The following is a 114,089-nucleotide window of genomic DNA, read 5'->3' on the forward strand; positions in this document are numbered from 1 at the left end:
GCGCTTCTGGCGCGACAACCGCTTGACCCGCATCGGCGAAGGCACGGACGAGGTGCAGCGTTTGGTGATCAGCCGGGACGTGTTGAAGCGCTTCGCGGACTGAAGACAGCCGGGGACTGGCGGGGCGGAGCGTTCGACACGCTCCGCCCCGCCCTATTCATATAGCAGTTGCCGTGTGGGATCTGATGAACAGGCAATGGAGTGGAAAGTATACTCACCAGCGACGATTTGCATCTCAAATGTGGCCTCAAATTTCAAGATGGGATCGAGATTTTACAAATTACGGCAAGTCAAATCAGTACTTAAGTATGTATCTTATCCACTTCTAGCTCTCAATGCAAGGAAAATAATATTAAAGGCATTAATTCTGCCGTCAAATCTGATAAGAAAGATGCATTTAGATATAGTAATCTCAGCGCGCAATGGTAATCCGAGGACTTTGCAAAACGTTTGCAGCCTTCAAATTTCAGTACCTATGGTTCAACTAGACGTAGCAAGGAAGCGACTAGTTGATAACTGACGCCTGTATGTGGACCGCTTTTGTGTCAAGAAATGTATCTTCACCCCCAGGCTGAGCAATCGACGATCAGGCCTCCAAGATCCAAGTCCCACTGACCGACAGTCATTAATCCATCTAGGTCATAAGACCGATTAAGATTAGATTGAGGTAAACAACGTGAAGCGAGCTTCCAGAGGTTTCGGAGTGGCGGCAACATGGGCGCTAGGGCTGAGCTTCACCGCTCTGGCTGTGTCAACATCGAACGTGCCTGAGACTGCAGGAACGGGGACTGCTTATAGCGGGCCACTGGTTATTACCAAGGGGGGAACCTACCGTGGGAACTGGCAAAGCCTGAATCCCAGGATTCCAGCCGTCACCATCAAGACGCGGGAGCCCGTCATTATCGAGAACTCCAATCTTCGGGGGCGTGGCGACCTGATCCGTGGCTTCAACGTCGACCTGACGGTACGCAATACCCGTGGCTACGGCATGAATCCGCTGGCCGATCACGCTTTTCCGGGCCGCTTCCTGGCGGTCGAGTTCGTCTTCAACCTGCGGGCCGAGAACAACTTCATGCAGGGTACGTCCGGCATGTACGTCAACAGGTTTCAGGGAGACGCGGCCAAGGGCCAGACCATCAAGATTCTGCGCAATAAGGTCCAGGATGTCGATGGGCGTTACGTCGACCGCACTGGCCGCACCACTGGCAGCCGATACAACGTGCAGGCTGTTCAGTTCAATCATGTCGTGCGGGTGCCCAATATCGAGATTGCCTGGAACGAAGTGGTCAATCAGCCCGGCAAGAGCGCCCCGGAGGAGAACATCAACCTGTATGAGACCAGCGGCACGCCGGACAGTCCCATCCGGATTCACAACAACTATATCCATGGGGCTTACGCAGTCGATCCAGTGAACGACAAGGCCTACTCCGGCGGCGGCATCATGCTCGGCGACGGCAGTCAAAAGGATCTGTCGGTCTCGAGTGGCTACATCGAGGTCTACCGCAACCAGATCATCAACACCTCCAACCAGGGGGTTGCCATTGCCGGGGGACACGATCAGCACGTCTGGCAGAACCGCATCCTGTCTACAGGCCGCCTGCCGGGCGGCGAAATCATCCCCACGGCGAATGTCGGGATCTACATGTGGGACATTCAGGGTGGCGCGCGCCAGTCACCTCCCACCTTCTTCAACAATTCCATTCAGGACAACCTGATCGGCTGGACCCGCTTTCGCAGCAACGGCAACACCTGGTACAACAACCTCTGGACGCCTGATTGCACCAGTGCCACGCGCAGCGTCTGCCGCAACAACCGTTCGTGGCCTACCGCCATCACCGGCGAAACCGAGCGCGGAGAACTGGTGCTGTGGCAGAGCAAACTGCGCGATGCCAAGGTGATTGTCGGTCCTCGGCAATCGGTTATTGGTCTGGGCAATTGAGAGCGCACGGCGGCAGGGACCGCCGTGCTGAGGGCACGTGGAAGTCCCTCTCCGACACCAGCCTGAGACCGGGGGCCGTCTGGGCGGAGTTCAGCCTTTCCACCGGGTGGATGTGCACTGTAGACGAGACACTGCGTCACTGATCGACCACGGCGCTCAACGACGTAAAGGGCCTCCACATGGAAGCGTTGCGAACAGTTCAAGGCAGGTATCTCCCCACTTTACTTTTCACAGTATGCAGGTACAGTATCGGACGTGACTTGGCTCAAACCGGTAAATATTGCAGAGAACGCTCAGAGCGCTTACACCGCCTTTCTGGGCGATCTGGACGCGCGTTTGAGCGATCCTGAATGTGACCGTTACGCGCTGGCGCGTGACATTCTGGCCCAGGCGATGTATGGGCGCAGCTACGCGGACCTGCTGAGCGACGCGCCCATCGCGGCCCTGAATCTGGATGCCCGCAACGTAACCTTCGAGGCCGAATACTACCTGGCGACCGATGCCGAAAAATTCGAGCGGGTTAAGCCGCTGCTGTGGCTGTGGAAGGGGCTGGACCAGACCCCGCTGGGCCAGAATCCGGTGATCGCCATTCCGCTGCGGCGCATCCTGGCCGGGCGCATCTTCAAGAGAGTGGGCCGGGACTTCAAGTGCTGGCAGAATGTGGAATTCAGTGTGGGCTACAACATGGAGGTCGGCGACGATGTGGTGGTCCACCGCCACGTGCTGCTGGATGACATCGGTGGGATCGAACTGCACGACAACGCCAGCGTCAGCGATTACGTCAATATCTACAGCCACACCCACAGCGTGCTGGACGGCCCCGACGTGACGCTGCGACGCACCGTGATCGGGCGTGGGGCACGCATCACTTACCACAGCACGGTGCTGGCCGGCAGCGTAGTGAGCGACGACGCTCTGCTGGCCACCCATGCCCTGCTGCGCGGTGACATCGAGCCGCACGGCATCGCCATGGGCCTGCCCGCCCGAACCACCCGTCTGAAACTGCGCGAACCCGGCGCACTGGGTGGCACTGAAGTGGACGCCCGGACGTACCCCCGCACCCCGGACCGCAAGGCCAATCCCCAGTTCCCCGATCCCACCCCCAACCAGACCCGCAAGCCGGACGAGTTGCAGCCTGCTCCACAGCTGGTCGTCGGCGAGCGCTGACCCTGCGACACATTCTGGTCTAGAAACGTTCATTCCGTTTTGCGCCGCGTCATCGCTGGCCTCGATCCGACTACTGCCGATGACCTCACCGCGATAACACTCCCCTTCACGGGCCTGGAGTGTCGGTTTGCTTCCCGGCACGGGATAGGGTGGGAGGGTGAGAAGAACGGGGCTGATTCTGAGCGTTGCCGTGACGTGTGGATTGATCGGCGAATCCGGCCTTGGATTGTCTGCTCCCCGAATCCAATCCCCCCCTGCCGGACGGTACGGCTGGGACTGGCAGATCGGTGCGCAGACACCGGCGCTGGTCAGCCTTCCGGCAGGGGTCAAACTGATTGATCTCGACGGCTTCGAAACCTCTGCGGCCACCGTTGCCCAGCTAAAGAAGCAGGGTCTATATGTGGTCTGCTACATCAATGCCGGGAGTTACGAACCCTACCGCCCCGATGCGGCGCGCTACACGGCCCGCCTGAAGCTGGGGGTGGACCCCGATTGGACCGATGAGGCGTTCGTGGACGTGCGCGACGTGTTCAGACCCGGTTCCGTGTTGGCCGATATCCTGAAAAAGCGGCTGACCATGTGCCGCGACAGGGGCTTCGCCGCTGTGGAGCCGGACAACCTTCAGAACGACGAGAATGTGCCGGGCGGGGTGATTACCGCGCAGCAGCAGGTGGATTTCAACGGCTGGCTGGCCGACGAGGCGCACGCGCTGGGTCTGGCGATCTTTCAGAAGAACGGCCCCGACAAGATCCTGCTCAGGGACCGGACCGGGCAGCGGCTGGTGGACAAGTTCGATGGCATCCTGAATGAGAGCTGTCACGAGTTCAGCGAGTGCGCGCCCCTGGCCGAGTACGTGAAACGTGGCAAACCTGCCCTGAACGTGGAGTACAAACAGAAGTTTCTGAACTGCGCGGACGCCAACCGCCTGGGCATCAACTCCATGTTTAAGGATCGTTACCTACGTGGCGGGTATGAGGCGGAATACCGACGGGTGGCGTGTTGATCTAGTAATGGGCGGACGGCGTGCAACCACCGCAGTCTTGGCCCTGCTCCCGGCGTTAGACTCTTTTCCTATGACGTTTTCGCCGCCCGCCGAGGCCTTCCGCGTGACCGGCGGGGTTAACCGCGTGCGCTACCGCGCCGAGTCGGGCTTTACCGTGATGACCGCCCGGATTGTCAACGACGACGGCGAGGACCCCGACGCCACCGTGATCGGCGTGATGCCCCCGCTGGACGCCGGGGATACCTTCAGCGCCGACGTGCTGATGGAAGAACACCGCGAGTACGGTTACCAGTACCGCGTGCTGAACATGGTCCTGGAGGCCGCGCCCGCCGATCTGTCCGAGGCCGGGGTGGCCGCTTATCTGGAGGCCCGCGTGGGCGGCGTCGGCAAGGTCTTGGCCGGGCGCATCGCGGGCATGTTCGGCCCCGCCACCTTTGACGTGCTGGAGAGCGATCCCAACCGGCTGTTGCAGGTGCCCGGAGTCACGCAAAGCACGCTGCACAAGATGGTCACCAGCTGGTCCCAGCAGGGACTGGAGCGGCGGTTGCTGGCGGGCTTACAGGGCCTGGGCCTAAGCATCAGTCAGGCGCAGCGGGCCGTCAAGCACTTCGGAGAGGCGGCGCTGGAACGTCTGACCGCCGATCTGTATGCGCTGACCGAGGTGGAGGGCATCGGCTTCCTGACCGCCGACAAGCTGGCCACCGCGCAGGGCATTGCGGGCGACGATCCGCGCCGCCTGACCGCCGCCGCCGTCTACGCGCTGCAACAGGCCGCGCAGCAGGGTGGGCATTCCTTTCTGCCGCGCCACCGGGCCGAGCGCGGCGTGGCGCACTACACCCGCGTCAGTGCCGCACAAGCCAAACTGGCGGTGGAGACGGCGGTGGAACTGGGGCGCCTGTCGGACGACGAGGTTCCCCTCTTCGCGGAGGAAATGGGCGCAGAGGAGCGCAGCGAGAGCCGGATCTACCTGCCGAACATCCTGCGCGCCGAGAAAAAGCTGGCCTCGCTGATCCGCACGCTGATCGCCACGCCGCCGGGTGGGGACGAATGGATCGTCCCGAAAGGCGCCGCTCAGGACCTGTCTGACGAGCAGGCGGGGGTGCTGGACCTGCTGGCCGAACACCGTCTGGTGGTACTGACCGGCGGCCCCGGCACCGGTAAGAGCACCACGACGCGGGCGGTGGCCGATCTGGCCGAACAGCTGGGGCTGGAAGTGGCCCTGTGCGCGCCCACCGGCAAGGCGGCGCGGCGGCTGGGGGAGGTCACGGGGCGCAATGCCAGTACCATTCACCGGCTGCTGGGCTACGGTCCCGCCGGGTTCCGGCACAACCATCTGGAGCCCGCGCCATATGACCTGCTGATCGTGGATGAGGTGAGCATGTGTGGCGACGGCCTGATGCTCTCGCTGCTGTCGGCGGTGGGCGCCGGCGCACGGGTGCTGCTGGTGGGCGACACCGATCAGTTGCCCCCGGTGGACGCCGGGCTGCCGCTACACGCGCTGACGCAGACTGCACCTACCGTGCGGCTGAAAACGGTGTACCGCCAGGCCGCCCAGAATCCAATCATCCGCGCCGCCCATGATCTGCTGCACGGCTCCGCGCCTCAATGGGGCGATCCCCGACTGAATCTGACCGAGGCGGATCCGGAGGGCGGCGCGCGGCGGGTGGCGCTGCTGGTGCGCGATCTGGGGGGGCCAACGCAGGTGCAGGTCCTGACGCCCATGCGCCGAGGACCGCTGGGCATGGAACACCTGAACTACCACCTGCAGGGGCTGTTCAATCCCGGCGAGGGCGGCGTGAAGATCTCGGACGGCGAGGCGCGGGCCGGGGACATCGTGGTGCAGACCAAGAACGACTACACCAACGAGGTGTTTAACGGTACCCTGGGCACGGTGCTCAAGGCCGAGGGCGGACGGCTGACCGTGGATTTCGACAACAATGTCGTGGAACTGGCCGGCGCAGAGCTGTTCAACGTGCAATTGGGCTACGCCCTGACGGTCCACCGTGCCCAGGGCAGCGAATGGCACAGCGTCCTGACCGTGCTGCACGAGGCGCACATGCCCATGTTGTCTCGCAATCTGGCCTACACTGCCCTGACCCGCGCGCGCGAACGCTTCTTCGCAGTGGGTTCGGCCTCAGCGTGGCAGAAGGCCGCAGGCCGGCAGCGCGAACAACGCAATACCGCTCTGCTGGAGCGGGTCCGGGGCCGCTGAAGGGACGCAGGCATGATATGCCCCCTCCCCTGTCCCCGCCGGAGGCCCCTAAAATCCGCTCTGACAGGCGCCGCCTGACCTGACACCACGGCTCTACACGCTGCGGGCAAGCTGCGCCCGGCGCGGTCCTGCCACCGGGCGCACGTGCTACCATGAAATCCCGGAGGCCGAGCGCCCCGGTTTTTCTTTTTTGGCCCCGCTTTCAACCGCGTTCGGGGGCCAGGCGCTTTCGGACAGTGGAGAATCCATGAAGTACATCTTTGTCACGGGCGGCGTGGTCAGTTCTCTGGGGAAAGGCGTGGCGAGCGCCAGCCTGGGCGCGCTGTTGCGGGCGCGCGGTTACCGAGTCACGGCGGTCAAGATCGACCCTTACATCAATATCGACGCGGGCACCATGCGGCCCTACGAGCACGGCGAGGTCTTCGTGACCGCTTCCGGCGCGGAAACCGATCTGGACATCGGCAATTACGAGCGTTTTCTGGATCTGGACATTCCGCCGGGCAGCAACATCACGACCGGGCAGGTGTACCAGGAGGTCATCCGCAAGGAGCGCGCCGGGGATTACCTGTCGCAGACCGTGCAAGTCATTCCGCACGTCACCGACGAGATCAAACGCCGGATCAAGGTGGCCGGCGAGAACGCGGGCGCGGAGATCGTGCTGATCGAGGTGGGCGGCACCGTGGGCGACATCGAGTCGCTGCCCTTCCTGGAGGCCATCCGGCAGTTCCGCTTCGACGAGGGCGACGAGAACGTGCTGTACCTGCACCTGACCCTCGTCCCCTACCTGGGCACCTCCAACGAGTTCAAGACCAAGCCAACGCAGCACTCGGTGGCCACCCTACGCTCGGTGGGCATCAGCCCGGACATCGTGATGGTCCGCAGCAAGGAAAAGTTGCCCCCTGAGATCACGCGCAAGATCGCCCTGTTCACCTCAGTCCGCGAGAATCGGGTCTTTTCCAGCTTCGATGTCTCGCACGTCTATGAGGTGCCCCTGACGCTGGAGGAACAGGGGCTGGGCAAGGCGGTGGAAGCTCTGCTGGGACTGGAACGGGTGCATCCCAATCTGGGCGTGTGGACCAACGCGGTGCGGACCATCAAGCAGCCCGCTCACGCGGTCACCATTGCGCTGGCCGGCAAGTACACCGCCATGCCCGACGCCTACCTGAGCCTGCTGGAGTCGCTGACCCACGCCGGGATTGCCAACGACGCCCGCGTGAACATCAAGTGGATCAACGCGGAGGAACTGGACAGTTCCAGCGGTGAGGAAGGGGGACTGGAAGCGCAACTGGGGGACGTGGACGGCATTCTGGTGCCCGGCGGCTTCGGCATCCGGGGCATTGAGGGCAAGATTCACGCCGCGCAGTACGCCCGCGAGGGCGGCGTGCCGTACCTGGGTATCTGCCTGGGCATGCAGATCGCCGTGATCGAGTACGCCCGCAACGTGGCGGGCCTCTCCGGGGCCAACAGCGCTGAATTTGACGAGTACGCCCCCCACCGTGTGATCGACCTGATGCCCGAGCAACTCGAAATCGCCGGGCTGGGCGGCACCATGCGTCTGGGCGACTGGCCGATGGATCTGGGAGCGGGAACGAAGATCGCTGAGCTGTACGGCGTCCCCGAAGGCGGCACCGTGCGCGAGCGTCACCGCCACCGCTTCGAGGTCAACCCTGGCTACGTGCAGCGCCTGCAGGATGCGGGCCTCACCATCAGCGGCGTCACGCCGGGGGTGGCGGGCCGGGGCGCGGGGCTGGTGGAAAGCATCGAGATTCCCGGTCATCCGTTCTTCGTGGCGCTGCAGGCCCATCCCGAATTCAAGAGCCGCCCGATGCGCCCCAGCCCGCCCTTCGCGGGGTTCGTCGCCGCGGCCCTGGCACACAAGGGCGTCAGGGTTGAACCAGCGTTGAATCTGACAGGCTCGGGCAGTTAAACCGAGGGTTCAGCCGATGCCTAGCGCCTCCAGCGCAGCGTCCACCTGAACCGCCAGCTCGGCCAGGGTCCCGCCGTTCTCGATCACGAAGTCTGCCTTCTCCCGTTTTTCGGCGGCGGGCGCCTGGCGGGCGTCCCTGGCCAGCACCTCCTCCCTTGAGAACCCACTGCGCTCCATCACGCGCGCCACACGCTGTTCCAGCGGGGCGTCCACCACCAGCACGGCGTCCATGCCCGCCTCCAGGCCACCCTCGAAGAGCAAGGGGATGTCCTGCACCACCCACTGCGCTCCCTCCGCGACAGCCTGAAGCTCCAGCACGGTCATGCGGGCACGCACGCGCGGGTGGACGATGGCGTTCAGCTCGGCCAGCTGGGCCGGATCAGCGAAGGCAACAGCGGACAGGGCGGGCCGGTCCAGCACACCATTCCGGACAGTGCCGGGAAAGGCCGTCTCAATGTGTGCCAGGGTCTCCGGTTCCTCGGTGGCCAGCCGGGCCTGGGCGTCGGCATCCAACACGGTCAGGCCGCGGGCGCGCAGCAGGGCTGCCACGGTGCTCTTGCCCGCCCCGATGCTGCCGGTCAGGCCCAGTCGACGGGGGAGTGCCGTGGAAGAGGCAGGGTGGGTCATGGCCGTGACTATACGGGGCGGGCGGCCCGTCAGCCCCGCGTCAAACTGGGGGCGGACACTGCGGTGAGATGCCCTCCAAGCCTACCCTGCTTTTTCTCCCGCCGCTCTCACTGGCACTTCACCCCCACGCGCCCAGCGCTCCCGTATCATGCCGCACGTGTCCCATGACGGTCAGGACGTGGTTTTGGATGGGTCAAGGGACCGGCGCAGTATGATCTGTGCAGGTCATCCCACCATTGCCAACCCACGGAGGTTTTTCGAGTGAATCGACGCATGAGCATTTCCGGCCTGCTGTTTCTGGCCGCCACACTTCTGGCCGCCACACCAGGCCGCGCGCTGGCCCAGGACCAGACGGCCCCGGCCCAGCCACCCGCGCCGGTTCAGACGCCGCCTGCCCAGCCCACGCCAGCGCAACCCGCACCTGCCCAACCTGCCCCCACCCAGCCTGCTCCTGCGCAGCCCGCGCCCGCCACGACACGCACCATCCCGGCAGCCAACTACGTGGCGCAGGGCGTGTTCAACTACGAGCAGGGCAAATACGACGAGGCCTACGTGGCTTTCCGCGCCGCCTCGGAACTGGACCCCAGGAATGTGGACGCGCTGCTGGGGCTAGGACGCTCACAGGTCAAATTGCGGCTGTTCGGCCCGGCGCTGGACACCCTGAAAAAGGCGCTGGAACTCGACCCCCGCAGCCTCAATGGGTACATCTACCTGTCGCAGGCATATGTGCAGCAGTACATCGGCTCGGGCGATCCGGCGTCCTTCGTGGGCAACCTGGCATCGGCCTTGAAGGTGCTGGACGACGCCGAGGCCATTGCTAGGGCGCAGACGGGCAAGCCGGGCGAGGTCAGTCTGAGCCGGATCTTCAATGACCGGGGCTACGTGTACAAGCTTCAGGGCGATCCGGGCAAGGCCATCGAGGCGTTCAAGCAGGCCAATACCCTGAATCCCGACAACAGCGTGCTGCTGTTCAACCTAGGCGACATGTATTACGCCACCGGAGACCTCAAGGCTGCGCTCGACTACCTGCAGCAGGCAGTGATCGCCGATCCGCGTGATCCCTACAACCGCGCGTACTACGCCAAGCTGCTGGCCCTGAACGGCGACGTAGGCGCGGCCAAGTCCGAGGCTGCCCAGGCCGCCCGGCTGGCCCCCACCAACGCCTACGCGGTGGGGCAGTACGGCGTGGTCAGTTACCTGGCCGGGGACCGCGCCACTGCCAAGTCCCAGCTGACCCAGGCCGTGAACCTGGACCCGCTGCGCAACCCCGAGTTCTACTACTACCTGGGCCGCCTGAGCCTGGACGTCGGTGACCTGAAAGGGGCGCGCGATTCGCTGACCCGCGCCGCCACGCTGGGCAGCCGGACCCCTGAATACCTGTACTACCTGGGCCTGAGTTACGAGCGCGGCGCGGGCGCAGTGGCCCCGGACCGCCTGAAGGCCCGCGACAATTACGAGCGTGCCCTGCAACTCAGCCCGTCTTACAAGGCCGCGCAGGACGGGCTGGCTCGCGTGCGCTAGAGAATCACCGTCTTGAAGGGGGCCACTGCCAGGTGCAGGTGGCCCCTCTTCTGGTTCGCCAGAGTGGAGATACCCTCCAGTGACAAAGCGCACCTTCATCCCAACCACTGTCACCCGCAGGCAAAGTCCGGTGGCCTAACCTGGGGTTCCCTGCATCCCCGCGCCCGAAAGCCCTTCCCAAGGAGTTCCCCATGCACACAACCCCATCCACATCCCGTCCACTGGGCGGCCTGCTGCTGACCTGCGCCCTGCTGACCGCCTGCGGTGGCGGCACCCCCGCTGTGGACCGGCCCGGTGGTCCTCAGGCTCCTGCCGAGGGTGCGTCTCCCAGCACTGCGGAAACCCAGATGCTCCAGGCCGTCAATGCAGCCCGCGCCACGGCGCGCAAATGCCAGGGCAAGGATTTTGCTGCGGCCCCGGCGCTGGTCTGGAACGGCCTGCTGGGCAACGCTGCCCGTGCCCATGCCCAGGACATGGCGACGCGCAATTATTTTGCACACGTCTCGCCAGAGGGCAGGACGCCACAGGACCGCGCTAAACAGGCTGGATACACTGGCTCGAGTACGGTGGGCGAGAACATCGCAGCGGGCTACAGCGAGACCCAGATCTCAGAGGTGATGGCGGACTGGCTGGCCAGCACGAAAGGCCACTGCGAGGTGCTGATGAATCCGGCCTTCAAGGAAGTGGGCTTCGGCTACGCCCCCAGCACGGGTGGCGATTACAACGCCTACTGGGTGCAGGACTTCGGCACGCGTTAGGAGACTGGGAGGTCCCCCGGCGGCTCAGCCCCGCGCCGCTCGCTGCTGCTTCACAAACGCCAGAAACTCGGTCTGACCCAGCGTGTTAATCACCTGATCGGGGCGCAGCCCGGCCTTGCGCGCCACCGCCACCCCGAAACGGGTATCGGACAGACCTCCGGGCACGTGGGCGTCGGTGTTGATGGCGAAGGTCAGCCGCTCGCGCCAGCGCAGGGCGTCGCGCCAGTCGAGGTCCAGTCGGGCGGCATTGGCGTTGATCTCCACCACGGTGCCATTGGCCTCGCAAGCGGCCAGCACGGCGTCCAGATCGAAGGCGTAGCCGGGACGACGCAGCAGCAGGCGGCCCGTGGGGTGGCCCAGCACCGTGATCAGCGGGTGCCAGACGGCACGAACCAGCCGTTCGGTCTGCCGCACCGCGTCCAGCGTGAACAGGCTGTGGACGCTGGCAACGACGTAGTCCAGCTGTGAAAGCTCCTCGTCCGGATAATCCAGCGCGCCGTCGTCGAGAATGTCCACCTCCACTCCCGCCAGCACGGGCAGGCCTTCCGCCTGCAATGCCCGGATCTCGGCGACATAGGCATGCAGGCGCTCGATGCTCAGGCCGTTGGCGTAATGGGCGGCGCGCGAGTGGTCCCCGGTGCCCAGATAGTGCCCGCCCTGGCCCTGCCCCACCGCCGCCCCCACCATCTCGCGCACCGTCGCCGCCCCGTCGGACCAGACCGAATGGGTGTGCAGCAGGCCGCGCAGGTCGCCCACCGTGACCAGTTCTTCCGGTGGCGGCAGCGTCTGCCAGATACCGTCATGTTCCGGCTCGCGGTACTCGGCGGGACGCAGCGGCAGGCCCAGGGCGTCGGTCACGTCCTGCTCGGTCGGTGTGGGAATCATGACCCCGTCCCTCATCAGGCCGCGCCCACTGAGATCGAAGCCCCTGGTCCTGGCCTCCGCGCGCAGTTCCTCGCGGTAACTCGTACTGCCGCCCATCATCAGATCAAGCGCGCCGCGTGCCTCGGCGGAGGCGTGGGCGATTTCCACGGGCACGCCGTCCACCCGGCCCGCCAGCATTGGCTTCTTATCCACCGGGGCGAGGGCTTCCACGATGCCTGACAGCCGCGCCGTCACCTGCTCCGCCGTGCCTGTGACCGTCACGCGGGCCACCCGCACGGTGTCCAGGCCGCGCCGCGCGTCGCCGGAAACACGCCCCTCCAGATCGGCCAGCCACCCTGCCAGCGCCTGTGAGATGTCCAGCCCGGTGCTGAGGCTCTGGCGCTCCTGAGAGGCCAGTGCGAAGTCCACGGCTTCCAGAATGGTGGCCGCGCTCTTCGCGCCGAAGCCCTTGGTCCCCGCCACCCCGCCGTCCTGCGCCCCCTCGCGCAGGCGTTCAAGCGAATCGAATCCGGCGTCCCACAGGGCGCGGATCTTCTTCGGCCCCAGCCCACGCACCCGGAACAGCCCCAGCACGCCGGGGGGAATCTGGCTGGCGGCGTCCTCTAGCGGACCGAAAGTGCCCGTCTGCAGGTAAGCTCCCAGCTCGGCCGCAATGTTCTTGCCCACCTTGGGAATGCCCGCAAAGCCGCTGGCCGCCAGTTCGGACACCTCGGCCTCCAGCCCCTCCAGACTGCGGGCGGCGCTGCGGTACGCCTGGGCACGGAAAGCTTCCTCACCCAGCAGGTCCAGCAGGTCGGCGGTGGAGTTCAGGGCGTAAACCAGGGACTTGCGGGTCAGGTCAGACACAAGGTCAGCTTAGAGCGTTTGTCCAGATGACCCCATCGGAAAAAAGACTTAGGCAGCCTTTATCCTCTCCCCCGCTTCTTCGTGAAGTCTCGAGAGGGCTGAGATTGTCAGCCACCGCGCCTTAGAGTTCCCTGCCGCTGCAGACAGTAGGGCTCAGCCGCTACAGGCACGCCACTGACAGATCTCAAAACGCAGAGCCGAAAATATATATAATAAATCACACAGTTCAGACGTACGGCGCCACCTGAGGCCCTCCGGCAGATCCGTTCAGGAGCGCTGCCTGCGGGCGGTCCAACCGTACTCCAGGGGCAGTGAGGGCGGCTTCTCAAATGCGTTCCACCGAATTCCGGGAGGGATCAAGTGAAAGATCTTTATACGTCGGCTCGGCAGCTTATGTTCTCAGCACTCACGCTTCCTCTCATTCTATCGGCCTGTGGAGGAGGTTCTACGCCGACTCAGCCCACTGCGCCCGCAGCAAGCAGCGCCACTGTGAACGGCGTGCGCATTATTGATGCCAGTACCTATCAACTGGGAGTGAGCGCGCTGGACGCCTCGAAGACGGTCGTTCGCACAGGCACGATCAGTACGCCCACACTCAGTGAGCTCAGCGCCGGGAGCGCCACCGTGCAGGTCTGTGGCCAGATTCAATCCCAGGACGTGCTGACCGCAGCCATCGCGCTCGACAGCACCGGTAGCATGGCCGACAATGACCCCAGCGCGCTGCGCAAGGGAGCGGCGCTGTCCTTCGTCGACAGAATGACAGTCAGCGATCAGGCCACCGTGCTGTCGTTCGACACTGCCACCACGCCGACCAATGGACTCGACGCTGCGCATGTCTGGCAGGACTTCACCAGTGACAAGACCCTCCTGAGAACGGCGGTAGCCCAGGCCACCTTCGATGGAGGAGGGACGCCGCTTTACGACGCCATCAACGATGCCAACACGCTGCTCACCGGCAAGACCGGGGCCAACAAGAGCATTCTGGTCCTGACCGATGGTGAGGACAATTCCAGTGGCACGCCGCTGAGCGACGTGATTGCCAGGGCCAAGCAGAGTGGCGTGAGGGTCTTCGCTATTGGCCTGGACGCGGAAGACTACCTGGACTTCACCGAACTGGAGAACATTGCCAGTCAGACGGGGGGCCTGTTTCAGAAGGCCAGTGACGCCGCACAGCTCACCGCGTACTTCGACAACGTGTTCAACGCAGTCAATGCCCAGGGCTGTTTGCAACTGAACTTCACTGTCAAACCTGCAACTGGCACCACTGTGACGGGCAAGATCAGCTTCACCATCGCGGCCAGCGGCAAGGCAGACGCTCAGCTCAATGTTCCCTTCAGCCTGACGGTTCGCTAGGCAGCCCACTTCACAGATCGGGCGGGGAAGGCGCTCACCATTTAGCCTTCCTGGCCCTGCCTGTTTGCACGAAGTCGGGAACACGCAGACCTTGCCCGCGGGTGGCGAAAATTCCTGAATTCCCCGGGGAGTCGGCCCTTCCTCCCGCTTTCATCCAAGCCGCACCCGGCCCGCATACGTCACGATTGTTCCGCCCATTTCCCCGAGCAGGGTGGCCGCCTCCGCGAACCGGTGCCCCACCTCCTCCGGTTTGTGGGCGTCGCTGCCCAGGACAAAAGGAATGCCGCGCCTCACCGCCTCTCCCACCAGGTCCGGCGCGGGATAGGCCTCGGCCACTGGCTTGCGCCAGCCCGCCGTGTTGAAGTCCAGCGCCAGTCCAGTCTCTGCAATCACGTCCAGCGCCTGCAACGCCGCCACGCCGCCGGGATCGCGGTGTCCGAACTTCTTGGGCAGGTCCAGGTGGCCGATGCTGTCGAACAGGCCGGACCGGGCCGCCCCCTCGATCAGCGTGTAATAGTCGCCGTAAAGGCCCCCCAGATCACGCGCTTCGTACTCGGCCACGTATTCGGGATTGTCGAAGCCCCACGCGCCCAGGTAATGGACGCTGCCGATCACATAGTCCCACTCGAAGGCGGCCAGCAGCTGTTCCACGAAGCGCTCGGTGCCAGGATGAAAGTCGGCTTCCAGCCCCAGCCGGACCTCCAGGCGTCCGGCGAATTCTGCCTGCACGGCGCGGACCGCGTCCACGTACTCCTGAAGCTGGTTCAGCCGCATGCGCCATGGCGCGTCGTACCACGTGGGCATCGGGGAGTGATCGGTGAAGCACAGACCTGCCAGGCCCGCGTTCAGGGCAGCCTGGGCATATTCGCGTGGGGCACCCGTCGCGTGGCCACACAGCGGGGTGTGCAGATGGGAATCGAAGAGGCGGGGGGGCATGGAAACAGGGTAGCGGAGCGGTTCATACTGGGGGCTGTGCGAACGGGTTCGGGAAGCCGCCCGCTGGAACTGCTGGCCCCGTTCCTGCTGCTTCACGCTGTGCTGCTGCTGGGCCTGCAACGCCAGCTCCCCTTGCAGCAACGCCTGGCCGACTACCCGGCGCAACTGCTGAGCATTCTCAGGCCGGAGGTGCTGGGCCAGACGCTGCCGCTGGCTCTGCTGAGCGGCACGTATCTGCTGGGCGGGCTGGCGCTGGCCTGGGGACTGGCGACGCTGCTCGGACGGGTGGCGCGGCCCGCGCTGTGGGTGCTGGAGGGGCTGCCCCCCTTTCTACTGCTGGTGGCCGGGGTGGGCGCGGGGCTGGCCGTGACCGTGCCGCGCGGCCTGAATTTTCCGCTCACGCCGTGGTCCCCGCTGATGCTGGCGCTGATCATGACCGCGCTGGCACTGCCAGCCGCCGCCCGCGCTGCCCTGCTGACCCGGCAGGCCACCGGGGAGGCGCTGGCCGCCGAGCACAGCCGCGTGGCGCGCGCGATGGGCTTGCCGGAGCGCGCCGTGCTGCGCCGCGCCACCCGCGTGGCTCTGCCCGAACGTGCGACGGGCCTGGCCGGAGACGTGCTGGGACTGGCGCTGTCCCTGGCGGTGATCGAGGGGCTGCTTCAGTTTCCTGGAGTGGGCAACGAGGTGTACGTGGCCTTGCAAGGCACCTTCGCGGGGGCGCAGGGCGGGACCGTGCGGGTCCAGACCCTTTCGGCCGCGCTGGCGGCCCTGCTGGCACTTTCGCTGGTCTACGGGTGGATTGGCCGCACGCTGGCCGCACGCCTTGACCCCCGCCCGCGCACTGGGGGATCGGACGGGCAGGCGGGAGCGTGAGATGGCTGCTACTGCCCCTGCTGTTGCTGGCGCTGCTGGCCCCACGCACCGAATGTCCGGTGAGACCGATCATCCAGGAACTGATGACCTCCGCCGCAAACACACCGGCCCTGCTCATTCCGCCGCTGCGGGCGGGCCATCCACTGGCCCCGCTGGGGACTGACCGGGCGGGCCGCGACGCCGTGTGTCTGTTACAGCGTGGGCTGGCGCGTTCGCTGCTGGTGTCGCTGAGCGTGCTGGCCGTGGGCGTGCTGCCGGGCCTGGCGTTGGGGCTGTGGCTGGCATGGCGGCCCCGGATCATGCTGCCGGGAGAGGTCATGGTGCTGCTGGCGCTGGTGTTGCTGCTGGGACGGGATGCCTTCCGGCTGGTGCTGGCGCTGGGCGTGGCGCTGCTGACAGCGCGGCTGGTGGCGGTGCGCGCCGGGGCGGTGCTGCGAGAGCCCTTCGTGGAGGGCGCACTGGCCCTGGGCGCCGCGCCGCGTCACCTCCTGACCCGGCACCTGTGGCCGCACCTGCGCCCAGCGCTCCCTGCCGTCCTGGCCACCGTCCTGAGCAGCGTGTTCGTATGGCTGATGGAACTGGGCGCGCTGGGCTTTCACGATCAGCCCGTGCTGAGCGTCGCCTTCACTGACGGCAATGACCGCAGCCAAGACGTCCTGGCGCTGCCGCTGAACGCCGATCTGGGGCAACTGATCAGCTTCTTCCGCTGGACATGGCTGGACACCCCCGAACAGCTGGTGTGGCCGGTCCTGCTGCTGATCGGCCTGTCGCTGGCCCTCAAGGATGTGGCCCGGCGGGCCGCGCCGCGCGCTTAAACCCGGGCCAGACCCGCCGCCCGAACACGTGCAGCAGCAGCCCCACGGCGATCAACGCCGCGCCCGCCACCTTCCCTGGCGGAAAGACCTCATGGTACAGGAGGGCGCTGGACAGCAGGCCGAAGACCGGGACCAGCAACGATAGCGGCGCGACGCGCGCGGCCCCGTGGCGCTGGATCAGCAGGGACCACACCCCGAAGCCCAGCACCGTGTTCGCCAGCCCCATGTACAGTACGGCGGCCCACAGCTCCCAGCCACCATGCAGCAGCGTGTGGACCACCGTGTCCCAGCCGCTGACCACCCCCGACAGCAGCGCCAGTGGAATGGGGGCGATCAGGCTGCTCCAGACCACCAGTGAAAAGACGTTTGCGCCGCCCGACGCCCGCACCAGCAGGTTGCTGACCGCCCAGCCCAGTGCAGCCAGCAGCGTCAGGCCCAGCCCCAGCAGGCTGACCTGTCCGCCCGACAGCAACCCGATGACCGCCATGCCCGCAAAGGCCAGCGCGATGCCCGTCCCCTGCCACGGCTGAATGCGCTCGCGCAGGAAAGCGGCAGCCAGCAGCGCCGTGAAAAAAGCCTGAATCTGCATCAGCAGCGAGGCCAGACCCGCATTCAGGCCCAGCGCAATCGCCAGGTATAGCAGCCCGAACTGCACTACGCCCACGGCCAGCCCGTAGCCCCACAGAATCCGGGCGGGCACGGCGGGCCGCTTGACGAAGAACACCGCCGGAATCGCCGCCACCGCAAAGCGCAGGGCCGCCACCATCAGCGGCGGAGCGTCGTTCACGGACCACTTGATGACCACGAAGTTCAGGCCCCAGATCACGGTGATCATCAGCGCCAGCAGCAGCCCACGCCTCCCGAGGGGCAAATCCGGGTTCACGGCGTTGGAAGGCGCGGCAACGGTCACTGAGACATCACGCTCCGGAGTGTAATCCTGGAGTGCGGGCCGGCGTCCCCCGATGCGGGATGCAGACGGCGCTGCTCTGGCCCCAGATCCCTTCTGTGGAGAAAGCCCGCGATACGCTGCCGAACCCGCCAGATGGCGTATTTTCCCTGTTCTGTCAGCGCCATACACTGGACGGCACATGACCACTCCTGCCCAGAGTGCCCTACCCGCGCCGGATGGCTGGCGCACCTTCGTGTGGTTGTGGAGTTCGCAGGCGCTGAGCGTGCTGGGTTCGGCGGTGGCGGGCTTCGCCTTCAACATCTACCTGACCACCACGCGCTTTCCGCTGGCTGAGCAAAAGCCCCAACTGGCGCTGGCCCTGTCGGCCACGGCGCTGGCCTGGGGGCTGGCGGCCACCCTGAGCGCGCCGCTGGCCGGAACATGGACGGACCGCCACGACCGCCGCCGGATCATGCTGGGCGCGGACCTGCTGGGCGCCCTCCTGACCTTCAGTGTGCTGGGCCTGCTGCTGCTGCCCGCCGCCCCGCTGTGGGCGCTGGTGCTGACTGCCGGCCTGATGGGCCTGGTGTCCACCTTCCACGGTTCGGCCTTCGACGCCAGTTACACCACGCTGGTGCCGCGCGAGCGCCTGCCGCGCGCCAACGGCATGATGCAGACCATCTGGAGCCTGGCCGGGCTGGTGGGGCCAGCGGTGGCCGCCCTCCTGATCGGCGTGCCCGCGTTGCTGAGAAAGACCGAGGCCCTGCCCACCTGGCTCTCGGGCCTGCGCGACGGTGTGCCCTTTGCCTACGCGGTAGATGGCCTGACCTTTGTGCTGGCGGCGGCAGTGCTCTCACGCCTGCATGTGCCATCCCCGCAGGAGGTGACGGACCGCAGCCAGCCGCGCTCGTTTAAGGAGGACATGACCTTCGGCTGGAAGTTCATCGGCAGCCGCAAACCGTTGCTCATGCTGCTACTGACCTTCGCCGTCGCCAACCTGTGCAGCAGCGGCCTGGGCGTGCTGGAGCCGTTGATCGTCAAGTTCGGGCTAGCCGCTGACTGGCAGGCGCGCGGCAGTTCCCTGACGGCGGCACTCGCCACCCTCACCGTCACCCAGAGCGTCGGCGGCGTGCTGGGCGGCGTGTTCATCAGCGTGTGGGGCGGCCTGAAAACGCAACGGGTGCTGGGCGTGCTGGTGCCCATGATCGTGTCCGGACTGGCACTGGCGGCCTTCGGCTTCAGCGCCACGGTGCTGGGGGCCTGCGCCGCGCTGCTCATCATGGGCCTGACCACTCCGGCCATGAACGCCCATTCGCAGAGCATCTGGCAGTCGCAGGTGCCGCCCGCCATGCAGGGCCGGGTCTTCAGCGTGCGCCGGCTGATCGCGCAATTTACTTCTCCCCTGAGCACGGCGCTGGCCGGACTGCTGGCCGCCCGTTATGCCAGCGGCAGCGTCGCTATTGCCGCTGGTCTGCTCCTGGCAGGCGTGGCGGCGGCACAACTGCTCAATCCGGTGATGCGGCGCGTGGAAGACGGCCCAAAAGTGGTGGCGGAGGCAGCGCAGGGCGGAGGCTGAAGACGCCGGGAGCTGTGGGCGCCCGCCAATCCCGCTCTTTGCCCGATTCACATTCCAGCAACCGCTACACTATGGAGCGTGCTGGCCGTTCGTCTGTTCGTCATGTTGGTGGGATTGCTGCTGGGCTGGTTGGGGGGGCAGGCGCTGGCCTCAGCACAGCCCACGGACCTGAGCCGGGTCAATACCCTCAGCCTGATGCTGGCGGGCAGTCTGATCGCGCTGCTGTTCGCGCCGCGCGCCGAACGTCTGCTGACTGGCAGCGTAACCCGCTTCTTGCGCTGGTACGCGGGCCTGTCGCCGCGCACGGTGGCCGCCGCCACCTTCGGCCTGATCGTGGCCCTGCTGCTGAGCGTGCTGTTAAGCAGCCTGCTCCAGAGCCTGCCCTTCTTCAACTGGTTCTGGAACCTGCTGATCACGGTGGTGCTGGCGGTCTTCTTCGTGAATTTTGCGGTGGGCCACGCCGAGGCTTTCGGGATGCTGGCCTTTCCGCAGGTGCGCCGCCGCAGCGGCAGCAAGCTGCTGGACAGCAACGTGATCATCGACGGACGCATCCTTGAACTGGTGCGGGCCGGGTTTCTGGAAGGCGAACTGGTGGTGCCGGGGTTCATCCTGCGCGAGTTGCAACTGCTTGCCGACAGTGGAGACGCGCAAAAGCGCATCCGGGGCAAACGCGGTCTGGGCCTATTGGAAGAGTTGCGCGAGCTGCGGCCCATCCGAATCGAGGACTGGGACGACGCGGCCCTGAAGACCGTGGACGACAAACTGATCCGGCTGGCCCGTGAGACCGGCGGCCAGATCGTGACCAACGACGGCAACCTGGGCAAGATCGCCCGCCTGCACGATGTCACGGTCCTGAGCGTCAACGCGGCGGCGGTGGCCCTCAAACCACAGGTGCAAGCGGGCGATCTGCTGGCCGTCACCATCACCAAAGGCGGCCAGCAGTCTGGCCAGGGCGTCGGCTATCTGGAAGACGGCACGATGGTGGTGGTGGAAGACGGTCTGAAACTGCGCGGCAAGCAGGCCCGCGTGCAGGTGGTCAACAACGTGCAGACCAACGTGGGCCGCATGATCTTCGCCAAGCTGGAGCGGGAAGGGGAAGTGGCGTAAAGTCTCATCCAGCAGACGGCCATCCAGCCAGGAGCGTTCAACGTGCCGGCGCGAATGGTTTTGCTCCTCTGGTTTTGCGGCCCTCGCACATCAAACTGGGCCCCCTGATCGCGGTCCCTTTCAGGGGGATTCCACGATCAGGGGGCCCAGGACGCACCTGCGCAGCTCAGAACGGTGTTTCTTCTTCCTCCACAGCCACCGGGGCGGCACGGGCCGCCACCGGTTGAGGACGGGACGGGGCGGGGCGGGCCGCTTGCTGGGGCGCAGGGGCCGCGCGGCCACCCGGCACAGCGTAACGGTCCTGCCGCTTGCCGCCCCGGAAGATCGCCAACGTTACGTACTCAAACTCACCGTCGGCCTTCTCACGAACGTGTTCGGGATCGGTGCCGCGCGCGCCCCGGCTGTACTTGACGGCGGCGGGCAGCTTCATCTTGCGGCTGTCCACGGCTTCCAGTTCCCGGCGGCGGTAGGCCAGCCCCCGGTGCATGACCATCTCCTCGCCCTCGGGGTTGGTCCACTTTCTGGCCCCGATCAGGGACCAGTCGAAATCCTGCTCATTGTCCAGAGGGAACTGGTAGCCCCCAGTTGGCACATTGCCGCTGGTCCAGCCCAGACGGCCATACTGACGCTGCACGTCCAGCAACTTGTCGGCGCTCTCCACATCCACGGTGACGTGCGCGCCCAGATCGGTGACGAATTCTATATGTAACACTTGGACCTCCTTACGTAAATAACATAACACAAGTTGACCCCATGCGTGTCAATGGTGGCTGAGGCTGGACGGGCTCCCCTCATTCTCGTGTCAGCACGTAGTACACCTGCTCGCCGTCGGCGGCCAGATCCGTCACGACATACCCGCGCCCCAGATATTCGCCCAGCACCTCGCGCAGCGCCAGTCGCCAGCCCAGGCGCAGAGGCTCGTTCATCAGTTCTGCCTTGCGGGGCACCTCGGCCAGCACCTGCGGGCTGTCCAGCCCTAACCTCGGCGCGTCCGGCTCCTCCCCCTCCGGCAGGGCGGCCAGGACCACCTCACCGTCGGGAGCGGGCGGCGGGTGAGCGGCGCGGGGCTGTGACAGGTCCCACTCGATCATCAACCGGTCTGCGGGAAAGGCGGTGGCTGGATCGTCGCCCAGCGCGTACCAGTCCGGGTGGTAGCTGATGGCCCGTGCGCCCAGCTTGCCCAGGTTCAGGCGCGCGTTGCGGGCGATCAATGGATCGAAGGTCCAGGTCATGCGCGTGATGCCCTGCGCCAGCACCCGCTCACGCTGGGCATACTTGAGGGCCACCGCCAGTCCGCTGCCGCGCCAGTCGGGATGAACCGCCAGCAGGTGCGAGTGGTGCCACAGCTGTCCGTCCCGGAGCGCCGGAAAGCCGAACGCCAGCCCAAAGGGAAGCGCCGGCGCGGCGGATGACCCCTCTGATGGCGCATCCGCCGGGTAGGCTCCCAATACCACACCGCCGCACACCGAGCTGATGCGGAACATGCTGCTGGGCAGCACCTCGCGGTCCGGGTAGCCCCAGGCGTCCACCTGTACGCCTTCCAGCCCACGCATGGCCCACGGGTCGGTCACGTCGCGGATCACGTAGGGCCGCAGCGGGAGCGAGGCGGGGGCCTCTCTCAAGGGCGGTGTTCCTCCGTCAGCTCGGCCACGCTCTCGATAAAGTCGCGGTTGAGGGTCACACCGATGCCCGGCCCCTGTGGCACCGGCATCAGACCGTCTACCGCCTCCAACGGCTCGTTGATGATGTCGGTCTCCCAGTAACGGCTGGCGCTGGAGGTGTCGCCCGGCAACGTGAAATTGGGCAGGGTGGACAGATGGATGTTGTGTGCCCGGCCCACACCCCCCTCGAGCATGCCGCCGCACCACACCGGAGCGCCGAAGGCCTGCGCCACGTCATGGACGCGCCGGGCTTCCGCCAGACCGCCCACGCGGGCCACTTTCAGGTTGATCACGCCGCCCGCGTGGGTCGCCAGCGCCTTGCGGGCGTCCGCCGCGCTGGCGATGCTCTCGTCCAGGCACAGCGGGGTCTGGAGACGGCTCTGGAGCGTGGCGTGGTCAATCAGGTCATCCCAGGCCAGCGGCTGCTCGATATAGGTCATGTGGTACTGGTCCAGGGCTTTGAGCCGCACCGAGTCGGCCAGCGTGTAGGCGCTGTTGGCGTCCACCGTCAGGCGAATATCGGGAAATGCCTCGCGGGTGGCACGCACCGGGACCTCATCCCAGCCGGGCTTGATCTTCAGTTTGATGCGGCGGTAGCCCTGTTCGACATGGCGGCGCACGGCGTCCACCGTGGCGGTCTCGTCCGGCTGAATGCCCAGGCTGACGCCCACCTCCACCTCGGTCTTGCGCCCGCCCAGCAGCGTGCCCAGCGGCACATTCAGCATTCGTGCCCACAGGTCCCAGGCGGCCATCTCCACCATGGCGCGGGCCATCCGATTGCCCCGGAAGGCCCCCAGGGCGTCGTTCAGTTCCTCCGGATTGGCAAAGGTCTTACCCAGGATGCGCGGTAGGAACACCCCGCGCAGCAGATCCATCGCTCCCGCCAGCGTTTCCTCACGGTACATGGGGGCCACTTCCATGGTGCCCTCGGAAACGCCCTGCAAGCCTTCGCCGTGGAGCACCAGCAGCGGCACGGTGCGGGCCGTCTGAACGCCGAAACTGGTCTCGAAGCGGAACTTCAGCGGCAGGCGAACGATCATGATCTCGGCGGCTTCTATTCGCAGCATGGCACACAGTATGGGGGCTGAGGTCTAGAATAGGCCCGAAAACAGGCAAAGGTGAGGCCAGCGAGGCGGGACGGTGAACCGGATTCGGGCGGTCTTTCAACGCGTCTGTCAGGGCACGCCAGAGCGGGTGCTCAGCCTCCGAGGGAGAAATATGGGCAAGGCAGACGTGAGCGCAGACCAGTCGGCGTCAGAACTCATCTCGGAGAAAATCGCGCAGCTCGGCGACTGGCGCGGCGCGACCCTGGGCAGAATGCGGCAGCTGATCCACGAAGCGGACCCGGGAGTGACCGAGACCTGGAAGTGGGGCGGCACGCCAGTCTGGGAGCATGACGGCGTCCTGTGTACCGGCGAAACGTACCGGAAAGCCGTCAAGCTGACCTTCGCGCAGGGCGCCTCCCTGGACGATCCGGACGGGCTGTTCAATGCCAGCCTGGAGGGCAAGACGCGCCGTGCCATTGACATCCACGAGGGCGAGCTACCGGACGAAGCCGCCTTCAGGGCGCTCATTCAGCAGGCGGTGAGGTTCAACGGCGCGAGAAAAGCAAAACGTACCTGAACATCCCGCCTACCGTCCCCACATCAGTCACAGCCGCCGGACGGTCACTTGCGCAGACGCGGTATAACTAGCAGCACTATGGCGGACATCAAAGTTCCTGTTTTTTCCGAATCGGTCAGCGAGGGTACGCTGCTGACCTGGCACAAGCAACCTGGCGAGGCGGTCAAGCGCGGCGACGTACTGGCCGAGATCGAGACCGACAAGGTGGTGCTGGAGGTCACGGCGCAGGCCGACGGCGTGCTGCAGAGCATTGCCAGGAACGAGGGCGACACGGTGCTCAGCGAGGAGGTGCTGGGGGTGATGGGCGACGCCGGGAGCGCACCCGCTGCCCAGGCTTCTGCCACGAAAGCGACTGAGGAAGAGACGAGCGGCCCGATTCCCGACGAGCAGAGCGCGGGCGGCACCGCCGTCCACCCCGACAGCACCGGCACTCAGCCCGCGGCCCAGGGAACGCAGCGGCGTGAGGACCTCTCCCCCGCCGTCCGCAAGGTGGTGACCGAGAACAATCTGGACGCCTCGCAGATTCCGGCCACCGGCCCGCGCGGCAACATCACCAAGCAGGACGCGGTGGTGGCTGCACAGGGCGGCGGCACCTATCAGGGGCCTCAGTCGGCGGCGGCCCCCGCAGGCCTTCAGCCCACCCAGGAGACGGCGAAGGCCACCCCGGCGCCAGCTACCCCAGCTCCAGCGGCCCAGGCTCCCAGCGGCCCCAGGGCCGAGCAGCGCGTGCCCATGACCCGGATCCGCGCCCGAATCGCCGAGCGCCTCAAGGAAGTGCAGAACACGGCGGCGCTGCTGACCACCTTCAACGAGGTCAACATGCAGCCCAGCATGGACCTGCGCAAGAAGTACCAGGACCAGTTCGTCGCCAAGCACGGCGTCAAGCTGGGCTTCATGAGCCTGTTCGTGCGCGCCGCCACCGAGGCGCTGAAAGCCTTCCCGCTGGTCAATGCCAGCATTGACGGCAAGGACATCATCTATCACGGCTTCTACGACATCGGCATCGCGGTGGCCAGCGAGCGCGGTCTGGTCGTGCCGATCCTGCGCGACACCGATGGCATGAGCCTGGCAACGATTGAGAAAGAAATTGCAGGCTTTGCCGCGAAGGCCCGCAGCGGCAAGCTGACCATGGAGGACATGAGCGGCGGCACGTTCTCGATCACCAACGGCGGCACTTTTGGCAGCATGATGAGCACCCCGATCATCAATGCCCCGCAGAGCGCCATCCTGGGCATGCACAACATCATCGAGCGGCCCATCGCCCAGAATGGTCAGGTGGTGATCGCGCCGATGATGTACCTGGCGCTGTCGTATGACCACCGCATCATCGACGGCAAGGAAGCCGTGCAGTTCCTGGTCATGATCAAGAACCTGCTGGAAGACCCGGCGCGCATGTTGCTGGAGCTGTAAACCGGTCCTGAGTGGCGGCCTCCCTTGTGAAGAAGGGGAGGCCGCCGCTCTTTGCCGGGTTCGTCAGGCTGCTGAAAGGGCCGCACCCCTAAACTTGCCCCATGACGGTCATGCCGGAAACAATGCTACGCGGACGCCTGGGCAGTATCAGCGAGGGCCTCGATCTTCAGGCGAGTTGGGACGGCCAGCACCTGAGCGGGCGGATCGGCAGCTTCACGGCAGGACAGAACATCGTGGTGGGCCTGACGGCGGACGGTCTGGCTGGCCGGGTGGGGGGCTTCACGCGCGGATTTGACCTGCGCGCCGAGGTGCTGGCCGGGGAACTGCACCTGCATCTGGGCGGTGTGGACGGCCCGGACGTTCGCATGGCCTTTACCCCGGACGGGGCCACGGGCCGCTACGGACGCTTTACCGACGGCTTGGACCTCACGCTGCGCCACTACGCGGGCGAGGTCCGCGGGCGCTTCGGTGGATACACCAACGGGACCGACTTCCGTATGGATCTGGGGGACGTGCCGCTGCTATTGGCGGCCATCCTTGCGGTCAGCGCGCTCTGTTTATGGCGGGAGGATGTAGCCTTGACCGCGGCGAGGTAGCCGCATCCTTGCCCGGCTTAGTTCTGACCGCTGTTGCGGTCCTCACGCTGAGTTGCGGCCCTGTGCCGCCGCCCCAGGATCCAGACGGCAGCGGCCACCACCAGACCGACGACGATCACGGTGGAGGCCGGGCCGATGTACTCACCCACCTTGTCGTAATGGTCCCCCAGCAGGTACCCCGCGCCGGTCAGCACGCTGGCCCACAGCGCCGAGCCGATGGCGCTGTACAGCAAGAAGGTGGGCAGCGGCATACCGCTCATGCCTGCCGGCAGGCTCAGCAGGCTACGAATGCCCGGCACCATCCGCCCGAAGAGCACCGCCTTCGGGCCATGGCGGTCAAACCAGTCGTCGGCCTTGCGGATGTCGTCGCCGCTCAGGGCCAGCCACTTGCCATGCTTGTCGGCCCAGGCCACCACCCGCTCCTCGCTGAACACGCGCCCGATGAAGTACAGCGGCAGGGTGCCCACGACGCTGCCCAGCGTTCCCGCCAGCACCACGCCCACAAAGCTGAGGTCACCGCGTGACGCCGCGAAACCTGCCGAGGGCAGAATCAGCTCGCTAGGAATCGGCGGAAACACGTTCTCCAGGACCATTAGCAGCACGATGCCCAGGTAGCCCAGGCTGTCCATCAGGTTTTGAATCCAGTCCACCATCTGCCGCTCAGGCTAATGGCTGCGGGTGAGCGGGACGTCAGCCAAAAGTCAAGGTGCGCGGGGGCTCAAATGCGGGCGGGCAGCTTTTCCAGGTACTTGAAGGGCAGGCTCAGGGCGCTCTCGCCCTGGCGGAAGGCGGCCAGATAGCCGCTGACCGTGCCGCCCGAGCGTTCGACGATGCGCGCCAGCGTCTGGGCAGTGCCGCCGCTGGAGATCACGTCCTGCACGATGGCCACCCGCTTTCCCTTCAGGCGGGCGGCATGCGGGCTGTCCAGCCAGAAAGTCTCGGCCACACCCAGGGTCATGCTGGGTGCGTCCTGGATGATCGGGTCCTGCATGTACGGGCGCCGCTTCTTGCGGACGCACTCGTATGGCAGGCCGCTCTGGTGGCTGAGTTCGTGGGCCAGCGGCAGGGCGTTGGTCACCACCGTCAGCAGCACCTCGGTGCCGTCCGGGATCATGACCAACATCTCACTGGCCACCGCCTTGGTGAACTCGCTGTCCCCGATGAACTCCACCAGCGGCACGCGTCCCATGCTGCCCACCCGCGCGCTGGGCAGGGTCCTCGTCACGCCGCCGATCTTCACGGTCACTTCCTGATTGGCCTGGGTCATGGGCCCAGCTTAGCCCGCCGCAGCGTCCGGGCAGGGCCAGGAATCAGGCCCCCGGAAACAGGGGCAGGTGGCCCAGCGCCGTAACCTCCTCGCGCTCCTCACCCTCGGTGAAGACCGCCAGTACGGCGGCCACCTCGCCGCCTACCTCGTCAATGATCTGCCGCAAGGAGTGCAGGGTGCCGCCGCTGGAGACCACGTCGTCTACGATGGCCACCTTGCGGTTTCGGACCTTGGACACATCGAAACCGTCGAGCACCAGCAACTGCGGAATGCCGGTGGTGATGCTGATCACCTCACGCGCCACCGGTTCCACCATGTAGGGCTTCTGCGTCTTGCGGATCACGATGTACGGCTTGCCGGACTCGCGGCTGATGACGTGCGCCAGCGACAGTGCCTTGACCTCGGGGGTCACCAGCACGTCAATGTCTGCGGGCAGCAGCCGGGCCAGCGCCTTGCCAGCGGCTTCGGTGACCTCGGTGTCGCCCAGCATATTGAACAGCGCCACATTCACGCCTGGAGCGACCTCCACGATGGGCAGTTCACGGGTCACGTCCCCGACCTGTACGGTGTGCGTCTTCACGGGTCCGAGTGTAATGCCCACAGCGGGGTGCAGGCGTCTGCGAAAAGACGCGGGAGCGGGTGCCTTCACCTGAGGACGGCAGGAGGAAACCAATCCCTCGAAGGGGAGGCGGGCAGTTGAGGGTCAGAGGGGCCGACCGCCGATATTCAGAACAGGCGGACTCAGTGGCCAGCCCCAACCCTCATCCCGTCTAGTTCATTGGGAATAAATGACTTGTTTTGTCATCAATAAAAGATTACCTTTCTGGTCGATGATTACCTCGCCTCCCCTCCGCAGCACTTCCGGCCCTGCCCAGACCGATCTGAGCGCGCTGAAGTTCAACCAGTACACGGTGATCGGGGTCACCGTGCTGGCGCTGGTGTCCGGTGTGAGTGTCCTGACCCTACTGCTGGGCGCGGTGATGCTGCTGGGCGCCCTGCGCCCGGAGCTCTCGCCGCTGCGGGCGGCTTACCGAATGTTCGGGCGGCGGCTGGGCCTGAGGCCTGAAGTCGTCGCTGAAGATCCCCGCGCCCACCACTTTGCGCAGGGCGTGGGTGGCGTGTTCCTGATCGCTTCCAGCGTGAGCGTGCTGGCCGGGTTGCCGCTGCTGGGCCTGGGGCTGGGGCTGCTGGTCATCGCCCTGGCGGGCCTGAACCTGAGCCAGAAGATCTGTGTGGGTTGTCTGCTGTACTTCCAGTATCGCCGCCTGCGTCATGCCGTCCTGAGCCGCTGAATCTTCCATCTTCCCCCAATCATGAGGTTCCTTAGCTATGTCCGACATCGAAACCCTGAAAAAAGAACTGCCGCCCTTCCAGATCTTCGACCTGATTCCGCAGTACGCCGCTGCCGGAGCGATTGACCCAGAAAAGATCGACCTATTGAAGTGGGCCGGGGTGTACCCGCAACGCCCCGCCGAGGACGGCTTCCTGATGATGCGCGTCAAGGTGCCCACCGCCGAGCTGAGCAGCGCCGCCCTGCGCGTGATCGCGGGGATCGCCGAGGACTACGGACGCGGGTTGCTGGACGTGACGGACCGGCAGGCCTTCCAGTTCCACTGGCTGCGCATTCAGGACATTCCGGCGATTCTGGACCGGCTGGACACCGTGGGCCTGCACACCCGTGGAGCCTGCGGCGACACCGTGCGCGCCGTGATCGCCTCGCCGCTGGCCGGGCTGGATGCCCGCGAGGTGATCGACGTGCGCCCGATTGCCCTGGCGATGGAAGGCACCTTGAGCGGCAACAATGATTTCCAGGATCTGCCCCGCAAGTTCAAGATCAGCCTGACAGCCACCCCCGAGCTGGAAGGCATCCATCTGGTCAACGACATCGGGTTCCTGGCCCACCGGGTAAACGGGGAAGTGGGCTTCGACGTGTGGGTGGGCGGCGGCCTGGGCGCGGTGGCGCACCTGTCCAAACGCCTGGGCGTCTTTATTCGCCCGGACGAAGTGGTGGAAGTGGGGCGCGCGATTGCCGGGGCATACCGCGATCATGGGTACCGCATCAACCGCAAGAAAGCCCGCCTGAAGTACCTGATCAAGGATCTGGGGGTGGATCGGTTCCGGGAAATCGTGGAGACCGAGTACCTGGGCCGCCCCCTGCGCGACGGTCCCTCGGCCCCGGTGGCCCGCTTCGGCGGCAGCGATGTGCTGGGCGTCAATCCGCAGCATGACGGCCTGAATTACGTGGTGCTGACCACCACCGTCGGACGGATCGACCCCGCCAAGGCGCGCGCGCTGGCCGATCTGGCCGAGCGCTACGGCCAGGGCATGGTCCGGACCACCGCCTTTCAGAACATGATGATCCCGCACGTGCGCACCGAGGACGTGGACGCGCTGGTGGCCGAGCTGCAAAAGCTTGACCTCGCCCCGAAGGCGACACTGCGCGGCACCACCATCGCCTGCACTGGCACGCAGTTTTGCCGTCTGGCCCAGACCGAGACCAAGGCGCGGGTGGCCGGCATGATCGACACCCTGGAACCGCTGCACAGTGACATTGACGTGCCGTTCGTGATCAACCTGACCGGCTGCTCGAACGCCTGCACGCGCTATCAGGTGGCCGATCTGGGCTTCATGGGCGCTCTGCGGGGTGAGGAAGAGGTCTACAACGTCCACCTGGCGGGCAGCATCGGGCAGGCCCAGCGGACGGGCAGCAAACTCAAGGGAATCGTGCCGGCCACCCGGCTGACCGAGTACACCGACCGGGTGCTGAGCGATTTCAAGGCGCACAAGACCGAGGGCGAGAGCTTCGTGGAATACGCGGACCGCATGGGCAATGATCGCTTCCTGCCGGACGTGGTGCTGGCTGGGGAGGAAGCCGAACGGGAACTGGTGGGCGCATGAGCGCCACGCTGGAACGCCCGCCCCGCACTCAGGACGTGGGGACAGGCCGCGTCGTGTGGTTCACCGGCCTCAGTGGGGCGGGCAAGAGCACGCTGGCCGCCGCCCTGCATACGGAACTCGCCACGCGCGGCGTCGCGGTGGAGCTGCTGGACGGCGACGCCGTGCGCGAGAACCTGAGCAAGGGCCTGGGCTTTTCGCGCGAGGACCGTGACACCAACGTCCGCCGCATCGCCTTTGTCGCGGGGCTGCTTGCCAGACACGGCGTGACCGTGCTGGTCAGCGCCATCAGCCCCTACGCCGACACCCGCCGCGAGGTGCTGAGCGCCCTGCCGGATACCCTAGAAGTCTTCGTGGATGCGCCGCTGGACGTCGTCACGACCAGGGACGTCAAGGGTCTGTACCTCAAGGCCATCGCCGGTGAGATTCAACACTTCACGGGGGTCAGCGATCCATATGAGGCCCCGCAGACACCGGACCTGCACCTGCGAACGGATCAGATCAGCGTGCAAGATGGGGTGCAGGCGCTGCTACGGGCGCTGGGAGAAGGATGACGGCGGGCGCGAGATTGGGTGCGGATCACCTGCCGCCCCTGCCCCACCCACAGGACGAGCGCGAATCCAGGACACAGCAGACCGATCACCTGCTGACCTGGGCCATTGGGACCCACCCCGATCTGCTGATGCCCAGTGCGTTCAACCTGAATGGAATCGTGCTGATTGATCTGGCGGTGCGGGCGGGCTATCGGGGGCAGGTGGTGTTCGTGGATACGGGCTACCACTTCCCTGAGACCCTGCAAACCCGTGACCGGCTGGCGGCCCGCTACCCGCAACTGGAATTCGTGACGCTGAACGCGGGGGCGTCGCCGGACGATGGCCGCACGCCGCCGGAGCTGTACGCGGCAGATCCGGATGCCTGCTGCGCGGCCCGCAAGGTGGCCCCACTCCAGGAGTATCTAAGCCGCAGGAACCCATCCGCCCTCCTCAATGCCCGCAGCCGCGATCAGGCCGTCACCCGCGCCCAGATTCCGTTTGTCGAGGAAGGCGGCGCACGCATCAAGATTAATCCACTGGCCGAGTGGACGCGCCAGGAGCTCGAGGCCTACGCCACTGCCCATGATCTGCCGGTCAATCCGCTGTACGCCGACGGTTTTCTTTCGGTGGGCTGCTGGACCTGCACCCGCGCTGTGCGCCCTGGTGAGGACGCCCGCGCCGGGCGCTGGGCGGGGCGGGGCAAGACAGAATGCGGTTTGTGGGCCGGTGACGGCAAGCTGTGATCTTTTTTATTGACCAATAGTTGAGTCTTTTCATCCACTTTCTATACTGTCCTGGAGAACTTGCATGCCCACCCTGCCCCTTCCCGTGACCACCCTACCCACCCCGCTGGGCGGGACCTTGATCCATCAGGTGAACCGCGTGGCCGAGGCTGACCTGCGGGGTCTTCCCCGCCTGGAACTGTCCGAACGTAGCGCCGCCGATCTGGAACTGCTGGCGACGGGGGCGTACTCGCCGCTGACCGGCTTTCTGGGCGAGGCCGATTACCTGAGCGTGATCGAGCATCTTCGCCTGGCCGACGGCACCCCCTGGAGCCTGCCCATCACGCTGCCGGTGGGGCGCGCCGAGGCCCGTGACCTGCGGGGCCGCGTCGTGCTCACCCGTGATGGCGTGGGCGTGGGTCTGATCGACGTGCAGGAGCAGTTCGAGGCCCGTAAACAGTGGGAGGCCCTCGAGGTCTACCGCACCGAGGAGGTGGCCCACCCCGGTGTGGCGGCGCTGTACGCCCAGGGCGAGATCAATCTGGCCGGGCCGGTCACGCTGTTCGAGGTGCCGCGCGGGGCCTTCCCCCAGCACCACCGCACGCCCGCCGAGGTCCGCGCCGTGATCGAGGCGCGTGGCTGGCAGACCACGGTGGCCTTCCAGACCCGCAACCCGATCCACCGGGCCCACGAGTACCTGCATAAGGTGGCGCTGGAACTCGTGGACGGTCTGCTGCTGCACCCGCTGGTGGGCACCACCAAGGGGGACGACGTCCCTGCGGACGTGCGTGTGGAAGCCTACGAGGTGCTGCTGGAGCGTTATTACCCCCAGGCCCGCACCCTCCTGAGCGTGTACCCCGCAGCCATGCGCTACGCCGGGCCCCGCGAGGCGATCACACACGCGCTGTCGAGGCGCAACTACGGAGCCACCCATTTCATCGTCGGACGCGATCATGCGGGCGTGGGCAGCTATTACGGCACCTACGACGCTCAAGAGATATTCGGCGCCTTTACCGCCGAGGAGCTAGGCATCCGCATCCTGAAGTTCGAGCACACCTTCTACTGCCAGTCCTGCGCCCAGCTGGTCAGCCCCCGAACCTGCCCCCACGGCGCGGCGCACCACTTGGTCCTGAGCGGCACCAGGGTCCGCGAGAAGCTGCGGGCAGGCGAGAATCTCCCCCCCGAATTCAGCCGTCCGGAAGTGGCCGAGGTGCTGCGGCGGGCGTATCGGGCGTCCGGGAATTGACCCACTCCAGCAGCCCCGTGGAGTTCAGAAAAAACGCGAAAAGGCCCACCGTACGAACGCTGCACGGTGGGCCTTTCTGAGCGCTGCTCCATTCAGTACAGCTTGTCCAGTACCTCGTCCTTCATCACGAAGCTGTTGTCTCTGGTGGGGAACTCGCGGGCGCGCACCTCGGCGGCGTAACGCGCGATGGCCTCGCGGGAAATCTGGCCCACCTCGGCGTAGCGCTTGGCAATCTTCTTTTCCTCGCCCTCGTAGACGCCCAGCAGGTCATGCGTGACCAGCACCTGCCCGTCGCAACCCACGCCCGCGCCGATGCCGATGGTGGGGATGGTCAGCCTCTCACTGATCAGTCTGGCGAGGCGGGCGGGAATAACCTCCAGCACCAGGGCGAACGCGCCTGCCGCCTCCAGCCCGTGCGCGCCCTCCAGGGTGGCACGGGCGCTGGCGTCGTCCTTGCCCTGCACCTTCAGGCCGCCCTGCGCGGTAGCGGTCTGGGGCATCAGACCCACATGACCCATCACCGGAATGCCGTTGCGGGTCAAGGTCTGCACCACGCTCAGGATCTCGGGCGAGGCCCCCTCCATCTTGATGGCATCCGCCCCCGTCTCCTGGATGACACGCACGGCGTTTCGCATGGCGTCCTGCACCCCCGTGTGATACGTGCCGAAGGGCAGATCCACCACCATGAACGTGTCCGGCGCACCCCGGCGCACCGCGCGGGCATGGTGAATCATGTCGGCCAGCGTGACTGGCGCAGTGGAGTCGTAGCCCAGCACCACGTTGCCCAGGGAATCGCCCACCAGGATCAGGTCCACCCCGGCGGCCTCGGCGTGGCGGCCACCCGGATAGTCGTAGGCGGTGACCATCACCAGCGGCAGGGCTGAGTGCTGAAGTTCGGGAAGACTACGCTTCATAGGGGGCAGGGTAGCAGGGAGGCGCTGATGCATGGGGACCGCGCCGCCAAGTCTGCGGCGTGTAGGAGAAGACCCACATATCTTGCCCACTGCGACTGACGACTGCCCGTTAACCACCCTGCCACTCGCACGCGCCTACAATGCCCTTCATGAGTGATCTTCTGAGCGGCTGGACCCCGGCCCCCCCCGGCCACAAGCATGTGGTCAGCGTCAGCCTGGGCAGCAGCAAACGCAACGCGCGCGAGGAAGTCACGCTGCTGGGCCAGCCGTTCATCCTGGAGCGGATCGGCACCGACGCCGACGCGAAAAAAGCCGCAGAGCTGTTTGGGGCGCTGGACGGCAAAATTGATGCCTTCGGCCTGGGCGGCGCGGATCTGTACGTGATCGCGGACGGCAAACGCTACCAGTTTGGCAACGTCAGGAAGCTGGTGGCCAATGCCAAAAAAACCCCCGTGCTGGACGGCAGCGGCCTCAAGAACACGCTGGAGCGTGACGCGATCGCCCAGCTCGATCCGCTGCTGAACTGGCGCACCCAGAAGGTACTGATGGTGTCCGCCGTGGACCGTTTCGGCATGGCAGAAGCGCTGGCGCAACACGGCGCAGACATCGTGTTCGGGGACGTGGTGTTCGGGCTGGGCATCGACCGGCCTCTGCGCTCGCTGGCAGCGTTACGGAACGTGGCCCGCCTGGTGTTGCCTGCCATCACCAAGTTGCCACAGGACTGGTTCTACCCCACGGGTGCCAAGCAGGAAACCAGCGTTGAGGGCAAGGGCACCAAATATTACGCCTGGGCTGACGTGATCGCCGGAGACACCCACTATGCCAAGCGTTACGCTCCCAAACGGCTGGAGGGCAAGACCATCCTGACGCAGACGATCACCGAGGCGGACCGCGCCTGGATGTCAGAGCACGGCGTGGCCCGGCTGATCACCACGACGCCGCGCATGGGCAGCCGCAACTTCGCCACCAACGTTCTAGAAGCGTGTTTCGTCGCCATGAGCGGCAAGAAAGAGGCGCTTAGCGAGGACGAGTACCTGAAATACATCCGGGAAGTGGGCTTCAAGCCGGAAGTCAACGAACTCTAGGCCTGAAGGTCATTCGGGAAACACCCCAGTTTCTTCTCTTGGCATAGAGGGAGAGGAATGGCGCTGAGCCAGTCTGTTGGGTCTGGCGGGAAGGGGGTGTTTCCGCCTCTACAACCCACTCCGGCACCCTTCTACAGATGATCCACTCTGTATCCGATGGCCTCTGGCAGCCATGGGACGGCACTGGCCACGGTCTTCAAGGCACACGCCGTTCATCGTCCGCGCTTAGGATGGCGGGCATGATTCACGGTGAGCGATGAACAGGAAAGCATGGTTGCTGGCCGCTGCTCTAGCCCTGTCGTCAGGCTCTGCACTGAGCCAGGCAGCACCGCCGCTTCCCAGGCCTCTGCTGAGCGGCAGCACTTCCGGGCTGGGCTGGGCCATCTACGCAGGCGGACTGAGGGGGGCCGACCTGCAGGAAGACGGCCAGAGCCTGCGCCTGGGTGCTCCGGTGGGGGCCAGCGTCCTGGGCACCCGGTATGACGCGGCCAGGAAAACAGCCCTGCTGACCTACCGCGTACCGGGAGGGTTGGGTGCCCGCAGCGCGCTGGCTTTCGCCACCAATCAATTGCAGCTTCAGGGCTTCGATCTACGGGAACGTACTTTCAAAGACGCCAACAGTGCGAGCGCCACGCTCAGCCGTGAGGGACGGAAGATCGAGATTCAGATTACCCGTAGGGATGGAGGCGACCTTCAAGTGCTCTACGGATTTTCAAAAGAGTGAACTGGATGGATAAGTCCAATGAAAGCATCACAGTCAAATTCCTGTTTTAAAGAAAAATTCAAAGCTTCACTGTGTTGTTTTATGAGTGACTATGACAGAAAGATCAAATGGAAATTCGTCTATAGACATATCCGGGGCGTCGGTTACCTCTCTAAATAATATTTTTCAAGCAACTTTTGTCAAATTTAAAGAAGCATTGGGTATTAGATCTATTGTTATTACAACTAAAAATTAAGAAACTGTATAATTCTCATCGACTCACTTACGAGTTTCTGGAATCCTCTAATGTCGAAGCCAGAGAAACGAAGTGCAATACCTTATTGCTTTGTCGTGCCTTCGTTCCACTCTCTACTTAAGGAGGCCCCATGAACAGCAAATTGATTCGCAAGGCCGGCGCTCTGGCGTTGACCACCCTTCTGGCCCTCACTCCTGTTGCCGCTGCTCAGCAACAACCCGTCCTTTCTGGCACCACCAACGGACTCGCCTGGACTCTTTATGGCCCCGGTGACCTGGCCAATTTGAGCAACCAGTCCAATACACTCAAGGTTTCAGCCCATCCACAAGCCACCGTTGTCGGCACCAAATACGATAATCAGTCGGCCGTGCTGGCCTTCAGGGTCAACGTACCCCTGATGACGGTCTACATGTACCACGATGACCAACTGCGCGCCCAGGGATTTACCCGGACCTCGCAGAACATGGGAGACAACAACGCCCAGGCCGTGTACACCCGGAACGGCTCACAGGTCCGGCTGAATCTGATACGCCAGGGCAACAACAGCTACCGTGCCACCTTCGACTTGAGCGGCGTGCAGATGGCCATGGGCAATAACTCTGGCCAAGCCAACGCGGCGAACACCAATACGACTCCGGCGACTAACACAGCAACGGGAACAACGCCTGCCACAAACAACAGCACTAATACTGGCGCAACGAACCGTGTCTTGCCTATCACCGTTGTAGGCATTACCAAGTTCACGCCGGAGCAGAACACTGCTGCGGGCCGCAACGCTTTGGTCAGTGCCAAGGACTTTGCTGGTGTGCAGTACCTGCTCTATGGTCCAATTGAGTTGAACAGCCTGTCGAACAATGCGGGCACGGCCAGCTTTTCGATCCCGCAGGGCTCTACCCTGACAGAAACCGACATCAACGTGAACGGTGACCTGACGGCCCGTATTGCGGGCAGCAGTCTGAACTTGCAGCAGGTCATGGCCTTCTATGACCGCCAGTTCAAGACCCAGGGCTTCACGCTGGTCAATCCTACGGATACCGGCGCGGGGGGTGACTACGCACTCACCTACATCTACGAGCGTGGAGAAGGCAGCCGGGTGTCCTTCAGCGTGGAGAAAGAATTTGATACCTACCGTCTGGTGTGGGACTTCCAGCGTTCCTGATCTCACCTGTAAAGATCATTTGAACAAATGAAGAGCGGGTAGCCCATTGGGGCCACCCGCTCTTCTAGAGAGCACTATTGCTCGGCAAAAAAGTCGCGCACAGCTCTACCAAGACCTGATGTACTTCTGTCCCTCTGGAAGCTGCCCTGACCTGCGTCAGCCGCGAGCGTGAGCCCATTTCCGTTTTCCGTCGCTCCTGTCGTGCCTGCGCCAGCTCCCCCTTCATTCCGTCCATCCGGGCGGCAGATTTGACAGCCTTCAGGTCAGTGAGCACGGGCTTCCGGCTGCCATCTAAATCCGGGCGCACCGCACCGGTCTGTGACGGATACACTCGCCCCCATGCAATCACTGGTGGACGCGATTCGTGAGCAGGGCGTCATTCTGCCCGGCGGCTTTCTTAAGGTGGACGGGCTGGTCAACCACCAGTTGTTGCCTCGCCTGACCAGAGAAATGGGCCAGCGCTTCGCGGAACTGTTCGCGCCCTTAAAGCCCAACAAGGTGCTGACCATCGAGGTCAGCGGCATTGCCCCAGCCATCGCTACGGCAATGGAGCTGGACGTGCCCATGGTCTATGCCCGCAAGAAAAAGCCGCTGACCATGAAGGAGCCCGCCTTCACGGCTTCCTCGGTCAGCCGCACCAAGGGCGGCAACGTCGACCTGTTCATCAGCTCCGAATTCCTGGGACCGGATGACCGCGTGATCGTCATTGACGATTTTCTGGCTTCCGGGGGCACGCTGCGTGCCCTGAACGGGATGATCGAACTCAGTGGGGCCACGCTGCTGGGCCTGGGCTGCGTGGTGGAAAAACAGTTCGAGGCGGGCCGGGAGATGCTGGCCGATCTGGGCGTACCGATCCACACCCTCGCCAACATCGTCCGCATGAGTGAGGCCGAGGGAATCGTTGTGGAACCCGGCCGCTAGAGGGCGAAGATGAGGCCGCCTCAACCCTGCCCTCAGTCGACGGGGAGCGCGGCTCTTTAAGCTGGGACAAAGGACGTGCTCCCATGACCCAGCCTGGCCCCCGTTCCGCCCTGATTCCCGATCAAAGCGCCCGCGTCAACGTGGCGACGTACACCGATTACCTGGACGCCCAGCGCGCGGTGGACTATCTGAGCGACCAGAAATTCCCCGTCGAGCGCACAGCCATTATCGGCGAGGGCCTCAAGACGGTTGAGCAGGTCACGGGCCGTCTGGACTGGGGCCGCGCGGCCGGACTGGGCTTTGGACAGGGACTGTTCATCGGCCTGTTCGTGGGCTTGATCTTTAGCTTCCTGGGCCTGACCGGAGGCAACCTGCTGTTCTCCATCGCCTACGGCATGGTCCTGGGCGCCATTTTCGGGCTGGTCTGGGGCGTGGTTGGCTATGCCCTGAGCGGCGGGCGACGAGACTTCACCTCCATCGGCGGAATGAAGGCAGATCGTTACGCTGTCGTGGCCGACGCCGAGGTGGCCGAGCAGGCGCGGACGCTGCTGGCGAATCTGCCCGCCCGCTGAGCACGCAGGCAACGTCCGTTTGGATAGGATGCGCGGCATGACACAGCCCGGGATGGAATTGCAGGAATTGATTGCCGAGATGGAGCAGCGGCGCGGCAAGGTGGAGGCCGGCGGCGGCCAGGAGCGTCAGCAGAAGCAGCGTGACGGCGGCAAGTTGACCGCCCGTGAACGCATTGACGCGTTGCTTGACCCCGGCAGCTTTCTGGAAATGGGAACCTTCGTCGAACACCGGGGCGGCCGCCTGATGCAGGGGGTGGAGGCGCCCGGCGAGGGCGTCGTCACCGGACGCGGCACCATTGAGGGCCGGCAGGTCTTCGTGTTCAGCCAGGATTTCACCGTCTTGGGCGGCAGCTTAGGCAAAATGAACGCCGCCAAGGTTACCAAGATTATGGATCTGGCCGCCAAGACCGGCTGTCCGGTGATCGGCCTGAACGACTCGGCAGGGGCGCGCATTCAGGAAGGGGTGGATTCTCTGAGCGGATACGGCGAGATCTTCTACCGCAACGCCATCTATTCAGGAGCGGTGCCGCAGATCAGCGCCATCCTCGGCCCCTGCGCGGGCGGCGCGGTGTATTCCCCGGCGCTGACCGACTTTATTCTGATGAGCGGCGGCAGCAGCTACATGTTCATCACCGGCCCCGAGGTGATCAAGAGCGTGACGCGCGAGGACGTGACCTTCGACTCGCTGGGCGGCGCGGACGTGCACACCCGCAAGAGCGGCGTGGCCCACCTGGAATACGACGGCGACGAGGCGGTGCTGAGGGGCGTGCGTGACCTGCTGGGCTACCTGCCCCAGAACGCCCATGAACAGCCCCCGGTGCGCCAGACCAGTGACCCGGTGACCCGCCGCAACGACAAATTGCTGGACATCGTGGTCCCCGATCAGCGCAAGCCCTACGCCATGCATGCGGTCATTCACGAGCTGGTAGACGACAGCACCTTCCTGGAGATCCAGCCGAACTGGGCCAAGAACATAGTGGTGGGCTTCGCGCGGCTGGGCGGTCACAGCGTTGGCATCGTCGCCAACAACCCACGCGTGATGGCCGGAACGCTGAACATCGACGCTTCGGACAAGGCTGCCCGCTTTATCCGCACCTGTGACTGCTACAACGTCCCCGTGCTGACGCTGGTGGATGTGACCGGCTTCCTGCCGGGCGTGGCGCAGGAACATGCCGGGATCATCCGGCACGGTGCGAAGATGCTGTACGCCTACGCCGAGGCCACCGTTCCCAAGATCACCCTGATCACGCGCAAGAGCTACGGCGGCGCGTACCTCGCCATGAACAGCCGGGACATGGGGGCAGACGTGGTGTATGCCTGGCCCACCGCCGCCGTCGCCGTGATGGGCGCGGAGGGAGCCGCGAACATCGTCTACCGCCGGGAGATCAACGCCAGCGAGAATCCGGAAGCCACCCGCGCCGAGAAGATCGCCGACTACAAGGACGCCTTCGACAACCCCTACGTGGCCGCCAGCAAGGGCTACATCGACGACGTGATCCCCATGGAGGAGACCCGGGAGCGCCTGATCCTGACCTTTGCAATGCTGCGCGATAAGGTGGAGACCAGACCTTACAAGAAGCACGGGAACATGCCCCTGTAAGGGAACCTTCCATCAAGAAGGCGGCGACTCTGAATTCCGGAGTCGCCGCCTCTCTTCGTCGCCGCTAGCCTGCCTGCGGTTCCAGCTCTACCTTCAGCCAGCCGGGCTGGCGCTTGTCGAACGCCTCATACGAGCTGATGGCATCCTGCATCGTTTCCTGTTTGGTGATCACGCTGGTCGGATCGACCACGCCCGCCGCCACGAGTTCGACGAGGTGAGGGATGTAGACGCGGTGGTTGCAATTGCCCATCCGGACGGTCAGGTTCTTGTTCATCGCCTTGCCAATGGGATAGGTGTTCACCGAGGGTGAGTACACTCCGATAATGCCGATCTGCCCCGCCTTCTTGACCGCCTCGATGGCCCATTCCAGCACCTGCGTGGGCGCGTCACCCGGGACCCACTGGCCGTCCTTGGTCGGTTTGGCGTCGGGAGCGATCTGCTGCACCTCTTTCTCGAACTGCTGCTCCTGTTCCGCATCCGGCTCGGCTGGCCCGCCGTGGGCATGCTGGGCGTCAACGCCCACAGCGTCAATCACGCAGTCAGCGCCTACACCCCCGGTCAGGCGCTTGATGGCCTCGATGGGATCTTCTTCCTCGAAGTTGATGACCTCCGCGCCGTTCTTGCGGGCCATCTCCAGACGGCTTGGCACGCGGTCCACCGCGATCACGCGGGTGGCGCCCTGCAAACGGGCGCTGATGATGGCGAACTGCCCAACCGGACCGCAGCCGAAGACCACGACCACGCTGCCGTCATGGACCCCAGCCAGTTCCGCGCCGAAGTAGGCCGTGGGAAAGATGTCGGAGATCAGGATGGCCTGATCGTCCGAAACGTTGTCGGGCAGCCGCACTAAACTGGAATTCGCGTACAGGATGCGCGCCTTTTCTGCCTGGAGGCCATTGAGCGCCCCTGAATCCTTGGGACCGCCGTAAAACGCCGTCCCTGCCGAGGGACCATTCGGGTTGGCGTTATCGCACTGCGCCGTGTTGCCCTCGCGGCAAGGCGGACAGTAGCCGCACGACACGGTAGAGGGGATGACGACCCTGTCACCGGGCGCGAAGTTGCGCACGTCATCGCCGACCTGTTCCACCACGCCCACCGCCTCATGGCCCAGGATGGTGCCGGGGACCATGCCGCTCATGGTGCCGCGAATAAAGTGCAGGTCCGTCCCGCAGATTGCGCTGGCGGTCAGACGCACGATGGCGTCCGTCGGCTCCTGAATCTGCGGTTCAGGAACGTCGTCCAGTCGAATATCGCCTATGCCGTGCCATACCACTGCTTTCATTTTTGCTCGCTCCTTTCCGGTGGGTTCCATCTCTACCGGTCCAAGACAGCAGCCCGCGCCGGGCCAACTTGGGGAGTATGCGCTGAGGGACAATCAGGGCGGAAAACAATTTGCTCACTCTGGATTGAGTCGTCCTGATGCAAACATTAAGCGCCAAGTCATGAACAGACAGTCAAGGGCCTCTCCCTTCCCGTCTGGCACGTCTTCCGGGCATTCCAGCGTGTCCCGCCTGACAGAGCGCGGCGCAGCGCGGGCCTAGGGTGGCCGACATGACCTCATCCGACGCCAGCAAAAAGATCCTCGTCGTCATGTCCAGCGATTCCGAATTGCCCTTGCAGGACGGTAAGACGCACGCCACTGGCTTCTACCTGAATGAATTTGGCGTGCCCGCGCACCGCCTGGTGGAGGCGGGTCACACACTGATCATTTCCACCCCACGCGGCAACCGTCCCCCGCTGGATGCGGGCAGCGACAGCAAGGACTATTTCAAGGACGAGGCGGAGTATGGGCAGATCAAGGGATTTGTCGACGACATCCTGTCAGGCGAGATCGTGCCACTGGCCGACGCCGTGACCAATCTGGACGCCTTCGACGCCGTGTTCCTGCCCGGCGGCCACGCTCCCATGATCGAGCTGATGCACAATCACGACCTGGGCCATGCCCTGAGACACTTTCACGAACGTTCCCTCCCCACCGCGCTGATCTGCCACGCACCCGTGGCCCTGCTGGCCGCGCAGCCCGCCGCCGGAGCCTACCAGCGGGCACTGGAAGCGGGCGAGACGCCCGTAGCCCAGGATTTTGCCTACAGCGGCTACCGTGCCACCGTCTTCAGCACGCCTGAGGAAAAGGACACGGAGGCCAGTTTTGACGCCCCCCTGCTGTACTATCCCGCCGACGCCCTGAGTGCCGCAGGCATGACCGTGCAGAATGCCGAGAAGTGGACGAGCAACGTGGTCCGCGACCGCGAACTGATCACCGGACAGAACCCCATGAGCGACGAGGAATTCGTCAGCATGTTTCTGCAGGCGCTGTCGGAAACACCCGCGAGGGACTGAGGCTCACCCCTCCCTAGCGCCAACTATTCCCGGACGGCTCAGCGGAGAATGATCGTCATCTCCGCCGGGCTGGCCGTAAAACCTAGTGACCCGTAGAGGGAACGCGCTTCAGCGGTGGTTCCCACGGACAGCCGCGTAATTCCACGTTCACGCGCAACGTCCGTACAGCGGCCTACCAACTCGCGGGCCAGCCCTTGCCGCCGATAGTCGGGATGCGTCCAGACGTTGACGATGCGCCCCCGCCAGGGCTGTGAATCGCCGCGAGTTGGCCCCCATTCCAGCAGGGTTAGACCTGCTCCAGCGATGACCTTCTCGCCGTCCAGCGCGAGAAAGCCCAGATAAAAGCCACGATTGATTGCTCCCTCCACCCATTCGGCATAGACAGGACGCTCGGCATCGTCTGCTGCCAATGGGAAACGGTGACAGGCGAGAGTGGGAGCGTCACTGGGCCAGACCGGGCGAATCACGTGTTCCCCGGGGCTTCCGGATGGTGCTGGCGGTAGGCGCGCAGGGTGCCGTCCATGAAAGCCACGTACAGCGTGCCGCCAGCCGCCAGTGGAGTGGCCTGAACCCCTGTCGACTCTTGCCGGGTCCAGCGCACCGCACCGTCGCGCACGTCCAGGGCGCACAGTTGCCCGCTCTCCGAGGCCAGGAAGACCAGACCTGCGCTGACCACCGGACTGGCGGTGACGCGGCCCGACATACGGTGCGCCCACACGTCCTCGCCGTCGTGCAGGCGCAGGGCGCGCACGGTGCCGTCCCAGCCCGCCAGGATGGCCAGACCGGCATTACCGGTTCCGCTATAGGTCACGGCAGGCGAGGCCCAGACCTCGTCCTCCAGATCGTAGGTCCAAAGGATCGCCTCGTCCTCGGCCAGCGCCACCCGGCCCGTCGCGGCGCTCAGGGCCAGGGCGTGGACCTCGCCCTCCCAGGTCGCCACCACCAGCGTCGCCTCACCTGAGGTGCCAGGAAGCAGCGCGGGAGTGCCGTGGACCGTGCCGACCTCCACCTTCCACAGCGGGCTGCCGCTGCGGGCGTCCAGGGCGTGCAGCCAGCCGTTCTCGTCGCAGACCAGCGCGGCCCCGGCCCACACCAGTGGGCTGGCGGCCACCGGGCCGTCGGTGCGGTAGGCCCAGGCCAGTTCCCCGGTGCGGGCACTCAGGGCGTGCAGATGGCCGTCGCGGCTGGACGCCAGCACCCGCCCGGCCCACAGCGTCGGCGCCCCGGTCAGCTCGGCACGGGCCTGATGCCGCCAGACCTCCGCGCCGCCCTGCAGTTCCACGCGGCGCAGGGTGCCGTCCCACGCGCCGAAGAAGATATGCCCGCCCTGAAAGGCCGCCGGGGCCGTCACCTCGTCGCGGGCCGCGTAAGTGGCGAAGGGCCGCCCAGAAGCGTGGGTCAGCACCAGCTGGCCGCCACGCGTGCCCACGGCCACCAGATCGCCCTCCCCCACCACGGCGGCGGGCCAGGTGACCTCGCCGGGCAGCGGCACGCTCCAGGCCTCCTTCAGGTGTGAAACGCGGGCCGGGCCGTCGGGATGTTCCCCGGTGCGGGTGCGTCCGCCACGGTACTGGCCGCGCGCGTGGCCGGTCCAGATGTCACGGCGGGCCAGCGCCCACAGGTGCGAGAGAGCCGCGCCGGACTCGGGACGGTCCTCGGGCTTCTTGGACAGCAGCGCCAGCAGCACACGCGCCACCGCGTCGGGAATGGCCGGGTTCAGGTCACGCGGATCGGTGATGGTCTCGTAGACATGCTGGAACAGCACGCTCTGATCGCTGTCGCCCACAAAGGGGGGACTCCCGCAGGCCACCCGGTATAGCACCGCTCCCAGCGCGTACAGGTCGCTTAGCGGTCCCACACCGATTCCCTTGGCCTGCTCTGGGGCCATGTAGGCGGGGGTGCCCAGCGTCAGACCGCTGCGGGTCAGCTGGCGGGTGTGGTCTGACAGGGCCACCAGCCCGAAGTCCATGATGCGCGGCAGCCACGCCTCGTCCAGCAGGACGTTGCCAGGGGTCAGGTCGCGGTGGATGATGCCGCGCGAGTGGATGAAATGCAGCGCCCGCGAGGCGAAGCTGGCCGCCGTGACAAAGCGGGCCAGCGAGGTAGGGGCGTCCTCCAGCGGTCCCAGCACCGTGATCGGTCCGCCGGTCATCAGCGGCATGGTGAAGAAGGGACGCCCGTCGCTGGGATCCACCCCCAGGTCCAGCACCGGCACGATGCCCGGATGGGTCAGCCGGGCCAGGGTGCGGACCTCGCGCAGGAAACGCTGTTTGTCGGAATCGGGAACGTGGGCGTGCATCACCTTGACGGCCACGTCGCGGTCCAGCAGCGAGTCGTGGGCGCGGAACACCAGCGCGCTGCCGCCCTCGCCCAGCGGGGAACGCAGGTCATAACGACCTGCCAGGCGCGTGCCCACCTCTAACGGCATAGAGCCGGAGTCTACCGTCTGGATGGGGGGACAGTCCGGATGTGTTTCGGGCCTGATCGTTCCGTCCTACCCCATGCTTCCTCAGTCCGCAGCCAGCTGGCCCGGCGTCAGCGGCTCGCGCAGCAGGCGGCCAAAGCCCTCCTGGCCGTGCTTCCTGATCCAGCCCTGGACCAGATCGCTGCCCACGGCGTAGGTAAAGATGTACGCCCGGAACTGCGGCTGCCCGATGAAGCGCAGGGTCTGGCGGGCGCGTTCCGGGGTGGCGAGGGCGTAGCGCATCAGGAAATCCAGCACCTCACTCTGCGCGCGGCCCTCGCCGTGCAGCATCAGCGCCGCCGTGCCGCTCACGTTCTTGAAGCCTTTCTGGGCCTGCGTCACGTCCAGAAAGGCGCGCACGTCTTCTCCGTCCAGGCCTGCCAGGGCGGCCAGTTCACCGCCGAGCCACTCGCGCACCTCTGCCTCGTCCATCACCGCGTCCAGCGCATTGGTGGCAATTCCCTCGGAGACGGCACACTCGGGAGCGTTCATCAGCTGGATGCTGTGTTCCAGCCAGCCGTTCTCTCGCACCAGCAGGGCTTCCTTGGTCGAATGTTCGGTGTGGTGGCCAGGATAGCCCTCGTGGGCCAGCAGGTCGGGTAGGCCCGTCAACGGCACGGGCAGATCGGTGTTGATGTCGATGCGACTTTTCAGATTGCCCAGCGGCCAGTTATACCCGCCCCACGGCTTGTCGGACACCAGCGAGATGCTGAAATCCTCGCCCTCCGGCAGGCCAAAGCGGTTCTGGGTGCGCTGCCGGAGTTCGGCCAGAATCGGTCCCGCGACGCGCAGCAGGTCATCTTTCGGCACGATCACCTTCCGGCGCAGGGTCTCGATACGTTCGGCGAGCGGCCCGCTTCCCGGAACCGCCGTTTCCAGCACGTCCAGGGCAGCGTCCAGTTCGCTCCGGTCCGCGCGCACCGGGTCGATGTCGTAGAGCCCGCGCACCTCCTGTTCGTAGGGGATGGCCCCGCCGCCGATAAGGCGGGTCATGGTCTGCATGGCCGACACCTGCACCCGCAGGAACTCGCGCCGTGCAGGTTCGGTGACGGTCTGCACGTCCGAGAGCAACGTCTCGGCCTCGGCCTGAAGTTCGGCAGGCTCGCGGCGGGTCCGGTCTGCCCACTCCTGCGGCCCGCCGTACCCGTCCACGAAACCTTCCGAGTGAACGTCGATGGCGTGGGCCAGCCGGATGTAGCGCTCTGCAATGTCCATGAGTGAAAAGATAGACGCTCCCTTCCCTCGCGCCTAATCAACCCCCGTCCGTCATCTCAATCCCCCACGAACACGGCCCGCTGGTAGGTGCCGTCGGCCTGCACGGCGGGCAGGCCCGCCTCCGAGACCTTTTTAAGCCGCTCCAGGGCGAGTGCCACCGTCGGTCCCTCGCCGTACATCCTCACGGCGTCTTGGGTGAGCAGCAGTTCCAGCCCGCGCTGAGGGGGTTCCTCTCCAGCCCGCGCGGCGCGGAAGAGGAGGCCCCCAGGCATCTCACGCACCGTGACCGCCACCCCCGCAGGAAAACCGGCGAGTTCCACCTGCTTTGCAAAGTCCATGGACCCAGCATAAATCGCAGTTCCGTAATCGCAGTTCCGTCCACAAAGCCCCGCGCCAGACCCACTATCCTCGGGGCCCATGACCCTGTTTGACCCTCCTGCCTCGCTGGCCGAACGCCTGCGCCCGCGCACCGTTGCCGAGGTGGTGGGCCAGACGCACCTGCTGGGACCGGGCAAGCCGCTGTCGCGCGTGCTGGCGTCGGGGCGCCTGGGGTCACTGATCCTGTGGGGACCGCCCGGCGTGGGCAAGACCACGCTGGCGCGGCTGCTGGCCGGGGAGGTGGGCGCGCACTTTATTCCTCTGTCAGCAGTCTCGGCAGGCGTCAAGGACGTGCGCGAGGCCACCGCTGAGACTGAACGCCTGCGGGGACGCGGACAGAAGACCATCCTGTTTCTGGACGAGATCCACCGCTTCAACAAGGCCCAGCAGGACGCGCTGCTGCCGCATGTGGAGTCGGGGCTCCTGACCCTGATCGGGGCCACCACCGAAAACCCGTCGTTCGAGGTCAATCCAGCCCTGCGCTCGCGTGCGCGGACGCTGGTGCTGGAAGCGCTGACCCAGCAGGAGGTGCGCGGACTGCTGGAGCGGGCGCTGCGTGATCCGCGAGGGCTGCCAGGGACGGAGGCCACGGACGAGGCGCTGGACCTCCTCTCCCGACTGGCCGACGGCGACGCCCGCCGCGCCCTGAGCACGCTGGAGGTCGCCAGCACCCTGGCCAACCCGGTGACCCCGGAGGCCGTCACCGAGGCGTTTGGCCGCCACCTGCCGCAGATGGACAAGAACGGCGAGGACTTCTACAACCTGATCTCCGCGCTGCACAAGTCGGTGCGCGGCAGCCACGTGGACGGCGCGCTGTACTGGCTGGCCCGTATGCTGGAGGGCGGCGCAGACGGGCTGTACGTGGCCCGCCGCATTGTGCGCATGGCCGCCGAGGACATCGGTCTGGCAGACCCGCAGGCGCTGCGGCTCGCCATTGCCGCCCGCGACACCGCCGAATTTCTGGGCAGTCCCGAGGGCGATCTGGCGCTGGCACAGGCGGTGGTGTACCTGGCGCTGGCTCCCAAGAGCAACAGCGTGTATACGGCCTGGAAACGGGCGATAGACGCTGTGCGCGAGGGCGAGACGCTCCCTGTACCCCTTCACCTCCGCAATGCGCCCACCGCGCTGATGCGCCAGCAGGGCTACGGCCAGGGTTATGCCTACTACTTCGACGATCCGGCGGGCAGTTTCGAGCAGCATTACCTGCCGGATGGGGTTCAGCTTGAGCTGTACCGGCCCGCAGGCGAGGGCTGGGAGGCGCGGGTGGCGGAACGCTGGCGCAAGCTGCAAGACGCGCACGACGGGGCCGAAGGGACACAGGCCTCCGAGGTCATTGACACCCCGCCCGCACCCGTCTAGGATGTGTGGGCCTGTGAGCTGTGCGGAGCAGGCCGAAACGGTGGGTTTAGCTCAGTTGGTTAGAGCGCCGCTCTGTGGAAGCGGAGGCCGGGGGTTCAAGTCCCCTAATCCACCCCACTCCTTTCCGGCTCTTTCGCCTCCACGGGCCAGAGTCGGATTTCTTTTTGAGCTTTTGGTTGGGTGGCACCTGCGGGGATGGCGGAACTGGTAGACGCACTAGACTTAGGATCTAGTATCCATAGGATGTGAGGGTTCAAGTCCCTTTCCTCGCACCACAGGCACAGCAGTGGCAAGGCAGCGCGGCGGTTTTTCCCACATGGGAAGGCCGCCGCGCTGCCTTGGCTGCCGGCAGATGAGGGGAGTGGCAACCGGCATGGGTGTACGGTGGGGGTCAAAACGCACTATGATGCTGGGCGGCATGTCGCGTGTGTGCAGGACCCATAGATCCGGGCAGCGCCACCGATACGGCAAAAAATCAAAGCTGGAATGCGCCCCTGGCGGTGGTCCCCACTGGACTGCTTGCCGTGCGGGACAGCGAACGGGAGAAATGACGTGGCAGAACTAATCAGCAGACAGGGCAACAAGGTGGAGTTCAAGGTTTCCGTTCCCGCCTCCGAAGTAAACCGTGCATATGACCAGGTGTGGTCCGGCCTCGCCCGCGACGTGCGTGTCCCCGGTTTCCGCCCCGGCAAGGCCCCCCGCAAGGTCATCGAGGGCCGCGTGGGCAAGGGCTACGTGGAACAGGAAGTGCGCGACCGCCTGCTCCAGTCCCACTACAGCAAGGCTGCTCAGGAGCTGAAGCTGAGCCTGGTGGACGCCAACATAGACCCCCAGCCGGTGGTCAGCGGCCAGCCTTTCGAGTTCACGGTCACGGGCGAGACCTACCCCGAGGTCAAGCTGGCCGACTGGAGCGGCCTGACCCTCAGCGCCGAGTCTCCTGAAATCACCGACGACGTGATGGAACGCACCCTGGGCGACCTGCAGGAGCGCAACGCCACCTTCGAGGAAGCGGACCGTCCCATCGAGGCCAGCGATCAGGTGACCGTGGAGGAGCAGGGCGAGGACGGCGGGACCTACCCCATCTACCTGGACGTCGCCGAGGCCCACGTGCGCGAAGCGCTGCTGGGCAAGAACAAGGGCGACACCGTGGAGATCACGGTGCCCGCGCACCAGCACGGCGACCACGAGCACCCCGAGCACAGCGTCACGGTGGTCATCAAGGACGTCAAGGTCAAGAAGACCCAGGCACTGAACGACGAGTTCGCCAAGAGCCTGAACTTCGACAGCCTGGAACGCCTGCGCACGGACCTGAAGGCCGAGCTGGAACGCCGCGCCGCGCAGGAGGGCGAGACCGCCCGCCGCGAGGAGTTCGTGGCCCACCTGACCGAAAACATGGACGCCGAGATTCCGCAGGCGTTGCTGGACCGCCGCCGCGACGCCATGCTCGAGGAGATCAAGGACGATCTGGGCCGCCAGGGCGTCAAGTGGGGCGAGTACGAGAGCTTCATGCAGGAACAGGGCAAGCTCGACGAGTTCATGGCCGATCTGTCCAGGAACGCCGAGAGCCGCGTCAAGCGTGATCTGGCCCTGGAAAAGCTGGCCGAGGACCTGAAGGTGCAGGTCAGCGACGCCGAGTTCAACCAGACCATGAACGCCTTGGCCCAGGCCAACAGCATGACGCCACAGGACCTGAGCAAGCAGCTGGGGCCGGACGGCATCAACACCTACTACGCCAGCCTGATGCGCGAGAAGGGCCTGCAGCAGGCCATGGCGCAGCTGAGCAAACCCGCACAGGCCGAGCAGGAAGGGGAAGAGCAGCAGGAGGCAGTCGCGCCTGAAGTGCAGGATGGGGAAGCCCAGACCGAAGCCGAGCAGCCCCAGACCGAACAGGCTGGAAGCGAGCAGGGCGAAGGCGAGAACAAGACCGAGTAAAACGTAAAGTTGAGCAGGGGCGCATCCTTTAGGTGCGCCTCTTTTCTGCTGCTTGACGGCGCACCCATTGTGTCCCTCAACGCTGAACTCAATTCATTGAACGCTCGTTCAAAGAATGCTACCGTGACGGCCATGAGTGCCCCCACCATCCGTCCCAGCATCGGCATCACCGCCCTGGGCAGCCACGCGCCCGAGCGCATCGTGACCAACGCGGATTTCGAGGCGTACATGGACACCAACGCCGAGTGGATCGAGTCGCGCACCGGCATTCGTCAGCGGCACTTTGCGGCGGCCGACGAGTACACCTCTGATATGGGCGTGGGCGCGGTGCGCGACATGCTCTCGCGTGACCCGGACGCCCTGAAGGACGTGGATGCGGTGATCTGTGCCACAGTCAGCCCAGACGCGCTGATGCCGTCCACGGCCGCGCTGATTGCCATGCAGGTGGGGCTGGCGGGGGCGGCGGCCTTCGATCTTTCCACCGCCTGCAGCGGCTTCGTGTACGCCCTGAGCGTGGCGTCTGGCCTGATCCAGTCCGGCGCGGCGCGGCGCGTGCTGGTGGTGGGGGCCGAGGTCCTGAGCAAGATCGTGGACCAGCAGGACCGGGGCACGGCCATCCTGTTCGGCGACGGCGCGGGCGCGGCGGTGGTGGGGCCGGTGCCGGGGGGACTGGGCTTCCAGGAGTTCATCATGGGCGCGGACGGCGCGGGCGGACCGAGCCTGTACCTGCGTTGCGTGGCTCCGACTTTGCCCGGCGGCTTCGAGATGGGTGAGAGCGTCGGCATGAACGGGCGCGAGGTTTTCAAATTCGCCGTGCGCGTGCTGGGCGACAGCGGCCAGAAGGCACTGCAAAAGAGCGGCCTGACCAGCGCCGATGTGGACTGGGTGATTCCGCACCAGGCCAACGTGCGAATCATCGAGGCCGCTGTGGAGCGCTTCGGCATCCCCATGAGCAAGACGGTGGTCAACCTGGACCGTTACGGCAACACCTCCAGCGCCACCGTGCCGCTCGCGCTGCGCGAGGCGATTGACGACGGGCGCGTTCAGGACGGCCAGCAACTGCTGCTGATTGCGTTTGGCGGCGGCCTGAGCTGGGTGGCCGGAACCATGAAGTGGTGGGGCGGCGCCCCCAGCCTGAAAGCGAAGGTGGCGCCTGCACTGTCGGAAGTGGGCGCTTGAGCTCCCGGATCGCCGCCCTCTTTCCCGGCCAGGGATCGCACGCCGTGGGCATGGGGATGGAGCTGACCACGGCCTTCCCAGTGGCCGAAGCTGTGTACGCCGAGGCCGAGAACACCCTGCCGGGCCTGCGCGCCCTCATCGAAACCGGCCCCATTGAAGACCTGACCCTGACGGCCAATCAGCAGCCCGCGCTGGTGGCGGCAGGTGTGGCCGCCTACCGCGCCTGGCAGGAAAAAACGGGGCTGACGCCAATGGTGGCGGCCGGCCATTCCCTGGGCGAATACAGCGCCCTGGTGGCCTCTGGAGTGCTGTCCCTGGCGGACGCCCTGCGCCTGACCCGCAAACGCGGCACGCTGATGCAGCAGGCGGTTGCGCCCGGCGACGGGGCCATGAGCGCCATCATGGGTGATCCTGCAGTGGTGGCAGAGGTCTGCGGGAACATGGAGGGCGTGCAGCCCGCCAACTTTAACGCCCCCACGCAGACGGTGATCAGCGGAACGGCGGCGGCGGTGTCGGCGGCCAGCGCCGAGTTGAAAGCTCGCGGCCTGAAAGCCATTCCCCTCAAGGTCAGCGCCCCCTTTCACTGCGCGTTGATGGCCCCGGCGGCGGCTGGCCTGTCGCCCGATCTGCAGGCGGCGACATATAGCCCCTTTACCTTCCCGGTGGTGGCGAACGTGACGGCGGAGCTGAACGACGATCCCCTGCGCGTTCCAGACCTGCTGGAACGCCAGATCACGGGCGCGGTGCAGTGGGTGGAAACCATCCAGACACTGGCGGGGCTGGGCGTGGACACCTTCGTCGAGTTCGGCCCGGGCAAGGTACTGACTGGACTGGTGGGGCGCATCGTGCCGGGCGCGAGGACCGTCAACGTGGGCACCGCGGCGGACGTGGAAGCCTTCGAACCGTGACCGCTGAGGCTGAACCCGTTTCCCGTGACAACCTGCTCAGGGCGTTTGCCAGCGCAGCCGACGAGATTGGTGGCTTTTTCGCTGGCTTGGACGCAACGGCATTCACGGCGGGCGACACCGAGCATTGGTCTCCAGCACATCACGTCGATCATCTGATCCTCTCCAACGGGCCGGTGGTGGGCGGACTACGTGTGGCGCGTGGGCGACTCCTGCCCCTGCCAGCGCAGCATCCTCCCCGAACCTACGCCGAGATTCGCGGGGCGTACCGCGCTGGCCTCGCCGCCGGAGCCAGGGCCTCCGGGCGCTGGCTGCCGCAGCCGGAAGGAACGCAACTTCAACTAGCAGAGCGGTACGCCTCGTCCTTGCGTGCTGTCCACGAAACGCTCGGCGACTGGACGGACCCCGAACTGGACGCCTGGGCCATGCCCCATCCGGTCCTGGGCGTCCTGTCAGTGCGCGAAATGCTGTACTTCACGCTGTATCACAACTGGCACCACGCGGACGGCGTGCGGGCTGCACAGGAGCAACTATGACTGAGATACCCAGCCAGAACCCCGCCCGCAAAGTTGCCCTCGTCACCGGCAGCAGCCGGGGCCTGGGCCGCGCGATGGCCCTCAAGCTGGCCGCTGAGGGCTTTGACCTCGCTGTCCACTATGGACGCAACGCCGCCGAGGCGCAGAAGGTGGCCGATGAAGCCCGTGCCCACGGCGTCCGCGCCGAGGTATTTGGGGCCGATCTGACCACGCCCAGCAATGCCGGTAAGCTCGTCGAGGACGTCATCAAGGGGCTGGGCCGTCTGGATGTGCTGGTGAACAACGCCGGAATCACGCGCGACGGGCTGGCCATCCGCATGAAGGACGAGGACTGGGACGCCGTGCTCCAGACCAACCTGTCGAGCGCCTTCTCCGCGTGCCGGGCGGCCATCAAGCACATGATGCGCGCCCGCTCCGGCCGCATTGTCAACATCGCCAGCGTGGTGGGCCTGACGGGCAATCCGGGACAGGCCAACTATGTCGCCAGCAAGGCCGGGCTGATCGGGCTGACCAAGGCGCTGGCCAAGGAATACGGCGGGCGCGGCATCACAGTCAACGCGGTGGCCCCCGGTTTTATCGAGTCGGATATGACCGCCACGCTGGCCGAGGGCGTGCAGCAGGGCTACCTGTCGGACATTCCGCTGGCCCGCTTCGGCCAGCCGGAAGAAGTCGCTGCGCTCGTGGCGTTCCTGGCCTCCGACGGGGCCGGGTACATCACCGGGCAGACCATCGGGGTGGACGGTGGGCTTAATCCCCATTGAGGGACGATGCCGGAGTGGGGCGAAGCTGGCCCTCAGCCCGGTTACACCCCGTTCAACAACGTAGCCCCTCACACCCTGCCCGTGTAGACTGGCGCAGACTTCAAGGATAGGAGGAACAAACATGGCGACTTTTGATGACGTGAAAGATGTGATTGTGGACAAGCTGGGTGTGGATGCAGACAAGGTGAGCCCCGAGGCCCGCTTCGTGGAAGACCTGGGTGCAGACAGCCTGGAAACGGTGGAACTGATCATGGGTCTGGAAGACAAGTTCGGCGTGACCATCAGCGATGAGGACGCCGAAACCATCCGCACCGTGCAGGCCGCCGTCGACTACATCGAGGGCAAGCAGTAAACGCGCCTGTCCCGGGCCGTGCGTGAAGCGGGGCCGGGGCAGTGAATAGAGACGGGGCGCGGCACAGACCGTGACCCCCTCTTTTCTCTGGAAGGGAGGGAAGGACACATGGGCGTTTCAGGACTGAAACGGGTGGTGATTACAGGGCTGGGGCCGGTGACGCCCATCGGCTGGGGGGCGGCGGACTACGCCGAGGCGCAGCGGGCGGGCCGCAGCGGTATTGGCCCGATCACGCATTTCGATGCCTCCGACACCGCCAGCAAGATTGCGGGTGAGGTCAAGGGCAGTTTCGACGACTACATCGACCCGCGCGAAGCCCGCAAGCTGGACCGCTACGTGCAACTGGCCCTAACGGCCGCCGAACTCGCCACGCGCGACAGCGGCCTGAGCGCTGAGGAACTGAGCGGTGAGCGCGTCGGTACGGTGGTGGGCAGCGGCATCGGTGGGGTCAAGACCTTCGAGGATCAGGCCGGGGTGCTGCACGAGCGCGGTCCGGGGCGCATCAGCCCGATGTTCATCCCCATGATGATCGCCAACATGGCCACCGGGCACGTTGCCATGAGGTTCGGCGCGACGGGGCCCAGCAGCACCGTGGTCACCGCCTGCGCCACCGGCACCGGCTCGATTGGCGACGCCGCCCGCTACATCCAACTGGATCTGGCCGACGTGATGATCGCTGGAGGCACCGAGGCCGCCGTGACCCGCATCGCCGTGGGCGGCTTTTCCAACATGAAAGCGCTGTCCACCCGCAACGACTCGCCCGAAACCGCGAGCCGACCGTTTTCGGCCACCCGTGACGGCTTCGTGCTGGGTGAGGGCGCGGGCATCGTGATTCTCGAGGAGTACGAGAAGGCCAAGGCGCGCGGGGCCACCATCTATGCCGAGATCGTCGGCTACGGCACAAGCGCCGACGCCCACCACATCACCATGCCCGCACCGGAAGGCCGCGGCGCGCAGGTGGCGATGAGGATGGCACTGAACACGGCGGGGGTCAATCCCGAACAGGTGGGCTACATCAATGCCCACGGCACCAGCACGCATTTCAACGATCTGTACGAAACCCAGGGCATCAAGCACGTGTTCGGCGATCACGCCAGGAAGCTGGCGATCAGCTCCACCAAATCCATGACTGGGCATCTGCTGGGCGCGGCGGGGGCCATCGAGGCGATTGCCGTGGCGCAGGCGCTGAAAGACGGCATTCTGCCCCCCACCATCAACCTGACCGATCCCGATCCCGCGCTGGATCTGGACTACATCCCCGAGGGTGCGCGGGAAAAACAGGTGGACTACGTGCTGAGCAACTCGTTCGCCTTCGGTGGGCAGAACGCGGCCCTGCTGTTCAAACGGGTCTGACCGTTTCGCCCCGTCACCGTTGAGGGCGCGGCAGTCACAGGGCAGGTGGTCACCTGTTGCTGGCCTGGACTCGCCGTCCCTCCACGAAATATCAAGCTGAATGCCGGGTCCAGGACGTCAATCGGTGCTTTAATGCCCTGATCATCGCCTGAATGGCCCGGTCTATCTTTTGCAGATCAGCCGAGGTCCCCTACAAATCCCTGCCCCCAGCCAAAGGAGCCAGCCCTGTGTCCCGCGATAAATCGTCCGCCATGCTGACCCAAGCCCCGCCTGCCAAGGCCAAGCGCCGCCGCAAGAAGCCGGAGCCGGAAGGGCTGGGCGAAACGCGCACGCACAGCACGGTGGCCAACGCCGAAAGCCGTTACCTGAACCGCGAATTGTCGTGGCTGGCTTTCAACGAACGCGTGCTGGCCGAGGCGCGTGACGTGCGAAATCCGCCCCTGGAGCGGCTTAAATACGCCGCCATCTGCGGCAGCAACCTTGATGAGTTCTTTATGGTGCGCGTCGCCGGCATTCACCGCCAGATCGCGGCGGGGGTGAACACGCCGGGGCTGGACGGCCTGTTGCCGCGCGAGACGCTGGCGCTGGTGCGCGAACGCACCCAGGGCATGCTGCGTGAGATCGAGAAGACGACGCGCAAGATCCTCAAGCTGCTGATCGACGAGGGCGTGAAGCTGATGCGCGTGGCGGATCTGGGCAAACGCGCCCGCGCCAGCCTGCGCGAACATTACCTGGCCGAGATTCAGCCGGTGCTGACGCCGCTGGTGGTGGATCCCAGCCACCCCTTTCCGTACCTGAGCAACCTCAGCCTGAATCTGGCGATCCTGCTGCGCGGCGGGGGAAACGACGACACCGATTTCGCGCGCGTGAAGGTGCCGGTGGGCGTGCTGCCACGGGTGGTGGTGATCGGCGACGCTCTGCTGATGCTGGAGGACGTGATCGCCGCGCACATCGGCGAGTTGTTCAAGGGCCGCGAGGTCCTGGCCGCCCACGTCTTCCGCGTCACCCGCAACACCGACTACGAGTTCGAGGAGGAGGAAGCAGAAGACCTGCTCGCCACCATTGAGGACGGGCTGCGCCGCCGCCGCTTCGGCTCGGCGGTGCGGCTGGAAGTGGTGCGCGAGACGCCGATCAAGCTGGTGACGTTCCTGCAGGAGCGCCTGCGGCTGGCCCCCGAGGACATCTTCCTGCTTGAAGGGCCATTGGGCACCGCCGATCTGATGGGCCTGCCCGTGGAGCGGCCCGATCTGTCCTTTCCGCCCTACGCCCCCGCCGTGCCCGATCTGGACGGAGAGGAGGAGGACGGCATCTTCGACACGCTGCGGCAGGGCGACGTGCTGCTTCACCATCCGTACGACGGCTTCGCCAATATCCTGGACTTTATCGAGGAGGCCAGCCGTGACCCGCAGGTGCTGGCGATCAAGCAGACGTTGTACCGCACCGGGGATGACCCACGGTTGCTGGCCGCGCTGCGGGCGGCCGCCGAGAACGGCAAGCAGGTGGTGGCCCTGATTGAACTCAAGGCCAGGTTCGACGAGCAGCGCAACATTTCCTGGGCCAGGAAGCTGGAACGCGCCGGGGCGCATGTGGTGTATGGCATGGCGGGCCTGAAGACCCACGCCAAGGTGACGCTGGTGGTCCGCCGGGAAGAGGGTGGCCTGCGCCGTTACGTGCACATCGGGACCGGCAACTACAACCCCAAGACCGCGCGCCTGTACACCGATCTGAGCCTCTTGACCGCAGATCCCGAAATCGGCATGGACGTGGCCGAGCTGTTCAACCACCTGACCGGCTACGCCGAGGCCGAGTACACCCACCTGCTGGTGGCCCCTGACACTGCACGCACGGGCCTGGAAGCCCTGCTGGAGCGCGAGGCCAACCATGCCCGGGCGGGCTTTGAGGCCTGGGCGCAGATCAAGGTCAATTCGCTGACCGATCCGGCCATGATTGAGGCGCTGTACGGGGCGGCAGCGGCGGGCGTCCGCATCGATCTGATCATCCGGGGCGTGTGCTGCCTGCGCCCCGGCGTGCCCGGCCTGTCTGAGACCGTGCGCGTTCGCAGCCTGCTGGGGCGCTACCTGGAACACGCCCGCGTGTACGCCTTCGGCAATGCCGGAGACGCGGAGGTCTATTTTGGCAGCGCCGACTGGATGAGCCGCAATCTGGACCGCCGGGTGGAGGTGATCGCCCCGGTGCTCGATGACGCGCACCGTGCCCAGTTCCTGAACATTCTGAACACTGAATGGACCGATCAGCGCGGCTCCTGGGAGCTGTGTCTGGACGGTGAGTACGAGAAGCTGCCCGGCGACGAGAGTGCGCAGGCACTGTTCGCCTCCGCGCGGCACCCGGTCTAGCGCTGGGGCACCTGCGGGTCTAAGATGGGGCGAAGCCACAGTTCAGCTGTCTGTCAGACCTCCGTCCTGCCGCAGCCTTGCCCTCCCCCGTCCCAGGAGATCCCCATGCGTTCACTGTTGCTGCCTGCCGCCCTGCTGTCCCTCACGCTGATGGCCTGTGGCCAGACCACGCCCGGTCCTGCCACGTCTGCCGGTGTCGACGCCTACGCTGAGCGCCCCGAGTTGCAGGACGCGGGCAGCCAGGCCATTCTGCAGAGGTACGGCAACGATCCTGGCCTATTGGAAGCCTTGCAGGAAGCCTACGGCGAGCGGCCCACCGACCTGAGCCTACCCACGGTTCCGGCCATTACGGGCCTGGACGTGGCGAGTGACCGGCTGGCGTACATCAAACGCACCGGCTGGGGCAGTGTGGGCAACTACAACAGCCAGTACGCGGCCTACGCGGGCACAGGTCTTCCGTATGCCGGGCTGGACTGGAGCCGCGACGGCTGCAGCGCCCCCTCGGGCCTGGGGCTGGGCTACCGTGAGGACTTCCGGCCCGCCTGCAACGTCCACGACTTCGGTTACCGCAATCTGAAGGTCTACCAGCGCACCGACAGCAACCGCAGCACCACCGACAGCGCGTTCTACACCAATATGAAGGCCATCTGCGCGGCCAAGAGCTGGTACAAGCGCCCGGCCTGCTACAGCGCCGCCTTCGCGTACTACGAGGCGGTCAGGATCGGCGGCAGCGACAGCTTCTGAGCTGAAGAAATCTGGCTGAAGGACACTGCCCACGTCGTTCTGCGTGGGCAGTGTCCTTTCCTCAGGCCAGGGGTCGGCTCAACGCTCCGGCGGCACGAACGGCCACGCTACGTCCCCGGCCAGATCATTGTCTTCCAGGCCGTCCCAATCGTGCGGATAGATCTCGCGTGGACTGAGCGCGCCGCATGCGCCGTGTGCTCCAGCGTAAGCGCTGGTGGCGTCATAGGCGTCCAGAATGCCAGGAAAGTCGAATTGCGCTTTGCTCAGGGTGACGAAGGCTTCATGGTGGGCGGGTTCCTCACGCAGGGTCAGGCCACCCGTGGGCCTCAGGGGACCGCCGTAGGGCACGCAGACCTCCACCGGGCCGTCGTTGTCGGCGTTGACCTGGCCGTGATAGACGACGAAGGGAACGCCCTCCACGCTCGCCCCCTCCGCCATGATCTGCTGGGGCAGCTCTTTCAGTTGCCGCTCGATGTAGGAGGAAAGTTCATCCACCCGCAGGCGCCGGGTCACGGTGGCGACCTGCTGGGCAGGAACGAAGCGCTGCTGGACATGGAAGTGCTGGGTCATGCTGGGTTCTCCTTTGAGACTGCGGAGGATGTAGCGGGCCAGGTCACGCTGCCGCGTGTGCTGGGCCTCGGCCTGTGTCCAGTGGCCCCAGATCAGCTCGATCTGCTGCCCCTGTTGGGCCTCTAGCACGGTGCGAATGTCGTTCAGGGACAGCCCGAGCTGTCGCAGCAGGCCGATCAGACGAGCCTGCGGCAGTTGCCGGGCCGAGTAATAGCGGTAGCCGCTGCTCTCATCCACCCGTTCGGGCGGCAACAGGCCAAGTTCGTCGTACAGACGCAGGGCTTTAAGGCTCAGGCGCGAGGCGCTGGCAAAGGCGCTGATGGTCATGGCTGGAGTTGTGGTCATGGCACTGGCCTCCGGAGGTGCCCCCAGCATGGGGGCTGCCCCTGGGGCCGAGTCAAGAGAGGGTGCTGGGGGCTAGTCTGTCCAGCATGACGCCGCTGCTTTTAGGCCACCGGGGAACGCCACGACTGCATCTGGAAAACACCATGCGAGGGTTTCAGGCCGCCCTGGACGCCGGTCTGGACGGCGTGGAGCTGGACGTGCGGCGCCTGAAGGACGGCACGCTGGTCATCCACCACGACCCCGCCTTGAAAGATGGCCGCGCCCTGCCGGAACTGGTGGCCGCCGAACTGCCTGAGGACGTCCCCACGCTGGAGAAGGTGTTGAGCTGGGCCGCGGACACCGGCGCGTACCTGAACGTGGAGATCAAATACGAGCAGGCGTGGCCGGATGACCGGGTGGCCCGTACCCTGGACGCCATCCGCGCGCACGGCCTGGGTCAGGGGGTGATCGTCAGCAGCTTCAATCCCCTCCTGCTGGCCGCCGCCCGCAGGCACGCGCCGGAAATCGAGCGGGGCTTCCTGTATCACCGCACTTACACCTTCGGGCCGTTGGACCTCGTGCCGCTGGTGTTGCGCGGGCTGGGGGCCGCCGCCGCGCACCCGCACCACACGCTGATCGACGCTGACCTGATGGCCCAGGCGCGGGCCGGAGGCTGGCGGGTCAACACCTGGACGGTTAACAATCCCGCCGAGGTCATCCGCTTGCAGGCACTGGGGGTGGCGGCGCTGATCGGTGACCTGCCGGAGGTGCTGCTCGTCTCACGCTGAGCTGCCGTCCGGGACCACTGGTCACGCGGAGCGGCTTGACAAGGCCATGATGGGTAGCGCCTAATTTAGGTCCATGAGAAAAATAATGTTGACGCTGGCTCTGATGGGTACGGCCACGGCACAAACCACCGTCGAGTTCTGGCACTCCTTTGGTGACGCCAAGCGTACCGACTGGATCAAGGGTCTGGCCGAGGACTTCAACAAGGCCAACCCCGGCATCAAGGTCGTGCCCACCTACAAGGGCAGCTACAACGACAGCCTGCAGGCCACCATTCTGGCCGCGCGTCAGGGCAAGCCGCCGGCGCTGGTGCAGATTTTTGAGGTGGGCAGCCAGCTCGCGCTGGACAGCGGCGTGTTCCAGCCGGTCAGCAGCGTCAAGAACGTGGATTTCGGCGACTACATCAAGCCCGTGATCAACTACTACACGATTGGCGGCAAAGTCAACAGCCTGCCGTTTAACTCCTCCTCGCCGGTGCTGTACTACAACAAGGACCTGATGAAGAAGGCGGGGCTGAATCCCAATCAGCCGCCCACCACTTTCGACGGTCTGCTGGCCGCCTGCAAGAAGATCGAGGCTGCCAAGATCGGCGCGACCTGCTTCGGCATGAGCCTGAACGGCTGGTTCATCGAGCAGTGGATGGCTGAACAGGGCGCGACGCTGCTGAACAATGACAACGGGCGCAAGGGCCGTGCCACCAGCACCAACCTGGACAGCGCCGCCGCCAAGAAGATCTTCTCGTTCTTCAAGACCCTGCACGACAACAACTACTACACCTACACCGGCAAGCTGGAGGACTGGGATGGCAGCGACGCCATCTTCACCAACCAGAAGGTGGTCTTCCACATCACCTCGACGGCCGACATCGGCAACAACGGTGAGGCGGCCAAGAAGGCCGGCTTCCAGATGGGCATCGGCGTGCTGCCCATTCCGTCGGGCAGCAAGCGCAACGGCGTGGTGATCGGCGGGGCCAGCCTGTGGATTCCCAAGAACATCAGCAAGGCGCAGGCCGAGGGCGCGCTGGACTTTGCGCTGTTCATGACCAACACCAAGAACATGGCCGACTGGCACAAACTGACCGGCTACTACCCGGTGCGCCAGAGCAGCATCGATCTGCTGCGCAAGCAGGGCTGGTTTACCCAGACGCCGCTGCAGCTCGTGGCCTTCAACCAGCTGACCAAGACCGTGCCCAGCCCCGCCACCGCTGGCGGCCTGAACGGCGCGGCCATCCAGACCCGCAAGATCATCGAGGAAGGCGTGCAGAAAGTGCTGAGCGGCGCGTCGGTGGACGCTGCCCTCAAGGAAACCAAGTCCCGCGCCGACGCCGCCCTGGCCGAGTACAACGCCAACTTCAAGTAAACCATTCCTGATCAGCCGCCCTGCCCGCCCTGGGCTCAGGGCGGTTTTTTTGAGCCGGACAACGTGATGCGAGGCCGAATCCTGGCACCGCCCTTCCAAAAGGGACTAAATTAAACCCTCAATCCCTGTTACCGCGCTCCACCGCACGAACCCAAGGAGGTTCCACTCTTGCTGAAACCCGCCCAAACCACCGCCAACACTGAGGCCAATGCGGTCTTCCGGGGCGCGGCCATGCCCTGGTTTTTCCTGCTGCCCAGCCTGCTGATTCTGGCTGTCTTCATCTACCTGCCGGCGTTGCAAACGCTGCGGCTGGCGGCTTTCAAGGCCAACCTGATCCTAGGCACCGAACGCTTCGTGGGCCTCCAGAACGTCACCGAGTTGCTGCTCAGTCCGGCGTATCGACAAGTCGCTCTGCAAACGCTGATCTTCATGGTGCTGACCGTAACCCTGGGACTGCTGTTCTCGCTGGGGCTGGCATGGCTGGCGAGCCGCCCGATTCGCGGGTCCAAGTATTACCGCCTGCTGCTGATCTACCCCTACGCCCTGAGTCCGGCGATTGCCGGGACGCTGTGGCTGTTCATGTTCAATCCGGAAATCGGCGTGGTCAACCAGCTCCTGGGCAGCCTGTTCAGCATCAAGCCGCGCTGGCTGGACGATCCCATTCTGGCCTTCGGACTGGTGGTGGTGGCGGCGATCTGGAAGGGGCTGGCGTACAACATCGTGTTCTACCTGGCCAGCATTCAAAACCTGCCAGGAGACGTCATGGAGGCGGCCGAGATCGACGGCGCGACGCCCGCACAGGTGTTCTGGCGGGTGGCCTTTCCGCTGCTGACCCCCATCACCTTCTTTCTGGTATTCACCAACATCATCTCAGCCCTGTTCGATTCCTTTGCGCTGACCGACATCCTGACGCGCGGCGGACCGTACTTCCACAACGCGGGCATCACCACGTTTCTGGTGTATCAGCTGTACCAGGACGGCTTCGTGAACTTCAAGAGCGGAGTGGCCGCCGCGCAGGCCGCGCTGATGCTGGTGCTGGTGGCGTTCATCACCTTCATGCAGTTCAAAGTGGGCGAAAGGCGGGTGCACTATGGTGGGTAACACTGGGGTCGTTAAGACCGATACGCTTTCGCCGCAAGCGGGCAAGAGGGGTGGACGTGGACCGGGCCGCCGGGGACCGAGCTGGCCCACGCATCTGGCGCTGATCGTGGCCGTGATCATCATCAGCACGCCGCTGATCTTCGCGCTGATCAAGGCCACGCAGGCGTCCAGTCAGGTCATCAGCCCCAACATGCTGCCTGGAACGTCGTTCATGGACAACCTGAGCAGCATCTGGGTGGACGCCAAGCTGGGGCGCTACATGCTCAACAGCACCATTGTCGCCATCTGCGTAACCACCGGGAAGACGATTCTGGCCCTGTTGGCCGCCCTGGCCTTCGTGTACTTCCGCTTTCCCCTGAAGAGCGCGGCCTTCACGCTGGTCCTGTTGTCGCTGATGCTACCCACCGAGGTGCTGATCATCGCTCTGTTCGATCTGGTCAGCCGCGATCTGAAGTGGGCCAACACCTTCGCGGCCATCATCGTGCCGTTCCTGGCCAGTGCCACCGGCACCTTTCTGTTCCGGCAACACTTCCTGAACATTCCCACCAGCCTGGCCGACGCCGCGCGCATCGACGGCTGCGGACCACTGCGCTACCTGACGCGCATCCTGATCCCGATGAGCTGGAACACCATCGGGGCGCTTGCCGTCATCCAGTTTGTGTATGCCTGGGATCAGTACATCTGGCCGCTGGTGATCGTGCAGCAGGACGAGAAACAGGTGGTGCAGGTGGGCCTGCGGAAACTGATCGAAGTGGGCGGCCAGACCGACTGGGGCGCAGTGATGGCCGGGGCGATCATCACCATGCTGCCGCCGCTGATCGTCTTCACGCTGTTGCAGGAACAGTTCAGCCGAGGCTTTGCCCTCAGCGAGGACAAGTAGGCGCAAGTTCAGACTCTCAAGCCCAGCCCTCTCCCGTGACGGAGAGGGCTTTTTGATGGGGTGAAAGGGATTGGCCATCTGGCCTGACGCGGCTGTCCACCCGGCGGATTTCCTTGCAACGCCCGCCGTCCACAATGAGCGCATGACCGAGAAACAACTTTCCCACCTGATGTCCTACCTGCTCAGGCACGCGCCACACGAGGCGGGCCTGACCCTGCAACCCGGCGGCTGGGTGCCGCTCGGGCCGTTGCTGGCGCATCTGAACGTGACCCAGGAGCAGGTGGAGCGGGTGGTGGCGGCTTCCGACAAGCAGAGATTTTCACTCGACGGTGACCGCATCCGTGCCAACCAGGGCCATAGCGTCCCCGTCGATCTGGAACTGACCCCCCAGCCGCCGCCGCCTGTGCTGTATCACGGCACCTTCGCTGGCGCCTTGCCCGCCATCCGCCGTGAGGGATTGCGGACCATGAAACGCCACCACGTTCACCTTTCGCCGGATACCGGGACAGCGGGGAAGGTGGGGGCGCGGCGCGGCGCGGCCGTGGTTCTGACAGTGCGGGCGCAGCAGATGCACGCGGCAGGCCACCTCTTTTACAGGTCAGAAAATGGGGTATGGCTGGTGGAGGCCGTGCCTGCGGAGTTTCTGGACTTTCCGTAGAGGTCTCTCCCCCACCATTCGGAGCGCCTAGGAAGAAACCACCCTCTCCGTGGGGAGAGGGCTGGTTGGGCGTTTCTGGGAGGTCAGTTCACGCCATACAACTCGCCGTATTTTTCCCTCAGGTAGTTCAGGTACGGTTCCACCGTCATGGCCTGTCCGGTGGCCCGCTCCACCAGTTCGGCGGGTGTGTAGCGCCCCCCCGGCGCGTAGACGTTCTCGCGCAGCCAGCCGTGCAGGCGGGAAAAGTCAGCGCGCGCGATGTCGTTTTCCAGACCCGGGTTGGCCTTCTCTGCGGCGGAGTAGAACTGCGCGCTCAGAACGTTGCCCAGGGTATAGCCCTGAAACGCTCCGCCGATGCTGCCAAAGTACCAGTGAACGTCCTGCAAGGCCCCGTCCACGTCACTCGGCGCGCGCAGGCCCAGATTCTGCTCGTAGGCGGCGTGCCAGGCATCGTTCAGGTCACGGAGCGCCAGCTGTCCGCCCAGAAGCTGGCGCTCCAGCTCGTAGCGGGTGATGACGTGCAGGTTGTAGGTCAGCTCGTCGGCGTCGGTCCGGATCAGGCTGCGGGCGACCGTGTTGACTGCGCGGTACATCTCGTCCTCGGACACGTCCGCGAGCTGCTCGGGAAAGGTGTCGCGGAACTTGCCGAAGTAGGCCGCCCAGAAAGCACGGCTGCGGCCCACCTGGTTTTCCCACAGCCGCGACTGACTCTCATGCACCCCAGCGCTGACGCCGCCGCCGAGAGGCGTGCCCAGGTACTCGTCCAGGACGCCCTGCTCGTACAGCGCGTGTCCGGCCTCGTGCAGGGTGGAGTACAGCGCCTCGGTGGGGTCGCCCGCCTTGACGCGGGTGGTGATTCGCACGTCGTGGCCGCCCAGCCGGGTCATAAAGGGATGATGGGTCAGGTCCTGGCGGCCCCGGGTGAAGTCGTAGCCGTAATCGCGAATCACCGACTCGCCGAGGCTCAACTGGGTGGCGGTGGGGTAATGGCGGCTCAGGAAATCGGTGCGGGGCGGCCCGGCCAGGGTCACGGCGTCGGCCAGCGGCACGAGCGCCTCCCGCAATTTGCTGAACACGTCTCCTACCCCCTGCGCCGTCATGCCCTCATCGGACTGGTCGATAAAGTAGTCCATCGGATCGCCGAATTCAGGAAAGTAGCTGGCCGCCTGAAGACTGAACTCCAGCGACTTTTCCAGGAACGGCACCATCCGCGCGAAGTCGTTGTCGGGACGGGCCGTCGTCCAGGCGCTGTAGCTGTCACCGCCGTGCTGGCTCCAGGCGGCCACAAAATCGGCGGGGAGGCGGGTGGCCTCCTCGAAGTTCTTCCGGGCTAGGGCCACCGTGCGCGTCTGTGCGGGCGAGAGGTCCGTGCGGCTCTGCGCGGCGTCCAGCAGACGTCCGTACCCGGCGTCGGTGGCGCGGGCGTGGGCCATGCGCGAGAGCAGCGCCTGCTGACGCGAGCGCCCCGCCGCCGCTCCAGCAGGCAGATAGGTGCTCTGGTCCCAGCCCAGCAACGAGCCGATACCGCCCAGATCGGCCAGTTCCTGCCAGCGGGCCTTGAGGTCATTCCACAGCGGATCGGGGAGCTGCGTCTCGGAGGTCATGCTGGCGAGGCTAGCGCAGATGCGTGGACAAGGGACTGGAAAACACCCCAGGCGGCAGGCTAGGCCGATTGGCCTACCTCGTATTTCAGGCCAGTTCCACGCCCGGTCCTGGCGCGGTGTGGAACACTTTGTCCATGTCACAACGCATCTCCCTGGAGGCCCTGGCGGCCCTGCCGACGGTTTCGACGCTCAACGTTGCTCACAGCGGCGAACAGGTGGCCTTCTACGCCGACTGGAGCGGGCGTTTCGAGCTGTACGTGCTGAACCTGAACACCCGCGAGCGCCGTCAGCTGACGGATGGGCAGGCCCCCAAAGCCGTGCGGGCGGGCTTCACATGGTCGGCGGACGACACGCGCATTTTCTTCAGCCGCGATCACAACGGCGACGAGCGGCAGGCGCTGTTCGACCTGAATCTGGCGTCTGGCGAGGTTGAAGCTCTCCAGCACGCGCCGCAGAGCATGGATTACGCCCTGGCCGCCCACCCGGACGGCACGCGGCTGCTGGTCAACAGCACGCGCGGAGGGCAGATGAACGTGCATGTCTATGACCTCGAAAAAGACGGCGAGGAGCCCTGGACTGCCCTGACCGAACTCCCCAATGCCACCCAGGCCGCCGCCTGGAGTCCCGACGGCACGTACCTGACGCTGACCTCCAACGAGAGCAGCGATCTGCGGAACACCGACGGCTACGTGCTGAAGGCCGACGGCTCCAGCCTGCGCCGCGTGCTGCGCGTGCGCGAGGGCAGCCAGGACAGTGTGGGCGAGTGGCACCCGGACGGCCGGCGCGTGGCCGCCAGCAGCGACGCGGACGGCCACCGCCGCGTGGGCCTGCTCACCCTGGAAACCGGCGACGTGCAGTGGCTGACCCCCGCCGATGAGCGCATCGAGGAATATGCCGGGCACTTTTCCCCCGACGGGCGCTGGCTGAGCGTGATCCGCAACGTGGACAGCACCCTGACTCCGCTGCTGTACGACACTGCGACCGGACAGGCGCGTGAGCTGAAGCTGCCGCCCGGTCTGGCGGTGGGCACCGAGTTCGCGCACGGCGGCCACCACCTGCTGTTCAGTTACGTGACGGCCACCACCCGCCCACAGGTGCTGCTGTACAACCTCGCGGACGACACCACCGAGGTGCTGCTGGACGCCGAATACGGCGACGTCGATCCTGCGGACTTCGTGCCGGGCGAGTATGTCCACTACCCCACGTCGGACGGACTGAAGGTTCCGGCCATCCTCTACCGCCCGCGCGAACTGGAAGAGGGCAGAAGGTATCCTGCCCTGATCCACGCGCACGGCGGCCCCACCGCGCAGTTCTTCCGGGGCTTCGACGCGCAGGCGCAGTTTCTGGCGGACCGCGGCTATCTGGTGCTGTGTCCCAACGTGCGCGGCAGCACCGGCTACGGCGTGACGTGGCGCGACGCCAACCTGCTGGACTGGGGCGGGCGCGATCTGAGCGACATCGCCGCTGGCGCCGAGTACCTGAGGTCCCTGCCGGAAGTCGATGGCGCACGGCTGGGCATCTTCGGCGGCAGTTACGGCGGCTACCTCAGTTATATGGCCGTGGTGCGGCAGCCGGAGCTGTTCAAGGTGGGGGTCCCCATTGTGGGCATCACTGACCTGCACCAGCTGTACCAGGACAACAGCCGCGTGATGCCGCAACTGGGCTATTACTTCCGCACCATGATGGGCGATCCGGTGGAAAACGCCGCGCTGTGGCGGGACCGCAGCGCCGTCACCCACGCCGCCGATCTGAAGGCGCACCTGTTCATGATGCACGGCACCAACGATCCGCGCTGCCCGGTCAATCAGGCCAGGGGCTTTCGCGACGCGCTGCTGGCGAACGGGCGTCAGGAGGGCCGGGATTTCGAGTACGTCGAATTTGGTGACGAGGGCCACGGCGCGGGCGATATTGCCGGCAAGACCCGCAGCTACCGTCTGATGGCCGATTACCTGGAGCGGCGGCTGTAGCGGGGACGGCAGATTTCAGAACAGTGGGGTTGGCCTGACCGCTCTGCCCTCCTCGTCCTCCCGTGAGACCCTCATAGAACCGGGCCTGGAAGCGCCCGGAGCCCGTGCTACGATCAGTGCGTTTTGACCGGAGGATGGAGTGTGAGGCTGTCAGAAGACATTGGAATCGACCTGGGAACGGCGACGTTCCTGATCTACACCAAGAGCCGGGGGCTGGTGTTGCAGGAACCCAGCGTGATCGCCATGACCCGCGACAGCAAGCAGGTCCGGGCAGTGGGTGAGGAAGCGTACCGCATGATCGGGCGCACGCCGGGCGGCATTGTGGCGGTGCGGCCCATCAAGGACGGCGTGATCGCCGACGAGGGCCTGACCGAGAAGATGATCTCCATGTTCATGGCGAAGGTACAGGGCAATGCCGGGCGGCTGTTCGGTTTCAAACCGCAACTGATGGTGGGCGTGCCCAGCAATGTCAGCGATGTGGAACGCCGGGCGGTGCTGCGTGCGGCCCTGAACGCCAACGCCAAGCGGGCCTTCCTGATCGAGGAACCGCTGGCGGCAGCCATCGGCGCGGGCCTCAAGATCACCGAGCCGCTGGGCAGCATGGTGGTGGACATCGGCGGGGGCAGCAGCGACGTGGCCGTGATCTCGCTGGGCGGCATCGTGGTCAGCGAGTCCATGCGCGTGGCGGGCAACGAATTCGACGAGAGCATCATCCGCTACGTGCGCCGCAAGGAAAACGTGCTGATCGGCGAGCGCACCGCCGAGGAGATCAAGGTCAAGGTGGGCGCTGCCATGCTGGTGGACGACTCCGAGAACCTGGTGGCCGAGGTGCGTGGGCGTGACCTGATTAACGGCCTGCCCCGCACCATCAGTCTGGACAGCCGCGACGTGGTCGAAGCCCTGGCCGAACCCGTGACCCGCATCGTAGAGGGCGTCAAGCGCGTGCTGGAAATTACCCCGCCCGAACTGGTCAGCGACATCATCGACCGGGGCATCGTGATGACCGGCGGCGGCAGCCTGCTGCGCAACTTCGACGAGTTGCTGCGTCAGACCACCGGTATCCCCGTGTCCGTGGCCGAGAACGCTGTGGAAGCGGTGGCTGTCGGCACCGGCATGGCGCTGGATATGCTCTCGGTCCTGGGCGATAGCCTGGTGTCCAGCGACTACTACCTGCGCCGCTAAAGCGTGGGGCCAGGGGAAGGGGCGTGTGACACACCAGCTGCCTCTGCCCCACCAGCGGCCATTCCCATCAAGGAGGACCCATGCAACCCATCCTGATTCAAGAGGTCATGAAGACCCTGCCGCACCGCTTCCCCTTCCTGCTGGTGGACCGCGTGCTGAGCGTCGAGAACGGTGAGGTCCACGCCATCAAGAACGTGAGCGTGAACGAGCCCTTTTTTACCGGCCACTTTCCGACCGAACCCGTGATGCCCGGCGTGCTGATCATCGAGGCGCTGGCGCAGGCCAGTTTCTTTTGCATGCACGAGTCTCTGGAGCCCGGCACCATCGGTTATCTGGCGGGCATCGACGGCGCACGCTTCAAGCGCAAGGTGGTGCCCGGCGACACGCTGCACCTACATGCCAGGCTGGAATTCATGCGCCGGGGCCTGGGCAAGACCACCTGCCGCGCCGAGGTTGACGGCCAACTGGCGGCGGAGGCTACGATCCTGTTCGCGGTGGGCAAGGGGTGAATGGGGTAGTGGGTTGTCGGCTGTGGACTGCAGGAGCTTTTGCGAGGATAACTGGCAGAAGCTGCGCCTGTTCTACAACCCGTGACCCACACCCCACTCCCTACGGCGCGGGCACAGCATGACCCGCCTCACCCGCGCTGTCACCGCCGAGCTGATTCCGCCGCTGCTGGCCGGCACGCTGCTGTTTACGGCGGTGCTCAGCTTCGGATACTTCTTCATCTCCAGCCAGTGGCTGACCGGAGTGCCGCTTGGGCTGATTGCGCGCTGGATCGCGCTGCAGGTGCCAGACACACTGGTCAAGGTCTTTCCGATGGCGGTGGTGCTGATGACCGTGGTGGCCTTCGGGCGCATGAGCACCGAGCGTGAACTGGTGGCGGTGCAGACCGGGGGCATCAGCCTGGGGCGGGTGGCGCGGCCCGTGGCGGTGGTGGCCGCGCTGGTCACGGCGCTGGCGGTGTGGCTGAGCCTGTGGGTGGCCCCGCGCGCCAACGTGGAGGCGCGCGGCCTGTACTGGGACGGCCTGACCGGGGCCGGACTGTCGCAGCTGGTGGGCAAGACGGTGGATCTGGGGGCGGGCCTGACCCTGGCGATTGCGGGATACGACGCGGCCTCCCGCGAATTGCGGGGGGTGCGCGTGGAGAAGTGGCTGCCGGATGCCCAGCGACGCGCCACCCTGATCTTCGCCGACGCCGGAACTTTCGAGAACAACGTGCTGGCCCTGCGCGGCTACAGCGTCTACACCGTGGACTACGCGGCGGCGGCGGGGCTGGCGGCGGTGCCGGAAAATGACCCGGCGGCCTTCCGAGCGGCAGTGCAGGACGTGTTTCCCAGCGTGGTGATTCCCGAACAGGCCAGCGATACCTTGAACGTGGATACCGGGCTATCGCGCAAACAGACCCTGGCCACCTACGCCGACGCCATCGGCGCGGACGCACAGGGGTGGCCAGAACTGATCTCCTCGCTCACCGCTGCTGACGTGGGGAAGGCTGAGCGGCAGGCGGCGCGCTTAGGGCTGAACCGCAAGCTGGCGCTGCCCTTCGGCAATCTGGTGCTGGCGCTGGCCGCCCTGCCCTTCGCCCTGCGCTTCGGGCGCACGCTGGGCGTCAGCCTAGGCATCGCGCTGCTGATCGCGGTGGCGTACTACCTGCTGTTCTTCGTCGGCCTGACGCTGGCGGCGGCGCTGCCTGGCCTGCCGGAGCCGGGCGCGTGGCTGGCGAACATCGTCTTCGCGGCGGGTGGCCTGTGGCTGCTGAGGCGAACATGATCCCCTCCCAGCAAGAGCTGCGGGCGCTGATCCTCTCGGCCTCCTTTGGCAGCGGGCACCACCAGGCCAACGACGCGCTGGACCAGGCGCTGCGGGCCACCGGCGTGAAGCTGGCTGCCCGGCACGCCGACTTCCTGGCCTACCTGAACCCCGTCGAGCGGGCAGTGACCGTCGGAACCTATGACCTGTGGCTGCGCCACGCCCCCGCGATGTACAAGGCGTTCTACGACTGGACCGACTCCGAGACCGAACCCAAAGCCTTGACTGGCACCTTCGGCTGGCTGGGCCTGCGCGGCATGACGCGCGACGTGCAGGAAACCCAGCCGGAAGTTGTCGTCGGCTCGTACCCCACCACCGTGGCGCTGTCCAATACGGCCCGCAGCCAGCTGGGGGTGGATTTCCTGAACGCTCTGATCGTCACCGATTACCGCGTCCACCACCACTGGGCACGGCCCGAGGCCGAATTGCTGCTGGTGGCGACGGAGGAAGCCCGTGAACAGATGGCCCGCTGGCGTATTCCGCCGGACAGTGTGGAGGTCACCGGCATCCCAATTGCCCCGGCTTACCGGGCGCTGATCGGAGCGGACAAGGCCGCGCTGAGGCTCAAACACGGCTTGCGCCCGGACCTCCCGCTGATTCTGATTTCCGGCGGCGGCACGGGCACTTACCGCGCTTTGCGGCGCGTGCTGGGCGAACTGGCGGGCCTGGGGCAGCGCGTGCAGGTGCTAGTGCTGGCTGGCGCCAGGGGCCGGGGGGTGCAGCAGGTGGGCGGGGCCACGGTGCATCACCTGGGCCACACGAACGCTTTCCCCGAACTGCTGGCCGCCTCCGATCTGGTGGTGGGCAAGGCGGGCGGTCTGACAGTGGCCGAGGCCACCACATTGGGCATTCCCCAGGTCATTCACGAGCCGATTCCTGGCCAGGAGGAACACAACGCCGACTACCTGGAACGCCACGGGGCGGCCCTGTGGGCGCGGAGACTGACTGAGGTCCGCCCCGCCGTCCTGCGCGCCCTGGACGATGACGAGAACGCCCGCATGGCCCGCAATGCCCGCCGGATCAGCGTGCCGGACGCGGCGGACCGGGTGGCAGCGGCGCTGCTGAGGCGGCTGGGCCGGTGAAGCTGGGGACACGGTTTTCAGCCCCCTCCTTTCTTCAGGGGAGCGGACACAGACCGGCATGGAATGGACGGGAAGGGGGGGCGAACGGGCAGGCCAGAGCGAACAGCAGCTTTCCCTGGTTCCTGCCCCTGGCCGCCCTGACGGTCTATCTGCTGCTCCCCGCGCTGGCCGTGCAATTTGCCAACACAGGCCTGCTGCGGGAGGGCAGGCGCAAACGGCGCGAGCTGGCGCTGACCTTCGACGACGGGCCTGACCCCGTGACCACGCCCTCCGTGCTGGACGCCTTGCAAGCGGAAGGGGCGCAGGCCACCTTCTTCGTGATCGCAGGCCGGGCTTCAGAACACCCACAGCTCATCGCCCGCATGCTGGCCGAGGGCCACGAGGTGGCCGCCCACGCCGAGAAGCACGTCCACGCGTGGATTCGCACACCCTGGGGTGGGGCGCTGGACGTGACGCGGGCAGTGCGGCGAGTGGCCCGAGTGACGGGCCAGCCTGTCCGGTACCACCGTCCGCCCCACGGTGCGTACACGCTCTCGACGGTGCTGGGGCAGCGGGCGGCCGGGGTGCAGGGCGTCCACTGGAGCGTGGAGGGCCAGGACTGGCGGGCGGACCTCACACCGGAAGCGGTCGGGGAGCGGCTGCTCCGGCGCATTGGTCCCGGCTCAATTGTCGTTCTGCACGATGCCGGACCGGGAGCGGCGAAGACTGTGCCGATGCTGCCCGGGCTGTTGCAGGAGTTGAAGTCACGCGGCTACACCTTCAAAACGGTCTCCGGGCTGGAAGGCGCGACACCAGTGGATGGGGCGGCGTTGAGGCGGCGGGCGTTTATCGCCCTGGACCGCGTGTTTGACCGGATGGGCAAGATTCAGCCTACAGCGGGCCGGGTGGACAATCTCTTTCGCACCGGAGCCTCGGCCTTTCCGCTGGAGGGAGTCACGCTGGCCGACGGCACTCCCGTTCCGAAGGGTGCGCCGTGCGCCGAATTTCATGTCAATAACCCGTTGATGGTGGACCTGGGCATCAGCCGCCCCAGCATCCGGCAGGCGCAGCGGGATTACCGGCTGGTGGCCGAGGATCTGGTGCGCCGTCCAGACCTGCGGGGCGCGCAGTACGTCTTCTGCCTGAGCGCGGTCTCGCCGCTGATGGCGGTGATGGGTTTTGAAACGTATGACCTCCCGCCTGCCGATGCCCACCGCCTGCGCCTGTGGGCACGCGTGATGCGCTGGGGCTACGCGGGCGCACCCAAAGTTGCCGAACCCAGGCTGAGCATCCTGAGCCGGGCGGCGTTTCTGGCACAGTATGGAAATGGGGGTTCTGGGCAATAGCCCCCCGTCCTGACGGCCTGACTCCCAGAAACCCACTACCCTGGGCTGCGTGAACTACGACGACTTCGCGGACCTGTATGACCACCAGTACGACCTCTACCGCGACGACCTGCATTTCTATGCGGGCGTGGCCGAGCGGGCGGGGGGACCGGTGCTGGAAGTGGGGGCCGGTACTGGGCGCGTGACCACGCACCTGGCGCGGCGCGGCGTAGAGATCACCGGTTTGGAGCCCAGCGGGCGCATGATCGCGCGGGCACAGGAGCGGGCTGCCGGGGGCGGCCTGGACCTCAAGATGGTGCAGGGCGACGCGAAGACCTTCCGGCTAGAGCAGAAGTTCGGGCTGATCATTGCCCCCTTCAACGCGCTGATGCACCTGTACACGCCCAATGAGCAGTTGCAGGCACTGGAAAACCTGCACGCGCACCTTGAAACGGGCGGCAAATTCACCTTCGACCTGTATCTGCCGCGCTTCGGCAAATCGAACACCGTGCGCCACGAGGGCGAGACCCTGCACGCGCCGGACGGCAGCCGTACCGACATCTTCCTGGTGCAGCGCCACGATAAGCTGCGCCAGCACATCACCACCGAGTACCACGTCGACACCACGCACCCCGGCGGCCAGCTGACCCGGCGGCACTACACCCTGACCCAGCGCTACTACACCCGTTACGAGGTGGAATGGTTGCTGCGCTTTGCGGGCTTCGAGTCGCCGCGCGTGACCGGCAGTTTTCAGGGCGGGCCGCTGGAAAAGGGCAGCGAGGTGATGGTCTTCCAGACGCGGGCGCTGTAGCCCCTCAGGCCTGCCGCTCCCCGAAAGGCTGGATTCAGTCGCCGCACCTCACAGGCCCAGCATCAGTTCCATGTTCTGCACCGCCGCGCCACTGGCCCCCTTGCCCAGATTGTCCAGACGGGCCGCCAGCACTGCCCGCTGCCCGTCTACTGACGCATAGACGAACAACTCTAGGTCGTTGGTGCCGTTCAGGGTCTGAGGATCGAGCACCGGAGGATTCTCCGCCACTGGGGCAACGCGCACGCACTGCTGCCCGGCGTAGTGGGCGGCCAGCGCGTCACGGAGTGCGTCTGCCGTCACGCTCAGTTCGCCCAGATGCAGCGGGACGTTCACCGTCATGCCCTGTGCCCAGCCGCCCACATGCGGCGTGAAGATGGGCGTTCGCGACAGGCCCGCGTAGCGCACGATCTCGGGCAGATGCTTGTGGTCCAGGGTTAGACCGTAGCTGATGAAATCGCCGCGCATGGGGTGCTCTGTGCGCTGTTCGTGGGCATCCACCAGCGCGCGTCCGCCGCCGCTGTAGCCGCTGTAGCCCTGAATGTGCAAAGGAAAATCGGCGGGAAGCAGGCCTGCCGCCGTCAGAGGGGCGAGCAGCGCAATCGCTCCGGTGCTGTAGCACCCCGGATTCGACACCAGCCGAGCGGTGTGGATGCGTTCCGGCTGCTCTGCGCTCAGCTCCGGAAAACCGAAGACCCACGCGGGATCGGTGCGGTGGGCGGTGCTGGCGTCCAACAGGCGCGAGGCCGGATTGGTGGTCAGGGCCAGCGCCTCACGCGCCGCGTCGTCGTGCAGGCACAGGATGCTCAGGTCCGCCGCATTCAGCAGATCGGCCCGCGCCCCGGCGTCCTTACGACGGGCGGGATCAATGCTCAGCAGTTCCAGATCATCCCTGCCCTGAAGGCGGGTGCGGATTTGCAGACCGGTGGTTCCGGCCTCACCATCGATGAAAATTTTGGGTGGGGTCATGTCAAGCCTTCTCCTACTTTTGATTGTGCCACTCCCGCGCCAGCAGCCCGTACAGGGCGTCGTCTGTCCATGTTCCCCGGTGCCAGTAGCTTTCCAGCGCCGTTCCCTCATGGCGAAAGCCTGCGCGGACCAGCAGTGCGGCAGAGGGAGCGTTGCCCGGGTCGATGTGGGCATAAACGCGGTGCAGGCCGTCTGTGCCGAACAATTGGGTCAGCAACAGCTGCAGGCCCTCGGAAGCCAGGCCACGGCCCTGGGCGTGCCGGGCCAGCGTGAAGCCGATCTCGGCCTGTGACCCGCTGCCGGAGGACGCGCCGTTGACCGCGAAATCGCCCAGCAGCTCATCGGTACTGGCGTCTGCCAGGGCCAATTGCGTCCAGCCCGGCTGCCCCGGCGTGCGCGAATGCATCTCCTCAATCAACGTCCCGGCCCGCGCCAGTGTGTAGGGCAAGACCCAGCTCTGGAAGCGGAAGACTTCAGGATCGTTGCGGTAGGCCACGAGGAGAGGAGCATCCTCAGGGCGCAGGTGACGCAGAACGACTCGGTGGGCGGTCATAAGTAGCACCGCCGCACCAGTTCGGTCAGATCACCCTTCGCCGTTTCGCCCCCCTCTATCCGGGTCAACAGCTCGGTGAGCGTCAGCCACCACAGCCACCACGCTTCACTGAAGGCTGCGCGGTTGCAATCGGGCGCGGCGTCGGTGCTGATCTCGTCGACGCGCATGGAGCTGCTCAGTCCCGTCCCGAGAGGTAGGTCTCGCCCCGTTTCACATGGCCGCCGACGCTCATCTCCAGGCAACCGGGAAACGTGCGTTTGGTCAGCGGGCGGTGCGGAATCCACAGCTCGCCGCGGCGGTTGACCAGAAAGGCGTTGATCACCCGCACAGGCCGCCGCTGCGCCCAGGCCCCCTCCCGCGTGATCTGGCCGACCACCTGATCGTTTTCGTCCACCCGAGCGAGCCATTCCAGAGCCTGCACCATGCTGCCTATCGTTTTACCACCGTGGCTTTGTGTCGCCCAGCAGGTGGTACAGCAGCGCCTTCTGGGCGTGCAGGCGGTTCTCGGCCTGATCGAACACCCGGCTCTTGGGGTGTTCGGTGGCCTCCGGCACGGTCTCTTCGCCGTAGTGGGCAGGCAGACAGTGCAGGAAAATGCCTTCAGGGGCCAGGGTGTCCAGCATGCCCGGCGTGACCTGATAGCCCCGGAAGGCCCGGCGGCGGATGTCCGCCTCGGCCTCCATGCCCATGCTGATCCACACATCGGTGTACAGCACGTCCGCACCCTCGATGGCGGCCAGATCACGCGTGAGCGTAATGCGTGTGCCGCTGTCCACGGCGTCCATCAGCACACCGGCATTGGGTTCGTAGCCCACTGGGGTCACGATCGTGACGTCACTCCCCGTCAGGATTCCCATATGAATGTGGCTGTTGGCGAGATTATTGCCGTCCCCGATGTACACCACCCGTTTGCCGCGCAGATCGGGACCAAATTCCTCCTCGATGGTCTGGTAGTCGGCCAGCAGCTGGGCAGGGTGCAGCATGTCGCTCAGGCCATTGATCACCGAAATGGCCGCGTGATCGGCCAGTTCGTGCAGGGTCTGTTGCAGGTACACCCGGCCCATCACTCCGTCCACCCAGCGTTCCAGGTTGCGGGCCACGTCGGAGACCCGTTCGCGGGTGCCCAGGCCGATCTCGGTGTTGGACAGGGTGATGGCGTGGCCGCCCAGCTGATACATGCCCACGTCAAAGGTGGTGCGGGTGCGCAGGCTGGACTTCTCGAAGACCAGCGCCAGACTCAGCCCCGTCAGAGGCTTGACCCCGCGCCACTCACCACGCTTCATGCTGTGGGCGGTATCCATCACGGCGCGTAACTCCGCCGCCGTCATATCCAGGTTGCTCAGGAAATCGCGGCCAGCCATCACCGGGGCCGGCAGGGTCTCCGCCGTCAGCAGCGCAGGCACCGAATCCGCAGTTTTATTCACTATCAATGCAGGGCTAGCCACTTTCCTTGTGGATTTTTTTCTCGTTCCGGCAGACTTCTTGCTGGGCTTCTCGGCCTTGGTCATAAGGGGGTACTATACGATAAAAGTGAGTAAAAATGCATCAGCCTGTACCTGAACATCCTAGTACGCTGGGCCACTGCCCGGATTCGAGATCACCTCGGCGATACCGCCGTCATCCAACCGGGCGATAAAGCCAGCCTCATCGCGATAGGCCATGCCGCTGTCCATGGCCACGCACAGCCGCTCCGCGTAGGGAATGGGCGCGCCGGCCCCCAGCGTCGGCCCATGCAGGTACTCATCAAGCAACACATACACGGGGGTATGACCGTGGACCAGATGCTGTCCACCAAAAGCCTTCAACATCCGGCGGGCCGTCTTCTCGCCGCCTCCCAGCGCAAAGGCGAAACGGTCGGCAAACGAGTTGAGGAACGACCCCCAGGCGTCCGCATCGCGGCCCAGCAACAGGTTCCGAATGTGGCCGTTGACCGCCTCGCTGGTTGTGCCCAGCCGCAGGTACATTGTGCTGTCGGCATGCACCATCAGCCAGGAGTCCACCAGCGCCATCGCAGGCCGGGCCTCCAGCCAGGCCAGATCACCGGGGTCCAGCAGCGTCAGATCACGGTCCTGACCGCCATTGCTCTGCCAGTACTCACGGAAGCCCAGCTCATCTGCCGGATCCGAGCGGCGGAACAGGATCGCCGCCAGAAACATGACCTCATGATTGCCCAGCAGCGCCGTGACCTCGCCCCCGTGTTCCCTGGCCTGCACTTCCAGGCTGCGGATCAGGCGAATGACCTCCACCCCCTTGGGGCCGCGGTCCATGTAGTCGCCCAGAAAGACCAGATGGGCGTCTCCAGCCGTCCAGCCCCCGTCGAAGTCGATCAGACCCGCGCGCAACAGCATGGCCCGCAGCTTGCTGTACGCACCATGAATGTCACCGACCACCCACAGTTCCTTCAAGGCGTGACCCCGGCGTCGGCAGGTCGCGTGGCGCAGGTGACCGTCCTCCCATCCGATCCACGCACTCCGTCAGGATCGCCTGATTCAGGCGGCGGCGTCACCCAGTTCTCCGCGGGACCCATGGGGGCGATTGATCGGTGGGCGGCGCCGCTGAACACATCCAGAAGTGTAACGTTTCCTGTCCCAGAGCCTGTCTCCTCCAGCTCATAACATCTGCCCAGGACCGCCAGGCCTGCGCAGGGCTGCTGTAGACGGGCCGGCCCCATCGGCCTAGTTGTCCTGTCCGTCTTCTTTTGGTGGGGCTTCCGGCGAGGGCAGGGTCCGCAACCGGGTCATACGCTCGCTGAGATCATCCTGAATGCGGCGCACGTTGCCCTCGAGATTCGAGCGCGCCCCGTCCAGCTCGTGGCGCAACCGCATGATTTCCTCGACACCCGCCAGGTTGACGCCCAGTTCCTGGGTCAGCCGCCGGATCTCACGCAGATGTTCGATGTCACGCTCGGAATACAGCCGGGTCTTGCCACTGCTGCGTCCTGGGCTGATCAGTTGCTTGCGCTCGTACAGGCGCAGCGTCTGCGGGTGCATGTCCACCAGTTCGGCGGCGATGGAAATGACGTAGACCGGGCGGTCCTTGGGATCGGTGCGCCCCCCCTCACTGCTGGGCAGCGCGCGCGAACTGGCGCGGTCCCGCAACTCGTCCTCGATGCGTGTGATCTCGGCCTCGAACTCCCCCTGCAGATCATCGAGTTCGTGCTGCAACCGCATGACCTCCTCGACGCCCGCCAGGTTGACGCCCAGTTCCTGGGTCAGCCGCCGGATCTCACGCAGATGTTCGATGTCACGCTCGGAATACAGCCGGGTCTTGCCGCTGCTGCGTCCCGGACGGATCAGCCCCTTGCGCTCGTACAGGCGCAGCGTCTGCGGGTGCATATCCACCAGTTCCGCCGCCACCGAGATCACATACACAGGGCGGTGTTTAGAGTCCGAGGCCATAACTTAGGCTGAGTATACTCGAAGCAAGGTTCATGAGAATGGGGCGCGGTGCGTGGTTGAGGGACGATGAGGCTTCGTGGCAAGGCCGCCGGGAACCGGGCCAGCACTAGTTCATCCCTCCTCGTTCACCGCGCGGCAGGCTTCACCCATTACAGACCGGCAAAGCCTTGGAGTGCAGGTGACTGGGCGCTCTTTTCCCGTCAAAGCGAGGTGTCGGACCAGCCAGTCAGCGATCCTGACAGGCTCAACCGCCTCAGCTCTCCTGATCTCGCCCTCCGCAGGCCTCACCCTCTATCATCGGGCCTATGACCCAGACGAACCTCGCAAATGCCCTGAACCGCGACGACGCCAATGCCGAACTGTTCGAACTGCTGAGGATTCCCAGTGTCAGCGCCGATCCCAGCCACAAGGCCGACATGGCAAAGGCCGCCGAGTTCCTGCGCAGCAAGCTGGAGTCGCTGGGCTTCACGGCGCGGGTGGACGAGACGGGTGGGCATCCTGCTGTGTATGCCGAACACCTGAAAGCACCCGGGCAGCCCACCGTCTTGCTGTACGGCCATTACGACGTGCAGCCCGAAGCCCCGCTGGAGGAATGGACGACGCCGCCCTTCGAGCCGACCGTGCGCGAAGGGCGCATCTACGCGCGCGGCAGCACCGACGACAAGGGTCAGGCCTATGCACACGTGCGCGGTGTGGAGCTGTTGCTGTCGCAGGGCGAATTGCCCCTCAACGTCAAGTTCTTCATCGAGGGTGAGGAGGAGATCGGTAGCCCCAGCATCGTGCCGTACCTCAAGGCACATGCGGACGAGCTGAAAAGCGACGTGATCGTGATCAGTGACGGCAGCCGCTTCGCCGCCGACGTGCCCACCATCACCTACGGTGTGCGCGGCCTGAGCTACGTGGAACTCCATGTCCAGGGCGCGAACCGTGACCTGCACAGCGGCAGCTACGGCGGCGCCGCACCCAATCCGATCAATGCGCTGTGCGAGATTATCGCCAGGCTGAAGGATGACCAGGGGCGCGTCACCATTCCCGGTTTCTACGACGGCATTGAGCCGCTGACCGACGAGGAACGGGCAATGTGGGGCAGCCTGCCGCAGGACGACGGCGAGTTTGCCGACAGTATCGGCGTGTCGGCCCTGCCCGGAGAGGAAGGGTTCAGCGTGCTGGAACGCCTGTGGGGTCGCCCGACGCTGGACGTGAACGGCATCTGGGGGGGCTATCAGGGTGAGGGCAGCAAGACGGTGATTCCGGCCAGGGCTGGGGCGAAGGTGTCCATGCGGCTGGTGCCCGGCCAGGATCCGGAGAACATCACCAGGCTGATCCAGAACTACGTCCCGCAGATCGCTCCTGCTGGGGTTCAGGTCGAGGTCAAGGGCCTGCACGGTGGCCAGCCCATCAAATTCGACACCTCCAGCACGTACGTTCAGGCCGCCGACCGCGCCCTGCAGCGGGTGTACGGCAAACCCGCCGTCTTCGCCCGTACCGGGGGCAGCATTCCCATCGTGGCCTACTTCGCCGAGATTCTGAACAGCCCGGTGCTGTTCGTGGACATGGGCCTCAACGAGGACGCCCCACACAGCCCCAACGAGAGTTTCGCCGTGCGCGACTACCACAATGGCATTCTGACGAGCGCCTACCTGCTGGAGGAACTGGGAAGGTGAGGCAGGGCGGGCAACGAGGAGGCGCATGAACCTCGCCTTTCTCGCCTCGCACGGCGGCAGCGCGGCGCGGCACCTGACCCAGGCCTGCCGCGCCGGGGAGCTGGACGCCGTGCCCGTGGCTCTGATCAGCAACAACAGCCGTTCCCCCGCGCTGGACTGGGCGCGGGAGGAGGGCCTGAAAACCGCGCATCTGAGCGGAGCGAAGTATCCAGACCCGGACGATCTGGACGCCGCCATCCTCACTTTCTTGCGGGAAGCCGACGCCGATCTGTTGATTCTCAGCGGATACATGCGCGAGCTGGGACCGCGCGTGCTGGGGGCCTTCGCGGGCCGGGTGCTGAACATCCACCCCAGCCTGCTGCCCCGACACGGCGGGCGGGGGATGTACGGTGACCGGGTCCACCTGGCCGTGCTGGAAGCGGGCGACACGGCATCCGGCGCGACGGTGCATCTGGTCACGGCGGGCATCGACGAGGGGCCGCGCCTGGCGCAGGAGGAGGTTCCGGTGCGGCCAGGCGACACGCTTGAAACGCTCAAGGCGCGCGTCCAGGCCATCGAGAGTGGGTTGATGTTGCGGGCGGTGCGGGACTTGATCGCTGACCTTCGGCTGACAGAAAACAGAATTTGATCATCGGTACCTCACCGTCCGCTGACCCGGTCCTGATTCTCCACTGACGCGCCGCGCATTCAATGGCCGGGTATGACACGACTCTTTCTGACTGCCGCCCTGCTGATGGGTGGGGTGGCCTCCGCCGCGACCTTCAACATTTATCCCTACCAGGGTGCGAAGCTGCTGGCCGGGCAACGCTTTGACCTGCGAATCGAGGCCGAGGGGGTCAAGGGCGCGGGAGACGCCACCGTGACGCTGGACGGCCAGGCCTTGAGCGGCCTGACCCGCACCACCACCAAACCCGACAGCGTGGAGTGGATGCTGCGCGACCAGAACCTGAGCACCGGCACCCACGAGCTGACCGTCAGCTTTACCGACGAGAACGGCCCCGCCAGCAAGAGCGTGCGCTGGTACGCCACGCCGCCCGTGACCGGCAAGGCCAAGAACGTGATCCTGTTCATCGGCGACGGGATGGGCTGGAACACCGTGGAGGCCGCGCAACTGATCGCCCACCCGTACAACCCCGAGAGTGGCCTGCCCACCGGCAAGCTGGAAATGATGAGCGGCCTGAGCAGCATGGCGAGCGTGACCACCAGTTCGTTTGACAGCGCCCTGGCCGACAGCGCCAACACCGCCAGCTCCATCGCCACTGGTCAGAAGATTCTGGTCAATGCGCTGAACGTGTACCCCGACAACACCGAGGACACGCTGGACAACCCCCGCATCGAAACCATCACCGAGATCCTGCGCCGCTCCACCGGCAAGAGCATCGGCATCGTCTCGGACGCCTTCGGCACCGACGCCACGCCCGCCGCCTTCGCCGCGCATACCCGCCGCCGGGGCGACTACTCGGCCATCGCAGACCAGTACTTCCAGGGCGGGGTCAAGCCCGATGTCCTGCTGATCGGCGGAAGCCGCGACTTCATCCCCTCCACCGCGCCGGGCAGCCGCCGCAAGGACGGCACCGACTGGATCACCCAGAGCCAGACGTTGGGCTACGGCTTCGTCAGCAACCGCACCGAACTGCTGGCGGCGGGCGGCGACAAGCTGTTCGGCCTCTTCAACATCGACAACATTCCCAGCTACCTGGACCGCGCGCAGTACAAGGGCGAGGAAACGGTCAAGAACTTCCCCGACATGCCCTACCTGTGGGACAGCACCCGCAAAGCGATCGAAACGCTGGACAAGAACCCCAACGGCTTTTTCCTGATGGTGGAAAGCGGCATGATCGACAAGTACGAACACCCGCTGGACTGGCAGCGCGCCGTGTGGAACATCATGGAGATGGATAAGGCGGTGGCATATGCCAAGGAGTACGCCAAGACCCACCCCGACACGCTGGTCCTGGTGACCGCCGACCACGCCCACTCGATCAGCACCTACGGCGGTTACGACGCCAGCCAGGGACCGGGCAAGCGCGAGGCCGTGGGCGTCTACCAGGACGCGGGCTTCCCCACCTACGCCCAGAAGGACGCCAACGGCATTCCCACCCCCGATTCTCCGCGCACCTACGCCGTGGGCTTCGCCGCCGTGCCCGACTACTGCGAGACCTACCTGGGCCGCAAGGTTTTCCTCGATCCCACCGTCAGCAACGGCAAGACTGGGGCGGAAGCCGGGTACCTCCCGAATCCTAAAATCTGTGAGGAAGGTGCGGTCCTGCGGGTCGGCAACCTGCCGCCCAGCTCCAACCAGGGCGTGCATACCGCCGACCCGGTGCCGCTGTTCGCCTTCGGTGCCGGCGCAGAGAACTTCTTCGGCACCATGGACCAGACCGAACTCTTCTTCGGCATCGCCCGCGCGCTGGGCGTGGACGCGACGAAGAACAAATAAACTCCCGAGCCTCCACGGAGACGGAAAACAGCCATGTGTGCGGTTTTCCGTCTCGTTTTGTGGGTCGTCTGGAGGGCAGCCTGACTCCCCCCTGACCCGCCGCGTGTGCAATAGGGGCATGAATAGACGGACCCTGATTCGTGCGCTGACGCTGGTCCCGCTGTCGGACTGGCTGGCGCGGGCGGGCGCGGCTGCCGCTCCGGCCACGCTGAAGTTTGGTGAACTGTACGGCAGGGTCACGGTGCGCGGCGTGGAATACAGCGACCGCATCAAGGCACTCACTGGACAGTCCATCCAGATGACCGGCTACATGGCGCCGCCCCTGAAACCCAAACTGGATTTCTTCGTGCTGACCCGCGAGCCGATGAGCACCTGCCCGTTTTGCACCACCGCCGCCGACTGGCCCGCCGATATTGTGCTGGTCATCATGCCGCCGGGCCGGGAACTGGAGCCCACCACGCGCGGCCTGAATGTCACCGGACGGCTGGAAATTGGCGTCAAGCGCGACGCTGAGACCGGCTTCGTGAGCCTGGTCCGGCTCTACGCCAGCACCGTGAGCAATAAGGCATGAGCGCGCCGATCCGCACCCACAATCTGAGTGTGCGGTACGGGCGGGAGGTCACGCTGCACTATCCCGATCTCAATCTGGAAGCGGGCGCAGCGCTGGCGATCACTGGTCCGAGCGGTTCGGGCAAAACCACGCTGTTGCATGTCCTGGCCGGTCTGTTGCGTCCGGCCAGCGGCGAGGTGGCTTACGGCAATCTGAACCTGGGCGCTGTGCCCGAAGCGGCCCGCGAAGCCTTCCGCCGCCGTCACATGGGCTACGTTTTTCAGGATTTCCACCTGATGCCAGGCCTGAGTGCCCTGGAGAATGTGGAACTGGGCCTGCGCGTGGCCGGGGCCGAGCAGCCGCGGGCGCGGGCGCGGGCGGCGCTGATCCGGCTGGATCTGGGGCACCGCCTGAACCACCGTCCCGTTCACCTGTCCACCGGCGAGCGGCAGCGAGTTGCCGTAGCCCGCGCGGTGGCCCACGGCCCGGGTCTGCTGCTGGTGGACGAACCCACCGCACATCTGGACCGGAACCGGGCCAGGGCCGCGCTGGAACTGCTGCTGGGCGCTGCCGCCGATCTGGACGCGACGTTGATCGTGGTCACGCATGACCCAGTGGTGGCCGAAGCCCTGCCCGCGCGCCTAGACCTAGGCGCGCCCGCACCTGTCTCCAGAGCGCTGGTGTCGACGTGAGGCTGGCGCTGTGGACGGCAGTCCGGGGCCTGCGGGCCCGCGCTGGAGCCCTGGCCCTTACCGTGCTGGCCGTGGCCCTGGCGACCGCCACCGCTCTGACCGTCCCCCTGATCTCCCGGCAGGTGGAGCGCGGCGCACAGGACGCCGCGCAGGTCTTTGACCTGCTGATCGCCGCCCCTGGCAGCGCGACACAGGCCCTGACCTCCAGCCTGTTCTACCTGGACACGCCCACCGGCAACATCAGCGAGACGTTGTACGAGGAACTGCGCGACTCGCCGGGGACCCGCCGAGCCGTGCCGATTGGCCTGGGCGACAACTATGCAGGCCTTCCCATCGTGGGGACCAACGCGGCCTTCTTCGATCAGCGCATCAAGCCAAAGGACCCGCCGTATTTTCGTGTGGCGCGAGGGCGGATCTTTACGGCAGAACACCAGATTGTTGCCGGGGCACGGGCGGCGCGTGAAGGCAGTCTAACGCTGGGCAGCACCTTCAGGGGCTCCCATGGCCTTGAAAGTAGGGACGGCGAGGAAACGGGCGCAGCCGATCACCACAACGAGTTGTACACGGTGGTGGGCATCCTGGCTCCCACAGGCGGCCCGGTAGACCGCGCGCTCCTGACGCCCATCGAAACCGTCTGGGAGACGCATGGACAGGACACTCCCGACCAGCGGCAGGTCACGGCGGTGCTGTACGCCGCCGATCAACTGGCCGGGGTCTATGTCACTGCTCAGCGCATCAACGCTGGCCGGGAGGCGATGGCGGTCTTTCCCGGTCAGGTCTTCGCGCAGGGGCGCGACGTGCTGGCCCAGGGGCAGGCGGCCTACGCGGGCCTGTCCCTGCTGGTGCTGGGCATTGCCGCGCTGACGGTGTGGCTGGGCGTGCATTCGGCCAGTGTGGAGCGTCAGCAGACGGTGGCCCTGTTGCGCGCCCTGGGCGCCGGACGCTCCTCCGTGTTCGGGCTGGTGCTGGGCGAAACACTGATCACCGTCACGTTGGGGGTGACCCTCGGGCTGGTCCTGGCGCTGTTGCTGAGCGGTGTGGGCGGCACGCTGCTGGGAGAGCGTCTGGGCTTTACCCTCGCGCCGCCACAGCTGACCTGGGCGCTGGCCGTGCGCGCCCTGGCCCTGATCCCACTGGGCCTGCTGGCCGCCCTGGCCCCCGCCATTGCGGCGGCGCGCCTGAGTCCGCTGAGACATCTCTAGGACATCAGCACCCACACACGACAGCCACGATCTCGATCTGGCTCCCACGCTCTATCAGGCGGACGGCGACTGGCAAAGCCCCATCCGAGAGAGGAATTCACTGGGCAAGCCGCCACGGAAGCGGAATGTAGGTACCCCTCTTCAGCCTCGTGCGGCCAATCCTGAAGAGGAGGACGGGCTAGTACTGCGCCCGTCCTCCTCTCCTTGGTTTGATTGACTTTGCTCGCTTAGCCGCGCCCGCGTCCACCACGGCCCCGCGCACGCTGTGGCCCCACGCGGCCCGCACCCGTGCCCGCTGGCGCGCCCCCACCGGATTCGGAGCGGCGCTGACCGGAGGGTTGCGCCCCGCGTCCACCGCTGCTCTGGCCCCGGTCAGAATGTCCACCTTGCCCGCGGGCCTGCGACTGACCGCGAGGCTGGCCGCCACCCTGCCCGCCCCGGCCCTGTCCACCCTGGCTTCTGCCGCGCCCTCCACTCTCGCCGGGCATCAGGCCGTTGCCAGAGCCTCGGCCCTGTTTTTCCTGGATGGCGCGGTCCACCTGACTCTCCTGCGGGGTCAGCGGCGGGTGCAGCGCGGGCGGCAGCCCCCGGCGCACGGTCTGCCACAGGCCACGCTGCTCGGGGATCAGGAGCACCAGGTTCACGCCGGGACGGCCCGCGCGGGCCGTGCGCCCCGAACGGTGAACGTGGTCCTCGGCGGTCTGGGCCACGTCCATGTGGATCACCAGGCGCACTTCGGGCAGATCGATGCCGCGCCCGGCAATGTCAGTGGCCACCAGCACGCGGGACTTGCCGTCACGCAGCAGGGCCATGGTGCGCTCGCGCTTCTTCTGGTCCATGTTGCCCTGCAACGGGCTGACGATCTCGCCGGGAAGCATCCCCTCAAGGCGCTCGGCGCGGCGTTTAACCAGCGACTTGGTGCGCGAGAAGATCACCACGCAGCCGCCGGGCTGGCGCAACGCCTCGCGCACCTGCTCGGCAGCCACGTCCATCACATCGTCGCGGGTGGTGTGCACCAGCAGGTGCGTGGCCCCGGTGGCCCCGCCCAGGATGTCGTCCGGATTGCCCTGCTCCGCACGGGCCGCGGGCGCGATGTCGATCCGCTCGGGATTGACCATGAACTGCTGGGCCACCGTGCGGATCTCGGCAGGGAACGTGGCCGAGGCCATCGCAATCTGAAGCTTCTGCGTGCTCTGACCCTGCGTCTGGGTCTGCGCCGAGCGCAGGATGTCACCCACATCTTTCAGGAAGCCCAGCGACAACAGCTCGTCGGCCTCGTCCAGTACCACGTATCGCAGCCCCGACAGGTTCAGTTCGCGGCGGCTGATCAGATCCTTGAGGCGGCCCGGCGTGCCGGAGATCAGGCCCTTGCCTGTGGCCTCGCTGCGGGTCTGTCCCGGCGTGATGCCCCCGGTGATGCGCCCGGCGGTCATGCCCAGTTCGCGCGCCACGTCGCGGATCTGCACGGCCAGTTCGCGGGTGGGCGTGACCACCAGCACCTCAGGGCGAATGCCGCGCACCTCCCGGACGCCGATGCCCCGCTCGGCGGCAGGAATCAGGAAGGCCAGCGTCTTGCCGCTGCCGGTGCGGGCGGTGGTGATCACGTCGCGCCCCGAGAGCAGGGCGGGAATAGCCCCAGCCTGCACGGGCGTGGGTGTGCGGTCACCCAGCCAGCGGTGCCAGTCGCCCTTGTGGGGGGCGGCCTGGGTCTGCTGGGGGCGTTGTTCAGTTTGTGCGCGGGGTTGGTCAGGGGTACGGGTTCGGGTCATGAAAGTCCTGTTGAGGCGTCCACGGGGGAACGCGCCGGTGATCGGCTGGAAAGAGGTGTCCACTTCAAGAAGTGTGAGGAGTTGAGAGTAAAAAGGGCCGCGTCAGACTGCGAAAAACCGGGTCACGGCAGGCAGTCCGGGCACCTGGGGCAGAGGCACCTGCGGGGGCTGTCGCTTCGGGCCGCCCGCGTTCACCCCCACTATGCCGCATCTGCGTGAGGGAAACGCGGAGTCAGCTCACCCCCGGCGCCACAACGAGGCGGGACGTAAGCAATGGGGTTGACACCGCCGTCACTTGACACTGCGCCCGTTCCTCGCTCTTGGTCCTCACTGCAATACCCTTTTGTATGGCCTGCAAGGGCCGGAAGCCAGCGGCAGACCTAGCCTCTCTTTGGGGAAACTTATTTGGAAACCACGCCCACCTTGATCCCTGCCGACTTCAGCTTGTTCTGCCAGCGGGTGTATTCCTCGCGCTCCATGGTCAGCGTGACGCGTCCGGGCACCACCCTGTTGCCATAGCACTTGCCCGGTTCGCAATCGGGAAACCAGGTGGGGTTCTGGACGTTGCGCCCGTTGAGCGGTTTACTCCAGCCGACCAAGTTGTCCCGCACCGTGATGTTGAAAAAGGTTTTTCTGGCCTTGTCCCCACGTGCGTCCCACACGTACAGCCCGACATTCTGGGCAGGAATGGGCACGCCGCTGGGCAGGTAACCGCTGGAGATCACCCGGTTGTGGTAGACCTCGATATCGTGCCCCGCGGACACAGCAATTCCGTTGTTGGACGTTGCCACAATCTGATTTCTGTAGACCAGGATATGGCCGGCGGCCTCGGCCACGGTCTTGCCGCTGCCGTCACCGGCATTGATGCCGCCGCCCGCGTAAGTATTGACCTGTGGGTTGGCGGCATACGCTCCCTGAATGTAATTGTCGTGGATCTTGATCCGGCTGCTGGGAACGCCGCTCGACAGGTACATGTTGATGTTCTCCTCGGGGCGGCTCTTGCCCGGATCGTTGATGACCTCATTCCAGGCAATCTCTGCGCCGCTGATCTTCCGGACGGCGTTGAACTGCACGAACTGGACCAACCGGTACTCCTGGTCCGAGTACCGGCCCACACCCACGCTGTAGCGTCCATCGATATTGCGCGCCTGATTCCGCAGAATTTTGACCGTTTCCCCCAGTTTCGCATTCCCTTTGTAGTCCCGCAAATAGATTCCAGAGGTTCCGATCATCTCGTTGTTCTCCACCACGATGTTCTTGAATTCCTCGGCAACCAGAAAGCGGCCAGGGTAGCGGTGCTCCTTGAGGGGCCGATCTGGATTCAGGGCCACGCCCCTCGTGTTGCGAATCGTCAGATTGGCATTGGTAAACGCTGTGTGGATCAACGTGCCCTTGCTCCGGATATTGGACTTCTCGATGATGACCTTTTGACTCGTGGCCACCGTCACCGCCGGGACCTTGGGGTCCAGACTCTGCCAGTTGCCCCGGTAGGTGCCACCCTTGCGAATCACAATGGGTTTGTCGTAACGGATCGTCTGGGCCTCACCCACGGAAGCGGCGACCAGAACGCACGGCAGCAGAAACGACAGGAGGCGTGGACCAAGGGGCATGAGGGTTCACTATAAACGAGTCGAGCCGTTCAAACGGTACCAAATCTCCGGTGTAGCGCAGCTTTTGCTTTCCCGGCGTGTCAGACGAGGCAACGCCACCGTGGGTCCAAGGAGAGCCGCAGCAGGACTGACCTACCTGAACTTCGCCCAGCCTCATCAGGCCGACAGACCTCCAAGCCTTCTCGCACCACTGTTACGCGCTCAGGACAGCTTCAGCGGCTGGGAGCCGGCTCTCATCCGTCCATCTGTCACAATCTCCCATGCCAGATGCCGCCACCACGCGCTTCGCCGTTTACCTGTGTCCAGCGGCCGACGAGGCGCTGTACCGCATGGGCACCGGATTGCTGGGCTTCGATGTGCGTGCCCAGCGGCAGGTGCCCATGCCCGATTTTCTGCGCCCTGAGTGGCAGACCGATGCTGGACCGTTCGGCTTTCACCTGACTGTGGTGGAGGGCTTCGGGACCGATCCGGCCTGGTGGCCCGACATTGAGGCCGAGGCGCGAGCCTGTGTCTCATGCCTGTCGCCAGACGCCGACCTGTCTCTGACGAATGGCAGAATAGACGTCTGGGACGGCGGCGAGACCTGGGTGTTGCGCCTGGACCCCTCCCCCACCCTATTGGTGGCACAGACCTTGCTGCTCACGCGCCTGTCGCGCTTCGTGACCGATTCTCCGTTCACGGAGCAGGTGGCGCAGGGACTGTGGGGGCAACCGCATGAGACCGCCCGCATGCAGCTCCTGCATACGCCGCGCGGACTGGACACCTGGCAACCCCATTTCACGCTGGTGCAGCCTTACAGTGGGAAAGACCCGCAGGCGCTCCGCCGGGAACTGGAAAAGCGCATTGAACCCTTCACATCGCAGACATACACGGTGCTGACCCTGTTCGAGAAGCGCGGCGGTGAAACGCACTGGCGGGTGCGAGCTGAGTTGCCATTGACCGCCCCCAGCGGGGGGTGACGGGTGTGGCTCACGGATTTTCCCACATCCAGCACTCTTTTTCCCCCTACACTCTGGGGCGTGACCAACACTGGGCAAATGCAGGTAATCGTGGCGACTGGAAACACTGGAAAGGTGCAAGAAATTGGGGAGGCGCTGGCCGGACTGGGCTGGAACCTGCGTCCCCTGGAAGGTCTGCCTATGCCCGAGGAAACAGGGACGACCTACGAGGAAAACGCCGCGCTCAAGGCCTGTACCGTGGCCCTGATGACCCGGACTGCGGCCATCGCCGACGACAGCGGCATTGAGGTGGAGGCCCTGAACGGCGAGCCCGGCGTTTATAGCGCCCGTTTTGGGGGCTGGGACAGCGATCTCGAGCGCAACGTCTACCTGCTGGAAAAGCTGCGCGGACAAACGAACCGCCGTGCAAAATTCATCTCGGTGGTGATTCTGGCCCACCCCAACGGTCAGGTGGAAAGCTACCGGGGAGAGTTGAGCGGCACCCTGCTGGAAGGCCCGCGCGGCACAGGCGGCTTCGGTTACGATCCCCTGTTTGTTCCCGATGGTGAAACCCGCACGCTGGCCGAGATGAGCGTGGCCGAGAAACAGGCGATCAGCCACCGGGGCAAGGCACTGGCCGCACTGAAAGAAGCGCACCAGCAGGTTCCCTGAACTCTTGTTAAGAGCGCTAATCGGGCTTGAACGGAGTGAAGGGCGAGACGGCCAAATGGAGCGCGCATTGATCCAGTAGAAACCGCCACAGAGGCTTCGTTCTCCCTAGTCTAAAGAGGCCTAGTTCTTACGATGGGACCGGGCACTCTTCCGCAACATCGTGATGGGTCCAGCCTACGGGTCAGGCCTGGGGCTGACAGCGCTGGCTCTGGACAGGGAAATGCCGGCCAGGGAATAAGCGAAGAGCCCACTCCAGCATGCAGAGGGGGCCTTTGAACTTGAACGCTTGTTTGGCCAGAAGTGGGGCTTAGCCTTGCGCCGTTTCTCCCTCGCGCACCACGTTCTTGAGTCGCATCAGGATCGCGCCCATGCCGCGCAGACGCATCGGCGTGATCAATTCGGACAACCCCATGTCCATGTAGAAATTATCGGGCACGCTCAGGATCGTCTCGGGCGACTCGCCGTCAAGCGCCTCGTGCAGGATGCCCGCGTAGCCGCGCACGGTGGGGGCCTCTTCCGGCACCTTGAAATGGAGATGCACGCCGCCGTTCTGCTCCTGCTCGGTCACGAGAAAAAATGGACTGGTGCATTCGGGGACAGGCTGCATGAACTCGGGGTGCTCCACGTACTTCTCAGGGAGGGGCGGCAGCTTGCGGCTGTATTCCAGCAGGGCTTGCAGGCGCAGGGACTTGGGAGCGCTTTTGAACATGCTCACGATGCCCTGAAGCTTATCGGGCAACGCAGCGTTGGAGGCGGGATCAGAGGTCATGCGTCACTGTACCCCCGCACCCCGGGCCGGTATGGTGAGGTCTGTCCAGTTGACACGATTGGTCAACTAGTCTGAAAGGTTAAACTCTGTCCACGAACTCTGGAGGTTCCTATGGAATATGCAAAAGACGTGCTGGTCAATACCGACTGGGTGGCCCAGAACCTGAACACCCCCGGCGTGCGCCTGATCGAGGTGGACGAGGACATCTTGCTGTACGACACCGGCCACATTCCCGGTGCGGTCAAGGTGGACTGGCAGACCGACTTCTGGCACCCCGTCGAGCGCGACTTTATCGGCCCCGATCAGGTGGCCGCGCTGCTTGGCCGCCTGGGGATCAAGCCGGACGACCAGATCGTTCTGTACGGCGACAAGAGCAACTGGTGGGCGGCCTACGCGTACTGGTTCCTGTCATATAGCGGCGTGGGGAACCTCAAGCTCATGAACGGTGGCCGGCAGAAATGGATGGCCGAGGGCCGTGAGGTCAGCACCGAAACGCCCAGCCATGAGGCCACCCAGTACCCGCAGTTGACCCGCGACGACAGCCTGCGGGCCTACCGTGACGAGGTCCGGGCCCACCTGGACAGCGTGCAGGCGGGCAAGGGGGCGCTGGTGGATGTCCGCAGCCCTGATGAGTTCTCGGGCAAGGTCACGCACATGGCGAACTACCCGCAGGAAGGCGTGTTGCGCGGCGGCCACATCCCTGGCGCGCGCAGCATTCCCTGGGCACGGGCCACCAATGAGGACGGCACCTTCAAGAGCGCCGACGAGCTGAAGGACCTGTACGCGGGCGAGGGTGTGACCCCCGACAAGGACGTGATCGCTTACTGCCGCATTGCCGAACGCAGCAGCCACAGCTGGTTCGTCCTGCGCGAGTTGCTGGGCTACCCCAAGGTCCGCAACTACGACGGCAGCTGGACCGAATGGGGCAACGCGGTGGGTTTGCCCATTGAGAAGACTTACAGCGAGGCTTGACCCGCCCTAACAGGCCGCCGGTTGGGGGCAGCGTTGTGGCATTCCTGGCATTCATGCCCTCAGTGGGTAGAACCGCGTGAGAGAGCGGGCTCTAAGCTGCGGCCATGATATTCGTGGTGGTTGTGGTGATTCTGCTGCTGGCGGCGGTGTGGTGGCGGGGCAAGGGTCTACGTGGGTTGCGTCCGCCCGGCACCGCCCATCTGGACGAGGAAACCGCCGAGCGGCCTGAGCTGGACCCTGCCGCCGTGGCCGCTGCCCGCGCCCGCATCTCCCAGAATGTGCCCGACGAGGTGCTGTCCGACGTGCTGCTGGACGCCAGCCCTACCCAGGCAGCCCGGATGTTCTCCGCCGTGCCTGCCGCCGTGATGGCCGACGCCCTGGGCTACGGCCGCGATGAGGTTCAGCCTCGCGCCAGCGCCGCTGAGCTGGCACAGCTTCAGGGAGCCGGCAGCGCCGTGGACGATCTGGAAATCTTCAACTTCATTCCCGACGATTTCCCTGGAACCGATGGACGTGCCCGCTGAGCTGTAAGGCCGAGGGTGAGAGACTGGAGCGCTGTATCTGGCAGCCTCCGGTCTCTCTTTTTAGGGCGTCTGATTATCAGGCAGAAGGTGACCGACAACGGCTGAAGTGGAGGCCTGCAGGATTCCGGTTGACCCCGTTTTTCGCACCCTGCCGCTGTATTTCCAATAGGCCTGACGTGTTCGTGCCGGGAAGGACGCCTGGCAACTGCCCGACAACGACAGTCGGAATGCCAGCCAATTTATGGCCCACCGCGCTGTTGACCTCGCCTTGAAATGAATTGGGGGCTAGTCCGCAGACCGCCCCCACCCTGTAACCCTGGTCTGTTATCTGTCGAACTTGGCGTACCCAGCGGCGCTACGGCGCTGGGCGCCACGGGCGTAGTCCATCTGCATTTCCACGGTTTCGTGCTTGCCCTCGGTGAAAGTCGAATCGTGAATCCAGTAGTTCAGCCGGTCGTCGCCGAGTTGAACCCACAGTTTGTGGGCGTCGTCGGCGTCGCGCCAGAATGCGACATGCTCGAAACCGTTGTTCTGCGCCCACGCCTTGATGTCCCCCAGCACACGCGCCGCCTTGGGGTGGGTCATCTGAAATTCCTGACCGTCGGATTCGTTGAGAAATTTGATGTCGGCCATAGTGTCCCCAGCGTAGCCGAAAGGGCCGCCCCGGCGCTCACGAGTTGACTAAGCGTGTCTTGAAAGAAGCGGGGCTCGGCAACTGGTGTGAATCGCAGGGCCGCACGCGCCCCGTGCCCGTCGTCCTGGGTCAGTGGGGCTACGTCTACCTCTATCCTCAGGGGCAATGAGCGCTCCAGCCCGCCCCAGCCTGAAAGTCACCACCCTGAACGCCAACGGCCTTCGCAGCGCCCTGCGCAAAGGGCTGGCCGACTGGGCCGGGCGCGAGGCCCCCGACGTGCTGCTGCTTCAGGAGGTGCGCGCCGCCCCCATGCCCGAAGCCCTGGCCCACCTGGGCTACGAGAGTGCGTGGTTCCCGGCGCAGAAGGCGGGATACAGCGGCGTGGCGATTCTGGCTCGGCAACCGCTGGAAGACGTGCGCGTAGGCATGGGCCACGACGAGATGGACGCCGAGGGCCGCGTCCTGAGCGCCCGCATCGGCGGTGTGCGCTACGTCAGCGTCTATCTGCCCAGTGGCAGCAGCGGCGAGGCCAGACAGGGTTTCAAGGACCGCGTGCTGGGCGACTTTCAGGATTGGACGGCAGCGCTGGTGGCAACGGGGGAACCGGTGGTCATCGGCGGCGACTACAACATCGCCCACCGGGAGATCGACCTCAAGAATTGGAGGACCAACCGGGGCAACAGCGGTTTCCTGCCGCACGAGCGTGAGTGGATGAGCGCTCACCTGGCCTCGGGCCTGACCGACACCCACCGCACCACGCTGGGGGAGGAGTCCGAGTACACCTGGTGGAGCAACCGCGCCGGGGCCTACGCCAACAACGTCGGCTGGCGAATCGATTACCTGCTTTCGGCAGGCGTGGATCTGGGCGGCGTGCGGGTGGACCGGGAGGCACGGCTCAGTGATCACGCCCCCCTCAGCGGGCAACTCACCATCTGGTCTCCGGAAGACGCGGATGCCCCTTCTCTCCCCCTTAACCCTTGACCCCCGCTGCCCTCCCCCAGCCCAGCCCACGCCGCTCGGCGGCGTACACCGCCAGCCCTGCCAGAATGCCCCAGAAAGCCGCGCCAATGCCCAGCGGGCTGATGCCGCTGAGCGTCACCAGGATGATCATCGGCGCGGCCAGACTGCCCGGTGCCTCGCGGAACGCGCCCTGCAGGCTACTGCCCATCGCACCGAGCAGGGCAATGCCGGCCAGCGCGGCCAGCGCCTCGGCGGGCAGGATGCCCATGAGATGCACGAAGGTTCCGGCGAACAGGCCAAAGAGGATGTTGAGGCCTCCGGCCCAGATGGCGGCGGTGTAGCGCCGCGCAGGGTCCGGGTGCGCTTCCGGGCCGCTGACAATGTTCGCCAGCAGCGCCCCCAGCGTCAGGTTGTGACACCCTGCAAGGGCAGCCCCCAGGCTGGCGACGCCACAGGTCCGCAGAATTAGCCCCGGCGCGGGTTCGTAGCCGTTGGTTTTCAAGACCCCGAAACCCGGCACAAATTGCCCGGTAAAGGCCAACAGCGTCAGTGGCAGCGCCAGATTCACCGTGGCATGTAGGCTGAAAACGGGCAGCACGAACTGCGGCTGCGTCAGCGTGAGGCTGATGGGGGCGGGGTGCCACAGCCCCAGCCCAGCGCTGGCCACCACGCCCACGCCGAGCACGGCGGCCACCGCCCAACGTGGCGCGACTTGCCGGATCACGAAATAGGCCACGATCATGGCCCCCACCAGCGCGGGTTCCACACCGAAGGCCTGCGCCGCCTTGAAGCCGAAAGGCAACAGAATGGCGGCGTTCAAAGCGGCGGCCAGGTGCGGCGGGATGGCCCCCAGCGCGCGCGTGAGTGGCCCGAAGGTGCCCAGAATAAAGACCAGCACCCCGGAGGTGAGAAACGCGCCCACCGCCTCCGGGAATGGGATGCCAGGCAGGGCCGTGACCAGAAAGGCAATGCCAGGGGTGGACCAGGTGTTCAGCATTGGCATGCGCGTCCGCAGGCTGAGAAAGATGCCGGCCAGTCCGGTGAAGACGGCGTGGGCCCACAGCCACGACATGGCGGTGGCATCGCTCAGGTGGGCCGCCTGCGCCACGCTATAGACCAGGACGTTCGGCCCCGCCCAGCCGATGATCACGGCAATCAGCCCGGCCAGCACGGCGCTAGGCTGAGTGTCTCGCCAGAAGTTGCGGGGCGCAGGGGAAGCCAGCACGGGCGCGGTCATGGCGTCGATTGTGAGCCGCGACTGGCCTGCTGCCTAGTGGCAATGGTCTGGAGATTGGACTGCTTGTCTGGATAGGACTCCAGGGTGGACTGCTATGCTGGTTCCATGGATGCTCCACGCTGGTCTGCACTGCTCTTCGGCTGGAGGGCCGGCAGCGGGCCTCTCCGCGACAGGCTGGCCGAGAGCGTGCGCGCAGGAATCCGAAGCGGTCAGCTGCCACCGTCCGAGGCACTTCCGGCAGAGCGGGCGCTGGCGGGTCTACTGGACGTCAGCCGCAGCACGGTGGTGGCCGCTTACGACACGCTGGCCGATGAGGGCTGGATCACCCGCAGACGCGGCAGCGGCACGCGAGTGGCCACCACCGCGCCGCGTGGAGCAAACGTATTGGACCTGCGAACACCCTCTGTCCTGCCCCGCGATGAGGACAGCTTCGATTTCACCATCGCCGTTCCCCTGCTCAACGATGCCCAGCGCCAGGAGCTGCGTGAGGCGACGCTGGACGCCTTTCAGGAGTCGTTATACCACCCGCATGGCCTGCCTGAACTGCGTGCCCTGCTGGCTGAGATCTACACTCGTGAGGGCCTGCCGACGACACCGGAAATGGTACTGATCACCAGCGGCGCGCAGGGGGCAATTTCGCTGCTGGCTGGCGTCTTTCTGCGCCCACGCGACCGTGCTCTGCTGGAAACCCCCACCTATTTCGGGGCCATTGACGCCTTCCGCGCGGCAGGGGCTGAAACTGTGGGCGTGCCCGTAACCGCCGAGGGTGTGGGGCCTGCGGCGTTTGCCGGGGCGGTCCAGCAGTACTCGCCGCGTCTGGCTTTCCTGACCCCCACCTTCCAGAACCCGACAGGCACGATAATGCCTGTGAAAGCCAGGGAGCAGGTGGCTGCTGCAGTGGCCGACGCAGACCTGCCCACCCTTGAGGACGACACGCTGATCGATCTTGGCTTCGAGGTCACCCCGCCGCCACGCATGGCCACCTTCGCACCGGACGCGCCGATTTTTAACATCGGTTCGCTGAGTAAGTTGTACTGGGCAGGACTGCGGGTGGGCTGGCTGCGCGTCCCGGCGGCACACGCCGGCCCAGTCGGACAGGCCCGCACCCTGTCTGACTTTGGCAGCAGCCTGCCCGGGCAACACATCGCCATGTCCTTGCTGCAAGACCTGCCCCGGCTACGACAGGAGCGGCGCGAAGCCGTCACGGCCGCCCGCGACCTCCTGGCCGAACTGCTGTGCCTGCACCTGCCCGAGTGGCGTTTTACGGTGCCGGGTGGTGGGCAGTTCCTGTGGGTGGAACTACCCACCCGGCAGACCAGCGCCTTTACCTTATGCGCAGCCCGGTACGGCATGCGACTGTTCCCCGGCGCATCAATGAGCGTCACCATGAACACAGCTGGCCTGCCCGACAGCTTTCTGCGCCTGCCCTTTACCCTAGAGCCTGCCCGACTGCCCGAGGCCGTGCTGCGTCTAAAGGCTGCCTGGACAGAATTCACGTCGCGTCAGGGCGCGGACAGGCTGGCCTGAGCGGGGCTGGCGGTCCAGGGTCTTAGCGGTTCAGGCCCTCGGGGGTCTGTCCCGTGACCTCCACGTCGCCCTGTGCATCCACGACCAGTTCCTCACGGGCCAACGTGGCATCAAAGGTGCGGGTTTCGACCACCTGACGTTTGCTGATCTTCACCTGCTCGCGGACCACCACGCGTTTCTCAACCTGGGCCTCCTCACGGTAGACCAGCAGTTCACGTCGCTCGCCAGGAGCCAGGGGCGTCCCGTCCAGCGTGATCATCTGCCCGCCCTCCCCCGTGCCAGCACCCAGATGCTCAATGATCAGCACCTCGGTGACCAACTCGACCGGAATCTGCACTGTTTCGCGGCGCACCTCGCGGGCAAAGGCCACGCTGCCCGCCACCTCCCGCTCCTTCTCGACGATCAGACGCTCCTCGCGCAGCTCGATCACGCCCTGGAGCTGAATGGCCTGGGCTTCGCGCTCGCTGTCAGTCGATCGTGTGGAGGCCAGTGGTTCGTCTTTCCGTGGGTCTGTCATTGCAACTCCCGTTCTGCTCTCTTTGCCCTGTGCGAGAAAAGCAGGGCAACCTCGTCAAGAAGTCGCCCTGCCTTGCCAGAATTGGCTTTAGCTCTTGCGAGTGGTGTCGTCCGTCATGGACCTGCCGTCGGCGTCGAGACGCACGTCGCCGCTCTTATTGACTTCCAGCACCTCACGGCCCACGGTCTCGGTGACGGTCTGCGAATCGGTGACCTCACGCTTGCCAACCGTGACTTCCTCGGTTACGAAGGCCTGCTTGCTGACGTTGGCACGCTCGGCTTCCAGATCAACATGCATAGTACGGGAGTCCTCACCGAGCACTGCACCTTCGACCGCCTGCGCGTTGGTCACAGCGTGGCGTTCAATGACCACTTCCTCACGCATAAGGTCGACATTAACGTTTTCCTGGTGGGTCTCGACGCGCTTACCAACCTCAACGCTGCCGGCGACGAAGCGGTCCTTGTTGACCATCAGGCGCTCTTCGAGCAGACGCAGTTTTTCAGGCGTCTGGTACATGGCGTCATCATCGCGGTAGCCAGCCCGTGCGGCGTACTGGCTCTCGTCGACCTGATAATCAGTGTTGGCGGCGCGCAGGACACGCTCGTCAGACATCTGTGCCTCTTCGCCATACTCCTCGCCGGTACGGTATTCGCGCATGTCGCCGACCTGGTCTTTGGTCAGGTTGGTGAAATGCACTTCTTCACCCTGGAAGGTCGACATGCCCACGGGCACCACGACTTCCTTGCTGGAGAACCAGCCGCCCACGTCCACGATCAGGTAGCGGATCTTGCCGGTTTCAGGCTCAGCCAACGCACCGCGAATGGTCCCGATCTTCTCACCATTCATGCCATAGGCAGTCTGGCCGGTGGGATCGTGGTATTCATTGCCGAGAACGTCGGAGTGCTGGGCGGTAATGTCGGACAGGGGCATCAAACGGGCCATGTGGGTCTCCTTGTGGTGAATGCGAGTTTCGAACGGGCTAGTGCGGAATGTGCAGGACAGCAAGCGCCGCCCTTCCCGCTTCGTTCTTGAAAGTCATCCTGCCCCAGCCGCCACACTGGAAAATGGCGGCCAGTTAAAGACCGTGCTGGAGAACCTTTATTCAACGCAAAGGGCCCTCGCATGGACTTAACACCTCTCGAACTGTAGACCGCGCGCCAAATTACTAAGAGAGGCCAAAAAAAGGGCGGCCAGACACAATTGGCCACCCTCTCTGCCCTTTTAAAGACCCATTCACTTCACCTTCAACTGACCTCCAGAAGTCAAGTTCCGATGAAGCCTGCTCTCAGGCGCCGTACTTATTGAGTTTCAACGCATTCGCCATCAGCAAGGGCATCAGATCGGGGCCACGCCGCAAACCCAGACTGCCTTTCTGGGCCTCTTCTTCGGTATAGCGGGCCGTCAGGTCCTTGCGGCCATGCTCGCTGCGGATCAAGACAGGAACGGGGTGCCAGGAATGACTCGACAGCTTGCTGGGCGTGCTGTGGTCGCCAACAATGCAAAGCACGTCCGGATTTAAGGCCAGAATGTCAGGGAGAAGGGCGTCAAACAGCTCAATCTTCTTGACTTTGGCCTGAAAATCGCCGTCCTCGCTGGTGCTGTCGGTCTTCTTGACGTGGAAGAAGAAGAAATCGTACTGGTCCCAGTTGTCGCGCAGCACCTGCACCTTGCCCTCCAGCGCATCCTCCTCACCGGGAACGTCCAGCACGTTCATGCCCACCAGACTCGCGAGCCCCTTGTACATCGGATAGGAGGCGATGCACGCGGCATTCAGCTGATACACGTCCTCGAAGCTGGGGAAGTGCGGCACGTCACTGTAGCCCCGGAACAGCACGCCATTGACCTGCGCGTCGTACTTCAGAGCTGCCTCGGCCCGCTCGACGAAGGCGTTGACCAGCCCTGCCGTTTTGGTGCTGGCCTCGTCGTGCGATTGCGCGGTGAGCGGCTGCACCCCGGTGGCCTGCGGGTCCACGTCGCCAATGTTCGCGCCCAGCACCTCGCCCCCCTGCGCGCGGAACACCATCACGAAACGGTGCTCGGACTCGGTGTAGATCTCGACGGGTACGCCGCCAATGTCGGGGATGGCCGCCCTCAGCCGCGCCACCACTTCCGCGTTCTTCTCGTTGCTGGGGCGGCCCGCACGGCGGTCCACCACCACCCGGTCCGCGCCCAGGGTGGCGAAGTTGCCGCGCACCGCCACGTCCCCCTTGTTCAACTTGACGCCGATGCCCACCGCGCTCAGTGCCCCGCGGCCCACCACGTAATGCAGCGGATCGTAGCCGAACAGGCTCAGGTGGCCAGGGCCGCTGCCGGGGGTGATCCCCGCGCCCACCAGCTCAACCTGTCCCAGCTGCGACTTCGCCGCCAGGGCGTCCAGATTGGGCGTTTTTGCGGTCGCCAGTTCGGTCTCGCCGTTCAGTTCAAGGGGCAGGCCGCCCACCCCGTCCAGCACCACCATCACGATCTTGCTCTCGGTCTTCTTGGACAGGCCACGGATCGTCTGAAGTAAATCGCTCATGAGGGCCAGTGTACGCCGCACCCCAAAGTGGGGATGGAGAGCCGCCCTAGTCGGAATTCACGTCCGCCCCCGAACCAGCCGCTAGCCTGCGAGGATGCCTGCCTCAACCCAGCTGCGCCAGTTTCGCGCCGTCGCCGTGCAGCCCAAATGGAGTGCCGGGGACTTCGTCAGCGCCGACGCCTTCCGGGCCTGGATGCGCGGACAACTGGAGATGGCCCGGCCTCACCTCGCTCCCGACCGGCCCAATCTGGTGGTCCTGACCGAGCTCAACGGTCTGCCGCTGGTGCTGCGCGGGGCGGCCTGGACGCTGCGCCTGAAGACCTTCGAGCGGGTGGCGCTGGCCCTATTCCTGACCCGCCTGCCCTACGCTCTGCCGCTCATGCTGCGCGAGGGGGTCTCTCCCATCCGCGCCCTGCAACTGGCGGGGAGTGAGGCTAATGTCCGTCTGTACCTGCACACCTGCCGCGACTTGGCGCGCGAGTACGGCGTCTACCTGTGCTGCGGTTCCGTGCCCATGCCGCGCTACAGCATGGTAAACGGCCAGCCCCGGCGCGAGGCGGGCACGCTGACCAATCAGACAGTGCTGCTGGCCCCCGACGGCACCCTGATCGGGACTACCGACAAGATTCACCTGACCCCCGCCGAGGAAGCTGGCGGCGTTGACCTGACGCCAGGCAAACTGAACGAGCTGCGGGTCTTCCCGACGCCAGTGGGCGATCTGGGCGTCGCCATCAGCCTGGACGCCTTCCGCGCCGACGTGATCGGGCGGCTGGAGGCGCAGGGCTGCACCGTGCTGCTGCAACCCGATGCCAATGGCGCGGCCTGGACCTCCCTGGAGGGGCTTCCGCCAGACCCTGCCCAGCTGCGCGATCAGCCGGTGGCGTGGCTGGAATCGAGCTGGACCGTCACCACTGCTGGGAACAGCATTCGCTACGCCGTCAACCCAATGGTGGTGGGCAATCTGCTGGACCTGAGTTTTGATGGCCAGAGCGCCATCACTGGCCGCACGGTAGACGCCCCTGAGAAACGCAGTTATGTGATGACCGAACCGCGCCCCGGCTTCCTGGCGCTGGCTCCCTGGGTGGCAGACGGTCCCGACGATCTCCTGCGGACCATTGGCCGCCAGCTTGCTGCCCACAGCGGCCACGTCCGCGAAAACGCCTACCGCACGGACGTTCTGCATGCCGATCTGACGCTGCCGCCCAGCACTGTCTCGCCCTCTCCCCGACTCCCACACGAGAACGCGCTGGAGACCATCCTGAATGAACCGGGCAGGCCACACCGCCCTTTCTCGGCAGGGGTGTGGCTGGTTGCGGCGCTGGGACTGGGTCTCATGGCTACCGCGCTGCGGCGCAGGCGTTGACAAGTTCGGGGGGGGTCCCTATACTTCCCTTCGCGCTTTTGGGGCCTGTCCCCAGGAACGCACCCGCCGTGAATGGGGGGTTGGCCGAGTGGTTGAAGGCAGCAGTCTTGAAAACTGCAGTGGGGCAACCCACCGGGGGTTCGAATCCCTCACCCCTCGCCACGTCACAGCGGCCCGGCGCGACCGAGGAGAGGTGGGTGAGTGGCTGAAACCGCATCCCTGCTAAGGATGTATACCGCAAGGTATCGAGGGTTCGAATCCCTCCCTCTTCGCCACAGCGCCGTCCATCACAAGTGCCCGTAGCTCAGCTGGATAGAGCGTCTGACTACGGATCAGAAGGCCAGGGGTTCGAATCCCTTCGGGCACACCAATGAAGACCCCCTCTAGGAGGGGGTCTTTACTTTTGGAGAGAAAAGAGCAATAGGTCATGTGCTTTCTTCATGCCTTACAGAGATTAAGCATGCCGACCTCCGGCCCTGCCTTCCCAACAAAGACTTGCCGCTGGGCTGGTGACTTGGGGACGCGCAGCTGTACAACTTGGGTTGGGGCACTGCTCGCCGGTGACCGCGACCTGTTCACGCCGCTGAACGCCGGGGCCCTTTGAGGCACTCCTGAAGACAACTTGAAGTACACCAAGTCCTTCGGGTTGATGTCCCGGTGAGCTGGGTTCGTCCTGCCTCTGGACGGACTGAAGGGCATCCCTTCTCCATGACATCGGTGGGCCATCGCCCTCCTCGTACCGTGCGGCCATGAAGCGATACCTGCCCCTTCTCCTGGCCGTGTGTTTCACCGCCCTCGCCGTGCCGGTCCCGTTTCAGGCCTGGAGCGACGCGCGATCCTTGCCATCTGAAGCGAGTCTCGCGACAAAGCTGCCGAGTTTCGCCGCGTGCGAGGCGGGCGACTTCGATCGCTCGAAGATTGCGCCAGACGTCCTCGCCGGCTACGACAACTTGACGAAGATCGTCTCGACGTTGAAGGCCGACGATCCCCTGCGCGCCACCATGGACAAGACCCTCACGCAGATGCGCGCGACCTTGACGAAGACGGCGCCCGCCTCGACCCCCACGATGCCCGCGAGCGTGACCGAAGCGCTGAAGAACGCGCGGGCGTGGCTGGAAAAGAACGAGCCCAAAGGCTGGCAGGCCTTCTCGAGCAGCGCCGACGCCAGGGATGCCAGGAAAGCCTCCCAGGCCGCTCTCGCCGCCGCCACCCTCGGCAAGCCCAACGCCGCCCTCGCCGCCCTCCTCGCCGCCCACCAGCTCGATCCGCAGAACCCTCAGCACCTCGTGAATCTCGGCGGCGTCCTTGAAACCCTCGCCCTACCCGGCGAGGCTCTCGTCGTCCTCGACGCGGCCGCCAGGTTGACGAAAAACGACGTGGGAGCCCTCGGCTGGTCGAACATGGCCACCCTGAATGCCAATCGCGGCGTCGCCCTCGCCGACTTGCACCGCTGGAACGAAGCCGAAGCGGCCCTCGCGAGCGCCTTGAAAGCCGGCCCGATGCTCGCCGAGGCGCGACTGGGTCTCGCGCGGGTGTTGACGTGTCAAGGCAAGACCGCACAGGCCGCGAAGTTTGCACGTGCCGGACAGCGCCGCACGCCCGTTGCGCAGGCGACGAACCCTGCTTCCGACGTTGTGGAAACGGCCGTGCCGCCGGGCGAGCTCGGCGGAGCGACGTCCGGCGGCCAGAACGCTTCGGCCCAGTTGCCTCCCTCGTTGACCTTCGATCTTTCGCGCGGGCAGGACTTCACGCTCCCGAACCTCAAGTTGCCCCAGACACTCAAGGACGCGGTCGTGCTACTCGACAAGTACCAGAAGTTGCATGACGACCTGCACGCCCGCTGGGAGACCATTCGCAAGCGCAGCGAGGAAGTCGACGCGCAACTTCGCCGTCGACCCGCGGCGTCCCCGATCATTGAGGCGCGCCGCCGGGCGCTTTGGCAAGCTCGCCTGCACGTCAGGGACGAGCCGACCGTGAAACGTCTCTACGAGGCGCAAAACAAGTCGGACCTGGAAGTCAACAAGGTTGACACGGACTTCTCGCACTGCTCGGGCGGCTGTATCGCCGACGAGTTCATCAGGAAGGCGCGGACCTCCGAAGAGCTCGACGCGCTGTGCAATGCCGCGATGACCACGCAACACGACAAGTGGCGCAGCGCGATGCACAGCCACGCGCAGAACCTCGGCACTTACCTGAAGGCGGCGTACAAACTCGAGACGGCCCTGGCGGCAAACTACAGCGATCCTCTTTTGCACGAGCAGGCGTCCCTCGACGCCGAGTTCCTCGTCGTGACCGAGTTCATGGGGTACGTGACCGAAGCGCTGCACTGGGCGCACGACATCAAGGTCTTCGCGTGCTACGAGAGCTCCACGACGAACACGAGCGACCCGATCGCGGGCGAGCTCGTGATGCCCCGCACGGACCCTTGCAAGGCCGTGTACGACGGAATGAGCCTCTCGTTCTCGGTGAGCGTCGTCGGCTTCTCGATCTCGTGCGACACCATGAGCGTCTCGGCAGCCACGCCCGGCTGGATCGGCGCGTTCGGCTCGTTCTCGCAAAGCTTCGGCAACAAGGAGTACACCGTCACGGTCGGTATCCAGGAAGGGGTCAGCGTCGGTGTCGGAAGCGTCTCGGCGGGCGCGACGTCGCAGCAAGGCGCGTACGTGTCCTGGGGCAGCGACGGCATCACGGACGCGGGCGTCTCCATCACCACGGGCGCGTCCGTCGGCGCGACACACGGCTCGGTCGGCGGGTCCAAGGACGTCATTACGGATGTTACGGGCGCGTTGAGCGGCAAGTGGAGCTTTATCGCCAGTCCCGGCGGCGTGAAGTGAGCTGAACGCGTCAAGGGCTGACCTGGTGCGGTGGGCGGTGGCCCACCGCAGGTTCGTCATTCCTGAGTCACGGTCGTGTTCGTACGCTCAGATCATGCCTGCGCCCTTTCTCCTCGCCCTGCTTCGCGCGCCCGCGCTGGCCGCCACGACCTGGCGGCCCCCCGCCCTTCACGAATCCCATCCCGACTTTCCTGGAGTGACCTCATGCTGATGCGCTTACTCTCCCTGCTCGTGGTTCTGCTGCTCTCCACCGCTTCCGCGGCCACAGCTCCTCTGGTCGCCACCCTCTCAGGCGACCTGTGGTCCTGGACCTCCTCGCAGGGCTGGACCCAGCTCACCCACTGGGGCCACAACGGTCCACCGGTCCTGTCCCCCGACGGCCACAGGGTCGCCTACGCCTCGGTCACGGAGGGCGCCGTGCGGACCCGGGGGGCCCAGGGTGATCTGACCTGGAGCCCGACGAACATCTGGCTGCTCGACCTCGCCACGCGGAAGGCCACCCGCCTGACCACCCAGCCTCCCAGGGAACGTGGAGACGAGGGGCTGATCCGCTCCACCCCAGCCTGGTCGCCGGACGGCAGCTTCCTCGCCTGGACGCAGAAGGACACCAGCAAGGTGGAACTCAAACACACCCTCGCGCTGTATTCCGTCTCGAACGGTGCGGTACAGGTCACGGCCACGGACGCCCTCGCCGACATCGGTAAAAACGTCGGGTCCGAGGTGCTCTGGACTTCAGCCGGGCTCGTGGTCCGCAGTCCGGTTGAACGCATCCCCGGGGCGTACCTGCGCAATCCCTCGCAGGCGATGGGTGCGGGATTTCCCGTCGATATGGGTGTCTCCGTGCTTGACCCCGCGGGCCGCGTGGTGCGCCGCATGGTCGTCGCCAACGACCTTGGTGGCGGACACCCCATCCGCAGGGGCACGGCGGTTTACCTGACCGTCTTCGGCGAAGCCCACCTGTTCAACCTCACCGGGGGAGCCAACGTCTATCGTCTGGACCTGATGGCGCCCGAGCCCACGCCCGAGCGGCTGGTCGCCGTCCGGGCGCCGAAGGGGCTCTCGGTGCGCTTCGTCATCCGTGAAATGGGGCTGTACTGCCAGGTGATCGGCGCGGGCCAGGTGGTCCGCCATTGGCCCTGTGGGGGAGTCAGCACTGGCAGCCCCGACATCTACCATGAGGATTTCGACGGGGCGCTGACCATCGCCCTGTCACCGGACGGGAGGCAGGCCGCCTACCTCCGGGACAGTGCTCTCTTCGTGCACGACGGTCGCACAGAGCGCCGAATCCTGGATTTGAAGGGGCGCACCGTCTCCGGTCTCGTCTGGGGCCCGGTCGAGTTCCGGCTGCCCTGAGCCGGGGCACCCGCGTCATCCGCGAATCACCCCGCGGTTCTTACCCTGCGGGCATGAACAGGCTTGCCCTCATCCTCCTCGTGCTGACCGCCGCCAGTGCCGCCCTCGCCGCTCCCCAGGGACAGCTCATGTACGTGCGCGGCTTCGCCCCCTGGCTCGAATCCCGTGTCGGTGCCTCGCCCCGCAAATTATCGCACGGGAGCGATGTATTCCAGCTCGCCGTCTCGCCTACCACCGGGGAGGTAGCGTACCTGGAGGCACTGGGGGGACAGAACAGCCCGGAGCTTCCCCCCCTTCGCGGGATGGTGCTGTCCCGGCCCTACACGGCTCCTCACGCCCTGCCCGCCCGCTGGCACTCGGTGCCGGCCGAATGGCTCGCGTGGTCCGGGGACGGGCACACCCTGTGGGCGGGGAACTCGAACGGGCTGTTGCTGAACTGGACCACACCGGGCCGGGCCGCCTTGCCCTCACCGGACTCCTCCTCCAGTCGGGACGGGGGAGTCGTCGCTCGGGCGATCGACAACGGCCTGGTCGTCGCGGCTGGAGGTGCGGGGGAACAGGCCATCTTCACGACGGGCCGCCATCAGGCCCTGCTGGAAGCGCTGCGGGCGCAGCGCCGCTGGCCGGAGGTCGCCTCCTTCCTGCGGGGCTACGACCCGGTCCAAGCTCGGGACCGCCGCAACTGGCGCTTCAGCCTTCCCGCTGTATCTCCAGACGGACAGGCGGTGTATTTCGCAGCGAACCTCGGCCAGGGCGACGAGGACCTGCGCAACAACTTCACCTTCTTCGTCTTTCGGTTCGATCTGGGGAGCGGCGGGCTCCTGGCCCTGGGCAAGTTCGGCGGGCACTATGGTGAGACACCGACTCTACGCGTGTCCCCGGACGGCCGGAGACTCCTGTTCGTCCAGCAGGAGTACGCCAGCGCCCCCCAGCAGCCCGTCACGGTGACGGCCCTGGAGCTCGTTACCCAGACGGCGCGCGACCTCACGGCGACGGACGGCGGGCGGGGGGATCTGAACCGGCTGGACGGCTTCTGCTGGCTGGCCGACAGCCGATATGTGGCGTACAGCATCGCGTCTTACCGCAGCGAGGACGCCTTCGGGGAGGAGTTCGAGCTGAGCCCCAGGGATTACACGCTTTATGTGAAGGACGTTCTGACCGGCAAGAACGTGCACATCGTTAGGGGAGCAACGCAGCCGGGATGCGGTCCCCGGTGAGGCCCTCTTACGGTCGTGTTGCCTTGGCTGCGAAGGCGGAGGCGGCCAGAAATTCAAGCCACGCTTTCTGTCATCTCACCCCAGATCTGAAAGGCCTGGTTCTGGTGGTGTCGTCTGGCAGGGGTGGGAACGGTTGTGGCAGGTTTTGTGTGCTGAGCCGACTTGCCATCAGACTGGTGTACGTTGGGTGCAGGCCGTGAACAGTGATGACCAGGATACCCGCTGCCTTACCCAGCTTGTGGAGCGGGGCGAGACGATGCCCGATAGGGATGGCGCGAAGGCGCCGGAATGGCGTCCTGGTGCCGGAGATGCAGCTCGGGTTCCGAGCGACTGAGGGGATCCCTCTCGATGCTCTGGATGACCATAACGGAATGGGGGCGGGCCTGCTCCAACCCGCTGGGAGACGTGTGACTGCGCTGTAAACCCTCCCCAGGCAAACTGAGGGCATGGCCGTTCGCTCTCCTGCCTCCGTGCTGGCGCTCCTGACCGTCTACATGGTTGGCTACGCCATCTGGCTGCTGCTCGGCGCACCGGCTGGAGACAGGACATCCGTGCTGGCAAACCTGCTGCTCGTACCCCCCTTTTTGCTGGCGACGCTGGTGGTCTGGACGGTAGCCAGGCTGCCGCAGGTGACGGCAGCCCCGGCTTGGCGCTGGCTGGGGTACGGTTTCCTGGCCTGGGCGCTGGGTGGGCTGATCTACTCCGGGTATGACCTGCTGGGGCTGCCTCCCTTTCCCTCTCTGGCAGACGTGGGCTATCTGGCCACCCTGCCGTGCTTCGCCGCAGGGTTGACCGCCCTACGCCGCGAACGTCGGGGCACCCTGCAGACCCTCAGCTTCCTGACCGACGCCGCGCTGGTCACGCTGATTCTGGGCGCCCTGGGGTGGCAGACCTTTTTCCAGAGCACGCTCGCAGACACCGCGCAGCCCGTCCTGGCACTGTGGATCTCGCTGGCGTATCCCGTCTTGTACCTGCTGCTGTGTGCCGCCACCGTAACGCTGGCCCTATGGAAGCCGCTGGGCCTGCGCAGACGGGTGATCGCCCTGCTGGCCGCCGGACTGCTGTGCTTTCTGGGCACCAACGTCCTCTACTTTGGCGCGGTGGCCCGCGGCAGTTACGTGCCGGGCACCTGGCTGGATCTGGGCTGGCCGCTGGCGGCGTTCCTGATCGCCTGGGCGGCGTACCGCTGCGGCGAGGCGGCCACACGGCCCCAGCCGAACTGGCCTCAGTTGCCCAGCGAGTGGTGGAAAGGATTGCTGCCTCATTACGCGGTGGTGGCCGCGTTCCTGGTCTACCTGGCCCTGCACCTGGGAGCCCCACTGGACCGGCCACAACAGGTGCTGCTGTGGCTGATCGTGGGCCTATTCGCGCTGCGTCAGCTCCTGGTGCTGACCGACAACCAGCGCCTGCAACTGCACCTGACGCACCGCGCCGAACATGATCCGCTGACTGGCGTGCGCAATCGGAGCGACCTAGAAGTCGATCTGCAACGGCAGATTGACGAGGCCCGCACCTGGAACAGCGTGGTGGCGGTGTTGTTCATTGACCTTGACCGCATGAAGGAGATCAACGACACCTTCGGACATGTGGTGGGCGACCACCTGCTGCAAGCGCTGGCCACCCGACTGTCTGAAGCCCTGCCCGCCGACGCCCTGCTCTTCCGATTCGGCGGCGATGAGTTTGTGGCCGTGCTGCCCAGACATGACGCAGCAGCGGCCGCCAGGGTGGCGCAGACGCTGCTTGCCGCCGCCAGCAAGGCCTTCCAGATCGGCCCGGAGATCTTACATGTGTCGGCCAGTCTCGGGATTGCGCTGGCTCCTGGCGACGCTGAGCAGGCCACCGCGGCCATCAAGCAGGCAGACGGAGCCCTGTACCGCGCCAAGCAGGCGGGCAGGGACACCTGGCGCTTCGCCAGCGAGCAGCTCAACAGCCTGCACATGCCCCAGGCCCAGCTGGAAGTGCAGCTCCGCGGCGCTTTGGAACGAGGCGAGTTCGCCATGTACTTTCAGCCGCTGATTGATCTGCGCAGCGGGCGGGTGCGCAGTTTTGAGGCCCTGATGCGCTGGAATTCCCCCGTGCTCGGGCCAGTCTCGCCTGCCGATTTCATTCCAGTGGCCGAAACGCGCGAGATGATGGGCGGGCTGGGGCACTGGGCCATGCGCGAGTCGATTCGTCAGATGTGCGCGTGGCAGGCGGCGTTGCCTGGCGTCAGTGTCGCAGTCAACGTGTCGGCCACGCAATTCGCCTACGAAAACTTCGTGGCCGACACGCGCGCCACGCTGGCCGAGTACGGCGGCACGCCCGGGCTGCTCACGCTGGAGATCACCGAGAGTGCGGTTCTGGCCGACGCGATGCAGGCCCGGCAAAAATTACTGGAACTGCGCGCCCTGGGCGTGCGCGTGGCCTTGGACGACTTCGGGACCGGCTACTCCAGCCTGGGTCAGCTCCGCTCACTGCCCGTGGATGTCCTCAAAATCGACCGGGTGTTCATCCAGGACAGCAACACCGATTCGGCGTTCATCCAGGCCATGATTTCGATGGGGCACAGCCTGGGGCTGGAGGTGGTGGCCGAGGGCATCGAGGACGCGGCCACCGTCGCCCAGCTGCAGGCCCTGAGATGTGATCTGGGCCAGGGATTTTACTTCGCTCGGCCACAACCTGCCGGTCAGGCGGTGGCCGCGATGGCGCAGGGCAGCCTTCTGGCCCTGCCACGTTGCTGACACTGCACTCCTGCCGCCGCTCCCAAAGTCCCGCCCCAACCACCAGATAACCGGATTCACATCACTCGCTTGGCACCGTACATCCAGTCATCGGCCGCCGACGGCCATTCGCCGAGAGCCGCGTGCAATCCAGCCAGATCGGCGTCTTTGAAGGCACCCAGTTTCTCCCCTGGGAGAAGCAAGAGTTCTTGCAACCGCACCCTGCGCCACCCAACACCGGCACTGTACATGGGCGCTGGAGGGGTGACAAGGCTTTGACTGATCAGGTGCGGGCGCCCTGCGGTCTCTTCTCATCCCTGACGACGACGCCCAAAACCACTGGCCGGGGATGGGCGCTTGTGTTGCCAATGGCAGCACTTCAAGGGGAAATCTCGCTTGTCGGAGGGCTTCCACCTTGCGTCCGTTCCAGCAGGCGACGGACTTCCCAGCAGGCACCACCATGCTGTGTCACGCACCAGCCATTGTGGGAGACATACAGTCATCGTCACGCCATGAGCACGGCTTTGAACCCCGTGCCAAACACACCCAGGAGCATCTATGACGAACCTCACGTCCCTCTCTGCCAGCCAGCTCGCCCGACTCGTGACGGAAAAAAGAGCTTCGTCCCTGGAGATCGTAGACGCGTATATCGAGCGAGCGCAACAGCTGCAGGACCTCAATGCCCTGCCTTTCCCGTGCTTTGATCGGGCGCGGCGTGAGGCCCAGGAACGCGACGCCCAACTGGCCCGGGGAGAACGTCTGGGCCCGCTGCACGGCGTGCCCCTTACCGTCAAGGACTGGCTCGAGGTGGAGGGCCTGCCCTGTCGTGCCGGCGACGAAGCGCGCCGGGGGATGGTCTGTCAGCAAGACGCGACGGCCGTGGCCCGTCTGCGCGCTGCGGGAGGGGTTGTGCTCGGGAAGACTGCGGTCCTGCCCGACACGGCCGTGTACGGGCGGGTGGCTAATCCCTACGGCGAGGGCCGCAGTCCTGGTGGATCGAGTTCGGGCGAGGCGGCCCTGATCGCCGCGGGCGGCAGTCCTTTGGGCCTGGGCAGCGACTCCGGCGGCTCCATCCGCCAGCCGGCCGCCTTTTGCGGGGTGGCCGGACTCAAACCCACCTCGGGGCGGGTGCCGCCCACTGGGCATCTTCCGCGCATTAATCCGCTCGCCGATTCGCGCACAGTCATCGGTCCACTGGCCCGACGGGTGGAAGATCTCGCTCTCGCACTGCACCTCATCGCGGGCGAGGACGGCTGGGACGCGAGTGTGGTCCCCGCGCCGCTCAGTGACTACCGTGAAGTGCGGGTACCGGTCCTGCGCGCCGCATTTTTTGACCGTTTGCCGGGGGCGGAGGGCCTGGATGATGCGGACGCCTCCTGCGTGTTGGGGGAAGCGGTGACGGCGCTCAAGCACTTGGGCGTTGAGGTCCGTGAAGCTGCGCCACCTGGCCTGGACGCGACGATGGCGCTCACCCGGGAGTACTGGGCGCGGCCCGAATCATCGTCGTGGGAGTTGTGGGAGCCTGACGGGGCCTCGACCCTCAGTGCCGACCAGGTCGAGCGTCACCTGTTCGAGTGGGATCGTTTCCGGCGCGGGGTATTGGGCTTCATGCGCGGTGTGGACGTGATCTTGACGCCCGTCACGCGGTCGGGCGCGGTGAAGCACGGGGACGACGAGGGCGGCATCGATTTTACGGCCCCCTTTAGCCTGACGGGACAGCCCGCCGCCGTGGTGCGTTGTGGGAAGACGGCGGACAGACGACCCCTGGGCGTGCAGGTGGTGGCCCGGATGTGGCGCGAGGACGTGGCCTTGGCCGTGGCGCACGCCCTGGAAGAGGCGCTGGGCGGCCACCGAAGCCCCCCGTCACGCGAGACGGCAGACTGGAAAGCGTGAGGAGGAAGCAGTGAATGGATGGACCGTGGATGTTCGCCGATTGAGTGAGGTGCGGCCCCAGGACGTGATGGCGTTGCACAACCACCCCCGGGTGCGCCGAACCCTGCCGCTGGCTCAGTCGCTGATGGACGAGGCGGGGGCGCAGCGGTTCATCGCCGCAAAAGAGCGCTTGTGGGAAGAGCACGGGTACGGGCCCTGGGCTTTTTTCGTAGGTGACAGGTTCGCGGGGTGGGGCGGGTTGCAACCTGAGGGACCGGACGCCGACCTTGGGCTGGTGCTCCATCCCGACTTCTGGGGTCTCGGGCAACAGGTCATACCGACCATCCTCCGCCACGCCTTCTCGGAGTGGGGCCTGCCTTCGGTGACCGTGCTGCTGCCCCAAGGCCTCCGGGGGATGCGGGCAGCGACCCGCTTCGGATTCAGTCCGGACGGTGAGGTGATGCTCAATAGGGTGACTTTTGTGCGGTATCGCCTGCCGATCTCGACCTGGAGGGCGGCGCAGAAGATGCCCTGATTGCTGTTCTGCGCTGCCCATTACAGCTGGCGGAGACATGCGTGAAAGCCCCACGCCTCCAGTGACCTTGAGCAGGCTCCCCCATGCCTCACGGACAACCCTCTCGATGTTTGAGCCAGGCGGGGGAGGTTCAAGCGTGCCAGTGCACAGCCACAGGGATGTCTCGTGCACAACCAAGGGCGTCGGCGGCTGAGCCCTCGCTCTCCAAACCACACCACCTGCGCCCACCACTCATAAGGGAAAGCCCCAGACCTGCGTGTGCTGATGCAGCAGGGCCCGGAGGTGAAGGGGCTTAAGGCTGTCTGACGGGCCTCTGCGTGACATGTCCTGGTGGTCTGATGGAGAAAAACGTTGACAGTGGGCCAGGAGAGGATGCTGCTGAGGGGAGAGGTGTCGCATGCGCGCAACGCCCATCCCGTCTTGACCCTCGAAGAACAGCAGCGTTTGACCGGGCTGGTTCGTCGCCGCAAAACACCCCGAGGCCTGGCTGCTCATGCGCAATCAGTCCTGCTGGGCGCGGAGCAACCGTACACCTCGCGCACCCAGATTGGTGAGCCGTTGGGCGTGTGTCGGCACACTGTGCGTCCCTGGCGCCAAAGTCTGGCGCACCTCGGAAGATTCAGGATGACGACATGGAGCGATAAATCCGCCTGACACTGGATATTTTTAGTGATGACGACGAACTGGACCACACGAAGCATGGTGCGGCGAGCCCCAGAAGTGCGGCGTGCCCGTTCCCACGCCGGGCTCAGGACGAGAGGTCAGCCGTCACTTCTCTTGGTATCACAGCCCTCGCCTGTTGCCTGCGAAAAAGGCGAGGAGGTGCGCGTTGACCTCCTGGGGCACCTCGTGTTGAATCCAGTGGCTCACGTTCCCAAACATCTCCAGTTGCGCATCATCGACGTGCTCCACACTTCGCTCCGCCATTTCCCGCCCAAGGAACTGATCCTCGGCTCCCCACAGGATCAGGGCCGGCACGCGCACCCTCGCGTCGCCTCCCGTAGGTGCTGGGAAGAGGAACATGGCCCGGTACCAGTTGAGCATGCCTGTCAGCGTCCCGGGTTGAGCCCAGGCTTCCCGGTACCGCTTTAAATCGTCCGAGCTGAATGTTCCAGAGCGCGAGGTGTTCGTCAGGCTTCTGGCCAGCATGCGGAAATTTCTGATGCGGAGAAGCACTTCTGGCAGGACCGGCACCTGGAAGAAGAACATGTACCAGCTCTTGAGTTGCTGTGCCCGACTTGTTCTCAGCGTCTGGGCGAAGACGCCGGGATGCGGAACGTTGAGAATGGCCAGCCGCTCCACCCGCTCCGGGTGTGAAATGGCGAGATTCCAGGCTACGGCCGCGCCCCAGTCATGCCCGACCACGTACGCCCGTTCACGTCCTCGCGCGTCGAGTAGACCCAACACATCCCGGGTCAGTGCGTCAATCCGGTAGGCTGCCATGCCCGGTGGTTTCTCGCTCAGGTTGTACCCCCGCTGGTCGGGCGCCAGCACCCGGTACCCCGCGTTCGCCAGGGCTTCGATCTGGCGGCGCCATCCGTACCAGAATTCAGGAAAGCCATGCAGCAGCACGACTAGCGGGCCGTCCTGAGGGCCCGCCTCGACCACATGCAGCAGCACACCGTTGACCCTGAGCAAGGTCCGCCTGACCTGTAGAGGGGGGGAGCCTTCAGTCTCCTTTCCAACTTCTCGCGTTTCGAGCATCGCAATCTCCAGGTGGGTCAAGACGGGGAGCTGTTCCTTATGGCCGCTCCCTGCCCACTGCGTCTGTAAGCGAGGTTTCCGTGCAGGACGTGCCAGGCCACACGGGGTTGGAGCAGGGCTGCCGGCGAATCGAGGAGATTGGCCACACGCTGAAAAGCCATGGCTGGCACAGGATCCTTCCAAGCTGCCTGGTGCAGTTTCCCGACATACCAGTTCACGAACCTGGTCCTTGCTATACGGTGACCTTCTACGCCCTCAAAGCGGAGGTCCGAGCCGACGGCCATGTCCCAGGGAACGTTGATGGCTTTTGCCGCCCGAGTGAAGAAGCGGCGGGCCAGACCGTCAAACCCTTCAGCCAGGGCGTATTGCAATTCCAGGGCTTCCGTTGCCGCGACCGTCATGCCCTGGCCGTAGACAGGATTGAAACTGCAGATGGCGTCCCCGAATGCCAGGTAGCGCTGGGGGAAGCGGTCAAGCTGTTCGTAACGGCGTCTCCGGCTGCCAGGGAACTTGAACTGTGTCCCCTCGTCCAGTGGCTGGGCTCGGCTCACCAGGGTGTAGATGTCGGAGATGGGCAAACTTCGAGCGAAAGCAAGAAATCCAGCCAGATCGGTGGGGGCCTCGTCCCCCAGAATGCCCGCGAGTGTCACGATCCAGCGGTCTCCTTCGACAGGCACCATGAAACCCGACCGGGGGGTGCGGGTGGACCCGCTACAGACGACGGAGGGCACGTCCCCGCCATCGATGGCCGTCTCGCCCGGGCGACGTTGGAACACGCGTGTCGTGTAGGTGAGGCTGGTCCGCACAAAGTCCTCAGGAGGTGCCGGGTACCCCAATGCCTTCAGCCACGCAGGACTGTGTGAACCACGGCCACAGGCGTCAACCACGAGGTCGGCAGCGAGTTCTTGCTCCCCATCGCCCCCGCGTGGTGCCGAGCGGACGCCAGTGATCCGGCAACCACCCAGCGAAGTGAGGAGGCCCTGGACGTCCACGCCGTTGATGGCTTCCACATTCGACCATTCGAGCAGGCGACGGCGGACGGTCGTTTCGATGAGGGGGCGGCTCATGACGACACCTCGAAGCCCACTGGTAAAGGACACGTGGGGTGCGCCCTCATTGACCCACAGGCAGTATTCGGTCAAGTCGCCGGCCATCGCGCCTTGCTGGACGAGATCCTCCGTGATGCCCGGGAAGAACAGTTCAAGGACTTCACGGCCGCGGCCGAGCAGGCCGTGCAGGTGGCGGCCTTGAGGGACCCCTTTGCGGGGTAGAGCATGCTCAGGATGCTCGTCGCGCTCGAGGAGCGTCACGTGTTCGAAGGCATCCGCAAGGGCACGAGCGGCAAGCAGTCCACCCATACTGCCGCCAATGACGATTGCGCGTTCACCCAGCACCTTCATCGTCCCACCTCCTGTTGTGGTCGCGTGTCGCGACGAGGGCTTCAATCTGAAGTGACGGTGTTGCAAGGAACCGCTGGAATAGAGGACGGGCAGG

At 65.4% G+C, this 114,089-nt stretch carries 104 protein-coding genes and 5 tRNA genes (1 of these 109 running past the window's edge); 74 read left to right on the forward strand and 35 right to left on the reverse strand.

Annotation, left to right across the window (positions count from 1 at the left end; genetic code table 11):
* From HNQ08_RS11690 to HNQ08_RS11715, 6 genes are all read left to right on the forward strand, one after another.
* Positions 1-103, forward strand: the 3' end of a protein-coding gene (locus HNQ08_RS11690) for an acyl-CoA dehydrogenase family protein (RefSeq protein WP_184131946.1). 1,109 nt of this gene lie to the left of the window's left edge; 103 of the gene's 1,212 nt are visible here — the last part of the coding sequence; its start codon lies beyond the left edge, outside the window; it ends in the stop codon at positions 101-103.
* 660 nt (positions 104-763) lie between these two features.
* Complete coding sequence (locus HNQ08_RS11695; protein WP_184131948.1) at positions 764-1,939, forward strand: hypothetical protein; 1,176 nt, start codon at positions 764-766, stop codon at positions 1,937-1,939.
* Positions 1,940-2,194: 255 nt separating this feature from the next.
* On the forward strand, positions 2,195-3,106 hold the full coding sequence (locus HNQ08_RS11700) for an acyltransferase (RefSeq protein ID WP_184131951.1): 912 nt from the start codon (positions 2,195-2,197) through the stop codon (positions 3,104-3,106).
* Between the two features lie 157 nt (positions 3,107-3,263).
* Positions 3,264-4,109, forward strand: coding sequence for an endo alpha-1,4 polygalactosaminidase (locus tag HNQ08_RS11705; protein ID WP_184131953.1), 846 nt, complete (start codon positions 3,264-3,266; stop codon positions 4,107-4,109).
* Between the two features lie 70 nt (positions 4,110-4,179).
* Positions 4,180-6,321: an SF1B family DNA helicase RecD2 gene (recD2, locus tag HNQ08_RS11710; protein WP_184131956.1), complete on the forward strand. Its 2,142-nt coding sequence runs from the start codon at positions 4,180-4,182 to the stop codon at positions 6,319-6,321.
* A gap of 247 nt (positions 6,322-6,568) precedes the next feature.
* The gene (locus HNQ08_RS11715) at positions 6,569-8,248 is read left to right on the forward strand and encodes a CTP synthase (RefSeq protein WP_184131959.1); all 1,680 of its coding nucleotides are present in this window, start codon (positions 6,569-6,571) and stop codon (positions 8,246-8,248) included.
* Positions 8,249-8,257: 9 nt separating this feature from the next.
* Here HNQ08_RS11715 and coaE read toward each other — a convergent pair whose 3' ends face one another.
* Entirely contained in the window at positions 8,258-8,875 is a 618-nt protein-coding gene (gene coaE, locus HNQ08_RS11720; protein WP_184131962.1) for a dephospho-CoA kinase, read from the reverse strand.
* A 261-nt stretch (positions 8,876-9,136) separates the two neighbouring features.
* On the opposite strand from coaE, the gene HNQ08_RS11725 reads away from it, so the two are divergent.
* Both HNQ08_RS11725 and HNQ08_RS11730 read left to right on the forward strand, forming a co-directional pair.
* Positions 9,137-10,396 (forward strand): tetratricopeptide repeat protein, encoded by a 1,260-nt coding sequence (locus tag HNQ08_RS11725; protein ID WP_229789920.1) that lies wholly within the window; start codon positions 9,137-9,139, stop codon positions 10,394-10,396.
* 191 nt (positions 10,397-10,587) lie between these two features.
* Positions 10,588-11,154: a CAP domain-containing protein gene (locus HNQ08_RS11730; RefSeq protein WP_184131965.1), complete on the forward strand. Its 567-nt coding sequence runs from the start codon at positions 10,588-10,590 to the stop codon at positions 11,152-11,154.
* Positions 11,155-11,178: 24 nt separating this feature from the next.
* Here the strand turns inward: HNQ08_RS11730 and HNQ08_RS11735 are convergent, their stop codons facing one another.
* Positions 11,179-12,885 (reverse strand): DNA polymerase/3'-5' exonuclease PolX, encoded by a 1,707-nt coding sequence (locus tag HNQ08_RS11735; RefSeq protein ID WP_184131967.1) that lies wholly within the window; start codon positions 12,883-12,885, stop codon positions 11,179-11,181.
* A gap of 498 nt (positions 12,886-13,383) precedes the next feature.
* On the opposite strand from HNQ08_RS11735, the gene HNQ08_RS11740 reads away from it, so the two are divergent.
* On the forward strand, positions 13,384-14,238 hold the full coding sequence (locus tag HNQ08_RS11740) for a VWA domain-containing protein (RefSeq protein ID WP_184131969.1): 855 nt from the start codon (positions 13,384-13,386) through the stop codon (positions 14,236-14,238).
* A gap of 150 nt (positions 14,239-14,388) precedes the next feature.
* Here the strand turns inward: HNQ08_RS11740 and HNQ08_RS11745 are convergent, their stop codons facing one another.
* Positions 14,389-15,174 (reverse strand): histidinol-phosphatase HisJ family protein, encoded by a 786-nt coding sequence (locus HNQ08_RS11745; RefSeq protein ID WP_184131972.1) that lies wholly within the window; start codon positions 15,172-15,174, stop codon positions 14,389-14,391.
* A gap of 36 nt (positions 15,175-15,210) precedes the next feature.
* Between HNQ08_RS11745 and HNQ08_RS11750 the strand changes: the two genes are divergently transcribed.
* Positions 15,211-16,047 carry an ABC transporter permease subunit gene (locus tag HNQ08_RS11750; protein ID WP_221284141.1) on the forward strand — a complete coding sequence of 279 codons (837 nt, stop codon included), beginning with the start codon at positions 15,211-15,213 and terminating at the stop codon, positions 16,045-16,047.
* The gene (locus HNQ08_RS11755; protein ID WP_184131978.1) at positions 16,044-16,862 is read left to right on the forward strand and encodes a hypothetical protein; all 819 of its coding nucleotides are present in this window, start codon (positions 16,044-16,046) and stop codon (positions 16,860-16,862) included. Before HNQ08_RS11750 ends, HNQ08_RS11755 begins: the two co-directional genes overlap by 4 nt.
* Here the strand turns inward: HNQ08_RS11755 and HNQ08_RS11760 are convergent.
* Positions 16,825-17,733: an EamA family transporter gene (locus tag HNQ08_RS11760; protein ID WP_280527581.1), complete on the reverse strand. Its 909-nt coding sequence runs from the start codon at positions 17,731-17,733 to the stop codon at positions 16,825-16,827. The genes HNQ08_RS11755 and HNQ08_RS11760 overlap by 38 nt on opposite strands.
* A gap of 217 nt (positions 17,734-17,950) precedes the next feature.
* Between HNQ08_RS11760 and HNQ08_RS11765 the strand changes: the two genes are divergently transcribed.
* Together HNQ08_RS11765 and HNQ08_RS11770 are read left to right on the forward strand one after the other, a co-directional pair.
* A complete protein-coding gene (locus HNQ08_RS11765; protein WP_184131984.1) occupies positions 17,951-19,327 on the forward strand; it encodes an MFS transporter in 1,377 nt (458 codons plus the stop codon).
* 78 nt (positions 19,328-19,405) lie between these two features.
* A complete protein-coding gene (locus HNQ08_RS11770) occupies positions 19,406-20,434 on the forward strand; it encodes a PIN/TRAM domain-containing protein (protein ID WP_184131988.1) in 1,029 nt (342 codons plus the stop codon).
* A 166-nt stretch (positions 20,435-20,600) separates the two neighbouring features.
* On the opposite strand, the gene HNQ08_RS11775 is transcribed toward HNQ08_RS11770, so the two are convergent.
* The 3 genes from HNQ08_RS11775 to menC form a co-directional block, all read right to left on the reverse strand.
* Positions 20,601-21,146, reverse strand: coding sequence for a single-stranded DNA-binding protein (locus tag HNQ08_RS11775; RefSeq protein ID WP_184131991.1), 546 nt, complete (start codon positions 21,144-21,146; stop codon positions 20,601-20,603).
* Between the two features lie 79 nt (positions 21,147-21,225).
* Entirely contained in the window at positions 21,226-21,987 is a 762-nt protein-coding gene (locus HNQ08_RS11780) for an acyl-CoA acyltransferase (RefSeq protein WP_184132467.1), read from the reverse strand.
* 65 nt (positions 21,988-22,052) lie between these two features.
* Positions 22,053-23,162, reverse strand: coding sequence for an o-succinylbenzoate synthase (menC, locus tag HNQ08_RS11785; RefSeq protein WP_184131994.1), 1,110 nt, complete (start codon positions 23,160-23,162; stop codon positions 22,053-22,055).
* Positions 23,163-23,235: 73 nt separating this feature from the next.
* Between menC and HNQ08_RS11790 the strand changes: the two genes are divergently transcribed.
* The 3 genes from HNQ08_RS11790 (at position 23,236) to HNQ08_RS11800 (ending at position 25,724) form a co-directional block, all read left to right on the forward strand.
* Positions 23,236-23,718 (forward strand): DUF1801 domain-containing protein, encoded by a 483-nt coding sequence (locus tag HNQ08_RS11790; RefSeq protein WP_229789914.1) that lies wholly within the window; start codon positions 23,236-23,238, stop codon positions 23,716-23,718.
* A 78-nt stretch (positions 23,719-23,796) separates the two neighbouring features.
* Entirely contained in the window at positions 23,797-25,128 is a 1,332-nt protein-coding gene (gene odhB, locus HNQ08_RS11795; protein ID WP_184131997.1) for a 2-oxoglutarate dehydrogenase complex dihydrolipoyllysine-residue succinyltransferase, read from the forward strand.
* A gap of 101 nt (positions 25,129-25,229) precedes the next feature.
* The gene (locus HNQ08_RS11800) at positions 25,230-25,724 is read left to right on the forward strand and encodes a hypothetical protein (RefSeq protein ID WP_229789912.1); all 495 of its coding nucleotides are present in this window, start codon (positions 25,230-25,232) and stop codon (positions 25,722-25,724) included.
* Positions 25,725-25,741: 17 nt separating this feature from the next.
* Here the strand turns inward: HNQ08_RS11800 and HNQ08_RS11805 are convergent, their stop codons facing one another.
* The 3 genes from HNQ08_RS11805 to HNQ08_RS11815 form a co-directional block, all read right to left on the reverse strand.
* Positions 25,742-26,377 (reverse strand): DedA family protein, encoded by a 636-nt coding sequence (locus tag HNQ08_RS11805; RefSeq protein WP_184132000.1) that lies wholly within the window; start codon positions 26,375-26,377, stop codon positions 25,742-25,744.
* Positions 26,378-26,442: 65 nt separating this feature from the next.
* Positions 26,443-26,991 (reverse strand): phosphoribosyltransferase family protein, encoded by a 549-nt coding sequence (locus tag HNQ08_RS11810; protein WP_184132002.1) that lies wholly within the window; start codon positions 26,989-26,991, stop codon positions 26,443-26,445.
* A gap of 43 nt (positions 26,992-27,034) precedes the next feature.
* Positions 27,035-27,571 (reverse strand): phosphoribosyltransferase family protein, encoded by a 537-nt coding sequence (locus tag HNQ08_RS11815; protein WP_184132004.1) that lies wholly within the window; start codon positions 27,569-27,571, stop codon positions 27,035-27,037.
* Positions 27,572-27,821: 250 nt separating this feature from the next.
* On the opposite strand from HNQ08_RS11815, the gene HNQ08_RS11820 reads away from it, so the two are divergent.
* The 5 genes from HNQ08_RS11820 (at position 27,822) to sat (ending at position 32,387) form a co-directional block, all read left to right on the forward strand.
* The gene (locus HNQ08_RS11820; protein WP_184132006.1) at positions 27,822-28,283 is read left to right on the forward strand and encodes a DUF4395 domain-containing protein; all 462 of its coding nucleotides are present in this window, start codon (positions 27,822-27,824) and stop codon (positions 28,281-28,283) included.
* A 37-nt stretch (positions 28,284-28,320) separates the two neighbouring features.
* Positions 28,321-29,889, forward strand: a complete 1,569-nt coding sequence (locus HNQ08_RS11825; RefSeq protein ID WP_184132008.1) for a nitrite/sulfite reductase — start codon at positions 28,321-28,323, stop codon at positions 29,887-29,889.
* The gene (cysC, locus tag HNQ08_RS11830; RefSeq protein ID WP_184132010.1) at positions 29,886-30,440 is read left to right on the forward strand and encodes an adenylyl-sulfate kinase; all 555 of its coding nucleotides are present in this window, start codon (positions 29,886-29,888) and stop codon (positions 30,438-30,440) included. Before HNQ08_RS11825 ends, cysC begins: the two co-directional genes overlap by 4 nt.
* Positions 30,437-31,162, forward strand: coding sequence for a phosphoadenylyl-sulfate reductase (locus HNQ08_RS11835; protein ID WP_184132012.1), 726 nt, complete (start codon positions 30,437-30,439; stop codon positions 31,160-31,162). The genes cysC and HNQ08_RS11835 overlap by 4 nt, the downstream gene beginning before the upstream one ends.
* A gap of 64 nt (positions 31,163-31,226) precedes the next feature.
* Positions 31,227-32,387: a sulfate adenylyltransferase gene (gene sat / locus HNQ08_RS11840; protein ID WP_184132014.1), complete on the forward strand. Its 1,161-nt coding sequence runs from the start codon at positions 31,227-31,229 to the stop codon at positions 32,385-32,387.
* Positions 32,388-32,479: 92 nt separating this feature from the next.
* On the opposite strand, the gene panB is transcribed toward sat, so the two are convergent.
* Entirely contained in the window at positions 32,480-33,301 is an 822-nt protein-coding gene (gene panB / locus HNQ08_RS11845; RefSeq protein ID WP_184132016.1) for a 3-methyl-2-oxobutanoate hydroxymethyltransferase, read from the reverse strand.
* 149 nt (positions 33,302-33,450) lie between these two features.
* Between panB and HNQ08_RS11850 the strand changes: the two genes are divergently transcribed.
* From HNQ08_RS11850 to HNQ08_RS11875, 6 genes are all read left to right on the forward strand, one after another.
* A complete protein-coding gene (locus HNQ08_RS11850; RefSeq protein ID WP_184132018.1) occupies positions 33,451-34,386 on the forward strand; it encodes a quinate 5-dehydrogenase in 936 nt (311 codons plus the stop codon).
* A gap of 256 nt (positions 34,387-34,642) precedes the next feature.
* Complete coding sequence (locus HNQ08_RS11855; RefSeq protein ID WP_184132021.1) at positions 34,643-35,110, forward strand: hypothetical protein; 468 nt, start codon at positions 34,643-34,645, stop codon at positions 35,108-35,110.
* 365 nt (positions 35,111-35,475) lie between these two features.
* Positions 35,476-36,504: a hypothetical protein gene (locus HNQ08_RS11860; RefSeq protein WP_184132024.1), complete on the forward strand. Its 1,029-nt coding sequence runs from the start codon at positions 35,476-35,478 to the stop codon at positions 36,502-36,504.
* A 339-nt stretch (positions 36,505-36,843) separates the two neighbouring features.
* The gene (gene xpt, locus HNQ08_RS11865; protein ID WP_184132026.1) at positions 36,844-37,425 is read left to right on the forward strand and encodes a xanthine phosphoribosyltransferase; all 582 of its coding nucleotides are present in this window, start codon (positions 36,844-36,846) and stop codon (positions 37,423-37,425) included.
* Between the two features lie 83 nt (positions 37,426-37,508).
* Positions 37,509-37,997 (forward strand): YflT domain-containing protein, encoded by a 489-nt coding sequence (locus tag HNQ08_RS11870; protein ID WP_184132029.1) that lies wholly within the window; start codon positions 37,509-37,511, stop codon positions 37,995-37,997.
* 37 nt (positions 37,998-38,034) lie between these two features.
* Positions 38,035-39,597: an acyl-CoA carboxylase subunit beta gene (locus HNQ08_RS11875; protein ID WP_184132032.1), complete on the forward strand. Its 1,563-nt coding sequence runs from the start codon at positions 38,035-38,037 to the stop codon at positions 39,595-39,597.
* Positions 39,598-39,661: 64 nt separating this feature from the next.
* On the opposite strand, the gene HNQ08_RS11880 is transcribed toward HNQ08_RS11875, so the two are convergent.
* Complete coding sequence (locus HNQ08_RS11880; protein ID WP_184132035.1) at positions 39,662-40,879, reverse strand: zinc-dependent alcohol dehydrogenase; 1,218 nt, start codon at positions 40,877-40,879, stop codon at positions 39,662-39,664.
* 269 nt (positions 40,880-41,148) lie between these two features.
* Here HNQ08_RS11880 and HNQ08_RS11885 point away from each other — a divergent pair, with 269 nt between their 5' ends.
* Positions 41,149-41,934, forward strand: coding sequence for a type 1 glutamine amidotransferase domain-containing protein (locus HNQ08_RS11885; protein WP_184132038.1), 786 nt, complete (start codon positions 41,149-41,151; stop codon positions 41,932-41,934).
* Between the two features lie 38 nt (positions 41,935-41,972).
* On the opposite strand, the gene HNQ08_RS11890 is transcribed toward HNQ08_RS11885, so the two are convergent.
* The 4 genes from HNQ08_RS11890 to HNQ08_RS11905 all read right to left on the reverse strand — a co-directional run bounded on the left by HNQ08_RS11890 (position 41,973) and on the right by HNQ08_RS11905 (position 45,951).
* The gene (locus HNQ08_RS11890) at positions 41,973-42,344 is read right to left on the reverse strand and encodes a GNAT family N-acetyltransferase (RefSeq protein ID WP_221284142.1); all 372 of its coding nucleotides are present in this window, start codon (positions 42,342-42,344) and stop codon (positions 41,973-41,975) included.
* A gap of 53 nt (positions 42,345-42,397) precedes the next feature.
* On the reverse strand, positions 42,398-44,362 hold the full coding sequence (locus HNQ08_RS11895) for a serine/threonine-protein kinase (RefSeq protein ID WP_184132045.1): 1,965 nt from the start codon (positions 44,360-44,362) through the stop codon (positions 42,398-42,400).
* Positions 44,363-44,443: 81 nt separating this feature from the next.
* The gene (locus HNQ08_RS11900; protein WP_184132048.1) at positions 44,444-45,613 is read right to left on the reverse strand and encodes a DUF885 domain-containing protein; all 1,170 of its coding nucleotides are present in this window, start codon (positions 45,611-45,613) and stop codon (positions 44,444-44,446) included.
* 56 nt (positions 45,614-45,669) lie between these two features.
* Positions 45,670-45,951, reverse strand: a complete 282-nt coding sequence (locus HNQ08_RS11905; RefSeq protein ID WP_184132051.1) for a hypothetical protein — start codon at positions 45,949-45,951, stop codon at positions 45,670-45,672.
* 79 nt (positions 45,952-46,030) lie between these two features.
* Between HNQ08_RS11905 and HNQ08_RS11910 the strand changes: the two genes are divergently transcribed.
* The 12 genes from HNQ08_RS11910 to HNQ08_RS11965 all read left to right on the forward strand — a co-directional run bounded on the left by HNQ08_RS11910 (position 46,031) and on the right by HNQ08_RS11965 (position 57,466).
* A complete protein-coding gene (locus HNQ08_RS11910) occupies positions 46,031-47,350 on the forward strand; it encodes a replication-associated recombination protein A (RefSeq protein ID WP_184132054.1) in 1,320 nt (439 codons plus the stop codon).
* Positions 47,351-47,390: 40 nt separating this feature from the next.
* Positions 47,391-47,467 (forward strand) — tRNA-His (locus HNQ08_RS11915).
* A gap of 72 nt (positions 47,468-47,539) precedes the next feature.
* Positions 47,540-47,625 (forward strand) — tRNA-Leu (locus HNQ08_RS11920).
* Between the two features lie 277 nt (positions 47,626-47,902).
* A complete protein-coding gene (gene tig / locus HNQ08_RS11925) occupies positions 47,903-49,282 on the forward strand; it encodes a trigger factor (protein WP_184132057.1) in 1,380 nt (459 codons plus the stop codon).
* A 132-nt stretch (positions 49,283-49,414) separates the two neighbouring features.
* Positions 49,415-50,461, forward strand: a complete 1,047-nt coding sequence (locus HNQ08_RS11930) for a beta-ketoacyl-ACP synthase III (protein ID WP_184132060.1) — start codon at positions 49,415-49,417, stop codon at positions 50,459-50,461.
* Positions 50,458-51,369 carry an ACP S-malonyltransferase gene (gene fabD / locus HNQ08_RS11935; RefSeq protein ID WP_184132064.1) on the forward strand — a complete coding sequence of 304 codons (912 nt, stop codon included), beginning with the start codon at positions 50,458-50,460 and terminating at the stop codon, positions 51,367-51,369. Before HNQ08_RS11930 ends, fabD begins: the two co-directional genes overlap by 4 nt.
* Positions 51,366-51,902: a DinB family protein gene (locus HNQ08_RS11940; RefSeq protein WP_184132067.1), complete on the forward strand. Its 537-nt coding sequence runs from the start codon at positions 51,366-51,368 to the stop codon at positions 51,900-51,902. Before fabD ends, HNQ08_RS11940 begins: the two co-directional genes overlap by 4 nt.
* Complete coding sequence (gene fabG, locus HNQ08_RS11945) at positions 51,899-52,663, forward strand: 3-oxoacyl-[acyl-carrier-protein] reductase (protein WP_184132069.1); 765 nt, start codon at positions 51,899-51,901, stop codon at positions 52,661-52,663. Before HNQ08_RS11940 ends, fabG begins: the two co-directional genes overlap by 4 nt.
* Before the next feature lie 121 nt (positions 52,664-52,784).
* A complete protein-coding gene (acpP, locus tag HNQ08_RS11950) occupies positions 52,785-53,015 on the forward strand; it encodes an acyl carrier protein (RefSeq protein WP_184132073.1) in 231 nt (76 codons plus the stop codon).
* Between the two features lie 108 nt (positions 53,016-53,123).
* A complete protein-coding gene (gene fabF, locus HNQ08_RS11955; protein ID WP_184132076.1) occupies positions 53,124-54,368 on the forward strand; it encodes a beta-ketoacyl-ACP synthase II in 1,245 nt (414 codons plus the stop codon).
* A gap of 251 nt (positions 54,369-54,619) precedes the next feature.
* On the forward strand, positions 54,620-56,722 hold the full coding sequence (ppk1, locus tag HNQ08_RS11960) for a polyphosphate kinase 1 (RefSeq protein ID WP_184132475.1): 2,103 nt from the start codon (positions 54,620-54,622) through the stop codon (positions 56,720-56,722).
* 105 nt (positions 56,723-56,827) lie between these two features.
* The gene (locus tag HNQ08_RS11965) at positions 56,828-57,466 is read left to right on the forward strand and encodes a phospholipase A2 (RefSeq protein ID WP_184132079.1); all 639 of its coding nucleotides are present in this window, start codon (positions 56,828-56,830) and stop codon (positions 57,464-57,466) included.
* A 78-nt stretch (positions 57,467-57,544) separates the two neighbouring features.
* On the opposite strand, the gene HNQ08_RS11970 is transcribed toward HNQ08_RS11965, so the two are convergent.
* On the reverse strand, positions 57,545-58,381 hold the full coding sequence (locus HNQ08_RS11970) for a MerR family transcriptional regulator (RefSeq protein WP_184132081.1): 837 nt from the start codon (positions 58,379-58,381) through the stop codon (positions 57,545-57,547).
* An 86-nt stretch (positions 58,382-58,467) separates the two neighbouring features.
* Here HNQ08_RS11970 and HNQ08_RS11975 point away from each other — a divergent pair, with 86 nt between their 5' ends.
* The 5 genes from HNQ08_RS11975 to HNQ08_RS11995 all read left to right on the forward strand — a co-directional run bounded on the left by HNQ08_RS11975 (position 58,468) and on the right by HNQ08_RS11995 (position 63,144).
* Positions 58,468-59,148, forward strand: coding sequence for a glycerophosphodiester phosphodiesterase (locus tag HNQ08_RS11975; protein WP_184132084.1), 681 nt, complete (start codon positions 58,468-58,470; stop codon positions 59,146-59,148).
* 85 nt (positions 59,149-59,233) lie between these two features.
* Positions 59,234-60,505, forward strand: coding sequence for an ABC transporter substrate-binding protein (locus HNQ08_RS11980; protein WP_229789910.1), 1,272 nt, complete (start codon positions 59,234-59,236; stop codon positions 60,503-60,505).
* A 168-nt stretch (positions 60,506-60,673) separates the two neighbouring features.
* A complete protein-coding gene (locus HNQ08_RS11985; protein WP_229789908.1) occupies positions 60,674-61,606 on the forward strand; it encodes a carbohydrate ABC transporter permease in 933 nt (310 codons plus the stop codon).
* Positions 61,596-62,486 carry a carbohydrate ABC transporter permease gene (locus tag HNQ08_RS11990; RefSeq protein WP_184132090.1) on the forward strand — a complete coding sequence of 297 codons (891 nt, stop codon included), beginning with the start codon at positions 61,596-61,598 and terminating at the stop codon, positions 62,484-62,486. Before HNQ08_RS11985 ends, HNQ08_RS11990 begins: the two co-directional genes overlap by 11 nt.
* A gap of 142 nt (positions 62,487-62,628) precedes the next feature.
* On the forward strand, positions 62,629-63,144 hold the full coding sequence (locus HNQ08_RS11995; protein ID WP_184132093.1) for an RNA 2'-phosphotransferase: 516 nt from the start codon (positions 62,629-62,631) through the stop codon (positions 63,142-63,144).
* An 83-nt stretch (positions 63,145-63,227) separates the two neighbouring features.
* Here HNQ08_RS11995 and HNQ08_RS12000 read toward each other — a convergent pair whose 3' ends face one another.
* Positions 63,228-64,748 (reverse strand): carboxypeptidase M32, encoded by a 1,521-nt coding sequence (locus HNQ08_RS12000; protein ID WP_184132096.1) that lies wholly within the window; start codon positions 64,746-64,748, stop codon positions 63,228-63,230.
* A 134-nt stretch (positions 64,749-64,882) separates the two neighbouring features.
* Between HNQ08_RS12000 and HNQ08_RS12005 the strand changes: the two genes are divergently transcribed.
* From HNQ08_RS12005 to HNQ08_RS12035, 7 genes are all read left to right on the forward strand, one after another.
* The gene (locus HNQ08_RS12005; RefSeq protein WP_184132099.1) at positions 64,883-66,715 is read left to right on the forward strand and encodes a S9 family peptidase; all 1,833 of its coding nucleotides are present in this window, start codon (positions 64,883-64,885) and stop codon (positions 66,713-66,715) included.
* Between the two features lie 141 nt (positions 66,716-66,856).
* Positions 66,857-67,897 (forward strand): rod shape-determining protein, encoded by a 1,041-nt coding sequence (gene mreB, locus HNQ08_RS12010; protein WP_184132102.1) that lies wholly within the window; start codon positions 66,857-66,859, stop codon positions 67,895-67,897.
* An 80-nt stretch (positions 67,898-67,977) separates the two neighbouring features.
* Complete coding sequence (gene fabZ, locus HNQ08_RS12015; protein ID WP_184132105.1) at positions 67,978-68,406, forward strand: 3-hydroxyacyl-ACP dehydratase FabZ; 429 nt, start codon at positions 67,978-67,980, stop codon at positions 68,404-68,406.
* Between the two features lie 118 nt (positions 68,407-68,524).
* The gene (locus tag HNQ08_RS12020; protein WP_184132108.1) at positions 68,525-69,670 is read left to right on the forward strand and encodes an LptF/LptG family permease; all 1,146 of its coding nucleotides are present in this window, start codon (positions 68,525-68,527) and stop codon (positions 69,668-69,670) included.
* A complete protein-coding gene (locus tag HNQ08_RS12025) occupies positions 69,667-70,791 on the forward strand; it encodes an MGDG synthase family glycosyltransferase (RefSeq protein ID WP_184132111.1) in 1,125 nt (374 codons plus the stop codon). Before HNQ08_RS12020 ends, HNQ08_RS12025 begins: the two co-directional genes overlap by 4 nt.
* Entirely contained in the window at positions 70,788-72,116 is a 1,329-nt protein-coding gene (locus HNQ08_RS12030; protein WP_342355693.1) for a polysaccharide deacetylase family protein, read from the forward strand. Before HNQ08_RS12025 ends, HNQ08_RS12030 begins: the two co-directional genes overlap by 4 nt.
* A gap of 49 nt (positions 72,117-72,165) precedes the next feature.
* A complete protein-coding gene (locus tag HNQ08_RS12035) occupies positions 72,166-72,906 on the forward strand; it encodes a class I SAM-dependent methyltransferase (RefSeq protein ID WP_184132113.1) in 741 nt (246 codons plus the stop codon).
* A gap of 48 nt (positions 72,907-72,954) precedes the next feature.
* Here the strand turns inward: HNQ08_RS12035 and argC are convergent, their stop codons facing one another.
* The 7 genes from argC to hspR form a co-directional block, all read right to left on the reverse strand.
* On the reverse strand, positions 72,955-73,872 hold the full coding sequence (gene argC / locus HNQ08_RS12040) for an N-acetyl-gamma-glutamyl-phosphate reductase (RefSeq protein WP_184132116.1): 918 nt from the start codon (positions 73,870-73,872) through the stop codon (positions 72,955-72,957).
* Between the two features lie 13 nt (positions 73,873-73,885).
* Positions 73,886-74,425: a GNAT family N-acetyltransferase gene (locus HNQ08_RS12045; protein WP_184132119.1), complete on the reverse strand. Its 540-nt coding sequence runs from the start codon at positions 74,423-74,425 to the stop codon at positions 73,886-73,888.
* The gene (locus HNQ08_RS27350; protein WP_229789906.1) at positions 74,422-74,592 is read right to left on the reverse strand and encodes a hypothetical protein; all 171 of its coding nucleotides are present in this window, start codon (positions 74,590-74,592) and stop codon (positions 74,422-74,424) included. Before HNQ08_RS27350 ends, HNQ08_RS12045 begins: the two co-directional genes overlap by 4 nt.
* An 8-nt stretch (positions 74,593-74,600) precedes the next feature.
* Positions 74,601-74,849: an NUDIX hydrolase gene (locus HNQ08_RS27355; protein WP_229789904.1), complete on the reverse strand. Its 249-nt coding sequence runs from the start codon at positions 74,847-74,849 to the stop codon at positions 74,601-74,603.
* 13 nt (positions 74,850-74,862) lie between these two features.
* Positions 74,863-75,786, reverse strand: a complete 924-nt coding sequence (gene argF / locus HNQ08_RS12055) for an ornithine carbamoyltransferase (protein ID WP_184132483.1) — start codon at positions 75,784-75,786, stop codon at positions 74,863-74,865.
* Positions 75,787-75,990: 204 nt separating this feature from the next.
* Positions 75,991-76,830 (reverse strand): metallophosphoesterase, encoded by an 840-nt coding sequence (locus HNQ08_RS12060; RefSeq protein WP_184132122.1) that lies wholly within the window; start codon positions 76,828-76,830, stop codon positions 75,991-75,993.
* Positions 76,831-77,100: 270 nt separating this feature from the next.
* Positions 77,101-77,823, reverse strand: coding sequence for a heat shock protein transcriptional repressor HspR, fused homodimer type (hspR, locus tag HNQ08_RS12065; RefSeq protein WP_184132126.1), 723 nt, complete (start codon positions 77,821-77,823; stop codon positions 77,101-77,103).
* A 305-nt stretch (positions 77,824-78,128) separates the two neighbouring features.
* Here hspR and HNQ08_RS12070 point away from each other — a divergent pair, with 305 nt between their 5' ends.
* From HNQ08_RS12070 to HNQ08_RS12095, 6 genes are all read left to right on the forward strand, one after another.
* Positions 78,129-79,487, forward strand: coding sequence for a dipeptidase (locus HNQ08_RS12070; RefSeq protein ID WP_184132129.1), 1,359 nt, complete (start codon positions 78,129-78,131; stop codon positions 79,485-79,487).
* A gap of 25 nt (positions 79,488-79,512) precedes the next feature.
* Positions 79,513-80,115, forward strand: a complete 603-nt coding sequence (gene purN, locus HNQ08_RS12075; protein WP_184132132.1) for a phosphoribosylglycinamide formyltransferase — start codon at positions 79,513-79,515, stop codon at positions 80,113-80,115.
* A gap of 72 nt (positions 80,116-80,187) precedes the next feature.
* Positions 80,188-81,927: an alkaline phosphatase gene (locus HNQ08_RS12080; protein ID WP_221284145.1), complete on the forward strand. Its 1,740-nt coding sequence runs from the start codon at positions 80,188-80,190 to the stop codon at positions 81,925-81,927.
* A 118-nt stretch (positions 81,928-82,045) separates the two neighbouring features.
* On the forward strand, positions 82,046-82,498 hold the full coding sequence (locus tag HNQ08_RS12085) for a hypothetical protein (RefSeq protein ID WP_184132135.1): 453 nt from the start codon (positions 82,046-82,048) through the stop codon (positions 82,496-82,498).
* A complete protein-coding gene (locus tag HNQ08_RS12090) occupies positions 82,495-83,169 on the forward strand; it encodes an ABC transporter ATP-binding protein (RefSeq protein WP_184132138.1) in 675 nt (224 codons plus the stop codon). Before HNQ08_RS12085 ends, HNQ08_RS12090 begins: the two co-directional genes overlap by 4 nt.
* Positions 83,166-84,371 carry an ABC transporter permease gene (locus HNQ08_RS12095; protein WP_184132142.1) on the forward strand — a complete coding sequence of 402 codons (1,206 nt, stop codon included), beginning with the start codon at positions 83,166-83,168 and terminating at the stop codon, positions 84,369-84,371. Before HNQ08_RS12090 ends, HNQ08_RS12095 begins: the two co-directional genes overlap by 4 nt.
* A 227-nt stretch (positions 84,372-84,598) precedes the next feature.
* Here HNQ08_RS12095 and HNQ08_RS12100 read toward each other — a convergent pair whose 3' ends face one another.
* The gene (locus HNQ08_RS12100; RefSeq protein WP_229789902.1) at positions 84,599-86,203 is read right to left on the reverse strand and encodes a DEAD/DEAH box helicase; all 1,605 of its coding nucleotides are present in this window, start codon (positions 86,201-86,203) and stop codon (positions 84,599-84,601) included.
* 338 nt (positions 86,204-86,541) lie between these two features.
* Positions 86,542-87,750, reverse strand: coding sequence for a hypothetical protein (locus tag HNQ08_RS27360; protein WP_184132145.1), 1,209 nt, complete (start codon positions 87,748-87,750; stop codon positions 86,542-86,544).
* Positions 87,751-88,010: 260 nt separating this feature from the next.
* Between HNQ08_RS27360 and HNQ08_RS12110 the strand changes: the two genes are divergently transcribed.
* Both HNQ08_RS12110 and rdgB read left to right on the forward strand, forming a co-directional pair.
* Positions 88,011-88,709: a hypothetical protein gene (locus HNQ08_RS12110; protein WP_184132147.1), complete on the forward strand. Its 699-nt coding sequence runs from the start codon at positions 88,011-88,013 to the stop codon at positions 88,707-88,709.
* 78 nt (positions 88,710-88,787) lie between these two features.
* Positions 88,788-89,360, forward strand: coding sequence for an RdgB/HAM1 family non-canonical purine NTP pyrophosphatase (rdgB, locus tag HNQ08_RS12115; protein WP_184132492.1), 573 nt, complete (start codon positions 88,788-88,790; stop codon positions 89,358-89,360).
* 307 nt (positions 89,361-89,667) lie between these two features.
* On the opposite strand, the gene HNQ08_RS12120 is transcribed toward rdgB, so the two are convergent.
* Positions 89,668-90,129, reverse strand: a complete 462-nt coding sequence (locus tag HNQ08_RS12120) for a SufE family protein (protein WP_184132150.1) — start codon at positions 90,127-90,129, stop codon at positions 89,668-89,670.
* Between the two features lie 111 nt (positions 90,130-90,240).
* On the opposite strand from HNQ08_RS12120, the gene HNQ08_RS12125 reads away from it, so the two are divergent.
* Both HNQ08_RS12125 and HNQ08_RS12130 read left to right on the forward strand, forming a co-directional pair.
* Positions 90,241-91,101 carry a sulfurtransferase gene (locus tag HNQ08_RS12125; RefSeq protein WP_184132152.1) on the forward strand — a complete coding sequence of 287 codons (861 nt, stop codon included), beginning with the start codon at positions 90,241-90,243 and terminating at the stop codon, positions 91,099-91,101.
* Positions 91,102-91,205: 104 nt separating this feature from the next.
* A complete protein-coding gene (locus HNQ08_RS12130; protein WP_184132155.1) occupies positions 91,206-91,625 on the forward strand; it encodes a hypothetical protein in 420 nt (139 codons plus the stop codon).
* A 324-nt stretch (positions 91,626-91,949) separates the two neighbouring features.
* Here HNQ08_RS12130 and HNQ08_RS12135 read toward each other — a convergent pair whose 3' ends face one another.
* Complete coding sequence (locus tag HNQ08_RS12135) at positions 91,950-92,258, reverse strand: hypothetical protein (protein WP_184132158.1); 309 nt, start codon at positions 92,256-92,258, stop codon at positions 91,950-91,952.
* A gap of 166 nt (positions 92,259-92,424) precedes the next feature.
* Here HNQ08_RS12135 and HNQ08_RS12140 point away from each other — a divergent pair, with 166 nt between their 5' ends.
* Entirely contained in the window at positions 92,425-93,240 is an 816-nt protein-coding gene (locus HNQ08_RS12140; RefSeq protein WP_184132161.1) for an exodeoxyribonuclease III, read from the forward strand.
* On the opposite strand, the gene HNQ08_RS12145 is transcribed toward HNQ08_RS12140, so the two are convergent.
* A complete protein-coding gene (locus HNQ08_RS12145) occupies positions 93,230-94,456 on the reverse strand; it encodes a benzoate/H(+) symporter BenE family transporter (RefSeq protein WP_184132164.1) in 1,227 nt (408 codons plus the stop codon). The genes HNQ08_RS12140 and HNQ08_RS12145 overlap by 11 nt on opposite strands.
* Positions 94,457-94,561: 105 nt before the next feature.
* On the opposite strand from HNQ08_RS12145, the gene HNQ08_RS12150 reads away from it, so the two are divergent.
* Complete coding sequence (locus HNQ08_RS12150) at positions 94,562-95,983, forward strand: aminotransferase-like domain-containing protein (RefSeq protein WP_184132167.1); 1,422 nt, start codon at positions 94,562-94,564, stop codon at positions 95,981-95,983.
* Between the two features lie 22 nt (positions 95,984-96,005).
* Here the strand turns inward: HNQ08_RS12150 and HNQ08_RS12155 are convergent, their stop codons facing one another.
* The 3 genes from HNQ08_RS12155 to HNQ08_RS12165 all read right to left on the reverse strand — a co-directional run bounded on the left by HNQ08_RS12155 (position 96,006) and on the right by HNQ08_RS12165 (position 99,018).
* Positions 96,006-96,500: a YsnF/AvaK domain-containing protein gene (locus HNQ08_RS12155; protein WP_184132170.1), complete on the reverse strand. Its 495-nt coding sequence runs from the start codon at positions 96,498-96,500 to the stop codon at positions 96,006-96,008.
* Between the two features lie 87 nt (positions 96,501-96,587).
* Entirely contained in the window at positions 96,588-97,442 is an 855-nt protein-coding gene (locus HNQ08_RS12160) for a DUF2382 domain-containing protein (protein ID WP_184132175.1), read from the reverse strand.
* Between the two features lie 343 nt (positions 97,443-97,785).
* Complete coding sequence (locus HNQ08_RS12165) at positions 97,786-99,018, reverse strand: 2,3-bisphosphoglycerate-independent phosphoglycerate mutase (protein WP_184132178.1); 1,233 nt, start codon at positions 99,016-99,018, stop codon at positions 97,786-97,788.
* A 94-nt stretch (positions 99,019-99,112) separates the two neighbouring features.
* On the opposite strand from HNQ08_RS12165, the gene HNQ08_RS12170 reads away from it, so the two are divergent.
* From HNQ08_RS12170 to HNQ08_RS12215, 10 genes are all read left to right on the forward strand, one after another.
* On the forward strand, positions 99,113-100,381 hold the full coding sequence (locus HNQ08_RS12170; RefSeq protein ID WP_184132181.1) for a nitrilase-related carbon-nitrogen hydrolase: 1,269 nt from the start codon (positions 99,113-99,115) through the stop codon (positions 100,379-100,381).
* 74 nt (positions 100,382-100,455) lie between these two features.
* Positions 100,456-100,543: transfer RNA gene (locus HNQ08_RS12175), tRNA-Ser, on the forward strand.
* A gap of 25 nt (positions 100,544-100,568) precedes the next feature.
* Positions 100,569-100,656 (forward strand) — tRNA-Ser (locus HNQ08_RS12180).
* Positions 100,657-100,674: 18 nt separating this feature from the next.
* Positions 100,675-100,751: transfer RNA gene (locus HNQ08_RS12185), tRNA-Arg, on the forward strand.
* Between the two features lie 379 nt (positions 100,752-101,130).
* Positions 101,131-103,215: a tetratricopeptide repeat protein gene (locus HNQ08_RS12190; protein WP_184132184.1), complete on the forward strand. Its 2,085-nt coding sequence runs from the start codon at positions 101,131-101,133 to the stop codon at positions 103,213-103,215.
* A gap of 204 nt (positions 103,216-103,419) precedes the next feature.
* On the forward strand, positions 103,420-104,568 hold the full coding sequence (locus HNQ08_RS12195) for a TolB family protein (RefSeq protein WP_184132187.1): 1,149 nt from the start codon (positions 103,420-103,422) through the stop codon (positions 104,566-104,568).
* A 53-nt stretch (positions 104,569-104,621) separates the two neighbouring features.
* Positions 104,622-105,785, forward strand: coding sequence for a PD40 domain-containing protein (locus HNQ08_RS12200; protein WP_184132189.1), 1,164 nt, complete (start codon positions 104,622-104,624; stop codon positions 105,783-105,785).
* A 446-nt stretch (positions 105,786-106,231) separates the two neighbouring features.
* Positions 106,232-108,505, forward strand: coding sequence for a putative bifunctional diguanylate cyclase/phosphodiesterase (locus tag HNQ08_RS12205; protein ID WP_184132192.1), 2,274 nt, complete (start codon positions 106,232-106,234; stop codon positions 108,503-108,505).
* 537 nt (positions 108,506-109,042) lie between these two features.
* Entirely contained in the window at positions 109,043-110,377 is a 1,335-nt protein-coding gene (locus HNQ08_RS12210; protein ID WP_184132195.1) for an amidase, read from the forward strand.
* 10 nt (positions 110,378-110,387) lie between these two features.
* Positions 110,388-110,891 carry a GNAT family N-acetyltransferase gene (locus HNQ08_RS12215; protein ID WP_221284146.1) on the forward strand — a complete coding sequence of 168 codons (504 nt, stop codon included), beginning with the start codon at positions 110,388-110,390 and terminating at the stop codon, positions 110,889-110,891.
* Positions 110,892-111,674: 783 nt separating this feature from the next.
* On the opposite strand, the gene HNQ08_RS12220 is transcribed toward HNQ08_RS12215, so the two are convergent.
* Positions 111,675-112,529, reverse strand: a complete 855-nt coding sequence (locus HNQ08_RS12220) for an alpha/beta fold hydrolase (RefSeq protein WP_280527575.1) — start codon at positions 112,527-112,529, stop codon at positions 111,675-111,677.
* Between the two features lie 83 nt (positions 112,530-112,612).
* Positions 112,613-113,995 (reverse strand): NAD(P)/FAD-dependent oxidoreductase, encoded by a 1,383-nt coding sequence (locus tag HNQ08_RS12225; protein WP_184132202.1) that lies wholly within the window; start codon positions 113,993-113,995, stop codon positions 112,613-112,615.
* Positions 113,996-114,089: the final 94 nt, after the last annotated feature.

It is taken from the genome of Deinococcus humi (assembly GCF_014201875.1).
In the GTDB taxonomy this organism is placed as follows: Bacteria; Deinococcota; Deinococci; order Deinococcales; family Deinococcaceae; genus Deinococcus; species Deinococcus humi.

What these genes read in the sequence shown, in the direction of transcription:
- recD2 (WP_184131956.1), top strand. Translation starts at nt 4,180, where the DNA reads ATGACGTTTTCGCCGCCCGCCGAGGCCTTCCGCGTGACCGGCGGGGTT.
- HNQ08_RS11715 (WP_184131959.1), top strand. Translation starts at nt 6,569, where the DNA reads ATGAAGTACATCTTTGTCACGGGCGGCGTGGTCAGTTCTCTGGGGAAA.
- coaE (WP_184131962.1), bottom strand. Translation starts at nt 8,875, where the DNA reads ATGACCCACCCTGCCTCTTCCACGGCACTCCCCCGTCGACTGGGCCTG.
- HNQ08_RS11730 (WP_184131965.1), top strand. Translation starts at nt 10,588, where the DNA reads ATGCACACAACCCCATCCACATCCCGTCCACTGGGCGGCCTGCTGCTG.
- HNQ08_RS11745 (WP_184131972.1), bottom strand. Translation starts at nt 15,174, where the DNA reads ATGCCCCCCCGCCTCTTCGATTCCCATCTGCACACCCCGCTGTGTGGC.
- HNQ08_RS11765 (WP_184131984.1), top strand. Translation starts at nt 17,951, where the DNA reads ATGACCACTCCTGCCCAGAGTGCCCTACCCGCGCCGGATGGCTGGCGC.
- HNQ08_RS11780 (WP_184132467.1), bottom strand. Translation starts at nt 21,987, where the DNA reads ATGCGTGGGCTGGAAGGCGTACAGGTGGACGCCTGGGGCTACCCGGAC.
- menC (WP_184131994.1), bottom strand. Translation starts at nt 23,162, where the DNA reads ATGCTGCGAATAGAAGCCGCCGAGATCATGATCGTTCGCCTGCCGCTG.
- odhB (WP_184131997.1), top strand. Translation starts at nt 23,797, where the DNA reads ATGGCGGACATCAAAGTTCCTGTTTTTTCCGAATCGGTCAGCGAGGGT.
- HNQ08_RS11800 (WP_229789912.1), top strand. Translation starts at nt 25,230, where the DNA reads ATGACGGTCATGCCGGAAACAATGCTACGCGGACGCCTGGGCAGTATC.
- HNQ08_RS11805 (WP_184132000.1), bottom strand. Translation starts at nt 26,377, where the DNA reads ATGGTGGACTGGATTCAAAACCTGATGGACAGCCTGGGCTACCTGGGC.
- HNQ08_RS11810 (WP_184132002.1), bottom strand. Translation starts at nt 26,991, where the DNA reads ATGACCCAGGCCAATCAGGAAGTGACCGTGAAGATCGGCGGCGTGACG.
- HNQ08_RS11820 (WP_184132006.1), top strand. Translation starts at nt 27,822, where the DNA reads ATGATTACCTCGCCTCCCCTCCGCAGCACTTCCGGCCCTGCCCAGACC.
- HNQ08_RS11825 (WP_184132008.1), top strand. Translation starts at nt 28,321, where the DNA reads ATGTCCGACATCGAAACCCTGAAAAAAGAACTGCCGCCCTTCCAGATC.
- cysC (WP_184132010.1), top strand. Translation starts at nt 29,886, where the DNA reads ATGAGCGCCACGCTGGAACGCCCGCCCCGCACTCAGGACGTGGGGACA.
- HNQ08_RS11835 (WP_184132012.1), top strand. Translation starts at nt 30,437, where the DNA reads ATGACGGCGGGCGCGAGATTGGGTGCGGATCACCTGCCGCCCCTGCCC.
- sat (WP_184132014.1), top strand. Translation starts at nt 31,227, where the DNA reads ATGCCCACCCTGCCCCTTCCCGTGACCACCCTACCCACCCCGCTGGGC.
- panB (WP_184132016.1), bottom strand. Translation starts at nt 33,301, where the DNA reads ATGAAGCGTAGTCTTCCCGAACTTCAGCACTCAGCCCTGCCGCTGGTG.
- HNQ08_RS11850 (WP_184132018.1), top strand. Translation starts at nt 33,451, where the DNA reads ATGAGTGATCTTCTGAGCGGCTGGACCCCGGCCCCCCCCGGCCACAAG.
- HNQ08_RS11855 (WP_184132021.1), top strand. Translation starts at nt 34,643, where the DNA reads ATGAACAGGAAAGCATGGTTGCTGGCCGCTGCTCTAGCCCTGTCGTCA.
- HNQ08_RS11860 (WP_184132024.1), top strand. Translation starts at nt 35,476, where the DNA reads ATGAACAGCAAATTGATTCGCAAGGCCGGCGCTCTGGCGTTGACCACC.
- xpt (WP_184132026.1), top strand. Translation starts at nt 36,844, where the DNA reads ATGCAATCACTGGTGGACGCGATTCGTGAGCAGGGCGTCATTCTGCCC.
- HNQ08_RS11870 (WP_184132029.1), top strand. Translation starts at nt 37,509, where the DNA reads ATGACCCAGCCTGGCCCCCGTTCCGCCCTGATTCCCGATCAAAGCGCC.
- HNQ08_RS11875 (WP_184132032.1), top strand. Translation starts at nt 38,035, where the DNA reads ATGACACAGCCCGGGATGGAATTGCAGGAATTGATTGCCGAGATGGAG.
- HNQ08_RS11880 (WP_184132035.1), bottom strand. Translation starts at nt 40,879, where the DNA reads ATGAAAGCAGTGGTATGGCACGGCATAGGCGATATTCGACTGGACGAC.
- HNQ08_RS11885 (WP_184132038.1), top strand. Translation starts at nt 41,149, where the DNA reads ATGACCTCATCCGACGCCAGCAAAAAGATCCTCGTCGTCATGTCCAGC.
- HNQ08_RS11895 (WP_184132045.1), bottom strand. Translation starts at nt 44,362, where the DNA reads ATGCCGTTAGAGGTGGGCACGCGCCTGGCAGGTCGTTATGACCTGCGT.
- HNQ08_RS11900 (WP_184132048.1), bottom strand. Translation starts at nt 45,613, where the DNA reads ATGGACATTGCAGAGCGCTACATCCGGCTGGCCCACGCCATCGACGTT.
- HNQ08_RS11905 (WP_184132051.1), bottom strand. Translation starts at nt 45,951, where the DNA reads ATGGACTTTGCAAAGCAGGTGGAACTCGCCGGTTTTCCTGCGGGGGTG.
- HNQ08_RS11910 (WP_184132054.1), top strand. Translation starts at nt 46,031, where the DNA reads ATGACCCTGTTTGACCCTCCTGCCTCGCTGGCCGAACGCCTGCGCCCG.
- HNQ08_RS11930 (WP_184132060.1), top strand. Translation starts at nt 49,415, where the DNA reads ATGAGTGCCCCCACCATCCGTCCCAGCATCGGCATCACCGCCCTGGGC.
- fabG (WP_184132069.1), top strand. Translation starts at nt 51,899, where the DNA reads ATGACTGAGATACCCAGCCAGAACCCCGCCCGCAAAGTTGCCCTCGTC.
- acpP (WP_184132073.1), top strand. Translation starts at nt 52,785, where the DNA reads ATGGCGACTTTTGATGACGTGAAAGATGTGATTGTGGACAAGCTGGGT.
- fabF (WP_184132076.1), top strand. Translation starts at nt 53,124, where the DNA reads ATGGGCGTTTCAGGACTGAAACGGGTGGTGATTACAGGGCTGGGGCCG.
- ppk1 (WP_184132475.1), top strand. Translation starts at nt 54,620, where the DNA reads ATGCTGACCCAAGCCCCGCCTGCCAAGGCCAAGCGCCGCCGCAAGAAG.
- HNQ08_RS11965 (WP_184132079.1), top strand. Translation starts at nt 56,828, where the DNA reads ATGCGTTCACTGTTGCTGCCTGCCGCCCTGCTGTCCCTCACGCTGATG.
- HNQ08_RS11970 (WP_184132081.1), bottom strand. Translation starts at nt 58,381, where the DNA reads ATGACCACAACTCCAGCCATGACCATCAGCGCCTTTGCCAGCGCCTCG.
- HNQ08_RS11975 (WP_184132084.1), top strand. Translation starts at nt 58,468, where the DNA reads ATGACGCCGCTGCTTTTAGGCCACCGGGGAACGCCACGACTGCATCTG.
- HNQ08_RS11980 (WP_229789910.1), top strand. Translation starts at nt 59,234, where the DNA reads ATGTTGACGCTGGCTCTGATGGGTACGGCCACGGCACAAACCACCGTC.
- HNQ08_RS11990 (WP_184132090.1), top strand. Translation starts at nt 61,596, where the DNA reads ATGGTGGGTAACACTGGGGTCGTTAAGACCGATACGCTTTCGCCGCAA.
- HNQ08_RS11995 (WP_184132093.1), top strand. Translation starts at nt 62,629, where the DNA reads ATGACCGAGAAACAACTTTCCCACCTGATGTCCTACCTGCTCAGGCAC.
- HNQ08_RS12000 (WP_184132096.1), bottom strand. Translation starts at nt 64,748, where the DNA reads ATGACCTCCGAGACGCAGCTCCCCGATCCGCTGTGGAATGACCTCAAG.
- HNQ08_RS12005 (WP_184132099.1), top strand. Translation starts at nt 64,883, where the DNA reads ATGTCACAACGCATCTCCCTGGAGGCCCTGGCGGCCCTGCCGACGGTT.
- fabZ (WP_184132105.1), top strand. Translation starts at nt 67,978, where the DNA reads ATGCAACCCATCCTGATTCAAGAGGTCATGAAGACCCTGCCGCACCGC.
- HNQ08_RS12020 (WP_184132108.1), top strand. Translation starts at nt 68,525, where the DNA reads ATGACCCGCCTCACCCGCGCTGTCACCGCCGAGCTGATTCCGCCGCTG.
- HNQ08_RS12025 (WP_184132111.1), top strand. Translation starts at nt 69,667, where the DNA reads ATGATCCCCTCCCAGCAAGAGCTGCGGGCGCTGATCCTCTCGGCCTCC.
- argC (WP_184132116.1), bottom strand. Translation starts at nt 73,872, where the DNA reads ATGACCCCACCCAAAATTTTCATCGATGGTGAGGCCGGAACCACCGGT.
- HNQ08_RS12045 (WP_184132119.1), bottom strand. Translation starts at nt 74,425, where the DNA reads ATGACCGCCCACCGAGTCGTTCTGCGTCACCTGCGCCCTGAGGATGCT.
- HNQ08_RS27350 (WP_229789906.1), bottom strand. Translation starts at nt 74,592, where the DNA reads ATGCGCGTCGACGAGATCAGCACCGACGCCGCGCCCGATTGCAACCGC.
- HNQ08_RS27355 (WP_229789904.1), bottom strand. Translation starts at nt 74,849, where the DNA reads ATGGTGCAGGCTCTGGAATGGCTCGCTCGGGTGGACGAAAACGATCAG.
- argF (WP_184132483.1), bottom strand. Translation starts at nt 75,786, where the DNA reads ATGGCTGGCCGCGATTTCCTGAGCAACCTGGATATGACGGCGGCGGAG.
- hspR (WP_184132126.1), bottom strand. Translation starts at nt 77,823, where the DNA reads ATGGCCTCGGACTCTAAACACCGCCCTGTGTATGTGATCTCGGTGGCG.
- HNQ08_RS12070 (WP_184132129.1), top strand. Translation starts at nt 78,129, where the DNA reads ATGACCCAGACGAACCTCGCAAATGCCCTGAACCGCGACGACGCCAAT.
- purN (WP_184132132.1), top strand. Translation starts at nt 79,513, where the DNA reads ATGAACCTCGCCTTTCTCGCCTCGCACGGCGGCAGCGCGGCGCGGCAC.
- HNQ08_RS12080 (WP_221284145.1), top strand. Translation starts at nt 80,188, where the DNA reads ATGACACGACTCTTTCTGACTGCCGCCCTGCTGATGGGTGGGGTGGCC.
- HNQ08_RS12085 (WP_184132135.1), top strand. Translation starts at nt 82,046, where the DNA reads ATGAATAGACGGACCCTGATTCGTGCGCTGACGCTGGTCCCGCTGTCG.
- HNQ08_RS12090 (WP_184132138.1), top strand. Translation starts at nt 82,495, where the DNA reads ATGAGCGCGCCGATCCGCACCCACAATCTGAGTGTGCGGTACGGGCGG.
- HNQ08_RS27360 (WP_184132145.1), bottom strand. Translation starts at nt 87,750, where the DNA reads ATGCCCCTTGGTCCACGCCTCCTGTCGTTTCTGCTGCCGTGCGTTCTG.
- HNQ08_RS12110 (WP_184132147.1), top strand. Translation starts at nt 88,011, where the DNA reads ATGCCAGATGCCGCCACCACGCGCTTCGCCGTTTACCTGTGTCCAGCG.
- rdgB (WP_184132492.1), top strand. Translation starts at nt 88,788, where the DNA reads ATGCAGGTAATCGTGGCGACTGGAAACACTGGAAAGGTGCAAGAAATT.
- HNQ08_RS12120 (WP_184132150.1), bottom strand. Translation starts at nt 90,129, where the DNA reads ATGACCTCTGATCCCGCCTCCAACGCTGCGTTGCCCGATAAGCTTCAG.
- HNQ08_RS12125 (WP_184132152.1), top strand. Translation starts at nt 90,241, where the DNA reads ATGGAATATGCAAAAGACGTGCTGGTCAATACCGACTGGGTGGCCCAG.
- HNQ08_RS12130 (WP_184132155.1), top strand. Translation starts at nt 91,206, where the DNA reads ATGATATTCGTGGTGGTTGTGGTGATTCTGCTGCTGGCGGCGGTGTGG.
- HNQ08_RS12135 (WP_184132158.1), bottom strand. Translation starts at nt 92,258, where the DNA reads ATGGCCGACATCAAATTTCTCAACGAATCCGACGGTCAGGAATTTCAG.
- HNQ08_RS12140 (WP_184132161.1), top strand. Translation starts at nt 92,425, where the DNA reads ATGAGCGCTCCAGCCCGCCCCAGCCTGAAAGTCACCACCCTGAACGCC.
- HNQ08_RS12145 (WP_184132164.1), bottom strand. Translation starts at nt 94,456, where the DNA reads ATGACCGCGCCCGTGCTGGCTTCCCCTGCGCCCCGCAACTTCTGGCGA.
- HNQ08_RS12150 (WP_184132167.1), top strand. Translation starts at nt 94,562, where the DNA reads ATGGATGCTCCACGCTGGTCTGCACTGCTCTTCGGCTGGAGGGCCGGC.
- HNQ08_RS12155 (WP_184132170.1), bottom strand. Translation starts at nt 96,500, where the DNA reads ATGACAGACCCACGGAAAGACGAACCACTGGCCTCCACACGATCGACT.
- HNQ08_RS12160 (WP_184132175.1), bottom strand. Translation starts at nt 97,442, where the DNA reads ATGGCCCGTTTGATGCCCCTGTCCGACATTACCGCCCAGCACTCCGAC.
- HNQ08_RS12165 (WP_184132178.1), bottom strand. Translation starts at nt 99,018, where the DNA reads ATGAGCGATTTACTTCAGACGATCCGTGGCCTGTCCAAGAAGACCGAG.
- HNQ08_RS12170 (WP_184132181.1), top strand. Translation starts at nt 99,113, where the DNA reads ATGCCTGCCTCAACCCAGCTGCGCCAGTTTCGCGCCGTCGCCGTGCAG.
- HNQ08_RS12190 (WP_184132184.1), top strand. Translation starts at nt 101,131, where the DNA reads ATGAAGCGATACCTGCCCCTTCTCCTGGCCGTGTGTTTCACCGCCCTC.
- HNQ08_RS12195 (WP_184132187.1), top strand. Translation starts at nt 103,420, where the DNA reads ATGCTGATGCGCTTACTCTCCCTGCTCGTGGTTCTGCTGCTCTCCACC.
- HNQ08_RS12200 (WP_184132189.1), top strand. Translation starts at nt 104,622, where the DNA reads ATGAACAGGCTTGCCCTCATCCTCCTCGTGCTGACCGCCGCCAGTGCC.
- HNQ08_RS12205 (WP_184132192.1), top strand. Translation starts at nt 106,232, where the DNA reads ATGGCCGTTCGCTCTCCTGCCTCCGTGCTGGCGCTCCTGACCGTCTAC.
- HNQ08_RS12210 (WP_184132195.1), top strand. Translation starts at nt 109,043, where the DNA reads ATGACGAACCTCACGTCCCTCTCTGCCAGCCAGCTCGCCCGACTCGTG.
- HNQ08_RS12225 (WP_184132202.1), bottom strand. Translation starts at nt 113,995, where the DNA reads ATGAAGGTGCTGGGTGAACGCGCAATCGTCATTGGCGGCAGTATGGGT.